The sequence below is a fragment of the Streptomyces sp. NPDC046727 genome (genome assembly GCF_040645635.1).
Classification (GTDB): domain Bacteria; phylum Actinomycetota; class Actinomycetes; order Streptomycetales; family Streptomycetaceae; genus Streptomyces.
Genome location: NZ_JBEYYR010000014.1, coordinates 114,405 through 202,292 on the forward strand (window position 1 = coordinate 114,405; position 87,888 = coordinate 202,292).

Here is an 87,888-nt window from a genome sequence, read left to right on the forward strand (position 1 = left end):
CGTTCATGGACATGCTCGACAGCACGATCCTGAACGTGGCCATCCCCTCCATCCGCACCGATCTCGACGCCGGCTACGCGGAGATCCAGTGGGTCACCGCCGGCTACCAGCTCGCCTTCGCCCTCCTGCTGATCCTCGGCGGTCGGCTCGGCGACATCTACGGCCGCAAGCGGATCTTCCAGATCGGCGTGGCGGGCTTCACCCTCGCCTCGCTCGCCGCCGCCCTGTCCGTCGACCCGGGCATGCTGATCGTGGCCCGGCTGGCCCAGGGCGGCTTCGCCTCGATCATGGTGCCGCAGGTCCTGGCCATCATCCACGTCAGCTTCCCGCCCGAGGAGCGCGCCAAGGCGTTCGGCATGTTCGGCACGGTCGCCGGCCTCGCCGCGCTCACCGGGCTGAGCCTCGGCGGCCTGCTCGTCGAGTGGAACCTGTTCGACCTGGAATGGCGGCTGGTGTTCCTGATCAACGTCCCGGTCGGCCTGTTCGGTCTGATCGTGGGACAGACCAGCATCAGCGAGTCCAGGGCGCCGGTGGCGCTCCGGCTGGACATCATCGGCGCGATCCTCGCCGCGGTCACCCTGTTCCTGCTCGTCTTCCCGCTCATCCAGGGCCGCGAGCTGGGCTGGCCGGCCTGGGGCTTCGTCCTGCTGGCGCTGACGCCGGTGGCGGTGTTCGTCTTCCTACGGCAGCAGCAGGCCCGTACCCGCAAGGACGGCTCGCCGCTGGTCGCGCTCAACCTGTTCCGGCTGCGCAGCTTCTCCTCCGCGCTCGGCGTGCAGCTGGCGTTCAACATCGGCGTGGGCGTGTTCTTCCTGTCCTGGAGCCTGTACATGCAGGTCGGCCTGGGCTGGACCCCGATCCATGCCGGTCTGACCAGCCTGCCGTTCTGCATCACCACCTTCATCACCTCGGCGCTGTCGTACGCCGTGCTCGCCGCCAAGATGGGGCGCAAGCTGCTGCAGCTCGGCGCGGTGCTGGTGCTGCTGGGCCTCGGCTCCTACATCTGGGTGGTCGAGCACTACGGCAGCGGCGTCACCACCTGGCAGATGGCGCTCCCGCTGGCGTTCTTCGGGCTCGGCTTCGGCATGGTGATGTCCCCGATCCCGGACATGGCCACCAGCGAGGCCCCGATGAAGGACGCGGGCTCGGCCTCCGGCCTGGTCAACACCAACCAGCAGCTCGGGTTCGCCATCGGCACGGCCCTGGTCAGCGTCATCTTCTTCGGCGCCCTGGGCGGCAACGCGTCCGACAACGCCCGGGACACGGCGTCGCAGCTGCGCAAGGACCTGTCCGCCGTGTCGGTCACGGGGCAGAGCGCGGACCGGATCGTGGACTACTTCGTGCAGTGCACGAGCGACCAGGCCAAGGAGAAGGACTGGACGGTCCAGGCGCCGAGCTGCGCCAAGGTCCCGTCCGAGCTGAGCAGCAACCAGAAGGCCGCGGCGGTCTACGCCGACGCGGGCAAGCACACCAACGCGCTGACGTTCGCCGACACCTTCGCCCACTCGTTGCGCTGGTTCATCGGCGGCATGGTCCTCACCCTCGTGCTGACGTTCCTGCTGCCCCGCAAGAACGCGGCGCACGGCGAGAACCAGGCCGGCGCGGAGTGGAAGGCCGCGGCGGAGACCTCCTGAACGGTCGCGAACCGCAGCAAGAGCCGGGCCGCGGCCCGCGGGGCAGCACAATCCCGTGGGCCGTGGCCCGCACGGCCATCGGCGCACAGCGGGTGAAGCCTGCTGAACCCGTCATCCAGCGATCATGAATTCGTCACCCCGTCCGGTGAATGCGGCACTACCCCGGCCTTTGTCCTCTCGGCGAGACTCCTGGTCAGACGCCGACGCCACGGATTCACCAACCGGCAGGACGACGGCGCCCCGCACGGTCACACCGACCGCGTCGCCCGATGCGGTTCACTGACGACAGAAGGGGAAAGTCATGGCCGCACAGCAGGTGTCCGAGGACCTGTTCATCGAGGAGTACAACCCGGCCGGCCCGTGGACCGCGCCGACCGATTCCTTCGTGTGCTGGGCGGAGGCGGCGGAGCCCGCCACCACGGACCGCGCCGGGGCCTGACGGTGATCCGGTCGGCTTCGGAGCAGCTCCGCCTGGGCTTCAAGGAGCACCTGACGGTCCAGATCGTCCCCGGGGAAGCCGTCTACCTGGTGTCCGGGCGACGCGTCACCACCTTGCACGGTGAGGAGATCTGCCACCTCGCGGGACTCCTGGACGGAGTCAGGTCGCGCGACGCCATCCTTGAGGAGGCGGCCGGCCGGCTGCCGGTCGAGCGAACGCTGCGGCTGCTCGACCGTCTCTCCGAAGCCGACCTGCTGGCCGAACTGCCCGCGCGGCAGGCCGACAACGCCGCGGAGCGCGCGTACTGGGACGCCGCCGGTCTCGGTGGCGCCGCCGTCCGCTCCGCGGCCACCGTGCACACCCTGGCGGTGGGGGGTGTCGGCCCCGAGGCACTGCGCGCCGCCGTCGTGGCGGCCGGTCTGCGCACCGGGCCGGCGGCCGACGCCGAGCTGGTCATGGTGGCCTGCGACGACTACCTCGATCCCCGGCTGCGTGAACTCGACCAGGAGTACCGGGAGACCGGACGCTGCTGGCTGCCGATCCAGCTCCACGGCACCGAGACCTGGATCGGCCCGTTCCTCGGCGTGCCGGACGGCCCGTGCTGGTCCTGCCTGGCCGAACGGCTGTGGCGCAGCCGCCCGGTCGAGTACCGCCTCCAGCAGGGGCTGGGCCGCTCCGGCCCGCTGCCCCGCCGCCCCTGCGCGGTGCCGGCGAGCCTGCTCGCCGGGCTCCATCTGGCGGTGCTGGAGGCGGTCAAGTGGCTGGCCGGGCACCGTCACCCGGGCCAGGAGGCACTGTGGACCCTGAACGGGTTGCTGCTGACGGGCAGTCATCATCCGGTACGGCGGCGTCCGCAGTGCCCCGACTGCGGTGACCCCGGTCTGGTGGCCGCCCAGGTCGAGGCACCCGTGGTGCTGACATCCCGGCCCAAGGCGGACAGCGACGGCGGCGGGCACCGGGCGCTGTGTCCGGAGGAGATGCTCCGGCGCTACGGCCACCACGTGGACCCGCTCACCGGTCTGATCCGGGAGATCCGCCGCGACCCGCGCGGCCCGGCCTTCCTCAACGTGTTCCACGCCGGGCACAACCTGGCCCTGGCCCACCAGGACCCGCGCTGCTGGCGCACCGGACTGCGTGCCACCAGCGCGGGCAAGGGCAGCACCCCGCTGCGGGCGCGGGTGAGCGCGCTGGCCGAGGCGCTGGAGCGGCACTGCGGCCACCTCCAGGGCGACGAGCCGATGCTGCGCGCCAGCTGCCGTTCGCTCGGCGGGCAGGCCGTCCACCCCGACACCGTCCAGCTCTTCGCCGCCGAGCAGTTCACCGACCGCGGGCGCTGGAACGCCGAGCACGGCTCGTTCCAGCAGGTCTGCGAACCCTTCGACGAGGACCGGGAGATCGAGTGGACCCCGGTGTGGTCGCTCACCGCGCAGCGGCGCCGGCTGCTGCCCACGGCACTCCTCTACTTCGGCGCCTCCCACCTCGCGGGCCGTCCGTACTGCCTCGCCACCTCCAACGGCGTGGCCGCGGGCGCCAGTCTCGAGGACGCGGTGCTCCAGGGGTTCCTGGAACTGGTCGAGCGGGACGCCGTAGCCCTGTGGTGGTACAACCGGCTGCGCCGGCCCGGGGTTGACCTCGGCTCCTTCGAGGATCCCTGGATCGCCGAACTGCGTACGGTGCACACCTCCCTCCACCGTGAGGTGTGGGCCCTCGACCTCACCGCCGATCTCGGCATCCCCACGGTCGTCGCGCTGTCGCGCCGTACGGACAAGGCCGAGGAGGACATCACCCTCGGCTTCGGCGCCCACTTCGATCCCCGGATCGCGCTGCACCGCGCCCTCACGGAACTGAACCAGATGCTCCCGTATGTCGTGGAGGCGGGTGGCGACGGCAGCGGTTACGGGACCGGCGATGCCGAGGTGCTGCGCTGGATGCGCACCGCCCGGGCCGCCGAACTCCCTTATCTGCTGCCCGATCCGGACCGTCCCGCGACGGCCCCGGACACCCATCCGTACCGGGCCCATGCCGATCTGCGGGAGGACGTCGCCCTGGCGGAGCAGATCGTCCGCCGGGCCGGACTGGAACTGCTCGTGCTCGACCAGACCCGTCCCGACGTCGGGCTGCCGGTGGCCCGCGTCATCGTCCCCGGGCTCCGCCCCCACTGGGCCCGGTTCGCCCCCGGCCGTCTCTACGACGTTCCGGTGCGCATGGGCGACCTGACCGAACCGACCCGCTACGAGCACCTCAACCCGGTCCCGCTGTTCCTGTGACCGTTCCTGTGACCCCCCTGCGATTGCCCCTCTGATCATCCCCCCACCTTGGATTAACCGTGCACCTTGACAGTCTCGCCCCCGAATTGGTCAATCTCTGGTCCCTGCGGCAGGACGTCGTTGTTGATCTGGGCACCGATCACCAGGACACCATCCTGCTGGAGACGCCCTGGGAGGATCTCCGGATCAAGGAGCCCAGCGCCGGTCTGCGCGAGGCCCTGCGCCGGATGCTGCTCGGGCCGGTGGCCATCCGCAACATCCTGGCCTCGCCGTCCGGCGCGCCCGGCCGCGCCGAGGAGCTGCTGGACGAACTCCGGCCGTTCCAGCACCTGATCGTGCGCACCCTCGCCATCGGCGCGGTGCCGCTGCTCTCGGTGGTCCCGGTCTCGGCGCGGGCCCGGCTCACCAGGCTGAAGCCGCTGCTGGGCCGGATCTGCAGACTCTCGCGTTTCGCCGTGATCCGTTACGGCCCGGGCGGCCTGTACATAGAGTCCTCTCTCGTCGACCACAAGGTGGACCTGCACCACCCCGGCGTCATGGGGATGCTGGGCCGTATCGACGGCACGGCGGACGACTTCGACGCGCCCCACACCCCTGTGGTGGAGGCGGTCCGGGCGTATCTGGTCGCCGCCGGGGTCCTGGTGGTCGCGGACGAGGCGGCCGAGCCCTCCTTCGCGGAGGACCGCGATCCGGCACTGACGGGCTGGTCCCCGGACGAGCTGCTGGTGCACTCCGGCAGCCGGCGCGAGCGCCCCGGCCGGCCGCGCGGAGCCGCCTTCGCCCAGGTCGGCCGGATGCCCCCGCCGCCGGTGGTCAAGCCGCCGGCCCCGGCGGACCCGGCCCGCCCCGCGCACCGGATCGCGCTCGCCCGGCCCGACCTCGACCGGCTGGCGGCCACCGACCCGCCCCTCACCTCGGTCCTGGAACCCGGCACCGGGCCGGTCATCGGGGACGGCGAGCTGACGCTCGACCGGCTCGGCACGCTGCTGTACCGGGCGGCCCGGATCCGCGCCCTGCTGCCGCCGGCCGGCTTCGATCCGGTCGACTACCCGACGAGCGAGCGCCCGTACCCCAGTGTCGACGACAGTTACGCGCTGGAGGTGTACGTCCTGGCCGACGAGGAGGCCACCTGCCTGCCCACGGGCGCCTACCACTACGACCCGCTCGACCACTGCCTGGAGCGGATGACCGGCGACCCCGGCGCCGCGGCCGGCCTGGCGAGCGCGGCGCGGTGCGAGGGCCCGGAGCCGACCGCGGCGGAGTCCGTGCTGGTCGCCATCTCCGCCCGCTTTCCGCGCGCCGCGTACAAGTTCAGCGGTACGGCCTACAGCAACATCCTCAAGGACGTGGGAGCGCTCCAGCAGACAATGGCGCTGGTGGCGCGGGCCATGGGACTGCGGACCCGGATCCTGCCCGTCGCCGACGCGGACGCCTTCCAGCGGGCCGTCGGCCTGGACTGGAAGGTGGAGGCGAGTGTAGGAGACATGGTGATCTCGTGTCCAAAACGCGGGAGTTGAGGGAATTGAGGGGCTGTCACAAGGCTGGTATCGTGCGCCTTCACCAGCTGGGACTCGCGTCGGGGGAGCGGTCGAGACGGCATGGAATCTATGGAACCCAATGTCCTACCGGCCGGCGAGACAGAGGAAACGGCCGAGCAACTCGCACCCAGGATCGCCGCGGCGATCACCACGGTCATCCTTCTGGCCTTCGGCTTCGTGGCGGTCACCTATCTGCTGGCCGCCAACCATCCACCGGGCCTGCTGGCCGAGGCGCTGGGGCTGCTCGCGGTAGTGCTGGCGCTGCAGTTCTGTATCTCGTTCCCGCGGCTGCTGCCCAGGCTGGCCCCTCGGCTGGGGGCGCGGCTGGGCCGTCATGCGTGGGTCCTGCTGCTCCTTCAGGTGCTGCTGAGCTATGTGCCCTTCGTGCAGTTCGGGCAGGCCTGGCTGCCGTTGCCCGGACTGCTGGCGGGATCGGCGCTGCTGGTGCTGCGCGATCCGCGACAGGGCTGGGTGGCGTTCGGTGTCGTCATCCTGAGCACGGACATGCTGCAGTTCGGCATCGGGCTCGGCTGGCGGGACGTTTCCTACACCACCGTGTCCACCATCCTGACGGGGCTCGTCGTCTTCGCGTTGTCCCGGCTCACCGACCTGGTCTCCGAGGTGCACCGGTCCCGTGCCGAGCTGGCCCAGTTCGCGGTCACCCAGGAGCGGTTGCGGTTCGCCCGGGATCTGCACGACCTGCTCGGCTACAGCCTGTCGACGATCACCCTCAAGTGTGAACTCGCCTACCGGTTGACACCGACGGCCGCCGACCAGGCCCGGCAGGAGATCTCCGAGGTCCTCGACATCTCCCGGCAGGCGCTCGCCGACGTCCGCGCCGTCGCCCACGGCTACCGGAAGATGTCCCTGCGCACCGAGGTGTGCGACGCCCAGGCCATGCTCGCGGTGCTCGGTGTGCAGGCGAAGGTCAACGTGGCGTACGAGACGCTGCCGACCGAGGTGGACACCGTACTGGCCACCGTGTTCCGCGAGGGGCTGACCAACATCCTGCGCCACAGCGAGGTCAGGCGGTGCGAGATCGAGACCGGGTGCCGGGGCGACGCGGTCTGGTTCCGGCTGGCCAACGACGGCGTGGTCCGCACCGTGCCGGCTCAGCGCTCGTCGCGCGAGGGCGGCAGCGGCATCGACAACCTGACCTTCCGCGTCAAACGCCTCGGCGGTCACCTCACGGTCGGCCATGCCGGCAACGGCTGGTTCGAACTCCGCCTGGAGATCCCGCTGGACGGCGTCGGGGCGACACCGGCGACCGTACGCTCCTGATGTCCTGGGCCGTGTCTGACAAATGATCAGGACGATCGTGCGTCTCACCCTGTGACCTGGGGTTCGGTCGCTCGTGAGAGGCTCACCCGCGTGATCAATCAAGACGATGGCCCGCGTCGTGCACTGCTCCTCGGAGATTCTCTGGAGCCAGCAGAGCTCGCGCGTGCTCACCATGAGGCGCTTCTTGTCCTGCGGTCCAGCATCGAGACGGCACACATCGATGCCTATAGCGACGCTGCATGGCCGCAAGAGGTGGTGTCCTTCTACGAACGTGCACTGTCCATGGGCCGGGACGCGGTAGTCCGTGGAGCGCGCTCTGTCAAGGACGATCCCGGAATGGGGATCGACGTCGATGTTCACGATGACCCGCAGTTCGAGGTTCTATTGGCCTTGGCGCCTCACACGATCCACGCCGAAGGCTGGCGTGAGGGCCAGCTGGTCTTCAGCGCCAGCGACACGGGGACCGCTCTGTGGGTCGCCGTCACACAGCAACAGGAGGTGGAGCTCATGTCGCGGCTCGCGGCGCATGGAATCCCGCCCACTGCCTTCGTGGTTGATCCCAAGTAGCCCACACTCCGTCGCCAGGACGGCAGGACGCGGAGCCACAGGATGAGCGAGGCCAGGTGCAGCCCAGCCCGGTAGCGGGCGGCGAGCTTGTCGAAGCGGGTCGCAATGGCGCGGAACTGCTTGAGGCGATTGAAGCAGCGCTCGACTACGTTGCGATCCTTGTACCCCTGCTGGTCGATGGCCGGAGGGCGGCCGCCATGCGAGCCTCGCCAACGCCGGTTGGCGCCTGGTCGGCCCGCTCGGGGATCGTGGCGGCGACGCCGTGCCGCCTGCACCAGGCGCGGATCGCCCGGGACGAATACGGCCTTATCCGCCAAGACCCGTTCGGGGCGGATGCGGGGCCGTCCACGCCCGACTCGGGGGACTCGGATAGCGTTCATGACCGTCTCGAACATGTGGGAGTCGTTGACGTTGCCGGGTGTGAGCACGATTGACAGTGGCAGGCCGCGGCCGTCGGCCGAAAGGTGCACCTTGGTCGTCAGTCCTCCCCGGGACCGGCCGAGGGCCTGCCGAGCCGCCGAGCGTTCCGGATCCTCCAGTTTGTCCCTGTCGGGGTCCCCTTTCTGCGGGCGCCGGCGGCGTGCTGGTGGGCGCGATTGATGGTGGAGTCCACCGAGACCGCCCACTCGACCCGGCTCACCGCGGCGTCGTGGACCTGGACGTGCTCCAGCAGCCTGGCCCAGGTCCCGTCGACTCCCAGCGGGCGAACCGTTCGTAGACCGTCTGTCAGGGCCCATAACGCTCGGGCAGGTCACGCCACGGAGCACCTGTCCGCAGCCGCCACAGCACCCCGTTGACCACCTGCCGGTGATCCCGCCACGGCCGACCCCGACCATCCAAGCCTGGCAGCAGCGGTTCGATCCGCTCCCACGCCACATCCGTCAACTCGCCTCGCCCTGCCACAAGATCAATCATCAGACGCGTCCCAGACCCTGTCGTTCGGATCAGGCCGGCCGTGAGGTGCGGCGCCGGGATGATCCGAACTTCAGGGCCTGGACGGGGTGCTCCCCGAGGCGGGTCACAGCCAGCCTGATTCGCGGGCGATCCTGATGGCGTCCACGCGGTTGCGGGCGCCCAGTTTGGTGACCGCGGTGGTCAGATAGTTGCGTACCGTGCCGGTGGCGAGGTGGAGTTTCCTGGCTATCTGGGCGGCCTCCTCGCCCTGGGCCGCCAGCCGCAGGACCTCGACCTCGCGGGAGGTGAGCGTGCCGGGCTCGGTCTCCAGCGCGGCGAGGGCGAGTGTCGCGTCGAACGCGCGCTCGCCCTTGGCGATGGCCCGGATCGCGGCGGTCAGGCGCTCCGGCTCGGCGTCCTTGGGCAGGAAGCCGTGGGCGTGGGCCGCCACCGCCCGGCGCAGGTGGCCGGGCTGCCCGAGGCCGGTGAGGATCAGCGTCCGGCACTCGGGGAGCGTGGTGTACAGCGCGGACGCCACGGTGATCCCGTCCGTGCCCGGCAGGTCGATGTCCAGCACCGCCACGTCGGGGCGGCACGCCTGGGCGCGCGCCACGACGTCCGAGCCGTTCGACAGCTCCGCGACAACCTCTATGTCCTCTTCAAGGCTCAGCAGGGAGACAAGTGCCCTGCGCAGCATATGGAGATCCTCAGCCAGCAAGACTCTGATCACGCGGTCATTCAAGCATCGGAATCTGGCCGTGTACGTAACTTTCGTCAGATGGCTTGTTCGATAAGTGCCGCACTGTAGTTCGCCGCGGCCCGGGTGATGTCGTAGCGCAGTGCCACATGACTGGTGGCCGTGGTGACATCACGCCAGAAGCGTTGCAGGTCACCCGAGTCGCTCAGGCCGGCGGTGCCGGCCACGCGCACCAGCGCCGTCACGGCCTCGGCCGCCTGTTCGCCGGCGAATGAGGCATTCCGCTGATTGCGTGCCAAAAAGTTTGGCGTGAAAGCGCGGCTGTCGATCACGGCGGCGTTCTGCTCGACCAGATGGCGCGCCGAGTCGATCCGCGCCGCGGCCCGGACCAGATCGATCTGGACCGCGTCGGTCATCCGCTTGCCCTTCAGCACGCGGACGGCCGCCGCCAGCGCGCCCTCCGCGGCGCCCACGGCGGGGGCGGCGAAGGTCGTGGCCCCGATCGCCTGGAAGGGGATGTTGTGACCCGGCAGCCGGGACCAGCTGTTGGCGCCGCTCTCCATCTCGCCGCGGGCGAAGGACAGATGGGCCGGCACGAAGACGTCGTCGACCACCACGGTGTGGCTGCCGGTGGCCCGCATACCGACGCAGTCCCAGGACTCCACCACGCCGAAGGTGCCCTTGGGCAGGGCGAAGAAGCGCGGTTTGGCGTCCTCCTCGGGCACGTTCGCGCACAGCAGCACCCAGTCCGCGAAGTCCACACCGCTGATGTACTGCCAGCGGCCGGAGAGCCGGTAGCCGTTCTCGGCCCGCTCGGCCGTGCCCGTCGGCACCAGGCCGGTGGCGATGAGGGCGTCGGCACCGGAGCCCCACAGCTTCTCGTGCCCCTGCTCGGGCAGATGCGCGGCATAGCGGGAGGACGCGGCCAGCAGCGCGACGCACCAACCGGTGGCGGCGCAGGACGCCGACACCCGCAGGACGCCCTGCACGAGGTCGGCGACCGTCCCCTCGGTGCCGCCCCAGCGCGCGGAGACGAAGTGCCGGGCGAATCCGCTCGCGCGCAGGGCGGTGACGACGTCCGGGGACAGACGCCCGGCGGTGTCGGCGGCCGCGGCGCGCTCGGCCGCGAGGCCGGCGAGCTCGTCGGCCGCCGCCGACAGTTCGCGGGCGGAGAGGGCGGCGACAGTCATGGCAATGACCTCCTCAGGTGGTGGACGCGCGGGGTGTCAGCCGACCGGCTCGAACCGGATGTCGTGGCGCTCGGCGGGGGACGCGGCGAAGCTCAGCAGCCGCTCCCCCTCCTCGGTCAGTTCGACGACGTCCCGGCGCGCCAGGGGAGCGAAGGGCTGGACGACCAGGGTGGCGGCCTCCTTGACGCGGTCGATCCGCCAGAGGCCCCGTACGAAGCCGTCGATCAGGAAGGTGGAGCGGATGATGCCGTTGTTGGTGAAGACCCGGGCGCGGTACTCCGGCGCCATGATCCGTTCCCGGTCGGCGTGCGAGAGCAGGATGTTGTCGAACTCCGGCAGGTACCGGGCGGGCAACTCCTCGGCCGCGTCCGGGAGCTGCGTCCCGGCGAGGTCGTACAGCACGGTCCCGGTCTCGTCCCGGTAGGTGCGCAGCGCCGGCCCGAGCCGGGTGAACGCGTCCCGCAGCCGGGTCAGACCGGACCACTTCTGCATGTCCTTGACGCTCGCCGGACCGAACGCGGCCAGGTAGCGCCGTACGTAGGTGTCGATGGAGGCGTCCGGGTCGAGCGGGCGGCCCAGCCAGCGCTCGGCGGTGGTGTGGGCGGCCTGCCCGCTGTGGCCCCAGAGCCCGCGCGGCGGGACCTGGACCAGCGGTACCAGGTTGCGCACGGTCTGGGCCAGCGCGTTGGCGTCGTAGCCCGCCCAGCGCTCCGCCATGAGCGCACCCAGCTCGGCGAAGGTGAGCGTGCGCTCCTCGGCCAGCTCGGTGCCCAGCTTGGCGATCTCCTCGGTGTCCAGGCCCGCGACCTGCCGGCCGAACTGCCCCTTGACCGTGCGGGCCAGCATCTCGGCCAGGAGCGGACGCAGGGCGAGGCAGTCGTCGTCGGTGACGAGGTGGATGGTGGAGCGCATCAGGGCGATGCGCACCACCTTCCGCTCACGGACCAGGACCGCCAGGTCCTCGACCGCGAAGTCCGTGAGCCGTGTCCACAAGCCGATGTAGGGCGGGTTGGGGGCCTGGGCCTGCAGGCCGGCCAGGTGGGCGATGGCCTGTGCGGGCGACAGCGCGGACCGCTGGGCGAGCAACTGGCGGTGGATCAGTGCGCGGTTGAGCGCCCGTGTGCTCAGGACCGGGCCTCCGGTGGTACTCATGCTCAGGACAACCTCACCAGCGCGGTGCCGGAGAGCCGGCCGTTCAGCAGGTCGATCATGGCCTGCGGCAGCGCGGCGACTCCGCCCTCCACCACCGTGTGCGGGAAGGTGATCCGGCCCTCGGCGAGCCACGTGCCGAACTGCGCGTTCCAGTCCTCGATCTGCTGCGGTGTGTGCAGGGTGGCGAAGCCCTGGAAGGACAGCTCGCGCGGAATGAGGCTCTGCAGGTCCAGACGGGGGCGGGCGTCCTCGCCGTGCTGCGCGGCCAGCGAGCCGCAGAGCGCGAACCGGGCGCCGGGGGCGGCCGCCTGGACCGCCGCCTCGAACTGCTCGCCGCCGACGTTGTCGAAGAAGACCGTGATCCCGTCGGGGGCCAGCTCGCGCAGCCGGTCCACGACCGGGCCGTCGTGGTAGTCGAACGCGGCGTCGTACCCGGCCTCCTGGAGCAGGAAGTCGATCTTCTTCCGGGAGCCGGTGCTGCCGATGACCTTCGCCGCGCCGAGCGCCTTGGCTATGTGGGCGGCGAGGCAGCCGACGCCGGAGGTGGCGCCGGAGACGAACACCACGTCACCCTCGCGCACCTGGGCGATCTCCGCCAGCCCGCGCCAGGCCGTGGGCCCGTTGGAGAGGAAGTACTCGCTCCCGGGCAGCTGACCGGGGTCCCGCTTGAAGAACTGACCGGCGTACCCCAGGGCGTAGTCGCGCCAGCCGCTGAAGTGCTCGACCAGGTCGCCCACGGCGAGATCGGGGCTCGCGGACTTCACCACGGTGCCGACCGTGCGGCCCCACATGGCCTGGCCGAGCTGGAAGACGGGGATCGGGATGTCCAGCGCGGACTGCATCTGGTCGCGGTAGACCGTGCCGAGCGACATCCACTCGTTGCGGACCACCACCTGACCCGGCTCCGGCTCGGCCAGCTCGGTCACGGCGACCTCGAAGTGGTCGAGGGAGAGCTCGCCGTCCGGATAGGAGACGAGCCGTACCTCATGGCTCTTCGTCGGCGTCCCGTCGGGCATGTCGTCAGCTCCTTGTGCGAGGGATCGGTGCCTGTGCTGTGCCGAGGGTGGGAGATCGCTCTCGAAGGGAGGTCGCGCCCGGCTGGAGCTCTCGCCGCCGGCGTTTCACCCACACTCCAGCCACTCTGGATCGCAAGGGTGCACGGTGCCGTTCCCGCGAACCACCGGACCGTCGAAAGGGGTGCACCGTGTCGCAGACGCTGCAGCACTCGGAGCAGCATACTGAGCAGAACTCGGACCTGTCGTCCGAGATCGCCGCCTTCTACGCCCACCAGATGCCGCTGCTGGAGGAGCGCGACTTCGAGGCCTTCGCGCAGACCTTCACGGAGGACTGCGTCTTCGGCTACCAGGGCGGGTGGCAGCTGCAGAGCCGCGGGGCGCTGCTGGAGGGCATGCGCGGCAACATCCCCCGCTACGGGACCAGCACCATCCGGCACTGGTTCGAGAACCGCCGCGCCGATCCGCAGCCGGACGGCTCGATACGGGTCACCGCCGCCTGTCTGGTCAGCGTCACCGACGAGGACGGTGCCGTGACCTTCGAACCGAGCTGTGTCGTCACCGACGAGCTGGTGCGCACCGAGGAGGGACTGCGCGCCAGGTCCCGGATCATCCGCCACGACGTGCCCGATCCCGGCCGCTACTACGCCCGGCTCATGGCACAGCACGGCTGACCCGAGCCAACGACCGGCACGATTGGAGCAGAGAGAGCCATGACCACTGCCGCACTTCCCTCCCTGGAAGCCCGGGTGAAGCTCTACCAGATCGGCATGGGCTTCGCGGCCCTGCAGTTCGTCCAGGCGGCCATCGACCTGAAGGTGGCCGACGCGCTGGACGACGAGCCGCTCGGCGCCGAGGAGCTGGCGAAGACCGTCGGCGCGGACCCGGACGCGCTCGGGCGGCTGCTGCGCGCACTGTCCTGCCAGGGGTTCTTCGAGGCCGTCGAGGACGGCCGGTTCCGCCACACCGAGCTGTCGCGGATGATCCGTCAGGACTCGCCCTGGGGCGCCCCCGATGTCATCCGCTTCGGGTGGCTGCACGTCCCGGTCTCGGTGCTGCACCACACCGCGGAGGCCGTGCGCACCGGCGAGGCGGCCTTCCCCAAGGTCTTCGGCACCCAGGCGCAGAGCTACTTCGTCAACGACGACCCCGAGGCCGGCGCGATCTTCAACCGGGCGATGACCGCCAACACCATCCTGCTCAACAACGCCCCCGCCCTGGTGGCCGCGCTGGCCCCGAGCCCCGGCGAGACGGTCATGGACGTGGGCGGCGGCCAGGGGCAGCTGCTGCTGGGGCTGCTGGAGGCGCACCCCGGCATCCGCGGTGTGCTGCTCGAGCTGGAGCAGGTGCTGCCCAGCGTCGACGGACAGCTGCGGGCGGGCGGTGCCCTGGCCGAACGCGTCGAACTGCTCGCCGGGGACTGCCGCGAGTCCGTGCCCGGTGGCGCGGACACCTATCTGTACAAGCACATGATGTACATGTGGGACGACGACACCGTCGTCAAGATCCTGCGGAACACCGCGCGGGCCGCGGCCTCGGGCGCCCGTGTGGTGGTCGTCGACATGCTGCTGGGCGGCGACAGCCCGTTCGAGGAGATCTGCACCGCCGTGGATCTGCTGATGGTGCTCATGGGCGGCGGGAAACGGCGCAGCGTCGACCAGTTCGCCGCGCTGTTCGAGCAGGCGGGCCTGGTCTACCAGGGCGTGCGGAGCATCGAGGGCGACCAGTCGGTGCTGCTGACCGCGCTCGTCCCGTAGGAGCGCGCAGCGTCCGAGAACACCGGAGAACACCGGAGCACAGGGGTGGGAATGCCGTGGGCATCCCGCCCCTGACGCATGCCGGGGCGCGGGCGCCGCTTGAGGCGGGGTCCGCCGCGACACGAGCGAGCTGACCGACCGTGGCGTGAACGGGCCCATGCCACGGTCCGCAGACCTTTCGGGAGACAGCCATGCCGCACTTGCTGCACATCGACTCCTCCGCCATGTCCCAGGGTTCGGTCTCCAGGGAACTGGCCAAGACCTTCCGCCGGGCGTGGCAGGAGGAGAACCCGGACGGCGTCGTCACCTACCGGGACCTGGGCGCCGTGCCCGTGCCGCCGCTCACCGAGGCAGGGGTCACCGCCGGCTTCACCCCGCCGGCCGCGCACGACGAACGCCAGCGCGCCGCCATGCTGCTGCGCGACGAACTCGTCGAGGAACTGCTGGCCGCCGACACGCTGCTGGTGAGCACCCCGATGTACAACTGGTCCATCCCCTCCACGCTCAAGGCGTGGCTCGACCAGGTCCTGGTCAACGACCGCACGATCACCTTCGACGGCACCCCCGGCCCGCTGGCCGGCCGCCCCGCGACCGTCGTCGCCAGCTACGGCGGCGGGTACACACCGGGTAGCCCCATGGAGAAGGCCAACCACTGCGGCCCGTACCTGGAGACCGTGTTCGGTACCGGTCTCGGCCTGCGGATCGAGGTCATCGCCGCCCAGCTCTCGCTGGCCCCGCGGGTGCCCGGGATGGCCGATCTCGTGCCGCTCGCCGAGAAGTCCCTCGCCATGGCGCACCAGGCGGCCGAGAAGCGAGCCCGTGAGGTCTCCGCCGCGCCGGTGCGGTGATTGTCAAGTCAGTCACGAGCCAGGCGGCGCATTGTCACACAAATCAACCCACACTGATCCAGGAGGCCATCGGTGTCCCGTCGCGCTGTGATCACTGGGCTCGGCGTCATTTCGCCAGGTGCCATAGGTGTCAAGGAATATTGGAGCCTACTTGCCGAGGGCAGGACGGCGACCCGGGCGATCTCCCACTTCGATCCCTCGCCCTACCGCTCCCGCATGGCGGGGGAGGTCGACTTCAATCCGACGAAGTCGGGTCTGACCCCGCAGGACGTGCGCCGCCTGGACCGCGCCGCGCAGTTCGCGGTGGTCGCGGGCCGGGAAGCGGTCACGGACGCGGGTCTGGAGTTCGACGCGCTGGACCCGACCCGGATCGGCGTCGCCCTCGGCTCCGCGGTCGGCTGCACCACCAGTCTGGAGCGGGAGTTCACCATCGGCAGTGACGGCGGCCGGCTCTGGGAGGTCGACCAGGGCTACACCGTCCCCCATCTGTACGACTACGTGAACCCCAGCTCGATGGCGGCCGAACTCGCCACGGACACGGGCGCGGAAGGACCGGTCACCCTGGTCTCGACCGGCTGCACCTCCGGCATCGACTCGGTGGGCTACGCGGCCCGGCTGATCGAGGAAGGCAGCGCCGATGTCGTCATCAGCGGGGGCACGGAGGCCCCGCTGTCGCCGATCACGGTGGTCTGCTTCGACGTGCTGCGCGCGAGCTCCACCCGCAACGACGACCCCGAGCACGCCTGCCGCCCCTTCGACAAGACGCGGGACGGCCTGGTGCTCGCCGAGGGCTGCGCGATCCTCGTCATCGAGGAGCTCGAACACGCACGGGCCCGCGGCGCGCAGATCTACGGCGAGGTCGCCGGATACGCCTCGCGTTGCAACGCGTACCACATGACCGGTCTGGAGGCCGAGGGCAAGGACATGGCCTCCGCCATCGAGGTGGCGATGGACCAGGCACGGGTCCTGCCCCCCTACATCGACTACATCAACGCGCACGGCTCGGGCACCAAGCAGAACGACCTGCACGAGACCGGCGCCTTCAAGCGCAGCCTCGGCGAGGACGCCTACACCACGCCGATCAGCGGCTTCAAATCGATGATCGGTCACTCGCTGGGGGCGATCGGCTCGCTGGAGATCGCCGGCTGCCTGCTCGCCATGCGCGAGGGACTGATCCCGCCGACGGCCAACCTCAACGAACCCGACCCGCAGTGCGACCTGGACTACGTGCCCAACGTGGCCCGTGAGAAGCGGCTCAACACCGTGCTGACCGTCGGCAGCGGCTTCGGTGGGTTCCAGAGCGCGATGATCCTGCGAAACGTACGAGGAGCGAAGCGATGACCAGGCGAGCAGTGGTGACCGGAATCGGCATCGCGGCGCCCAACGGGCTGGGCCCGACCGCGTACTGGCGCGCGCTGATGGCCGGCCAGTCCGGCATCCGCCGGGTGACCAAGTTCGACATCTCGAAGTACCGGCACAAACTCGGCGGCGAGATACCCGACTTCGCGCCCGACCGGCACCTGCAGGACCGGATCCTGCCGCAGTCCGACCACATCACCCGGTTGTCGCTGGTGGCCACCGACTGGGCGCTGCGCCAGGCCGGGGTGCGGGGCGGCGACGTGCCCACCGACGAGATGGGCGTGGTCACGGCGGCCTCCGGCGGCGGGTACGAGTTCGGCCAGCGCGAGCTGGCCAAGCTGCACCACCAGGGTCCGGAGTACGTCAGCGCCTACCAGTCGTTCGCGTGGTTCTACGCGGTCAACACGGGTCAGATATCCATCCGGCACAAGATGCACGGGCCCGGCGCCGTGGTGATCACCGAGCAGGCCGGCGGGATCGACGCGATCGGGCACGCCCGGCGGCAGCTGCGGGACGGCGCCAACCTCATGCTCACCGGCGGGATCGACAGCACGCTGTGCCCGTGGGCCTGGGTCGCCCACCAGGCCACCGGCCGGATCAGCCGCAGCTCCGACCCGCAGCGGGCCTACCTGCCCTTCGACGAGCGCGCGGGCGGCTATGTGCCCGGCGAGGGCGGCGCGATCATGGTGCTGGAGACACCGGAGAGCGCGAAGAAGCGGCCCGGCACCAACATCTACGGCGAGATCGCCGGATACGCCTCCACCTTCGACCCGCGCACGCCGGGCCGCCCGCCCGGCCTGCAGCGAGCTGTCGAGATGGCGCTGGGCGACGCCGGCATGGACGCCGCGGACATCGACGTCGTCTTCGCCGACGCGGTGGGGGAGCCCGAGCTGGACCAGGTAGAGGCAGAAGCGATCAAGGCGGTCTTCGGACCCCGGGGCGTCCCGGTCGCCGTGCCCAAGACCATGACCGGGCGGCTGTTCGCCGGCGGTGCCTCCCTCGACGTCGCCACGGCGCTGCTGTCGATGTTCTGGAGCGCCATCCCGCCCGCCGTCGGCGTCCGGGAGGCCGTGCCCGAGTACGAGCTGGACCTCGTGGTCGGCGAGCCCCGGCAGACGGCGGTGCGCTCGGCGCTGATCATCGCCCGGGGGCACGGAGGCTTCAACTCGGCGATGGTGGTGCGTCAGCTCCGCTGAGCCGCAGCTGCTGTGGCCGCCGCCGCAGCAGCGTCGCGGCCCCAGCCGCAGTCCGCCACCGCCATGTCGCAACGAAAGGGCTTTTCATGCTGACGCCAGTCACCGAGTCGCCCGGGAGCGCGATACTCCAGGGCGACCCCGAGGAGGCCGTCCAACGCGACGACCTGCGGACCCGTACCGAGGAGCTCACCCGGCTCAAGGCGGTGATCCGCGAGGGGCCGGGCGCGAACGCGACCGCCGCCCAGCGCGCCAAGGGGAAACTCACCGTCAGGGAACGCCTCGACCTGCTCTTCGACGAGGGAACGTTCGTCGAGATCGAGGCCTTCCGCAAGCACCGGGCGACCGCCTTCGGACTGGCGAACAAGCGCCCCCACACCGACGGGGTCGTCGTCGGCTGGGGGAAGGTCCACGGGCAGAAGGTCTTCGCCTACGCGCACGACTTCCGTATGTTCGGCGGCGCCCTGGGCGAGGCGCACGCCGCGAAGATCCACAAGCTGATGGACATGGCCGTCGCCGCCGGCGCCCCGCTGGTCAGCCTCTGCGACGGGGCGGGGGCCCGGATCCAGGAGGGTGTCACCGCGCTCGCCGGCTACGGCGGGATCTTCCGCCGCAACGCCCTGGCGTCCGGAGTCATCCCGCAGATCAGCGTGATCCTCGGGCCGTGCGCGGGCGGGGCCGCCTACTCGCCCGCGCTGACGGACTTCGTGTTCATGGTCCGGGACATGGCCCAGATGTTCATCACCGGCCCCGACGTGGTCCAGGCCGTCACCGGCGAGCAGATCAGCATGAACGGCCTCGGCGGGGCGGACGTCCACGCCGGTGTCTCCGGCGTCTCGTCGTTCGTCTACGACGACGAGTACACGTGCATCGCCGACGTCCGGTACCTGCTGTCGCTGCTCCCCGCCAACAACCGGTCCCTGCCCCCGGTCGTCCCCTGCACGGACCCGGTGGACCGCAGGACCGACGCCCTGCTCGACCTCGTGCCGTCGGTGCCCACCCAGGCGTACGACATCCTCCGGGTGATCGAGGAGATCGTCGACGACGGCGAGTACTTCGAGGTGCAGCCGAACTGGGCCCGCAACATCGTCTGCGCGCTGGCGCGGATGGGCGGCCGGCTGGTCGGGGTGATCGCCAACCAGCCCCTGGTCTCGGCGGGGACCCTGGACATCGACGCGTCCGACAAGGGCGCGCGCTTCGTCCAGATGTGCGACTCCTTCAGCATCCCGCTGGTCACCCTGGTGGACGTGCCCGGCTTCCTGCCCGGCCGGGAGCAGGAGCACCAGGGGATCATCCGGCACGGGGCGAAGCTGCTCTACGCCTACTGCGTCGCCACCGTCCCCCGCGTCCAGCTGATCCTGCGCAAGGCCTACGGCGGTGCCTGGATCGTCATGGACTCGCGGTCCATCGGGACCGACCTGTCCCTGGCCTGGCCCACCAACGAGATCGCGGTGATGGGCGCCGAGGGCGCGGCGAACGTCATCTTCCGCCGGGAGATCGCGGCGTCGAGCGATCCGGAGGAGACGCGGGAGCGGTGCATCCGTTCCTACCGCGAGGAGCTGATGCACCCCTACTACGCGGCCGAGCACGGGCTGGTCGACGACATCATCGACCCCGCGCACACCCGCGAGACCCTCATCCGGGCGCTGGAGATGCTGGAGGGCAAACGCGCCTCCCTGGCAGCGCGCAAGCACGGCAACCCCCCGATGTAGCCATGACCGCGGACCCGTTGTTCACGATCCGCTCCGGGCGGCCGACCGAGCACGAGATCGCCGTCCTCACCGTCGCGCTGCTGACATGCCTGCACCGGTCCGCCGCGGATCCGTCCGCGGTGGCCGGCCCGGCACACCACATCCGTCCGGACGCGCCGGCGGGGGCCGGCTGGGCGGACTGGCCCAGCTCGCACCAGCCCGCCGCCACCGGCTGGGGGCACCGGCCCGACCCGGAGTCGCCCGCGGCGGCCGGCTGGCCGGAGTGGCCGGACCTGTAGTGCCGGCAGCAGAACCGGACAGGGGGTGTGACGCGAGTGCGTCACACCCCCTGTGCCGACAGGCCGTCACTCAGGCACGGCACACCGGGAGACCCCCGTGGAACTGCACCATCTCCCCGAAGGCCATGGCCACGTCTATCGGCGCACCCGGTACCGCTCCGGCGAGCTCGGCGTAGGAGCGGTGCAGGTTCCCGACGATGCGCTCGGCGTCGAGGAGCCCGGCCCACGCGCCCAGGTCGGCGGCCCGGGCCGTCTCCAGCGCCGACCGTCCGGCCCGCAGCCCCGAGTCCGCCACCTCCACCAGCCAGTTCAGGTAGGACGCGGTCTCGTCCAGCAGCTCCGCACCGCCGACCGGCCCGTGACCGGGCACCACCGTCTCCGGCCCCAGCGCGCGCAGCCGCTCGATCGCCTCCAGCGAGCCGGTGACCGAGCCCATCAGGCAGAACGGAGTGCTCCCGGACCACACGACGTCCCCGGTGAACAGGACGCCGTCGTCGGGCAGCCACACCACCGTGTCGCCGGTGGTGTGGGCGGCTCCGGGGTGCAGCAGGGCGATGCGCCGGCCGCCCGAGTGGACGGCGGCCTCGTCGCCGCTGTAGGTCACGTCGGCTCCGAGAACCGGCGTCTCCCCCCACTCCACGTCCGGCCACAACCCGCGCAGCCCCGGGCCCGCGGCGATCTGGTCACGGGCGCAGTTCTCATGGGCGATGATCGTCGCCCGCGGCTTGAAGTAGGAGTTGCCGAAGGTGTGGTCGCCGTGGAAGTGCGTGTTGACCAGGAAGTCCGGCCCGGCAGGCGCCAGCGCGCCCACCGCTTCGGCCAGGACGCGGGTACGGCGTTCGGTGGCGGCCGTGTCGACCAGCACCGCGCACTCCCCGTCGAGGATCAGGCCGGCGTTGTTCAGGCACCACCCGCCGTCGGGCTGAATCCACGCGTAGACCGACGGGGCGACCTCTCGCATTTCCGACCGGACCTGTTGAAGCGTCATTCCCGAACTCCATTCCCGGGGCCATTTTGTCGGCAAGGATCACCTGAGCGGCACGAGCCTCACTAGAATTCCGGAAGACACGGTCGGGGAATGTGTGGTGCACCGAGAATCCAGTCGATTTCCAGCTGCCCGGACAACGCTTCCTCAGGAAGAAAACTCATGCCTGAGGAGGAGTACATCGTGGCTACGCAGACCGCCGAGCGGCAGAAGGTGACGGCCGAGGAGTACGTGGAGATCCTCGGTTTCTACGCCCGACAGTGCCGCCTGATGGACGCCCTGAAGATCGACGAGTTCGCCGACACCTTCACCGAGGACGGCGTCATCGACCACGCGCACCGAGGGGAGCGCCTCGCCGGCCGCGAGGCGATGGTCACGGCGATGCGGGCCGCGCTCCCGCGGTACAGGTCGGTCGTGCCGCGGCACTGGTTCGACCACTACCTGATCGAGAGGACCGAGGACGGCTGGCGGGTGGACTACGTCTGCCTGGTCACGCGGACCGACGCCACCGGGAAGGTGGACTTCGAGCCGACCTTCACCGTGGTGGACGAGCTGGTGCGCACCGGGACCGGTGAGATCCGGACCCGGGAGCGCGTCATCGACCAGGACCGTCCGGCTTCCTGAGGCCGAGGACCACGATGAAGGGGATAGTCCTCGCCGGAGGCACGGGGACCCGGCTGCATCCGATCACTCTGGCCGTGTCGAAACAGCTCCTCCCCGTCAGTGACAAGCCGATGATCTACTACCCGTTGTCGGTGCTCATGCTGGCCGACATCCGGGAGATCCTCGTCATCACCACGCCCACCGACATGCCGTACTTCCAGCGGCTGCTCGGCGACGGCTCGCGGCTGGGCCTCTCGCTCAGCTACGCCGCGCAGGAGAAGCCCGCCGGCCTGGCGCAGGCGTTCACCATCGGGGCCGACTTCATCGGCGCCGACCCCGTCGCCCTGGTGCTGGGGGACAACATCTTCCACGGCTCGGGATTCCGGGAGCTGCTGCGCCGCAACGCCCGCGACGTGGACGGCTGCGTCCTCTTCGGCTATCCGGTACCGGACCCCGAGCGGTACGGGGTCGGGGTGACCGACGCCGAGGGGCGGCTGGTCTCGCTCGAGGAGAAGCCGGCCGAACCGAAGTCCGACCGGGCGATCACCGGCCTGTACTTCTACGACAACGACGTCGTGGACGTGGCCAAGAACCTGAGCCCGTCGCCGCGTGGCGAACTGGAGATCACCGACGTCAACCGGTGGTACCTGGAACGCGGCAAGGCCAAGCTGATCGAGCTCGGCCGGGGCTTCGCCTGGCTCGACACGGGCACCCCCGAGGCGCTGCTCAAGGCCGGCATCTATGTGCAGGCCATGGAGGAGCGCATGGGGGTGCGCATCGCCTGTCTGGAGGAGGTCGCGCTGCAGATGGGCTTCATCGACGCCGAGACGTGCCGCCGGCTGGGCGAGGACATGTCCAAGTCGCCGTACGGCCAGTACGTGATGGAGGTCGCCGACGAAGCCGTCGGTGTCGGCTACCGCCGTCGGCTCGTCGGCACGAAGCGAGGCGGTTGACCTCGGCGCACCGAGGTCGCCGCGGACGTGGCGTCCGGCACGCAAGCCCCAGAGGGACACCCCTCTGGGGCTTGCGTGCCGGGCCCCTCACGCCGCGGTCAGGATCTCCAGGACGGCCACCGTCCAGGCGAAGCCGCCGCCCGCGCTGACCAGCGCGCCCGTCTGGCCCGGGCGCAGGGCACCGGTCCGCGTCAGATGGGCGAGCCCGGCGAACATGTCGCCCGCGCCGAGGTGGCCGACCCCCGAGCCCCAGGGCCACGTGGTCCGCTCCGGATCGAGGTCCAGCGCCGAGAAGAACTGGAAGTCCATCTTCGCGCGGCCGAGGTGGGGCAGCACCGTCCAGTCGAGGTCCTCCTGCTTCGCGTCCGCCTCGAGCAGGGCCTGTTCGAAAGCCGCCCGCTGTCCGGTGTGCAGCCGGTCGATCAGCTCCGACATGCCCATCTCCTTCACCAGGCGGGCGCGGGGCTCCTCCACGCTGATCGGGGTCCTGGTCTCCAGCGGGGTCGTGGCGAAGGGATCGTCGCCCCGCCCCATCTTCTCCAGGGTCGGGTCGGACACCGTCACCAGACTGCGGAGCAGCGCGAAACCGCCCGCCGTGGACAGCACGATCGCGGTGCCGCCGTCCCCGAGCACGGTCCCCGGGTCCGTGGTCCACCGGTCGATCCCCGGCAGGCAGAACCGGTCGCCGGTCGTCACGAGGGCACTGTGGCGGCGGGCGTCCGCGCGCAGATAGGCCACCGCGAGCTCCAGGGCGGCCATCCCGCCGTTGGACAGCTGCTCGACGGCCAGCGACAGGCACGAGTTGCCGACGGCCTCGCGCTGCACGTACGAGGCGGGCGCCCACAGGTCGTACCCCTGGAAGTAGCTGCTGGCGTGCAGGACCAGGTCAATGTCATGGGGCGCGGCGTCCGCGTGGCGCAGTGCCTCCCGTGCGGCCCTGACCGCCATCTGCGGACCGGCCTCCGAGCCGACGCACACCGACCGCATCCGGGTGCGCCGCACGGTCCATTCGTCGGTCAGCCCCTGCCGGACCGCCTCCTCGGCCGGCATGGCCGGCGGCAGATGAAGTCCCACCCCGGAAACGAATACCTCTTTTTCTGGCACCACTTTTCCCCTCCACCCGACGGCATTCAGCCGTCGAGCCTGCCCGGTACCGCTCGGGGGTGGCTCAAATCCAGACGGAGCCGGATCTTGTTCCCGGTTCTCGATCGGGGCTCAGGTGAACGTCGAATCCCCTGACTCATATTGCGGCAGCGAGGAAAGACGGAAAGGACGGCAACCGGATGTCGCTCACAGCGCAACAGCCGCATCTGCCGGTCGCACTCGTCTTCCCCGGCCAGGGTGCGCAGTACCCACGCATGGCCGCGGGTCTGTACGAGCACGACTCGACGTTCACCTTCTGGATGGACGAGGCGTTCCGGCTCCTGGGACAGGACGGTCCGCGGCTACGGCGGGAATGGCTCGCCGAGGTGCCGTCGGCGGAGTACGACGACGTGACGGTGGCCCAGCCGTTGCTCTACGCCGTGAACCACGCCCTGGGGCGGATGGTGCTCGGCTGGGGCGTGCGCCCGGCGGCGCTGCTCGGGCACAGCGTCGGGGAGTTCGCCGCGGCGACCCTGGCCGGGATTCTCGGTTTCGACGACGGCGTACGCCTGATGCGTGAGCGGGTCGTGCACTTCGCCGACACCCCGCCCGGCGGGATGCTGGCCGTCGCGGCGACCACCGACGACGTCGCCGACCTGCTCGGCGAGGAGGTGCACCTGGCCGCGGTGAACGCCACCCGCCAGCTCCTGCTCGCCGGGGAGCGCGAACCCCTGGACCGGGCGGCCCGGGAGCTGGACGGACGGGGTGTCATCTGCCGCCAGGTGCTGGCCCGGCAGGCCTTCCACAGCCCCGCGGTCGACGACGCCGTACGCGCGACCCTGCCCGGGTTCCGCGCGGTGCCGTGGCGACGGCCGGACTTCCCCTTCTACTCCGCCTACACGCGAGGCCTGCTCGCCGAGAAGGAAGCGCTGGACCCCGACTTCTGGGCCTGGCAGGCAGCCCGCACCGTGTACTTCGCACCGGCGCTCACCGCCCTGCTCGCCGCGCACGACTGCCTGCTGCTGGAGGCCGGTCCGGGCGACGGCCTCAGCCGGCTGGCCCGCCGCCAGCCCCGGGTCATCGCCAAGCGCAGCTTCGTCCAGCCACTGGTGCCGGGAGACCGCGACGACCGCGAGGCCGTCGACGAGGTGCGGCGCCGGCTCGCCCTGGTCGCCGCCGGAGACCGGCATGACTGACCCGGCCACCGACACAGCCGACAGGACCGACATGACTGAGGTGATCCACATGACCGGTGCGTCCGGGGAGCCCGTGGCCGTGGTGGGCATGGCCTGCCGCTTCCCCGGCGCCGACGATCTCGACGGCTTCTGGCGGATGCTGCGCCGGGGCGGCGATGCCATCGGCCCGGGTACGGGCCTGCGCGACGGCCGCCGTCCCGGCGGATACCTGCGCGACGTCGAGCTCTTCGACGCGGAGCTGTTCGGGATCTCGCCGCACGAGGCCGCCCTGATGGACCCGCAGCAGCGCCTGCTGCTCGAACTGTGCTGGCACGCCCTGGAGGACGCGCGCATCCCGCCCACGGCCGGCGGGGCGACGGGCGTCTTCGTCGGATCCTGCTCGGACGACTACGCGCTGATGAGCCGTATGTCCGCAGCGGTGGACGCCTACACCATGACCGGCACGGCACGGACCTTCCTCGCCAACCGCCTCTCCTACTTCTTCCGCTTCACCGGCCCCAGCACGGTCGTCGACACCGGCCAGTCCTCCTCGCTGACCGCTCTCGACCAGGCACTGGGCAGTCTGCGGCGCGGGGAGTGCACGACCGCGGTCGTCGCGGGCGTCCAGCTCAACCTGACCCCGACGGGCGACCGGCTGATCGAGGAGCTCGGGGCGATGTCGCCGACCGGCCGCTGCCACACCTTCGACGCCGGTGCCGACGGGATCGTACGAGGCGAGGGCGCCGGCGTCCTCGTGCTCAAGCCGCTGGAGGCAGCCGTCGCCGCCGGGGACCGGGTGTACTGCACCGTGCTGGCCACCGCCGTCAACAACGACGGCGGCGGCGCCAGCCTGACCACCCCCACCCAGGCCGCCCAGCAGAACATGCTGGCCGAGGCCTACCGCCGGGCCGGCGTGGATCCGGCCGGGGTCGCGTACGTGGAACTGCACGGCACCGGCACCAAGGCCGGCGACCCGGTGGAGGCCCGAGCCCTCGGCGGTGTCCTCGGCCGGGGCCGGCCCGCGGACCGGCCGCTGCTGGTCGGCTCGGTGAAGACCAACATCGGGCACCTGGAGGGCGCGGCCGGCATCGCCGGACTGATCAAGACCGCGGCGAGCCTCTTCCACCGCGAACTCCCGCCGACCCTCAACCACCGGCGGCCCAACCCCGACATCGACCTCGACGGGCTGCGGCTGCGCGTCAGCACCCGACGGCGGACCTGGCCGGCCGACGAGGGGCCGCTGGTCTGCGGCGTCTCGTCCTTCGGCCTCGGCGGCACGAACGCCCACGCCGTGCTCGGCGAGGCGCCCCGGCCGGAGGCCGCCGCACCGGCGTCCCGTACGCCGGTGTCCGACGAGCCGGTGCCCGTGCTGCTCTCCGGGCACACCGACGCGGCGCTTCGGGCCCAGGCGGCCCGGCTGGCCGACCAGGTGGAGCGCCACGACGAGGTGGACCTCCGCGACCTCGGCCTCGCCTCCGCGACGACCCGCGCGGCCCTGCCCGTACGCGCCGCTGTCATCGCCTCCGCGCCCGCGGAACTGGTCACCCGGCTCCGGGAGCTGGCCGACGGAACCTCCCCCGACGGGGTGACGCTCCTCACGGGCCGGCCGGGAACGGAGCCGACGGCGGGGCCGGCAGCCGGGAACGAGCCCGGCACGGCCGCCGCGACGGCGGGTGCCGCCTTCGTGCTGGGCAAGCCGGTGGACTGGCTCGCGGTCTACGGCCCGCGGGCCCGGCCGGCCGGTCTGCCGCTGTACGCCTTCCAGCGGCGCCCGTACTGGCTGGACACGGCGACGCCCACCGGCCCCGCCACCGAGGGCTCCGGCTCCGAGGGCTCCGGCTCCCCGCCCCCGTGGTCCGGAGACCCGCTGGACCTGGTCCTCGACCTCACCGCCGAGATCCTCGGCCGGGCACCCGGCGCCGACCTCGATCTCGACGCCACCTTCACCGACCTCGGTCTGGACTCCCGCATGGCCGTGGCGCTGCGTACCGCCGTCGGCAGGGCCATCGGCCGTGTCCTGCCGACGACCCTGCTGTTCGACCACCCCACTCCGGCGGCGCTCATCGAGGCGCTCCGGGCGGACGACACGAAAGGTCACGAGTTTCGATGACTCCCCAGACCGGACCACTGGACGGTGACCAGGAAGCCGTCGCCGTCGTGGCCATGGGCTGCCGCTACCCGGGCGGTGTGCGTACGCCCGCGGACCTGTGGCAGCTGGTCGCGGACGGCCGCGACGCGACGTCCTCCTTCCCGACCGACCGCGGCTGGCGTGCGGCGGACCTCGCCGACGGCCGCTCCAGCACCACCCGCGGCGGCTTCCTCGACGACGCCGACCGCTTCGACGCCAAGTTCTTCGGCATCTCGCCCCGTGAGGCGGAGGGAATGGACCCCCAGCAGCGGGTGCTGCTGGAGACAGCCTGGGAGACCTTCGAGCGGGCCGGCCTGAGCCGGGACGCCCTGACGGGCAGCAACACCGGCGTGTTCGTCGGGGCGATGGCCCAGGAGTACGGGCCGCGCCTGCACGAGGACAACCAGGGCGCCGGCGGCTACCGCATCACCGGCAGCTCGACCAGCGTCGCCTCAGGGCGCATCGCCTACTACTTCGGACTGCGCGGCCCGGCCCTCACGGTGGACACGGCGTGCTCGTCCTCGCTGGTCGCCGTACACCTGGCCGTGCGGGCGCTGCGCGCCGGCGAGTGCGACCTGGCGCTGGCCGGCGGGGTCGCGGTGATGTCGACGCCCGGCATGTTCGTCGACTTCACCCGGCAGGGCGGACTCTCCGCCGACGGGCGCTGCCGTCCCTTCTCCGACGACGCGGACGGCACCGCCTGGGCGGAGGGCGCCGGACTGCTGCTGCTGGAGCGCCTCTCGGACGCCCGCGCGCGCGGCCACCGGGTCCTCGCCGTGGTCCGGGGCACCGCCACCAACTCGGACGGCGGGAGCAACGGACTCACCGCGCCCAACCGGGCGGCCCAGGAGGACGTCATCCGGCAGGCCCTGAGCCAGGCCGGACTCGACCCGCACGACGTCGACGTGGTCGAGGCGCACGGCACCGGCACCGAACTCGGCGACCCCATCGAGGCGCGGGCACTGTCCGCCGTCTACGGCCAGGGCCGCGATGCCGACCGGCCGCTCTGGCTGGGCTCGCTGAAGTCGAACATCGGGCACGCCCAGGCCGCGGCGGGCGTCGGCGGTGTGATCAAGATGGTGGAGGCGTTGCGCGCCGGTGTCCTGCCCGCCACGCTGCACATCTCCCGGCCCACCCACCACATCGACTGGGACCGCAGCGGCCTCGCGCTGCTGACGCAGGCGCGCCCGTGGGAGCGGGGGAACGGACCACGGCGGGCCGGCGTCTCCTCGTTCGGGATCAGCGGGTCCAACGCCCACCTGGTGATCGAGGAGGCCGAGCCCGAGCCCGAGCGGGAACCCGCCGCCGGCGCGACGACACCGCTGGTGTGGGCCCTGTCCGCCCCGCACGCCGACTCGCTGCGCGCCCAGGCCGGGGCCCTCGCCGACCACGTCGGCCGAGCACCGCAGGACGCGCCCGAGGACGTGGCGCACACCCTGCGCGCCCGCAGCGGGTTCCGGCAGCGCGGCATCGTGATCGCCGACAGCCGCGAAGACCTGCTGACCGGACTGGAGTCGCTGGCCTCCGACGCCCCGCTGCCGAGGACGCCCGGGCGCTACCAGTCGCCGACCGTGCTGCGCACCGAGTCGTACCGCGACCTGGCCGGGCCGGTCTTCGTCTTCCCCGGGCAGGGATCGCAGTGGCGCGGCATGGGTCTCGCCCTCATGGAGGAGTCGGCGGTCTTCCGCGCCGCCATGGAGGCCTGCGCGGAGGAGCTGGTCCCGCTGTGCGGCTGGCGGCTGACCGACGCGCTGCGCGGCGAGGGGCTGGAACGGGTCGACGTCGTCCAGCCCGCGCTGTTCTCGATGATGGTGTCGCTGGCCGCGCTGTGGAAGTCGGTCGGTGTCCGGCCCGCCGCGGTCGTCGGCCACTCCCAGGGAGAGATCGCCGCGGCCCATGTGGCCGGTGCGCTCAGCCTCGCCGACGCCTGCCGGGTGGTGGCCCTGCGCAGCCAGGCCCTGGCGCAGCTCGCGCCCGCCGGCGGGATGGCGTCCGTCCTGCTGGGCGCCGAGGAGACCGAGCGGCTGCTCAACAGCGTGGACGGGGTGAGCGTCGCGGCGGTCAACTCCGCGACCTCGACCGTCGTCGCCGGGGACGTCGCGGGCCTCACCGATCTGCTGGCCCGCTGCGAACGCCAGGGCATCGACGCCCGGCGCATCGAGGTCGACTACGCGTCGCACACCGAGGCGATGGAGCGGCTCGAGGACCGCCTGCTCACCGACCTGGCCGGGATCTCCCCGCGCTCCTCGGACATCAAGCTCCATTCGACGCTGACCGGCACCGTCATCGACACCGCGGAGATGGACGCGCAGTACTGGTGCGACAACCTGACCAACACCGTGCGGTTCGAGCCGGTGCTGCGGGGGCTGGTGGAGCGACGGCACCGGACCTTCATCGAGGTCAGCCCGCACCCCGTGCTGACCTTCGGGGTCCAGGAGGTCCTGGACGCGGCCGGGGCGACCGGCACCGTGCTCGGCACCCTGCGCCGGGACAGCGGCGGTGCGGGCCAGTTCCTGGCGTCGGCCGTGACCCTGCCCGACTCCGTCGGGCCGGTGGACCTCGCCCCGCTGCAGCCCGCGGGCCGTCAGATCGACCTGCCGTCCTTCCAGTTCGACCGCACCCGGTTCTGGGTGACCGCACCGTCCGCCGGAACCGGTGACGGCGGCGCGTTCACCACGGCGCCGACCGAGCTGCCCTCCGGCCAGACCGTCGTCACCGCGTCCGTCGACCGCGAGCGGTACCCGTGGCTGGCCGACCATGTGGTCCGGGGGGCCGCGCTGGTGCCGGCGACCGTGTTCCTGTCCCTGCTCGGCGAGGTCGGCGAACGGATCGGCCGCCCCGTCGTGGCCGACCTCACCCTCAGCGTGCCGCTGCCGCTGCCCGAGCAGGGGGCGGCAGATCTGCGGATCGTCCTCGAACCCGAGGACACCGCCGGACGCAGGTCCCTGACCCTGCATTCGCGCCAGCCCGACGGCGGCTGGGTGCAGCACGCCACGGGCGCGCTGGCCGGCCGCGACCCCGCGCCGGCCGCCCCGCCCGCACGCTGGTCCACCGACGGCGCCTCCCCGGTCGACCTCACCGACGCCTACGAGCGGCTCGCCCGGCGCGGCTACCACTACGGCCCGGCCTTCGCCGGACTGCGCGGACTGTGGACGCGCGGTACGGAGATCCTCGCCGAGGTGGCCCTGCCCGACGCGGACCAGGGCGACTTCGCCACCGCGCACCCGGCCCTGCTCGACGCGGCCCTGCACCCGGCCGTGCTCCAGGCCGGCGCGGGCCTGCTGGTGCCGTTCGCCTGGCGTGACACCGTCCTGCTTCCCACCGACACCCGGACCCTGCGCGTGCACGCGTCGCCCGACGGAGACGATCTGTCCCTGACCCTCTTCGACGGCCAGGACCGGTTCGTCGGCGCGGTGCGGTCGCTGGCGCTGCGGCCGTTGCCCGCCGAAGACCGGGGCGTCAGCCTCGAACCGGCGTGGGAGCGGCTGCGCGGCGCGGACACGCCCGGCCCCGACGAGTGGGTGACGGTGGGCGCGGGCGACCTGTGGGACCGGCCGGACTTCCCCGACCTGGAGTCGGTGACGCTCCCGGCACCGGGAATCGTGGTGGCCCCGCTCGGCTCCGCCCCGGGCGCGGACGGCTCCCCGGCCCATGCCGAGCGGCTGGCCCTCGCCGCCGCCGACCTGGTGCAGAGCTGGCGCGCCGACTCCCGGTTCACCGCCTCGCGGCTCGCCGTGGTCACCCGTGGCGCGCTCGCCGTCTCCGACCGCGAACCCGTCCGCGACCTGGCCGCCTCGGCGGTCACCGGACTGGTGCGCTCGGCGCAGGCCGAGCACCCCGACACCTTCGTGCTGATCGACGTCGACGAGGACCCGGCGTCCCTGCGGGCCCTGCCGCAGGCGCTCGCCAGCGGTGAGCCCGAGGTGGCCCTGAGGGCGGGGCGGCTGTACCGGCCGCGGCTGCGGACCGCCCGCGAGAGCGGGCTGCGGCCCCCGGCCGGAAGCCGGGCCTGGCGGCTCGACGTCACCACCAAGGGCACCCTCGACGACCTCGCGCTCATCGAACACCCCGAGGCCGAGGCCGAGCTGGGCCCCCGTCAGGTGCGGATCGAGGTACGCGCGGCCGGGCTCAACTTCCGTGACATCACCGTCGGTCTCGGCCTCGTCGCCACCGAGAAGACCATGGGCAGCGAAGGCGCGGGCGTGATCACGGAGGTCGGCGCCGAGGTGACCCGCTTCGCGGCCGGCGACCGGGTGTTCGGGATGTTCGAGCGATCGCTGGGCCCGGTGGCCGTTGCCGACGAACGCATGGTCAAGCCGCTCCCGGACGGCTGGAGCTTCGGCCAGGCGGCCGGCGTGCCCATCGTGTTCATCACCGCCTACCAGTGCCTCGTCGACGTGGCCGGCACCCGGCCGGGCGACAAGGTGCTGATCCACACCGCGACCGGCGGCGTCGGTCTCGCGGCGCTCCAGCTCGCCCGGCACCTGGGCGCCGACGTGTTCGCCACCGCCCGCCCCGACAAGCAGGCGACGCTGCGCGCCTGGGGCGTGGCCGACGACCACATCGCCTCCTCCCGCACGCTCGACTTCGCCGACGAGTTCCGGGCCGTCACCGGCGGCCGGGGCGTGGACGTCGTACTGAACTCGCTGTCGGGCAAGGCCCTCGACCTCTCCCTCGGCCTGCTGGCGCCGGGCGGCCGGTTCGCCGAGATGGGCAAGACCGATCTGCGTGACGTGGCCGCGACCGAGGCCGAGCACCCCGGGATCACCTACCGGGCGTACAACATCCTGGGCGTCGAGCCGGACCGGATCAGCGAGGTCCTGGAGGAACTCGTCGCCCTGTTCGAGACGGGCGCCCTGGTCCACCTGCCGGTGCGCACCTGGGACGTCCGGGACGGCCGCGTGCCGCTGCGCATGCTCAGCCGGGCCCGCCACCAGGGCAAGCTCGTGCTGACCATGCCGCGCTCCTACGATCCGCTGCGCCCGACGCTGATCACCGGCGGGACCGGCGGTCTCGGCGCCGAGCTGGCCCGGCACCTGGTCACCGAGCGCGGCGCCCGGCATCTGGTGCTGGTGAGCCGGAGCGGGCCGGGCGCCGAGGGCGCGGCCGAGCTGAGCGGGGAACTGACCGCGTACGGCGCCCAGGTGTCCGTGGTGGCCTGCGACGTCACCGACGCCGACGCCGTCGCGAAGGTCGTCGCCGAGTACGAGCCCGGCAGCGTCTTCCACACCGCCGGGGTGCTGCGCGACGGGCTGGTCACCGGGCTCACGCCGGTCCAGCTCCGGGCGGTGCTGCGGCCCAAGGTCGCCGGAGCCTGGCATCTGCACCGGCTCACCGAGCACCTGGACCTGTCGGCGTTCGTGCTGTTCTCCTCGGTGGCCGGGGTGCTCGGCAACCCGGGCCAGGCGAACTACGCCGCGGCCAACACCTACCTGGACGCCCTCGCGCAGTACCGCCGGGCGCGGGGTCTGGAGGCGACGTCGCTGGCATGGGGCCTGTGGCGGCTGCCCACCGGGATGACCGGCCATCTGACCGAGGCCGACACCGCCGCGCTGGCCCGGATCGGGATCGCCCCGCTGGACAGCCGGGACGGGATGCGGCTCCTCTTCGAGAACCTGGCCTCGCCCGCGCCGGTCCGGGTGCCGCTGCGGCTCGCCGCGGACGAGCTGCTGCCCGGGAGCCGTGCGGCCCGTCTGCTCGGGGACCTCCCGGACCTCCCGGACCTTCCCCGGACGGACACACCCCGCACGCCCTCCGCACCGGCGCCCGCGCCGGCTGTCACACCGGCACCGGCACCGGCACCCGCGCCCGCTGCCGCCCCCGCGCCCGCCGCGGCGGAGTCCTCGGGGGGCGACGACCTCATGCGGCTCGTCCGTACCCACACCGCCGAGGTGCTGGGCTACCTCGAACCGTCCGCGGTCGGCCCCGAGGACTCCTTCAAGGAACTCGGCTTCGACTCGCTGCTCAGCGTCGACCTGCGCAACCGGCTCACCGCCGCGACCGGGCTGCGGCTCCCCGCCGGCGTCGTACTGGACCACCCGACGCCGCAGGCACTTGTCAAGTTCATCTCAGGACTGGAGGGCGCGTGATGGCACGCGACGCCGTAACCGGCACCATCGACGGCACGACCGAAGTGACCCACCGCATCGAGGTAGCGGCCCCGGCGACGGCGGTCTACCGGATCGTCGCCGAAGTGGGCCTGTGGCCGCTGTACTTCCCGCCCACCGTGCGGGCCGAGCGGACCGGCGGCGACGAGACCGACGAGCGGATCCGGATCTGGGCGCTGGCCAACGGCGAGCTGCGCACCTGGGAGTCGCGGCGCCGGCTGGACCCCGTCGCGTTCCGGATCGAGTTCGAACAGATCCAGCCGCGCGAGCCGGTCGCGGCCATGGGCGGCACCTGGCGGATCACCGAGCGGGGCGACGGCGGCTGCACGGTGGAGCTCGACCACTTCTACCGGGCGGTCGACGGCGACCCGGTGGCCCATGAGCGCATCACCCGGGCCGTCGACACCAACAGCCGCTCGGAACTGGAGCACCTCAAGCGGGCGGCCGAGCGAGGGGACACGGAGCGGGAGCTGCTGTTCGACTTCGCCGACACCGAGACCGTCACCGGCTCGATCGAGGAGGCGTACGCCTTCATCTACGAGGCGTCCCGGTGGCCCGAGCGCCTTCCGCACGTGGCACGGATCGAACTCCGCGAGGAGGAGACCGGGCTGCAGTTCATGGAGATGGACACCCGCTCCCCGGACGGCTCGCTGCACACCACGGCGTCCGGCCGGGTCTGCGAGCCGCTGCGGCGGATCACCTACAAGCAGACCACCCTGCCGCCGGTGCTCCACGCGCACAACGGGGAGTGGCGGTTCGAGGAGGGCCCGGAAGGCACCGTGAAGATCACCTCGCACCACCAGGTCCTCCTCGATCCGGACGGCATCAAGGCCCTGCCCAACCCGCCCGCGACGCTGGCGGACGCCCGGCAGGCGGTGCGGCACGCGCTGGGCTCGAACAGCCGGGCCACCATGGCCAAGGCCCGCGAGTTCGTCCAGGACCGGTGAGGGGGACACCATGACGACCGACACGGCCGATGCGACGGAGATGCTGGACCGGGTCCGGGCGTTCGTCCGCACGGAGCTGCTGCCCAAGGCCGAGTACTTCGACGGCCTGCCCGAACAGCCCACCGCCGAGTCGGCCCGGATGCACGAGGCCGGGCTGGCCAACTGGTGGATCCCCGCCGCGTACGGCGGCGCCGGGGTGTCCCTTCAGGACAGCGTGGACATCGTGTCCGAACTGGCCTACGGCGACGCCGGCTTCGCGTTCGGCTCCTTCCTGCCGGTTCTGGGCACGGTGATGCTCCAGCTCCACGGCGACGAGGCGGTGGCACGACCCGTACTGGAGCGCCTCGTCCGCAGCGGCGGCCGGCTCGGCATCCTCGGGAGCGAGGAGGACGCGGGCAGCGAACTCAACCGCACCTCCACCACCTACAGCCGCGACGGCGACGACCTGGTGCTCGACGGGGAGAAGTACTTCTCCACCAACTCCGAACCCGCCGACACCCTGCTCGTGCTCGCCCGGTCCGCCGAAGACGACGGCGACTACGCCGTCATCACGGTGCCCCGTGCCACTCCCGGGGTGGAGATCGTCAAGCGCTGGGACATGCTCGGCGTCCGGGGCTCGGGCACCTACCGGGTCCGGCTGCGCGACTGCCGGGTGCCCGCCGCCGGCCGGCTGCGCGGCAACGGCCTGCGCCTGCTGGAGATCGGCCTGAACGCCAGCCGCATCCTCATCGCCGCCACCGCGATCGGGGTCGCCCGCCGGATCCGGGACCTGTCCATGGAGTACGCGGCCCAGAAGCGGATCAAGGGCGCTCCGCTGCGGGAGAACGCCGTGTTCGCCGCCAAGCTCGGCCAGATCGAGATGACCATCGACGTCATGCGCCATCAGTGCCGGGCGGCGGCGGCCGAGTTCGACCGCTTCCTGGCGGCGGACAACCCGGCCGCGGCGCTGTACCGGGTCGGCACCCTGCGCTCGGCCCTCGCCGCCAAGCTGTTCTGCGGCCAGGCCGGCTGGCAGGTGGCGACGACCGGCTCGGAGATGTTCGGCGGGCTCGGCTACACCCACGACCATCCGATCGGGAAGCTGGTGCGCGACCTGCGCTACGTCGCGATCGTGGAGGGCGGCGACGACGTGATGCGCGAGCTGATCTACGCCAGGTACGTCGTTCCCGCGGGCAAGCGCCGCTGACGGGCGCGCGTGACACCGAAGGGGAGGGGCCGGTCGGCGGCCCCTCCCCTTCGGATCAGGCGTCCTCGGGAACGGGCGGCGCCTGACGCGCACCGGGCACACTCACCCGGGACGGCGGCAGCACCCCGTCCACCAGATACCGCTCGACGTACGCCTCCAGGGGCGGATTGCTCCCGCTGAGCACGTAGACCTCGTGGTCGCCGGAGTCCTCCACGGTGATCAGACGGTGGCCGAGGAGTTCCGCCAGGGCCTCACCGCCCTCGCGGTGGTCCATCGGATCGCCGTCGGCCTGGACGACCAGGCCCGTCGGATAGCCGTCCCGGGCGAGCACGGTCGGCGGCTCGGGCGACTGGAAGGTGCGGAACGCCCCGACCCACGGAGCCGCCCGCAGCACCCCGTGCCCGTAGGGGTAGCGCTCCCGGCACGTACGCATGTCCGCGTAGTAGGTCTCCAGGTCGGTCGGCCACTCCGTCTCCAGCGTCACCGCCTCGAGCACACTCTGCCGCCACTGCTCGCTGGCCCGTGCTCCCCAGCCGCCCGTGGCGTGTTCGGCCAGCAGCGCGGCCGTCCGCTCGTCGGCGCCCTCGGCGGTCGCGGCCCGCAGCGCCCCGACCAGCAGACCCAGCCGCTCCCACGCCGAACGGTCGGTGGCCAGGCCGCCCACGATGCCGTCGAAGGACGTACGCACGGCCGCCCCGAGCCGGCCCTCCAGCGCCGCGGCGACACCCTCCACGGCGGCCACGGTCAGCGCGGCCGTCGTTCCCAGGGCGAAGTGGTTGTCGCGCCGCGCGGTCCACTCGGCCCACCGGTCCACGTTCTCGCGGACCGCCCGCGCCTGGGCCAGGAACTGCTGACGCCAGGTCCAGCCGGGATGCACGCAGGAGTCGAGCACACTGCGGTCCAGGTGCTCGGGGAACATCGTCCCGTAGACGGCGCCCACGTAACTGCCGTACGCGTAGCCGAGGAAGTTCAGCTTCTCCTCGCCCAGCGCGACCCGGATGCTGTCCAGGTCGCGGGCCGTGTTGCGGGTGTTGATGTGCGGGCGTACCTCGCCGCCGGCCCGACGGCAGCCCAGCTCGCGCTCCCGCATGTCGGCGGCCATCGCCTCGAACACCGAGTCCGGCGGCCGGGAGTCGAAGGGCACGGTGGTGGGGGTGACCTCGATGCGCAGCGGCGTCGAGGCGCCGGTGCCGCGCGGGTCGAAGCCGATCAGGTCGTACACCTCCGCCAGGGGGGTGTCGGCCAGCCGGGAGGGCATGCCGGTGCCGAGGCCGCCGTCGCCGCCGGGCCCCCCGGTCACCCCGATCAGGACGCCCCGCCGGCGCGCGGGATTCCTGGCACGCAGCCGGCTGACGGCGAGGGAGATCCGCTCGCCGTCCGGATCGCTGTGGTCGAGCGGGACCTCCAGCGTCGCGTACTCCAGGCGTTCGTCTGGTCCTGCGGCCGTCCATGTCAGCCGCTCGCCGGTCTTCGGCATGGGTCCTCCTGTGGGCCATGAGTGCCGTACGTACCGGCCAGGCTCCAGCGAGCCTCTCGAAACGACCTGGAGCGTGGGGCGTGCCGCGTTCGATCGAGCCCCCAGTGGCTCCCCAGGACACCGCGGCATGGTGAGGCGGCGACAGCACCGCAGGCACCCGTGGAACGTACGCCGACGCAGGTCCGTGCAACGTACGCGAACGCAGAAAGGACACGACGCATGGCCAGGATCACCTACCGGAGCCCGGACGGAACCGCGACGACCCTCGACGTCCCCGAGGGGAACTCCGTGATGCGGGGAGCGGTCGTCAACCACGTCGAAGGCATCGTCGGCGAGTGCGGCGGCGGCGCCATGTGCGCCACCTGCCACGTCTACGTCGACCGCAGCACCCCGGTCACGCTGCCGGCCGTGTCCGACATCGAGGACGAGCTGCTGCACACGACGGCCTGCCCGCGCCGGGAGAACAGCCGGCTCAGCTGCCAGCTGCCGGTCACCGACGCGATCGACGGGCTGGTGGTGGACGTCCCGGAGCGGCAGGTGTGACGCGGGCCGCTCCGGGACCCGGTCGCGTCAGAACGCGGCGGCGTGGTCGGACACCCAGTCGCGGTAGCTGCGGGCGGTCCGCCCGGTGATCTTCTCGACGTCGGCCGTGACCAGGGCGGGCCGGCCGACCGAGTCGGCCCAGACCTTGAGGATGCCGTCGAGGATCGGCCCGGGCACGTGCGCGCTCATCGCCTGGCGCACCGCCTCGACGGGCAGCTCCTCGTAGGTGATGGGGCGCCCGAGCACATCGCCGATGATGTCGGCCTGGTCGGCGTGGCTCAGCGACTGAGGGCCGGTCAGCCAGTAGATCTCCCCGGCGTGACCGTCCTCGGTGAGCGCGGCCACGGCCACGGCGGCGATGTCGGCCTCGTGGATCGGCGCGGCGGTGGCATCGGCGTAGGCACCGCGGACGACGTCACCGCTCTTGGTCTGCCCCGCCCACATCAGCGTGTTGGCGGCGAACACGTCGGGCCGCAGGAAGGTCCATTCCAGGCTGGAGCCCCGCAGCGCCTGCTCGATCTCGGCGTGGTAGGCGGCGATCGGCCCGTCCTGCTCTTCGGCCTCGTCGTCCACCGAGCCGGAGGACAGCAGCACGACCCGGCGTACGCCGGCGGCCTCGGCGGCGGCGACGAAGGCCGGTCCGCTGCCGGGGACGGCGAACAGGAACACCGCCTCGACCCCCGCCAGGGCGGTGGCCAGCGACGCCGGGTCGGTCAGATCGGCCGCGACGGTCTGTACTCCGGCCGGCCACGTCGCCCGCTCCGGCTCGCGGGACATGGCCCGCACCTCGCGGCCCTGTGCGAGCAGCATCTCCAGTGCGTGACGGCCGACGTTCCCGGTGGCTCCGGTGACGAGGATCATGGTGTTCTCCCTTGCTGTGCCCGTGGTTCTGCTTGCATGTGGTTCTGCGTGCCTGTGGTTCGGCCGGCCTTCGGGGGCCGGCAGGAACGACACTAGGGAGCCCCGAGGACAGGTTCTGTCCTCGACCGGGCGTGATCGATGAGGAGTTTCCAGCCAGATGCTCGAGACCTCGGCCCGACTGCTGCGGCTGCTCTCCCTACTGCAGTCCCGTCCCGACTGGTCCGGCCGGGAACTGGCCGAGCAGCTGGGCGTGACGACGCGCACCGTCCGCCGGGACGCGGACCGGCTGCGCGAGCTGGGTTACCCGGTGCAGTCCCTGGCCGGCCCCGGCGGCGGCTACCAGCTCGGCGTCGGCGCGGCCCTGCCGCCGCTGCTGCTGGACGACGACGAGGCCGTCGCCGTGAGCGTCGGACTGCGGGCCGCCGCGTCCGGCTCGGTGGCGGGCATCGAGGAGACCTCGCTCCGGGCCCTGGCGAAGCTCGAACAGGTCCTGCCCTCGCGGCTGAAGCACCGGGTGGCGGCGATGCAGTCGGCGATCCTGCCGCTGACGGCGTCCGGGCCGGCCGTGGACGCGAACCTGCTGGCCACGCTGGCCGCCGCGTGCCGGGGACACGAGGGCGTGCGCTTCGGTTACCAGGGCAGGACACGCCGCGTCGAGCCGTACCGTCTGGTCCACACCGGCCGCCGCTGGTATCTGCTGGCCTTCGACCTGACGCGCGACGACTGGCGCACCTTCCGTCTCGACCGCATCGACACCGTCCCGGAGTCCGGTCCCCGGTTCACCCCCCGCCGCGGCCCCGCCGAGGACCTGACCGCCTACCTCACCGACAAACTGTCCTCGGCCCCTTACCGCTACCGGGCGACCATCCTCTTCCACTGCCCCTGGGAAGCCCTCGTCGAGCGCACCTCCCCGACCTCCGGCCGTCTGGAGCGGTACGACGACCACTCGTGCCTGTTCCACACCGGAGCCGCCACCCTGGACGAGATCGCGTTGCACATCGCGCTCAAGGGCGTCGACTTCCAGGTCCTCGACCCGCCGGAACTCAACGACCATCTCCGCGCGCTGGCCGCCCGCCTCACCCGGGCCGCCGATCAGGCCCCGTGAGGGCCCGGAACGAACGTGCGGACACGTCCCGGACAGACGCTCCCACCAGCCCCCGGCGTTCGGAACGCGTTCGGAACGTGTCGGAGCGCCGTCCCGGCGTTGAACCGGTGCCCACCCCCTCCCAGACTCGTCACCGTTCATCCCGCCCGCTCACCGGGCCGGGACCGGCTGTCGAAACGAGGAGTGGTCATGCTCAACAGGCTCGGAAATCTCGGCACCTCCCTGCTGGAACGGTTCCTCCCCTCCGCTGACGCGGACGCGCAGAGGTGCAGGGTGCGGTGCAACGCGGAGGGCTACTGGCAGGACTGGTGCTGCGACAACAGTGGCAGGAACTGCCACTGGGTCGGCGAGCCGTCGGTCAACCCCTGCTGACGGGGGAGCACCGGTGACCGGGGAGGGCGTACCGCTCGGTGTGCCCTCCCCCCTGTGCCCCGAGAGAGGCAGCGATGAACTACTTCGCATACGGCGTGCGCGGGCTGCTGACCGCCGTGTTCCTCAGCGCCGTGTTCGGCAAGGTGGGCAGGGCCGGGGCGTTCTCCGCCTTCGCCGACTCGCTGCGGCCCCTCGCCGCGGTGTCCGGGCCGGCCGTGCGGGCGGTGGCCCTCGCGGTGGTCGCGGTGGAGGGCGCCGTCTGCCTCGCGCTGACCCTGCCGTACGCCCCGGCGGCACTGGCGGGTCTGCTGGCGGCCACCGCGCTCCTCGCGGTGTTCACCGTGGTCGTCGCCCGGTCGGTGGGCAGGGGAACCACCGTGCGGTGCCGGTGTTTCGGCCGCTCGGCCGCGCCGCTGGGCCGGGCGCACGTCGTACGCAACGGGCTGCTGGCGGCCGTCGCCGGCGCGGGCGCGGCTGCCGTGGTGACCGGCCCGGCCGGTGGATCGGACCTGGGGACGGTCGCGGTGGCGTGGTGCGCGGGCGCGGTCGCCGGCGGCCTGGTCACCGTCGCGGAGGACCTGGTGAGTCTGTTCCGGCCCGTCGCCCCTTCCATGACTGAGTGACCGAGAGGTGCTGGATGGCTGCTCTGACCTCGGCAGTGGTGCTCGTCGGCATCCTGTGCGTGCTGGACCTGCTGCTCACCATCGGAGTGATCAAGAAGCTGCGGGAGTACGGCCCGGCCGGGCCTGCGGGGGCGCCGGGCCGGGGGATGACGCCGCTGCGCCCCGGAGAGGAACTGCCCGCCTTCACCGCCGTGGCGGTGGACGGCGCACCGGTCAGCCGGTCCTCGCTGCCGGACGAGGCACTGATCGCCTTCCTCTCCCCGAGCTGCGAGCCGTGCCGGGCGGAGCTGCCCGAACTCGTCGCGTACGCGGGCGCCGAGCCCGGCGGCCTGGACCGGACGCTCGCCGTCGTCGTCGGCGAACCGGGGGAGTGCGAGGGCTTCGTCCGGGAGCTGAGCCCGGTGGCCCGGGTCGTCGTGGAGCCGAAGGGCGGACCGGTGTGCGCGGCCCTGCGCGTGGACGCGTTCCCCGCGACCCTGCGCGTCCGCTCGGACGGGGACCGTACCGTCGTCACCGGTCATGTGGTGGACCTGGCGCGGGAGGCGTCCCCGCGATGAATCCGTCCGCGCCCGCCCGCCGGAGCGGGCTGCTGCTGGCCGCCGGCCTGGCGGCCGGGGCCGCTCCGGTCGCGTGCGTGCTGTACGGCGTGCTCAGTCTGGCCGCCGGTCTGCTGACGGTCGCCGCGGCCTGGCTGACCAGGTCGGTGCTGGACAACCTGGGATCGCACGCGGGGATGAGCGCGCTGCTCGCCCCGGCGCTCGGCCTCACGGTCGTCGGCGCCGTCGCCGCCCTGCTGCCGCACGTGTGCCGCTACCTGTCCACGGAGGTGGACCGGCGTACCGCACTCCGCGCTGACGCCCGGCTCTTCACGAAGGCGGCGGGCTTCCCCGGCCTGAGCCGCTTCGAGGACCCGGACTTCCTGGACCGGCTGCAGCTGGCCCGGCAGGGCGGCGGCCGCGTCCCCGCGCAGGTGATGAACGCGGCACTCGGCCTGGTACGGTCCGCGATCACGGTCACCGGCTTCCTGGGTTCCCTGCTGGTGCTGAACCCGGTCCTGACCGTCCTGGTGGCCGCCGCCGGGGTGCCGACGCTCTGCGCGGAGATCGCCCTGTCCCGCCGGCGGGCGGGTGTGGCCTGGCGGGTCGGGGCGACGGAGCGGCGGGAGTGGTTCTACGGCGGTCTCCTGGCGGACGCCGAGGCGGCCAAGGAGGTGCGCCTCTTCGCCATCGGCGGCTTCCTGCGGGACCGGATGCTCGCCGAGCGGCGGACGGCCAACGCCGCCCGCCGAGCCGTGGACCGGCGCGAGGTCGCCGTGCAGTCGGGCCTCGGGCTGCTCGCCTCGCTGATGACGGGCGGGAGTCTGCTGTGGGCGGTGCGCGGGACGTACCGGGGCGAGTTGTCGGCGGGTGACGTCACGCTCCTCGTCGCCGCCATCGCCGGGACCCAGTCCGGGTTCGCCGCGCTGGCGCACGAGGCGGCCCGGGCCGGCGAGTCGCTGCTGATCTTCAGCCACTACCGGTACGTGATCGAGGCCCCGCCGGACCTGGTGCTCGCGCCGGACCCCCGGCCGCTGCCCGCCCTGCGCCGGGGCATCGAGCTGCGCGACGTGTGGTTCCGGTACTCGGAGCGGCACCCGTGGGTCCTCAGGGGCGTCGACCTGACCATTCCCCACGGCAGTTCGCTGGCCCTGGTGGGCCTCAACGGGGCGGGCAAGACGACGCTGGTCAAACTGCTCTGCCGCTTCTACGACCCGACCCGGGGCGCCATCCTGTGGGACGGCGTCGACCTGCGCGAGGTCGATCCGGCGGAGCTGCGCGACCGGATCACCGCGGTCTTCCAGGACTTCGTGCAGTACGACCTGACGGCGGCCGAGAACATCGCGCTGGGCGACCTGGGCGCGCTCGCCGACGAGGAGCAGATCGTGTCGGCCGCGCGGCGGGCCGGGGCGCACGACACCCTCAGGGAGCTGCCGAAGGGCTATCAGACGCCGCTCACCAGGACGTTCTTCATGGGGGAAGACAGGGACGACCCCGAGTCGGGCGTGCTGCTGTCCGGCGGCCAGAGCCAGCGTCTGGCTCTGGCGCGGGCCTTCCTGCGGGGCACACGGGACCTGATGATCCTCGACGAACCCTCGGCGCGCCTTGACGCCGAGGCCGAGTACGAGATCCACACCTCGATCGCCCGGCACCGCCGGGGCCGGACCAGCGTCCTGATCTCCCACCGGATGGGCTCTCTCCGCAACGCCGACGTCATCGTCGTCCTCTCCGGCGGCCGCGTGGTCGAACGCGGGGACCACGCGCGGCTGCTCGCGGCCGGTGGTGAGTACGCGCGGCTCTTCGCACTCCAGGCCACGGGCTACCTGCCCGACGCCGACGGGCCGTCCGAGGGGGCAGCGCTGACCGAGGTGTCACCGTGACCGGCGGGCGGCACGTCCGGGTGACGGCGGTGGCGCTGGCCGTCCTCGCGGCCTGCGGGGCGGGCGCCGCCCGCCGCCTGCTCGTCGTCACCGTGCGCGGGCCGAGCATGACCCCCACGCACCACCACGGGGACCGGCTGCTGGTGCGCCGTACCCGCACGGTGCGCCGGGGGCAGGTCGTGGTGGCGCTGCGCCCCCGGTCACCGGCGGTCTGGCGGCAGGACCGGCACAGTCCGCTGATCGTGAAGAGGGTGGCGGCGGTGCCGGGGGAACCGGTGCCGCCCGGGTCGGTCCCCCCGCTCGCGGAGGGCCGAGAGGAGCGGGTGCCGCCGGGCCGCGTGGTGCTCCTCGGCGACAACGCCGCCGCCAGCGTGGACTCACGCCAGCTGGGCTTCTTCCCGCTCGGCGACGTGCTCGGGGTGGTGACTCGGTCCCTGCCCCGGCCCGAGGGCACGCCCCGGCGGTGACACCAGGAGCCCATTCAATGCGTGCCCTGGCCGTGGAGTCGCCGTGTGTCCCTGCTGCCGAGCCGTCTGCCGCACCACCAGGAGGTCAGACAGGCGACGGCGAACACCGCCGTGACGGCGGCGCCGGCCCTCTCGCGACGTCCGTCGGCGCCCTCACCGTCGTCAGGAGCCGGCCCGGGCGCCCCACCCGGGCCGGCCGGTGTCCAGGCCGCCCGGGCGATCCTGCTGCGCGCCCGTAACCAGGCGTCCGTCTCGTCCTTGCCTCCACAGACCCGCACGAACGCCCGGACCACGTCCTCCCGGGGCAAGGTGGCGCGGCCCAGCACGGCCGCGAGCGTACTGGGCGGCAACGTGTCGCCGTTCTGGTGCGCGCGAGCCGCGATCTCCCGGTAGGTCAGTCCGGACCACGCTTTGAGCGCGCGCATGCGGTCCACGAACGACCGGGGGTCGGAGACGTCGTCGGGGCGGGGCGGACAGTAATGCCTCATCTCCTGGCCTCTCTTGAGGATGCGGCGGGATGTCGCCGCGATGGTGCTGCCCGATGGTGACCAGCTGCCCGGCCGGCCGCAAGGCGCCTACGGCTCCGTGGGTGTCCCGGACACCGAGCACCCCTGCCACCTGCGCGTTCCGGACTGTCCCGGACGGCCTGACGGCTGTCCGGCTCACCCGGGGCACGGCCCTCGCCGGCGGTCGCGTGACGGGTGTCGTACCCGCTTGCACCTCTGATTCCAGGGCCCGGCGCATTGTTCGTCAGCCCTCTTCGGCCGCCGAACAATGACGCGATGGGGTCTGCCGGCCCGGGAGCGACCTTGCGTAGGTTGGCCGCTGGTCCGCGGCTCGGTGTCGAAGGAGATGAGACGGTGGCGGGTCGGCGCGAGGTGCCGGTGGATCCGGCCGCGGGGCCGGTGCAGCGGTTCGCGCAGGAGCTGCGCAAGCTGAGGCAGGAGGCCGGCGGCCTCACCTACCGGGTCATGGCTCAGCGCGTGGGGTATTCGGTCACCACCCTGTCCCAGGCGGCGGCGGGCGAGAGGCTGCCCTCCGTGCAGGTGATGCTGGCCTACGTGCGCGCCTGCGGCGGTGACGAGGACGAGTGGCGGGAGCGCCGGCGACAGGCGGCCGCACAGGCGGCGGCCGAACCCGGCGAGGGCTCCGCCGCCCCGCCCCCGTATCGCGGCCTGGCCCGTTACGAGCCGGTGCACGCCGAGCTGTTCTTCGGCCGGGAGAGGCTGACCGCCCGGCTGCTGGACCTGGTCCGCGACCGCCGCCTCACCGCCGTGTTCGGCCCGTCCGGCAGCGGCAAGTCCTCCCTGCTGCGTGCCGGACTGATTCCCCGGCTGCGCGTAGGCGACGGCCCGTCCCCGCGTCCGGCGGCGATCCGCGTCCTGACTCCCGGCGAGCACCCGATGGGTACCCACGCGCCCCGCCTGGCCCCGGTGCCGGACGCGGACGCGGACACCTGGCTGATCGTGGACCAGTTCGAGGAGCTCTTCACCCTGTGCCGGGACGCGGCCGAACGCACCGACTTCATCGACCGGCTGCTCGCCGCCCGCGCCCCCGGCAGCCGGCTGCGCGTGGTCGCCGCGGTCCGGGCGGACTTCTACGGCCACTGCCTGGAACACCCTGGCCTCACCGCGGCGCTGCGGGACGCCACGGTCCCGGTCGGACAGATGAGCCGTGAAGAACTACGGGAGGCGATCGTCAGACCGGCCGCCGGCGTCGGACTCGTCGTGGAGCGCTCCTTGACCGCCCGGCTGCTGGACGAGGTCGAGGGCGAGCCGGGCGCGCTGCCGATGATGTCGCACGCGCTGCTGGAGACCTGGCGTCACCGCACCGGCCGCACCCTGACCGAGACCGCCTACGAGGCCGCCGGCACCCTGCACGGTGCGATCGCCAAGACCGCCGAAGACGTCTACAGCCGCTTCACCGAGAGCCAGGCCCGCACCGCCCGCCGGCTGCTGCTGCGCCTGGTCACCCCCGGCGACGGCACCCCCGACACCCGCCGGCCCGCGGAACGTGCCGAGCTGCAGGCCACCAGCGGTCACGAGACCACCCAGGTTCTCCAGGCACTGTCCGCCGCGCGCCTGCTCGTCCTCGACAACGATGCCGTCGACCTGGCCCACGAGGCCCTGCTCACCGCCTGGCCCCGGCTGCGCGGCTGGATCGACACCGACCGTGAACGTCTGCGCGCCCACCGGAGGCTGACCGAAGCCGCCCGCACCTGGGAGGAGCTCGGCCGTGACCCGGGCGCTCTGTACCGGGGCGCCCTCCTCGTCACCGCGCAGGAACACTTCGCCGGCGGGTCCGCGCAGGACCTGACCGTTCCGGAACGCGATTTCCTCGCCGCCTGCCTCACCGCACGCGAGCGGGAACAACACCTCGCGGCCCGTACCGCCCGGAAACTGCGCCGGTCCGCGGCCGCCCTGTCCGTCCTGCTCGTCCTCTCTCTCATCGCCGGCCTGACCGCCTTTCGCCAGAGCCAGTTCTGGAAGCGAGAGCAACTGCGGGCCGAGGCACGCCGTATCGCCGCGGTGGCCGACGGCATACGTTCCGAGGACCCGAAGAGAGCCATGCTGCTCAGCGTGGCCGCATGGCGGCTGGCGGATCTTCCCGAGACGCGCTCGGCGCTGCTCGCCGCGGCGTGGCAGAAGGAGGAGGACGCCTTCACGGTGCCCGGCGGCGATCCGTCCGCAGGCCGGTCTCTCGACCTGGACGGGCGGACCGTGGTCAGCGCCGGCCGGAAACAGGTGACGCAATGGGATGTGTCGACGCACCGACAACTGGCGTCCTTCCCCGGCCTCGGACCGTACGCCGACGACTACCCCGAGGTGAGTGCCGAGTCGCACACCGCGGTGCTGAACAGCGACAGCGGCGTGCGGCTGTGGAACGTGGCCGAAGGCAGACCGACAGGCCGGCCGCCGGTCCGCGGGGCAGTCGGACAGATGAGCCCCAGCGGACGGACCGTCATCGTCTACGGTGCGGACCGCAGCGTGCGGTTCAGGGAGATCGCGAGCGGCCGCACGCTGCTGGAGCGGCGTGCCGGCGCCGCCGACGGCCCTGTCCGGGGCAACGCGAGCCCTGATGACCGTTTGCTGGCCCTGTGCCGCGGCAGTTCTGCCCGCCTGGAGGTGTACGACACGGACAGCCGGCGAGAACTGACCGCCGCGCAGCTGTCGGAAGCCCGATCCGGCTGCCGCGGCCTGCAGTTCTCCTTCAGCCGGGACAGCAGAGCGCTGCTGACCCTGACCACCAAGAAGATACAGGTGTGGCAGGTGTCCTCCGGGAAGCTCCTCCACACCGTCGGGCACCCGGGAACCGTCGAAGCGGTCCTCAGCCCGGACGGGCAGTTCCTGGCGGCCGTCGACACGGACGAAATCCTCGTCTGGCGGGTTGCGAACCCTGCCGATCCGGTATTCCGTCACTCCCTCGTCGACGAGACGGCCGGCTCACTGCGCTGGGCTCCCGGCGGCCGCATGCTCCGCTATCTCGCAGGCCGGCACGCATCCACGGTCAGGACCCTCCACCTCGGTCCTGTCGTGGCTTCCGGCTGGTCCCGCCGACCCCTCACGACAGTGGAATTCAGCGCGGACGGCGATGTCCTGGCCACCGCTCGCTCGTCCCCCGACGGCGACGCCGTCCACTTCCGGTTCCGTGACCTGCGCAGCGGCCGCGTACACCGCGCCGACCTGCCCTGCCCTGCCGCCGGGGCGGAACCGGACGACGGCGGACGCTGTCACACCCTCGCCGCACTGACCCCGGACGGACGGACCCACGTGTACGGCGTCACCCGCACGACCGGCACCCGTCAGCGGACCGTCATCGCCGTCGGAGGCGCACAGGAGGGCAGGGAGCTGCACATCGCGGCCTCCAGCCCGAAGACGAGGCCCGTCCGGGACATCGAGGTGAGCCCGGACGGAAACCTTCTCTACATCCCGTACTCCCTGGACGACCGCATGACGACCGACGCTCAGCTCATCGCCGACGATCAGTGGACCGAGATCTGGGACCTGCGCCGCCGGAAGAAGGTCCACGTCCTCCCCGACGTGGGCGGAGACGTCCTCGCGCTCCGCCCGGACGGCAGGCTGCTCGTCACCTCGTCCGGGCAGGTGGTCGACCTCCCCTCCGGACGGATCACGCGCCGGGTGCTGAGCCAGGACGCGATCCGGTCCCTGTCCTTCAGCCGCGACGGAACACACCTCGCGGTCGGTGACGCGTCCGGACGCGTCACCGTCTGGGACAGCCAGGTGAGGCGTCAGACGTTCGCCGCAGCCACCAGAGGCGGCACCGGAGGGAGCCCCGCGGCGGTCTCGGCGCTGGCTTTCTCCCCCGACGGCCGCACGCTGGCAGCGGGCACCCGCGACACCGTCCAGTTGTGGGACACGGCATCGCCTCAGCAGTACGGCCTCGCCCTGCCCGGCACCGGTGCGCCGCCCTCGTCCATGACCTTCACCGCGGACGGACGGAAACTCAGGACAGCGGGGAGCCTGACGCCGCTGTACACGTACGCGACAGACCCCCGTTGGGGTGCCGACCGGACCTGCCGACGCGCCGGACGGACCCTCTCGCGCGCCGAATGGAGAGCCGGCCTTCCCCGCACCCCGTACAGGAACGTGTGCCGAGCACACTGAAGGCCGTGTGCCGCGACCGCATTGTTGGCTAGGGTGGCAAGCCGCAGGGCGATCCGCAGCAACGGAGACAGGAAGTCGCTGATTCATGGCTGCCCACCGGTCGGCTGAACGACCGCACCCTCACCCGGCCCGCGGATCGACCGGACACGGTGGGCCTGTGACCGGCCGGCCGGCGCCCGCGGTGCTGCCCCCGCCGCTGCGCCTGTGGCTCGGGCTGATCGCGGCCCTCGCCGCGCTGGTGGTCGTCGTGCTCGGGGTCCTGTACGCCGGCCACAGCGAGCCCAGCCGGGTGGACAGGTGGATCATCCGGCCGACGGCGGACAGTGTGCGGCCGCCGTGGCGGCACGTCGCTCTGGCCCTGGACTTCCTGGGGGAGCCCGCCGGATCGGCGATGCTGATCGTGGCCGCCGTGGCGGGCTGCCTGCTGCTACGGCGCCCTCGGGCGGCCGTGCTCATCGTTGTCGGCGCCGGCATGACCGTGGGGACGGCGACGCTGCTCAAGCACCTGGTGGGACGCACCATCCACGGCGAGGGCAACCTGTCCTATCCGAGCGGGCACACCGCCTTCCTCACCGCGCTCGCCCTCGTCCTGGCGCTGTCCGCGACCGGCCGGCTCGGTCTCGGCAGGACGGCCGGCCTGTCACTCGTGCTCGCGGCGGCGCTGGTCGCCGGGGCCGCCATGGGCTGGGCGCAGGTCGCCCTGGGCGCCCACTACCCGACCGACGTCCTCGGCGGCTGGTGCACCGCGCTGGCGGTGGTACCGGCGACCGCGTGGCTGGTCGACCGGACGGCCGACGCCCGTCAGCCAGGACGCCGCTGACGTCACGCCGCTGACGTCACGCCAAGCGGCGGAACACGGGCTTCACCGGCCGTCCGGCCAGCCACGGGGCGGGGTCACCGGCGTCCAGGGCCTTCCGGTACACCGCACACGCCTCGGCCACCGCGTCGACGGTGTGATCGATGTCGGCGTCACTGAGCGCGCTGCTCACCACGAACGACGGGGCCAGCACCCCGCCCGCGAGGAGCCTGCGCAGGAACAGGGTGCGGTACCGCTGTGACGGCTGCCGGTTCTCGTCGAGGGTGGCGAAGACCAGATTGCTGGCCCGGCCCCGGACGACGACGTGGTCGCCGACACCCATGCTCGCCGCGGCCTCGCGGACACCGGCCGCCAACCGCTCGCCGAGGGTGTGCAGCCGCGCGGTCACGCCCTCCTCGACGTAGGTGGTCTGCACGGCCATCGCGGCTGCCAGGGAGTGCGTTTCCGCACCGTGCGTCGTGGACAGCAGGAACACCCGGTCGCCGGAGTGACGCAGCCCGCCCCGCTCCATCAGGTCCCGGCGCCCGGCCAGCGCGGAGACGGCGAACCCGTTGCCCAGCGCCTTGCCGAACGTGGAGAGGTCGGGGACGACGCCGTACAGGCCCTGCGCGCCCGCCTCGGACCAGCGGAAGCCGGTGATCATCTCGTCGAAGACCAGTACGCAGCCGTGCCGGTCGGCCAGCTCGCGCAGGCCGGCGAGGTACCCGGGCGGCGGCTCGGTGTGGGTGGCGGGCTCGAGGATCAGGCAGGCGACCTCGTCCTGGTACCGGGTGAGCAGTTCCTCCGTGGCGGCCAGGTCGCCGTACGGGAAGGACACGGTGAGCTCGGTGGTCGACTCCGGGATGCCGGCGGACATCGGCGTCGTACCGATGAACCAGTCGTCGACGGAGAAGAACGGATGGTCGGCGCAGAGGGCCACCCGCGGGCGCCCGGTGGCGGCGCGGGCGAGGCGCACCGCGGCGGTGGTGGCGTCGGAGCCGTTCTTCGCGAACTTCACCATCTCGGCGGTCGGCACCGTGGCCAGGAAGCGTTCCGCGGCCTCGACCTCCACGATGGACGGCCGGACGAAGTTGCTGCCGCGGTCGAGTTCCCGCCGCACCGCCTCGATCACGCGCGGGTGGGCGTGGCCGAGGCTGACCGACCGCAGGCCGGAGCCGTACTCGATGTAGCGGTTGCCGTCGATGTCCCACACATGGGCACCGTGGCCGTGGCTGATGACCGGGGCCAGGTTCTCGGGGTACTGGTCGTCGCCCTTGGCGTAGGTGTGCGCGCCCCCGGGGATCATGGCGTGCAGCCGCTCGTTCGCCGTCCGCGACCGGGGTAGTTCGAACTCTTCGGTGGCCAAGCCGGCTTCACCCTTCCTTGTGCTTCAGGACCTCGGCGAGGCTCGGTGCCTCCCGGTCCCGCTGGGACATCGAGGTGACCGGCAGCGGCCAGGGGATGGCCAGCTCCGGGTCGTCGAAGGCGATCGTCACGTCCTCGGCCGGATCGTGCGGGCGGTCGATCCGGTACGAGGTGTCGGCGGTTTCGGTCAGCGCCTGGAAGCCGTGCGCGCACCCCGCCGGTATGTACAGGGTCTTCTGCGTCTCGCCGGACAGCTCGAAGAAGGCCCGGCCCCGGTACGTCGGCGAGTCCGGGCGCAGGTCCACGACCACGTCGAAGATCCTCCCGTACGAGCACCGCACCAGCTTGGCCTCGCCCGCGCCGGAGCGCAGGTGCAGGCCGCGCAGCACGCCCCGGACCGAGCGGGACAGGCTGTCCTGGACGAAGGCGTCCGGGTCGAGGCCCACCGAGCGGACCACGTCGGCGTCGAAGGTGCGGCAGAAGAAGCCGCGCTCGTCGGCGTACGGCGTCGGCTCGAACAGGTACGCGCCGGCGATCTCCGGGACTTCGGTCGCTTTCATCGAGCCTCCCGTGAGGTGTGGGCGTGGTCGGCCGCCGGGAACAGGGCCGTCGTCAAGGCGGTGAACTGGTCCTCCAGTTGCCGGGCGGCGGCCCGGTTCCGCTCGGCGAGGGTCTGCCGCAGCTCCGCCGATCTCTTCTCCAGCTCCCGGAACTGTTCGAGCAGCCGGTCGGCGTCGACCTCGCGCGCCGGGTGGCAGTAGGCGCCGAGGCCCATCCGGTCCATGAGCGCGTCGCTCTTGGCCGCATAGCTGAGGGCGAGCGTCGGTGTACCGGCCTTCAGCGCGCAGATCAGGTTGTGGTAGCGGATCGCCACCACGGTGTCGGCAGCCGCCGTCTCCTTCATCAGGTCGGCCAGCGAGGCTGCCTCGGCGGCCGTGACCAGCGGCGAGTCCACCGCGTCGAGGATCGCGTCGACCACCGGCGCGTCGACCCCGTCGCCGGTGAGCAGCCGGACCGGCCTGCCGTCCTCCACCAGCGCGCGCACGAACCGGATCGTCCCGTCCAGGTAGCGCCGGTGGATCTCCTCGGCCCGGGCACGGTCGTCGTTGCCGCCGCGGAAGGCCATGACGCCGACACAGACCAGGCCCGGCGGGCCCGGGGGCGCGCTCGCCGGCGGGGTCGGCAGGGAGAACGCCAGGTCCGGGTAGACCTCGTCGCGCGCGGTGTCCACGCCCATCGCCCGCATGGCGTCGCGGGACTGGGCGTCCCGGTACGACCGGTACGCGGCCAGCCGCGCCGACCAGCGCACCAGGGCCCGGGTCGGCCGGTTGCCGATCGTCGCGGCGCCGACGCTGACCAGCGCGACCCGGGTGCCGAACAGCCGGCCGGACGCGCAGAGCAGGAACAGCGCGTACGGGAAGCCCCACGGCCGCAGCGGCAGCGTGGCCTCCAGGACGCCCATGCCCGGCACGATCACCACGTCGTGCCGGCGCACCCAGGCGGCGGTGCGGAAGACGTCGACGAGTTTGCCCAGGCCCTTCCCCGCCATCGCGCCCGCACGCGACGCGGTCCGGTACTCCCCGCGGTACCAGTGCAGCCGCGTCGCGGGGATCCCGAACCGGGCCGTGACCGCCTCGGGTCCGCCGCACAGCGCGTCCACGGCCGCCTCCGGGTGCTCGGCGCGGAGGTACCCGAGCACCGCCTCGAGTGATCCGTCGTTGCCGAGGTTGCCGGAGCCGAGGAGGCCGAACACCCCCACACGCGTCGCCGTCTTCATGCCCGTCGCCCCTCACGGCCCGCGACGAGGGCGTCGACGGAGACGGTGAGCTCGGCCGGGTCGACGGGGGCGCGGTCCTCGACCCGCTCGCCGGCGCCCGGCCTGACCCGGCTGGTCATCCAGGCGGCCAGGTGGCGGTGGCACGCGCGCCGGTCGGCCGCGGACAGCGGCGCCCGCCGGATCGCCGACGCGAAGCCCCAGACGTACTCGGCGAGCAGCCGGGGCGTCGGGTGCAGAAGGCCCGCCCGGCGCGGGTCCAGGTTGACGCACCGGGAACGCTTGGACGGGTTCGCCCGCTCGGCGCGGGTGGGGTGGTCGCGGCGGAAGTACAGCAGCTCCGGCACCTGGTGGAAGCGGCCGTGCAGGGCGATTTCGGCGACGAACGTGCGGTCCGCGTGGTGGTAGCTGTCCATCGGCTTCACCCGGCGCAGCGCGGCGGCCCGGATCACGCCGTAGAAGTCGTCACCGCCGGGCTCGAACAGCATGCTGCGGAAGCGCTCCGGCGGGTGCGGCGAGCCGGTGGCGAGCGTGTACTCGTACGGCACCTTCACCTGGCCGTCGCCGTCGATGACCGCCTGGTCGGCGTGCGCGAGGATCACGTCCGGCCGCTCGTCCAGCGCCTGGACGCAGCGCCGCAGCAGATCACGGGCGTACAGGTCGTCGTGCGAGGCCCACTTGAACAGCTCGCCGCGCGACGCGGCGAACACCCGGTTGTGGTTCGGCGTGGCACCGATGTTCCGGGGCAGGCGAAGGTACCGGATGCGCGAGTCCTGCGCGGCGTACTTGCGGCAGATGTCCTCGGTCCCGTCGGTCGAGGCGTTGTCGGAGATGACCAGCTCGAAGTCCTCGTAGGTCTGGCCGAGCAGGGCGTCGAGCGACTCGGCCAGGTACTCCTCGCCGTTGTACACGGGCAGGCCGATGCTCAGCCTGGGTTGCGCGGTCATGAAGTCCTCACTTCGGGAACGGAGTTGTGGTGGCGCTCGCGCAGGGCGGACCGCAGGTGCAGCCACCACACGGCCGAGCCGCTGACGGTCGCGGCGGCGACGCCCCAGGCCGAGCCGACCGTGCCGGCCACGGCCGCCCCGCCGAGCCCGCCGCCGACGTAACAGACGGAGGCGAACAGCTGGCAGCGCAGGCTGCGCCGGGCCGCGCCGAGCGCGCGCAGCCCGGCCGCCGCCCCGGTGCCGAGGCCGGCGCCCGCGACACCGAGGGTGATCGGCACGATGAGCTGCGAGGCGGAGTGCCACACGGCGCCGAGCGCCAGCTCGCCGAGCCGGTCCGGCATCAGCAGCAGCGCCCCGCCCCAGAGCAGCGCGGCGGCGGCCTGCCCGCCGCCGAGGAGGAGGCAGAACGTCCCGAGCCGCTGCGGGGCCTGCCGCAGTACCCGTGCCGCCTCCGGGACGGTGACCAGCGACAGGCCCATCAGCACGGCGAGGAACGGGCCCATCAGGAGCTCGGCGCCCCGGACCGCACCCACCGCACCGACCCCGACGATCGCGCCGAGTCCGTACGCCCGCAGCTGGCTCGCGCCGCTGAGGCTGACGTTCTCGACCAGGTACCGGTAGCCGAGATCGCGCTGCTCGCGAAGCCACCCGCGCGCCTGGGCCGTCCGGGGCCGGATGCCGGACTGGAGGTAGCCGTACCCGGCGGCCACCGTGGCGGACGCACCCCAGGCGAGCACGAAAGCGGCGACGCTGCCCACGCCGGCCGCGACGACCATGGCGGGGACGAGCGCCACGCCCCACACGAGGTCGTTGACGAACGCCTTCCGCCCGGCGCCGGCGGCGAAGAACGAGAACCGCCAGGCGTCCTGGAGCAGCAGCCCCGGCAGCATGACGCCGAGGGCGGCGAACGCGGGCCCCACACGGCCGCCGAGAACCGGCCCGACCACCAGACACACCGCGCCGATGGCCGCACCCACGCCGAGAGCGGTACCCGTCGACCGGGCCACCGCCCCGCGCCAGGACGCGTCCGACACGCCGCTGAAGCGCACCACGAGCGGGTCGGTGGCAAGGCCGCGGGAGACGTTCAGTACCACGCCGTAGGTCACCCAGGCCAGGCTGAACACGCCGAACGCGGTCACCCCCAGCGAGCGGGCCACGTAGATGCCCACCGCGAAGTTGGAGATGCTGGAGGCCGCCTGGTCGGCCAGCCCCCAGGACAGCCGGCCGGCGAGGGCCCGCCTGGCGGACCCGGCCGGTGGCGCCGTTGCCTGCGGATTCTCCTCCTCGGTGGTCATCGGCGTCATGCCTTGATCAGTCCGGCGCCGTGCAGGGCGCCGGCCGCGGCGGCGACGGTGTCGAACGGCAGCCCGGACCGCTCGGCGACGTCCAGCAGACTGTGCTCGCCGTCGGAGAGGTTGAGCACCCAGAGCATGGCCATCTGGGCCTGCTTGGTGTCGCTGCGGCCACCGAGCGCGTCGTACAACCCGCGCCGGCCCAGCTGCGGTTCGCCGTAGGGGCTGAGGTTGAGGTACCTCCGGTTGCGGTCGAGCACGGCGAACGCCTCGCGGCAGACGGCGAGGGTGTCCGCCATCGCCTTCGGGGAGACGAAGTCCAGGTTGTCCGCCGACGTGTGGTACTCGGGGTAGCCGGCGTACGGGGTCCTGGTGAGCGAGCCCACGCCCAGATCGAACCCGGGCGAGCAGAACTGCCGCTCGTCGTAGCCGTACGGAGTGAACTCGGCGATGCGGTGCGGGCGTTCGGAGGCAGCCAGCACATACCGCATCACCCGGTCGATCTCCGCGTCGCCGCGTCTGCTCCGCTTGTACGTCAGCTGCCCTCGGTCACCGGCGCAGGCCAGCACCAGACCGTGCTTGACCCGGTCCACCCGCTCCGCGTTGCGGGCCAGCCAGGTGATCGCCCCGATGGTGCCGGGCGCGAAGATGAACCGGTAGGTGTAGTACGGGATTCGCTCCGCCAGCGCCTTGGCCAGGAACGTGGCCACGGCGACGCCGGCCATGTTGTCGTTGGCCAGCGACGGGTGGCAGACATGGCAGGAGACGATCACTTCGTCGGGGACCTGGCCGGGGACCACGTGCTCGGCGTAGGTGAGGTGGCCGTCCGCGAGCGTGGAGTCGATACGCACCTCGTACTCGCCGTCCGGCAGCGCGTCCAGGGTGTCCTGGGCCAGGCAGAACCCCCAGTCCGGCTTGTAGTAGCTGGTGCGGTACGGCACCCAGGACGGGTGGTCCGGCAGGGTGTGCAGGTGCTCGCGCAGTTCGGACAGCGGCATGGTCGCCGACACCGGCACGCTGTAGCCGAGCACGTGCAGGCTGGACGCGCCGAAGTCGACGACCCGGTGACCGGCGGTGTCGGCGATGTACGCGTCCCGGATGTTCCACTCCTGCGGCACCGTCCAGTCGAGCACCTGGGTCCCGGTCGGCACCTCGTGCACCTGGAGCGGGATGTGCTCCTGGACGATGTCCAGGGTGGCGCGCACACCGTCGCCGGTGATGCTCCGGCACAGCGGGTACAGCCGCTCCACCAGCGCGTACATCTCCTCGCCGATCGCCGTCACGGGCGCCACCGCAGGGTGTCGTCCACGGCCCCGGCGTCGGACGCCGCGCGCAGCACGGCAAGGCGGGTGAAGCGCCGGTCGAAGTCCTCCCGGGTCAGGTCGAACTTCCGGTAGGCGTCGGCGAGTTCGAGCGCGCCCCGCTTCACCGTCCACTCGCAGTCGAAGCCGGGGATCGCGGCGCGGAACCGGGAGAAGTCCACCCGGTACGACCGCGGGTCGGCACCGGTCTCCCCGGTGATCACCACCTTGGAGCCGGACACCGCCTCGGCGACCTGCCCGGCGATCTCGGCGACCGTGACGTTGTTGGTCTCGCTGCCGATGTTGAACGCACGGTCGTGCACCGCCTCCCGCGGCGCGGTCAGCGCGGCCGTGAAGGCCCGTGCGATGTCGGCGGCGTGCACCAGCGGGCGCCAGGGGGTGCCGTCGGAGAGCACCAGCACCTCGCCGGACAGCAGCGCGTGCCCGACGAGGTTGTTCAGCACGATGTCGGCGCGCAGCCGGGGCGAGTAGCCGAAGGCGGTGGCGTTGCGCATGAACACCGGGCTGAAGTCGCCGTCGGCCAGCTCGTGCAGGTCGTCCTCCACCCGCACCTTGGACTCCGCGTACGGCGTCACGGGGCGCAGCGGGGCGTCCTCGGCGACCAGGTCGTCGCCGCCGGCGGCGCCGTAGACGGAGCAGGTCGACGCGTACAGGAAGCGCCGCACTCCGGCGTCGCGGGCCAGCCGGGCCAGCCGTACGGACGCGTGGTGGTTGATGTCGTAGGTGAGTTCCGGCGCCAGCGAACCCAGCGGGTCGTTGGACAGCGCGGCCAGGTGGATCACGGCGTCCACCCCGGCCACGTGGTCGGCCGTGACGTCGCGCAGGTCCACCCGGTGCCCCTGCGGGTCCGCGGGTGTCGGGCCGAGGACGCAGTCGGCGAACAGGCCGGAGTCGAGGCCGACGACCTCGTGCCCGGCGGCCTTGAGGACCGGGGCCATCACGGTGCCCAGGTAGCCCTGGTGTCCGGTCAGCAGTACGCGCAAGGTTCAATCCCCCAGGTCGAGCGTGAGTTTGGTGACGGCGAACGCCTCGGCGTAGCGCTCGTGGCATTCGATTCCGCGGATCCGGGCCAGGCCGAGGAAGGCCTCCCGGTCGTACCAGGGCCGGTGCCGCTGCGAGGGGTAGTGCTCCTGCAGCAGCCGCACCTTCTCCTCGGCGATCTCGGGCGACAGCGGCTGGTAGGCCGACTGACGGCCGAGATCGCCGTCCCACTTGACGATCTCGTAGCCGAGGACGAGGTGGTCGCGGAAGGCGGTCGGTATCAGCTGAGCCAGGCCGCGGTGGTCCTGGTGCGCGTCATCGGTGCGCGGGGCCAGGACGAGATCCGGCTCGGTCTGTGCGCGCAGTTCCTCGACCGCGGCCTTGGCCTCCTCCCAGTGCGCGGGCATGCGGCCGTCCGGCAGCTTGTGCACGGTCAGCCGCAGGTCGGCGCCCGGGCAGAAGGCGGCGAGCGCGGCCTGCTCCTCCTGCTCGCGCTCGCTGCCGCCGCCGGAGAGCACCAGCGCGTCGACGCGGAGACCCGGCCGTGCGCGGCACAGTGTCAGCAGCGTGCCGCCGGCGCCGATGGCGATGTCGTCGCAGTGCGCGCCCACCGCGACGATCCGGTCCAGGCTCCCGGCCCCGAGCCGGATCACGCGCCGACCCCGGCGCTGTCCCGCTCCCACACGGCCCACGGGCGGTCGCCCCGGGCGTAGGCGGCGTCGAGCGCGGCCCGTTCCTTCACGGTGTCGGTCGGCTTCCAGAAGCCCCGGTGCTGGTGCGCCACCAGCCGCCCGCGCTTGGCCAGTTGGGCACATCCGTCGGCGACCAGGTCCCCGTTCTCCGGGATGTGGTCGAAGACCTCCTGGCGGAGCACGAAGTAGCCGCCGTTCTCCCACAGCGGCAGTTCGCTCACCGCGGTGATGCCGCCCACCAGGCCGTCCTCGCCCAGCTCCACGCAGTGGAACGACGACTGCGGCGGCACCACCATCATCGACGCACCGGCGTCGCGCCGGGCGAAGTTCTCGATCATCTCCGGCAGCGGGGCGTCGGTGAGCACGTCGGCGTAGTTGGCGAGGAACATCTCGTCCCCGTCCAGGTGGTGCCGCACCCGGCGCAGCCGCTCACCGATCGGTGACTCGATGCCGGTCTGCGCGAACGTGATGGTCCAGTCCGCGATGTCGGTGGACAGCAGCTCGGTCCGCCCGCCCCGCAGCACGAAGTCGTTGGACGTCGTCTCCTCGTAGTTGAGGAAGAAGTCCTTGATGTGGTGGGCGCCGTAGCCGAGGCACAGGATGAACTCCTTGTGCCCGAAGTGCGCGTAGTAGCGCATGACGTGCCAGATCAGCGGCCTGGGGCCGACCATCGCCATCGGCTTGGGCACGTCGTCCGCGGCACCGCTGCGCATCCGCATCCCGTAACCGCCGCAGAACAGGACGACCTTCATCGCTTGACCTCGACAATGCTCAGTTCCGGGATGGGGAAGACCAGCCGGCCGCCCCACTCGTGCACGTAGGACAGCTGCTCGACCAGCTCGGCCCGCAGGTTCCACGGGAGGACGAGGACGTAGTCCGGTCTGTCGGCGGCGATCTGCTCGGGCGGCAGGATCGGGATGCGGGTGCCCGGGGTGAACCTGCCGTGCTTGTACGGGTTGCGGTCGACCGTGTACGGGAGCAGGTCGGGCCGGATGCCGCAGTGGTTGAGCAGGGTGTTGCCCTTGCCCGGGGCGCCGTAGCCGACGACCGTCGCGCCGCGCTCGGCCGCCTCGATGAGGAACCCCAGCAGATCGCGGCGCACCTTGGCCACCCGGGCGGAGAACTCGGTGTACCCGGACAGCTCCTGCAGCCCGGCGGCCTTCTCCCGGGCCAGTACGTCGGCCACCCGCCGGGTCGGCTCGCCGGCCACCTCGGCCGGCCGGGCCCACAGCCGGATGGAGCCGCCGTGCGTGGGCAGCAGCTCGACGTCCACGAGCGTGAGTCCGCCGCTCGCAAGGGCTCGGATCGCGGAGGCAACGGTGTAGTACTGGAAGTGCTCGTGGTAGATCGTGTCGTACTGGTTCTCCTCGATCAGGGTCAGCAGGTGCTGCACCTCGATGGAGACCCAGCCGTCGTCGGCGACCAGGGCGCGCAGCCCCTCGGTGAACCCGACCACGTCGGGGATGTGCGCGTACACGTTGTTGGCCACGACCAGGTCCGCCGGGCCGTGTTCGGCGCGGACGGCCGTACCGGTCTCCGGGCTCAGGAACTCCGTGAGCGTGGGCACGCCCGCGTCCCGCGCCGCGGCGCCGACGTTCACCGACGGCTCGATGCCGAGGCAGCGGATCCCCCGGTCCACCACGTGCCTCAGCAGGTACCCGTCGTTGCTCGCGACCTCGACCACGAAGGCGTCGGGACCCTTGGCGTCGAGACCCACCCGCTGTACGGCGTCGGCGACGAACGTGCGCGCGTGCTCCACCCAGGACGTCGAGTACGAGGAGAAGTACGCGTACTCCTTGAACGTCTCCTCCGGCGTGATCAGCGGCGGGATCTGCGCCAGCCAGCAGTCGGTGCAGACCCGCAGGTGCAGCGGGTACGCCGGCTCCGGTTGATCCAGTCGGTCCGCGGCGAGAAAGCTCTCGCATGGTGGCGTCGCCCCGAGATCGACGACGCTCGCCAGCGCCGCCGAGCCGCAGAGTCGGCATCGTGTCATTTACTGCCCCCCATTGATTCCGTCCGACCCGCGATCGCGGTGCGGTATTCCTCCACCAGGCGCTCCAGCCCGACGGCCGGGCTGAAACCCTGCTCGTAACGGCGCCGGGCCGCCTGGCCCATCTCCCGGCCCAGGTCCGGCTCGGCCGTGATCCGGCGTATGCAGGACGCGAGCGAGGCGGGCTCGCCCGGCCGGTGCAGCAGCCCGGTCACGCCGTCCTCGACCAGCTCGACGAAGGCGCCGTGACCGGCGGCGACGACCGGGACCCCGGCCGCCATCGCCTCCACGACCACCAGGCCGAACGCCTCCAGCCAGGTCGACGGAGCCACCACGGCGACCGACCGCGCGATGGCCTGACGGCACTGCGCCGGGTCGTACAGACCGACGTAGCGCACGTCGTCCCGGCCCGCCGCCCAGGCGGTCACCTCTCGCTCCAGTGGCCCCGTGCCGGCGATGACGAGCGGTACGCCCACACCGCCGCTCGCTGCGATCTCGTCCCACGCGGTCATGAGCAGCCGTACGCCCTTGGCCTCCGCGAGCCGGCCGAGATACAGCAGGTGCTCGCCGGTGCCCGTTCGGCAGGCGCCCGGGTCGGGCACGAAGTTGTGCTTCACCGCCAGCCGCTCGGCCGGCATGCCGGCCCGGACCAGGACGTCGCGCTGCGCCGCGGAGATGCAGAGGAACCGCTCCACGCCGGACCACCACCGCCGCCGGTTGACCGACAGGCTGACCGCGAGCGGCACCGTCGCCAGGCGGGAGTTCCGGTAGCAGCCGTGCCGGACGGCGGGCAGCGGCGCCGCCGACCCGACGCACTCGGCGCACGGCCGGCCGTCCCGCTGCAGCGTGCCGGGCGGGCAGACCTGGGTGTAGTTGTGCAGCGTGGCGACGGCGGGCACGCCGACGTCGGCGCAGGCGGCGAGGACCGCGGGCGACAGGAGCGGGAAGACGTTGTGGACGTGCACGACGTCCGGCCGCTCGGTGCGCAGCCGGGCGGCGAGTTCGGTGCGGACCGCCGGGTTCCACGGCACGAGGAGCGGCACGGCGGCCTTGCCCAGCAGGGACCGGGCGGCGATGTCGTCGCTGCGCCGCTCGAACACCTCGACCCGGTGGCCGGCCGCGCGCAGCAGCTCCACCTCCTGGTCGACGACCTTGTTCTCCCCGCTCGGCTGCGCCGAGGCGTAGCGGTTGTGCACCACGAGGACGTGCATGCTCAGGTCACCTCCGATCTCAGGGCCCATCGCGGGACGCGGCGTCGAGGGGCGTCCGGCGTCGAGCGGGGGGTGGCCGCGGCAGGTGCCGCCAGCAGCGAGGCGGCCACGGTCAGATGCAGCAGATACGGCGAGGCGTCGCCGAGACCGGCCTCGGTGTACGACGCGATCGCGCAGTAGCTGATCAGGAAGATCGCGCAGGCCCTGGACAGCGACGGGGGCCGCAGCAACGCGACACCGCCCAGCACGATGACGATCGCCGCGACGAGGGTGACGCCGATCAGACCCTGCTCGTTGTAGACGGCCAGCCAGCTGTTGTCGATCGGCAGCCCGCCGAACGACTTGTCGCCCAGGCCCACGCCGAACAACTTCTCCGAGGTCGTCCGGGGCGCGGCCAGCAGGGCGTCCCAGACCTTGGCCCGGCCGGTGAGGTTGGAGAAGTTCTCTTTGCTCTGCCCGCGCAGGAACCACGCCTGCAGCGCGGAGGCGAACCCCACCGCGGCCACCGTGGCGCACAGCACCGCCCAGCCGAAGAACCGGCGTGCGGCGGCGCTGGTCAGGACGAGCGAGCCGATCGCCAACGCCAGCCCGATGAGCAGGCCGAGCGTGGCCGTCCGGGTATGGGTCAGCGCGAGCAGGACGAGCGACGGCACGATGACCACCGCCGCGCTGACCCTGTCGGTCCGGCGGCCCAGGACGAGCAGCACGGTGAGCCCGGTGATCACCGCGGCGTACTGTCCGATCTGCGGCGGGGTGAGCGGCCACAACGCGCCGACCAGCCGCCCGCCGTAGAGCTCGGGCATCGCGGCGCCCGGCGACACGACCAGGCCGGCGGCCACCGACCCGAGCACCGCGAAGTACATCCGGATGTGGTGCCGGACGAACGTCAGGTCGCCGTCCCACCAGCGGCTGAGCAGCCACAGCGTGCCGACGAAGAGAGCCAGCCGGGCGCAGCGGAACAGCGCGCCGAACCCGGACTCCAGGTCCGCGCTGGAGATCACGCTCGCCACCAGCAGCAGGGTGAGCAGCAGCAAGAAGGCGCTGGCCCGGATGCGCAGCCGGAGATTGACCGCGAGCGCCAGCGCGAACGCGGCGACCAGCGCGCCCATGGTGACCATCTGGATGAGGGAGCGCGGGAGCGGAACGATGGTCTTCGCCCCGGCGGAGCCGAGCGTGTTGAGGACCAGCAGCCCCCAGACTGTCCCGACGATCTTCGGCGTGTGGTCCGTGCCCATCTCAACCACCGTCCCGAGCGCGGAAGGTGCTGCCCGCGTCCTGCTGGTACGGCGCGCTCTGCCACTGCCAGGAGTCGAGGATCCGGCTCGGGTCGTGGACGACGAACTTCCACGATCCGACGTAGACGTTGTCGTGCCAGCGGTTGTGCTGCTCGCGGGTGATCGCCTCGGCCACCCGCTCGCCCTGGTACGGCGACCAGTCCGGATAGGTGCCGTAGTTGGCCAGGAGTGCCATGCGGCCGCACTTCTCCACGCACTTGACGACGGACTTGTCCAGCACGAAGCGGTTGTCGTGGATGTCCACCCGCTGGGTCTTCCACCGGCAGTCGGCGTAGAGCGGTGCCTTGGCGATCGCCGGTCTCGCGCAACTGCCGGTCTTCTTCACCAGCAACGTGCAGTCACCGGACGAGGTGTTGGCCGGGCTGTTGCAGAACCGGTCGGCGTTCTCCCACAGGGTGATCCCGGACCAGTTGTCCTCCAGCACGTTCCGGTAGATCTCGATCCTGTCGGTGCGGGCCCGGATCCGTGGCTCGCCGCCGGACTCGGACAGGTACACGGTCGCGAACGGGAAAGTGTCACCGCGTTCGGCCGCCCTGCGGCCCTCGACCCAGTTGTTCCGCCGGATCGTGTTGTCCCGGATCACCGCGTTGTAGCTGGTCTCGTAGATCAGCGCGGCACCGTCGTTGGCCTCGAGCACGTTGTCCTCGATGCGGAAGTCGTTGTTGTTGGTGTCCGCCCACAACCCGGCTCCGCGGTTGTCGTGCACCCAGTTGCCGCGTACGTCGGCGCCGTCCACGGCCCAGAACTTGATGCCTCCGGTGCAGCCGCAGCCCTTCCGCCGCCGCTCCCAGTCGCCGGTGTTGTTGCCCGTGATCTCGTTGCCCTCGACCACCAGGCCGCGGAGGGGGGCACCGTCCTTGTACGCGTTCATGCCGTACTGCCCGTTGCCGCGCAGGCAGCTGGCGCGGACCCGCTGGCGGGCACCGGCCATCAGCCCGGCGCCGGAGTTGCGCTGGATCGTCGCGTGCTCGATCAGCCACCCGTCGGCCGAGTCATGGTTGACCACGCCCTCGTTCTGCGGCGCGACGAAACCCTGCACGGTCAGGTAGCGGATGGTGACGTCGCGGGCGGTACCGCCGAACGCGTACTGATTGATCTTCCGGCCGTCGAGCACCGCGCCCGGCGCGCCGAGGTAGCGGTCCCCCTTCTTGGGGATGACCTGGGCGTAGCGGTTGCGCTCGAGCCGGTGCTTGCCCGGCCGAAGCCAGAACGTGGTGTTCGGGGGGCTGCTCTTGGTCTTGGCGGCCAGGTCACCGACCTTCGCGGGGTCGACCGTCACCGCGCCCGCCGGCGCCTTCGCCGGCCCGGCCGCGGGCTCGGCGCACACATGGGCCACGGATCGGGCCGCGGACGTGGAGGGCGCGGCGGTCGGCCCCGCTGCCGGGACGCCCGATGTGCCCTCACAGCCGGTCGCCGCCAGCAGGGCCAGCGCCAGCGGTACCGACGGCAGCACCCAGTGCCGTCTCTTGATCCCCACGCGCCCCCCTAGCCGTGGAACCTGAGGACGGTGGTGAAGCCCTCCACGCCGTCGGCGAAGCCGGTGCCGACCAGCGTGGTGGCGGGTTCCTTGCGCCCGAAGCCGGGGGAGTACCAGCCCAGCGGAGGGTCGGTCTCGCCGCGATGCGCCCGCCAGGACAGCTGCCCGGGCAGGTCGAGCACCGCGGAGCGGTCCTCGCCGTCCCGGGCCCAGGTGAGCTGCGCCCGGTTCCCCGTCAGGTCCGCGGCGATCGCCGGGCCGAGGTGGAACGCCAGGCGCACGGCCCGGCGCGGGCCGCGCACCTCGTCGACCACCCTCAGCTCCCGGCTCGCGGCCGTCAGCTCCACCCGGCGGCGGTGCACGGAGCCCTGGTAGCCGTCGTGCTCGGCACACCAGCGGGCCACACCCGCGTCGGACGTGTCCGCGACCAGGACGCGGCTCTCGGCGTGCCGGGTCCACAGGAACGGGCCGCCGGAGACGGACTGGTCACCGCCGTCCAGTTCCAGGGTGTTGTGGCCGAGGGTCGACCGGAAGTACCGCCGCCACTCGGGTTGCCCGTGGTAGCAGTACGTCCCCGGGTCGGCGAGGACATCGACCCCGTCGTGCCGGACCTCCACGGACAGCGCGTCCGCGTGGGCATGCGCGGCGATGGACAGGAAGCCGTGCGGACCGCCGTCGCAGCGGCACCAGATCTCCCCCGGACCGCGCAGGACGGTGAGCCCGGCGTCGGCGAAGTGGGCCGGCCGGCTCGCCGGGCGGGACACGGACAGTTCCGTGGGCTTGATGAGCGCGGCCAGCAGCGAAGTGCGCACATCGGTGCCGGTCACCGCCGGCCACCAGGCGAGCCGGCCGAACACGGCGCCCCCGGTGGCCAGCAGCGAGGCCCAGCGGTCGGTGCCCGCGCCGTCCACGACCAGACCGTGCCCGTCGTCCGCGTCCCCCTGGCGCGGCGGCCGTAGCCGGTTGTCCACGACGGCCGCCAGCGCGTCGGTCATCCGCAGCAGCACCAGCCGGATCGACGCGGGGACCGGCACGCCCGCCGCATCCGCCTCGGCCACGGCGGCCAGGCCGAGCTCCAGCACCAGTCCGTGATACTCGGTGGCCAGCTCGCGGTTGAGGCCGGAGAGGTAGGTGTTGCCGCGCAGATGCCGCTCCAGCGACCGCAGCGCGTCGGTCCGCCAGCGCGCCGAGGAGGGGAACCATCCGAACGCGCAGGCCGCGGCGAACTGCCCGGCGGCCTCGGCGATGACGTGGTTGTTCGCCGAAGACCCCCGGCTGGGGAAGGCGGCCAGCCAGTTCTGGTGGTGCCAGATCTGGTTCCGCGCCACCGGGTTGCCCTCGAACAGTTCGGCCGCGCCCGGCCAGCCGTCGAGCAGCCGGCGGATCCACACCCAGGACAGCAGCCGGATCCCCAGCTCGATGCCGCTGGTCCAGTGCACCCCGCGCAGCGGCGCGTTGGCCTGCCACCACGACCGCAGGTGCTCGGCCACCCGCTCGGCGTACCGCTCGTTCCCGCTGATCGCGTAGGCGGCGGCGAGGACGGTGAGGTACTGATGCCGGGACAGCTCCCAGATCTGCTTGATGTCCCCGACCGCGTCCTCGTTCCGGTACGGCACGTCGAAGGCGTAGCCCCACGGAGCCCGGCGCCCGGTCTTCGGGTCGTACCACCAGTCCGGGTCGGCCAGGTCGTCGCGGACCACCCCGAAATACTCGGCGTGCCCGTACATCAGCCGGTCCGCCTCGGCGATGAGCCGTTTCGCGGCGTCCGCGGGCACCGCGGCGATCGTCCCGGCGGGCAGTACGGCGGTGAACCGGGCGCCGGTCACGCTCGGGCTGTCCGGCCGCGCCGACCGCCACCGCCGCCTGCGCACCGCGTCCGCCGTCCGGCCGGCGACCTCCTGCGGTCCCATCCGGGACAGCCGCCGCAGGTACCAGCCCGGACTCCCCGAGCTCACAGTCATCGCGCCCTCGCCAGTGTCACCGGCGCGCCGCCGGCCAGGCCGGCCTGCACGGCGAGGGTGGCCGCCGTGGTGGCGACCAGCGACTGAAGCGGCACCGGCATCGGCCCGCCGGTCCGCACGGCCTTGACGAACGCGGCCAGTTCGGCGTTCTGGCCCTTGTCGCGGGCCTTGGGCAGCCGCGAACTGACCCACCGCTTGCGGCCGTAGACCGAGGCACGGACGAAGTCGTCGAGCCGCAGCGCCCTGCCGTCCGCGACCAGGTCCAGCGTCTCCTTGGGGAAGCCGGCCGGGCCGCTGGTGACGTAGCTGATGGTGGCGGTGGACCCGTCCGGGTAGCGCAGTACGACCTGGAGGTCCTCGTTGCCGGACGAGGCGACCGCGTACACCGAGACGGGGTCGGCGTCGAGCAGCCAGCTCGCCGTGTCGATGAAGTGCCCGCCCTCGCCGGCGAACCGCGAGCCCTCGGTGCCCTGTTGCAGGTACCAGCTGCCGTGCTGCAGCCGGCCCGCGTTGACCAGGTAGCGGAGGTTCGCCGGCCCGGTCCGGGCGCCGAACCGCTGCCGGGCCTCCCGCAGCAGCGGCGCGAACCGGCGGTTGAAGCCCACCTGCAGCCGGTCGTTGCCGGACTCCTCCACCGCCGCGAGCACGCCGGCCAGCTCGTCCTCGGTGAGCGCCAACGGCTTCTCCACGAACACGGTCTTGCCGGCCAGCAGTGCCTTCCGGGTCAGTTCGGCGTGCGAGCTGTGCCGGGTGACGACGAACACCGCGTCGATGGACTTGTCGCCGAGCACGGCGTCGAGATCGGTGGTCGCCTCCGCGAAGCCGAACTTCCGCTGCGCGTTGGCCGCGGACAGCGCCGTCGTGGTGACGACCGTCGACAGCTCGACGCCCTCGCGCTGTGCCAGGTGCGGCAGCAGCATCGACGTCGCGTAGTTGCCCGCGCCGACGAACGCGAGGCGTACCGGCGTCCTGGCCGCCCGGACCGGACTCGGCTTCATGCCTTTGGCGGACACAGCCACCGCGGGCACGGCCACCGCCGGGGTCGTCGACTCGGTCTTTTCGGCCTCCTGTCCGGGATAACGGAACAGCACGGCCACGGCCTTCAGATCGCCGTCCTTCAGGCGCTGGTACGTCTCCACGGCGTCGTCGAAGTCGGCGACGTGGGAGACCAGGGGCTCCACGTCGACGCTCCCGCGGGCCATGAGATCGAGGAAGCACGCCAGGTTGCGGCGCTCGGTCCAGCGCACATAGCCGATCGGGTAGTCCCGCCCCTCCAGCTCGTACTCCGGGTCATAGCGACCGGGGCCGTACGACCGGGAGAACCGGACGTCGAGTTCCTTCTCGTAGTACGCGTTCCACGGCAGGTCCAGGCGGCACTTGCCGATGTCGACGACCCGGCCGCGGTCCCGGCAGAGCCGGGCGGCCAGCTCGACGGGCTGGTTGCTGCCGCCGCCAGCGGCCAGGTACACCTGGTCCACGCCGTGACCGGCGGTGAGCTCGGCGACGGCGGTCTCCACGGCCGCGGAGGAGGGATCGCCGCAGGCCGCCGCGCCCAGGCGCTCGGCCAGCTCGCAGCGGACCGGGTCGGGGTCGGCCCCGACGACGCGGACCCCCGAGGCGGCCAGGAGCTGCACAACCAGCTGCCCGATCAGCCCGAGGCCGATGACCAGCGCCACCTCGCCGAGTTGCGGCTCGCCCTGGCGGACGCCCTGCAGCGCGATCGACCCGACGGTGCCGAAGGCCGCGTGCCTGGGCGCGAGGCCGTCCGGCACCGGGGTGTAGAGGTTCTTCGGCACCCAGTTCAGCTCGGCGTGCAGCGCGTGCTCGTTGCCGGCGCAGGCCACGAGGTCGCCGGCCTTCACATCGTCGATCCCGGCGCCGACCTGCTCGACCACCCCGCACAGCGAGTAGCCCAGCGGCGTGTAGGAGTCCAGCTTGCCCATCACCTTGCGGTAGGTGGCGGGCACCCCGTTGGTGGCCACGCTCTGCATGACCTTGGCCACCTGGTCGGGGCGGGAGCGGGCCTTGCCCAGCATCGACATGCCGGCCTCGGACACCTTCATCAGCTCGGTGCCGGTGGAGATCAGCGAGAAGGCGCTGCGGACCAGCACACCGCCCGGCTTGCACCCCGGCACCGGAACGTCGAGCACCGCCAGCTCGCCGCTCTTGTAGTTCTGTACAACCTGCTTCACCCGAACTCCTGATTCCTAAGCCGTCAACCGAGTGCTCTGGCCGGACCCGGAGGTCGCGTCGCGATACCAGTACTCGAGGGTCAGTACGTGCCACAGATGCTTGGAGAAGTCCCGCTGCCCGGCGGCGTCCTCGGCGACCATCCGCGCCAGCGCGTCGCGGCGCAGGAACCCGGAACGGACCAGCTCGCCGTCGTTGACCACCTCGCGCACCAGCGGTGCCAGGTCCCGGCTCATCCAGGCGCGCAGCGGCGCGCTGAACAGGCCCTTGGGCCGGTACACGATCTCCCGGGGCAGGACCGAGGTGGCCGCCTCCTTGAGGACGGCCTTGCCCTGCCGCCCGACGATCTTGCGGTCGCCGGGCACGGTGAACGCCGCCCTGACCACCTCGACGTCCACGTACGGCACCCGTACCTCGGTCGACGCGGCCATGCTGGAGCGGTCCGTGTACGCGAGGTTCAGTCCCGGCAGGAACATCCGGGCGTCGGTCAGGCACATGCGGTTGACGAAGTCGTCGAGGCCGTTGTCCTGGTAGACGTCCTGATGCTCGGTCAGCACGTCGTCGACCGTTCCGGCCAGGTCCGGATCGAGCAGGGCGAGCAGTTCGCCACGGTCGTACATGGTGTAGCTGCGCCGGAACGCGGTCTCCTCCGGCAGATCGGCGAAGGAGAGGAACCGCTTCGCGAAGCGCACCGACCGGTACCCCCGGCGGGACGTGGCGACCGGCAGCCGGTCCACGGCCCTGGACACGCCGCGCCGCAGCGGACGCGGGACGCGCTGGTAGCGCAGCGCGATCAGGTTGGCCAGGTGCTTGCGATACCCGGCGAACAACTCGTCGGCGCCCATCCCCGAGAGCATCACCTTGACGCCGGCCTCCCGGGCGGCCGAGCAGATCAGGTACGTGTTGATCGCGGCGGGGTCGCCGATCGGCTCGTCCAGGTGGTACGTCATCCGCGGCAGCAGGTCGAGCACGTTCGGGGCGATCTCGATCTCGTGCAGATCGACGCCGAACCGCTCGGCCACCTGCCGGGCGTAGCGCAGGTCGTCCGGCATGGCCTCGAACCTGGCGTCCTCGGCGCGGAACCCGATCGTGTAGGCGGAGATCCCGGGCCGGTGGCGGGCCGCCAGCGCGGTCAGGTAGCTGGAGTCGAGGCCGCCGGAGAGGAAGGTGGCCACGGGTACGTCGGAGAGCAGGTGGCGCCGGGTCGACTCCTCGACGACGGCGGCCAGGTCCGGCTGCTCGCCGCTGCGTGCCCGCTCCCGGCCCTCGGCGGCGACGTCCTTCAGGTTCCAGAACCGGCCGCGCTCCACCCGGCCGTCGGGCCGGCATCTGAGCCAGCTCCCCGGCGGCAGCTTCTCCGCCTCGCGGAACGCGCACCGCGAGTCCGGCACCCAGTAGTACAGCAGCGAGGCCACCAGCGCCGCATGGTCCACCTCCAGCGCCCCGCCGGTGACGGCGGCGAGCGCCTTGAGCTCGGAGGCGAACACCAGCCCCTCGCCGCGCCGGAGCAGGAACAGCGGCTTGATGCCCAACTGGTCGCGGGCCAGGACCAGTTCACCGGTGCGCTCGTCGAACATCCCGAACGCGAACATGCCGCGCAGCCGGGGCAGACAGTCCGTGCCCCAGCGCCGCCACGCCTCCAGCAGCACCTCGGTGTCGGAGGTCCCGCGGAAGCGCACACCGGCGGCGGCCAGCTCGGCACGCAGCTCGGGCGCGTTGTACAGCTCGCCGTTGTACGTCAGGACGAGGCCGCCCGAGACCATCGGCTGGGCGCCGGTCTCGGACAGGTCGATGATGGACAGCCGGCGGTGCCCGAGGTGCACTTCGCCGTCACCGGCGGGGTGGCTGTAGCGGCCCGCCCCGTCCGGACCGCGGTGGGCGAGGATATCGGTGAGCCGGTCGGTGACGGCTTTCCCGTCCGGCCAGTGGTACGTGCCTGCGATGCCACACATGTCCTACCGCGCCTCCTGGTCGTTGTCCGGGACCCGTGTGGCCCACATGGGCAGCCGCTCCGTGCGTCGCCGGCCCTCCCCCACTGCCTGAACTGCGTGGGAGGTACCCCCACCTTGCTGCCGGGCCAACCGCTCGCCGTGGCCCCGCAGCGCGATGTGCAGCCCGTCCCACAGCGTGCCGTCGGTCCGGTCACGGGGATCGGGGTCGATCAGCACCACACCGATCACCGGGATGCGCTGGTCCGCGAGCTGCCGTCCTACGGTGTGCAGCCATGCGGCGCTGCCGTGCCCGGCACGCACGACGAGCACGGTCTGGGTGCCGAGGTACTGGAGGTCGGTCCACGCGGTGCCGGGCGCGACCGAGCCGACGCCGATCCGCAGCCCCTGATCCGGCACGGCCGCGGCACGCTCGCCGCCGACCACGGTCGGGTCTCCTGGCTTCGGCCGGCGGCGGGCGAGCTGCGGGCCGGGCAGACCGTCGACGACGGTCACCGGCCCCTCCGCCACCAGCGCCCTGGCGACGTCCAGGGCGATCACGCTCGTACTGCGCGCACAGCCCAGTTCCAGCAGCGACAACGGTTCCGCGGAGTCGCGCACGGTGCGGGCCAGGGAGGCGGTGAGCCGTTCGCGTGCCGCCCGGGTCCGCCGGCGCTGCCACAGCCGGCCCGACCGGCGGGGCAGCTCCGCGATGACCGAGGCGCCCAGGTTCGCCGCGATGTCCCGGCGCAGCACGGGGCGGTCCGCCACCACCGTGCCGACCGCGGCCAGCGCGAGCCCGAGGACCAGCCCGAGGACCAGTCCGATCGCCGCGTCGGTGGCAGCGGCCCTGGGCAGGGAGTGCCGCACCGCGCGCGGGGCGTCCACGATCTGCGTGCCGGCGACGAGCCGGGGCGTGCCCATGCGCGCCTCCTCGGCACGCTGGTCGAAGTCGGTGATCCGCGAGGTGAGTTCGGCCCGGCGGGCGAAGAGCGACTCCCTGCCCGCCGACGCCTTCGGGTCGCTCTCCGGCGGTCCTTCCCCGATCGCCTTGTTGACCTCGGCGAGTTCCTTCCGCATGCGGTCACGCTGGTCCAGCAGGGCGTTGGCCTCGGCCTTCGCGGTCTCCCGCATCCGCCGCACATGGTCCGCGACGAACGCGTCGGCCAGCGCCTTGGCCCGGGCCACCGCTTCCGCGTCGCTGTCACCTGTCACATCGATCTGCAGCAGGTTGTTGGTCAGGCCGGTACCCCGGTAGTCCCCCATGAAGTCCTCCGGGCTTTCCGGGGACTTGAGGGACCGCAGGGCCTCGCCGGCGATCCGCGTGGTCTGCAGCAGCGCGACATCGGTGCGGATCAGCGTTCCGGTGTCGTTCGGCTGGTCCTCCTTGTGCGCGACCAGCACCTTGGTCACCGCGGCCGGCGGAGGCGGCAGCAGGACCGCCATCGCCGCGCCGACCAGCAGCCCCAGCAGCGCCAAGGAGCACCAGAGGCGGCGGCGCCTGCGCACCGCCACCACCAGCGCCTGCAGATCCAGCAGCGGAGCGGCGGCCGACGACTCCGACGTCTTGCTCGTCGTCACACCGAACCCCCCGTCGCGTGGCCGCGGACCGCGAACGCCAAAGTGGCCTCGTCCGCAGGCGGGCCGGCGGACCGCGCCGGACGGGCCCGGACCGTGCCGGCGACGACGATGCCGACGACCTCGTGCCCCGCGTCCGCGCACGCCTCGGCGACGCCGGCGAGCTCCGCCGCGGTCCAGCTGCCCGCGCTGAGCACCACCAGGGCACCGGACTCGGTGTCCCGGTCGGGCACCAGCGGCCGGGACACCGAAACCCCCACCACCCGCAGCAGCGGATCGCTCTCGGCCTCGGCGACGAGCTGCCCGGCGGCCCGGCGGGCGATCTCGTCGCCGTCCGGTACGACGGCCAGCAGCCGCCGGGGGGCCGGCAGCTGTTCGCGGAGGCGGGCGCACACCCGCCGGTAGCGGGTCCGCCGGCCGGCCTCGTCGCCGGAGGACTGCGGGGGCGGTACGTCCCACGGGGTGTCGACACCCAGCAGCCGGCGGATCCGGGCCCGCGAGCCACGGTCCTTCGGCCGGTGCGCGGCCCGTTCACCCGGTACGTCGACGGTGCCCAGCAGCGCGGAGCCCAGCGCCGCGGCGATCTCCGGCGCGGTACGCAGCCGGCGGCTCATCCGCGCGGCGGTGAGATGGCCGATGACCGTGAGCAGGAAGAACAGCAGCGCCCCGGCGACGATGAGCTGCGTCCTCGTCGGTGCTGCCTCGCCGGTCGGCCGGGCCGCCGGCCCCATGACGACCATGTTGGCCTTGTCGGTCGCCGGGTCGGCCTCGTCCAGCTTCTTCATGGCCTCCTGCAGCGCGGTACGCAGCTTCTCCAGCTCGGTGCGGGCCTGCACGCTCTCCACGCTCTGCCCCGTGTCAGCCGCCTCGGCCAGGTCGGTGATACGGCGGTTGGTCTCCTCCACCCGCTTCCGCAGCGTCCCGGGCCCGGCCGCCGATTCGGGATCGGTGCCGTCGCCCGCGAGCCGCGCGGCGAAGGTGACGAACTGCTGGGCCACCTGGTCGGAGAGCCGCTGCGCACGCTCCGGGGTGTCGGCCGTACCCGAGATCTTGATGATGTTCCCGTCGGCGGCCGTGGCGCTCACCCGATCCCGCAGCTCGCCGCCGCTGACCCCGGGCCAGCCGAGTGCGGTGGCCGCGCGGTCGATCACCACCGAACTGGTCGCGATCTGCGCCTGGGTCAGCAGCTCGCGCTCCTCCCACTGCCCCGGCAGCAGTACCGATGCCGACGTCGTGTACCGCGGCGGAAACAGCAGAGAGGCGCCGTAGCCGACGAGCGCGCCCACCACGGCGAGGATGGCGAGAAGCCGCCGGCGCCGACGGAGAATCCGCCCGATCGTGACCAGGCGTATCGTGTCATCGCTCAACTGCGCGGCCTCTTCCCTGCCCGGTGCGGGGCGCCCGCCGACGCCGGAGCGTGGTCACGGCAGGCAGCGGTGTAGGCGGCGAGCATCGACGCTTGCGAGTTCCGCCAGGAGAGCGGCCCGTTGATCCGCTCCTGGCCGATCTCGCCCATCCGGGCCCGCTTCTCCGGATCGTCCAGCAGCAGCGCGATGAGCTTGGCGAACTGGGCCTCGTCGTTGGCGGGCGCGTAGACGGCGGCCTCACCGGCGGAGACCCGCGCCTCCTTCAGGTCGAAGGAGACGATCGGCCGGCCCATCGCCATGTACTCCAGGACCTTGTTCATGGTCGACACGTCGTTGAGCGGATTGCGCGGGTCGGGGGAGAGGCACACGTCCGCCGTGGACAGGTAGCGCACCAGGTCGGCGTCCGGGATGCGCCCGGTGAACTGCACCTGCTCCGAGAGCCCGAGCCGCCCGGACAGCTCCACCATCGCGTCGAAGGCGTCGCCGGAGCCGACGAACACCGCGTGCCAGTCGGTCCGCCCGACCTCGTCGCGCAGCTTCGCGAGGGCCCGCAGGGCGTAGTCCACGCCGTCCTGAGGGCCCATGACGCCGAGGTAGCACAGCAGATGAGGCTTGCCGCGCTTCAACTCCGGCTCGGGCGGCACCGGTCGGAACCGCTCGGTCTGGGGCGCGCTGCGCACCACGAAGACGTCCTCCGGCCGCTTGCCGCCGCGGCGCATCGCGACGTCCCGGTAGCTCTCGTTCGTGGCGAGCACGATGTCCGCGGCCCGGTAGGTCCGACGCTCCAGCGCACACACGCCGCGGTAGAGCAGGTCCTTGCCGCGGTCGAACCGGGAGAGGTACAGCTCGGGTACCAGGTCGTGCTGGTCGAAGACGAACCGTGCCCCGCGTCGCTTCAGCCACAGGGCCGGCAGGAACAGCAGGTCGGGCGGGTTGCAGGCGTGGACCACGTCGACCGGGCCGACCTTCCGGGCCAGCCGCATCGTGTGCCACAACGCCGAGCCGTACTCCTTCAGGTAGCCGGCCGGACCTCCGGTGGCCGCGCGCAACGGGTAGCGGTGGATCCGCACCCCGTCGATCACCGCCTCCGGCTCCGTGTCGCGCTTGGTGCCCTGCGGACAGATGACGTGCACCGTCCAGCCCGCGTCGCGCAGCGTCGTGCACTCCTGCCACACCCGCCGGTCGAACGGCACCGACAGGTTCTCCACCAGGATCAGCGCGCGCCGGGCCGGCCCGGCGCCGCTGGTCGTATCACCAAGCAAGGCCCACGTACCCCGGTTCGGTCCGGCGCGCCTCGGCGTCGGGAAGGCGGATGAGGTCGACAAGCACCGGGCCGTCGCCCTGGGGCGGCAGTGCCGACAGCACGGCCGGGTCCCTGGTTCCGACCAGGCACACCTCGGCGTGCTCCAGCACCTCGCCGACGGAGTCCGCGAGCAGCTGCGCGAGGTGCGGCAGCCGGTTCTCGATGTACTCGCGGTTCGCGCCGATCAGCCGGGAGAGGTTCACGTTGGCGTCGTAGATCCGCAGGTCGTACCCCTTGCCGAAGAGCCGCTCCGCCAGCTCGACGAGCGGGCTCTCGCGGAGGTCGTCGGTGCCGGGCTTGAAGGACAGCCCGAACATGCCTATGCGGCGCTTGCCGGTGCGCTCGACCAGGTCCACCGCGCGTTGCAGATGGTCGGAGTTGGAGGGCAGCACATGGGCGAGGATGGGCACCGAGACGTCGGCCCGCCGCGCCGCGTGGACCAGGCTGCGCAGGTCCTTGGGCAGGCAGGAGCCGCCGAAGGCGAAGCCGGGCCGCAGGTAGGCGGGGCTGATGTTCAGCTTGCGGTCGGCCAGGAACACGTCCATCACCTGGTGCGAGTCCACCCCGAGCGCCTGGCACACCGCGCCCAGCTCGTTCGCGAAGCCGATCTTGAGGCCGTGGAACGCGTTGTCCGCGTACTTGATCGCCTCGGCCGTCGGGACCGGCACCCGGAACACCTCGCCGGGCAAGCCGTCGTACAGCGCCAGCACCGCATCGCCGCTCGCCGGGTCGAGCTCGCCGATGACGGTCTTGGGCGGGTCGAAGAAGTCCCGCACGCTCGTGCCCTCGCGCAGGAACTCCGGGTTGACCGCGACCCCGATGTCCACCCCGGCCGTGCCGCCGACGTACTTCTCCAGGATCGGCACCAGCAGGTTCAGGCAGGTGCCCGGGAGCATGGTGCTGCGGAACACGACGGTGTGCCGGCCCCCCTTCTTGGCCCCCTCGGCCAGCACCGCGCCGATCTCCTCGGTGACCCGCTCCAGGTACGTGGTGCACAGGCTGCCGTTGGGCTCCGACGGTGTGCCCACGCAGACCAGCGACACCTCGCTGCCCATGATCGCCTCCCGGACGTCGCCGGTGGCGCGCAATGCTCCGGTCCGCACGACCTCGGCGGTGAGCTCGCCGATCCGCTCCTCGACCACCGGGGCCTTGCCGTCGTTGACCAGGTCGACCTTCACCTGGTTCACGTCCACCCCGATGACCTCGTGACCCATGCTGGCCAGGCACGCGGCCGACACGCAGCCCACGTAGCCGAGCCCGAAAACGCTGACTCTCATGACCCGTTCCTCCCCCCAGGCAGGCCTGCCGGCCTGCGTTCCGCGCGCCCGGCCGGACGACCCCCGCGCATCAGTAGGCCCCCTGCCCGTAGAGCACCGCACGCAGCGTCTTCCACAAGATCACTGTGTCCAGGGCGAGCGACCAGTCCTCCACATACCGCAGGTCCAGCCGGACCGCCTCCTCCCACGACAGGTCGCTGCGTCCGCTGATCTGCCACAGACCGGTGAGTCCGGGCTTGACCAGCAGCCGGCGCCGGATGTCCGGGCCGTACGCGGCGCACTCCTCCGGCAACGGAGGCCGCGGCCCGACGAGCGACATCGATCCGGTGAGCACGTTGAAGAGCTGCGGGAGCTCGTCGATCGAGTAGCGGCGCAGCACCGCTCCGACCCGGGTCACCCGCGGATCCCGGCGCAGCTTGAACAGCGGGCCGGCGCCCTCGTTGCGGTGGGCCAGCTCGGCACGTGCCCTGTCGGCGCCGGCGACCATGGTGCGGAACTTCAGCATGGTGAACTCGCGGCCGTCCTTGCCGACCCTGCGCTGGCGGTAGAACACCCCACCCCGGCTGTCCACCAGCACGAGCAGCCCGACGAACACCATCAGCGGCACGAACAGCATCAGCAGGATCGCCGCGCCCATCCGGTCGACGACCTCCTTGACCGCCCGGCGGCCCCCGGTGAAGGTCGGCATGCTGACCCGCAACAGGGGGATCCCGAGCACCGCGTCGACGTGCAGCCGCGGGCCGGCCACCTCCATCAGCACGGGGGCCACGACCATCTCGGCGTCGCTTCCTTCGAGGTTCCAGGCCAGCCGCTGCAGCCGGTCCGGTGACCAGTGCGGGTCCGGTGTGACCGCGACGACACGGTAGCCGTCGTGGCGGACGTGCTTGGCGACGTCCGTCAGCCGGCCGACGACCCGCACTCCGTCCAGGTGGTCACCGTCGAGCCCGCGACCGTCCGTGGTGCACACCGCCTCCACCCGCCAGCCGAGATGCGGGAACTTGCGGGTCCGGGTGATCAGGTCGCGCACGGTGGCCGGGCTCCCGGCGGCGAGCACCGGTCTCAGGCACCGGCCCTCCTTGCGCTGTCTGTGCAGCCAGAGGCGCAGCACATAGCGCGCGGTCATGGTGATGAGCGCGATCGCGGGGATCGCGACGAAGATCCAGAGTTTGATGTTGCGCGAGGTCAGGGCTATTCCGCCGAGCGCCAGTACGACGGTCGCCGTGAACAGTGAGCGTCCGAGTCTTCGGAATTCCTCGGCGCCCTGGCCGAGCACGGCCGGCGCCCACGACCGGCTCACCGCAAGCGCCCCCAGCACCAGCAACTCGGTGCCGAATGCGAGAATCCCCCACTTCTCGTGCCAGTTGGCCGCGTCCCGGGCCCCGAAGAAATTGCCGATCGCCGCCACCACGAAGGCAGTGGCCACGGTATCGCTGATGATCACGACACGGCGGTACCGCTGCTCCCAATCGCTCGCGGGCTGGCTGGTCGACCCGTTCGCCAGACGCCCGCGCGTTGACGGAAACGGGCTGACTAATCCCCCTCGCCGCACAGAACCCCCCAGGTCCCCAGTGGTTCGACGTGTTCGCCTAGCACTGTCCCTCCCCTCGGGAGGCCCCCCGGCCCCCCGCCGCGCTGTTCCTCCCTGCGGGAGGCCCCCGCCCGCCCCGCATGGCATACCGGCTATTTCAGCGCTGCTTGAACAACCCCCCTGGCGGCAGCGGACTCGCCTGCCCGGCCAGACTTTCGAGATACGCGGGAACCCGTCGAAACCCCGGATGCTCCCCGCACCCAAGGCCCCCTTTCGGGCTCCGCGAATTGATCAACCCCACGTCCGGCGCCGGGGACGCGACTGCTGGCTGCCCGTAGCGCCGGACCTATAGATCATCATTTGTCGCCTCGTGTCCAAACATGTGAAGCACGGGTCAATCTAGACCATGGGGGCCCTCCGAAGAAGGGATGTGTGTGGAATTTGTGCTCAAGGCTTGAAGCTGCATCCACCGATCGATGCCCGCCTACAGGTGCCTTGATGCCACCGCACACTCCAGCACCTCAACCGCCCCCGGGCGCCTCTTCTGCGCCGGTAGTGCCCGGCGAGCTGCGGCGGCCCTTCCGCGGCGCCCGGTCCGGCAACGACGTCCCGCTGTCCGCGCACAGGGCGTGCCGCTGCGCCGCCCGAGGCGGGGAGCGACCGACCGGGCCGGCGAATACGACTTGATCGTGTCGGTGTTCGATGAACGGCCGATGCGAACGGCCCGGCCGGCGGGGGCATTCGGATCCATGCCCCGCGGTCGGCACGCCGTGGTGCGGGGCGGGTCCGCTCCGGCGGGCTCCGTGCAGTCCGCCCGGGCTACGAGCGGGACGTCAGGCGATCCACCGCGCGCGCCGACGGGCCGGTGCCGGGGTCAGGCCGTCGGCCGCCGCCGAGGCCATCCGCTGCACGGTCTGAGGAGCACTCAGCCCCCTTCCAGGAGCCGCAGTGCTCCGCGCCCCGCCCGTTTATGTCCGCCCTGCGGGTTCCCGCATTGCAGATTCCCGAACTGTGAGCGGGGTTCAACCGGCGCCGCCGAGCGGCAAAGCTCTGACTGCACGAGGAAACGACCGAGGCGAATCTCCGGGAAAAGCCGGGGAATCCTCGGCCGCATCGAAATGCGGGACGAGAGAAAGGCGGTGGCGTCGGTGGCCGGAAAGGCCGTGGTGACCGGGGCGAGCAGCGGAATAGGCGCGGCGACCGCGCGGCGACTGGCGAAGGACGGTTTCGAGGTCGTGGCCGTCGCACGCCGCGCGGAGCGGTTGCGGCAACTCGCCGAGGAGACCGGTGCGCGACCGTACGCGCTCGACGTGACCGACGACGAGGCCGTACGCCGCTTCGCCGCCGAACTCGGCTCCTGCGAGGTCCTGGTGAACAACGCGGGCGGCGCCCTGGGCGCCGAGTCCGTGGCCGAGGCGGCCCCGGCGGACTGGGAGCGGATGTACTCCGTGAACGTGCTGGGCACCCTGCGCGTGACCCAGGCCCTGCTGCCGCTGCTGCGCGCCGGCCGGGGAGGCACGGTCGTCACCGTGACCTCCACAGCGGCCTTCACCGCGTACGAGGGCGGCGGCGGCTACTGCGCGGCCAAGTACGCGGAGCGCGCGCTCAGCGAGACGCTCCGGCTGGAGCTGTGCGGCGAGCCCGTCCGGGTGGTCGAGGTGGCGCCCGGGATGGTCAGGACCGAGGAGTTCGCCCTCAACCGGATGCGCGGCGACGCCGAGCGGGCCGCGGCGGTCTACGAGGGCGTCGACCACCCGCTCACCGCCGCCGACGTCGCCGAATGCGTCGCGCTGGCTGTCGGGCTGCCCCAGCACGTCAACGTCGACCGCCTCGTGGTCCGCCCGCTGGCCCAGGCGGCCCAGCACAAGCTGCACCGGGGCCCCCTGCTGCGCCCCTGAGCCCCTGCCGCCTCCCTCATCCGCCCTCATCCGCGAAAGCCGAGGAGTGCCCCGACGTGAAGCTCCACCGTGACGAACTGACCCCGCAGATGCAGGAGTACACGCGGTTCGACGACCGCGGCGAGGCCCGCTACCTGCCCTACCTGATGTACTTCCACCGCGCCGACTACCGGTCCGCCGTCATCAACACCGACCGGGCGGGTTTCCGGATCTCGCACGGCCCGAACGGGGAGACGGCCTCCGCGGCCGGGAACATGCCCGCCGGACCGGTGCGGCTGATCTCCGGCAGCTCCACCGTCCTCGGTATCGGCGCCACCAGCGACGCCACCACGCTCGCCTCGCAGCTGTGGCGCAAGCACGCGCCGTCCGCGCCGTGGCTCAACTTCGGCGGCCGCTGCTACAACTCCACTCAGGAACTGCTGCTGTTCACCCTCCACCGCCATCTGCTGCCCGAGATCGAGGAGATCGTCGTCTTCTCCGGGCTCAACGACCTCACCGTCGGCAGGCTGCCCGAGTGGCAGCAGGGGGACCACGGCGCGTTCTGGTTCTGCGGCGAGTACTTCGACGCGATGGAGGAGCTGCGCGAGAGCAACCGCAAGGCGGCCGGCTCCAAGCTCCTCGGCCGCCGCGCCGAGCGCCGCCGCACCATCTCCACCCACGACGACGTCCGCCGCGACATCCCCGCCGTCATCGACTCCGCCGCCGAGCTGACCCTGCGCCACCTGGACAGCTGGCGCCGGCTGGCCGGTCCGGCGGCCCGGCTGACGTACGTGCTGCAGCCGATGGCGCTGTGGATGCGGGACCGGCACGCGCCGCAGGAGCAGCTGCTCTTCGACGAGATCGACCGCATCTCCAAGCTGGGCACCTGGGAGGCCCTGTACGGCGACATCTCCCGCAAGGAGGTCGCCCGCGCCTTCTCCGACAAGCTCCAGGCCGGCTGCGAGAAGCTCGGGATCCGCTACGTCGACCTCAACCCGGTCGTCGCCGAGGCGGTCACCGAGCGGGACTGGGTCTACGTGGACCGGGCGCACTACACCGACCACGGCTATGACCTGGTGGCCCGCGTTCTCGCCGAAACCCTCGGCCTTTCCTGACCCCCTTTTTCCCGCGAAAGAAGGCGATTCCGCATGTCTCTGCTGCGCAAGCTCGCAGACCTTTTGTTCCGGCGCAAGAAGCGCGCCAACCGCAAGAACGACGCGTCCATCTACCCGATGTTCTGAGCGAATTCCCCGGCAGACAGGTCTTTCGAAAGGAGAAGGATGTACGACGACATCGGCCCCGCCCGGGCCGTGTACGCGTACGCCGCCGACCCCGAGGCCTCGGTGCCGGACGGCGGACTCGTCGAGGAGGCCCGCGCCGCGCTGCGCCGGCCGGCCGTCGCGGACGGCCCGCTCGACGACCTCGTGGTGCGGGCCGCCGACTGGGCGGCGGCCGAGGGTAAGCGGTTCACGGGCCTGCTCGACGCCGGGCACCAGGAGGGCCGGCCCGCCGGGCACGAGGAGGTGCTGGTGCGCCGGGCCGTGCTCGGCTGCGCCCCGCTCGCCCTCGTCTCCGGTGCCTGGCTGCAGTGGCTGAGCGCCCCGGGCGACTTCGAGGTTCCGGTCGTGCTGCGGATCCTCGCGCTGTACGCCGACGACGTGGGCGCCGGTCATCCGCACGCCTCCCGGGGCAGCGCCTTCCTGGAGCTGCTGCGCCGGCTGCGGCTCGCGGAGCACGCGGTCCCGGCGGCCCGGCTCACCGGCGACCAGCGGGTGCCCGAGTCCGCGTTCGTCCTGCCCGGCCTGCTGCTGGCGATGAGCAGGCGGCCGGACGAGTTCCGCGGCGAGCTGCTCGGCGCCGACCTGTGCCTGCGCACGGTCGGCCTGCTGCCCGCGCTGACGATGGTCAGACGGGCCCGGCCGGCCGAGTGCGACTGGGACGCGGTGGATCCGTCGGCGCCGCGGCAGGCCGAGGCGGAGCGGCCGGACCGGCAGTGCCGGGCCCTGGTCGACGAGCTGGTCGCCGAGGAGGGCGACCGGGCCGCCGAGGCGGTGCGGCGAGGCTTCGCCGGAACGCTGGGCGCGCTGCGCGAGTGGTCCGAGACGCTGTACGCGGAGCTGGTCGCGGCCGGTGACCCGGCCTTCGACATGGCGGAACTGATGCGGCAGCGCTCCCGCGAGGGCGCCGTCTACCACCACCAGTTCCAGCTGGAGGGCAAGCCCCTCGCCCGCTGGCTCGCCGAGTGCCGCACCGACGCGGGCCCGCTGCTGGACGCCCTGGCCCGCAGCAAGCTCGTCAAGCCCGGGCGGGCCTCCGCCAGCGCGCTGGTGAGGGGGCTGGTCGGCGAACGCGGGCCGATGTTCCGGGTGTTCTCACCGGAGGACCTGAACGTCATCCGGCGGTGGATCGACTCCCTGCCGGCGACGCCCCCGGCGGAGGAGCCCGCCGGGGACCGGACGGGTACGCGGGTAGCACCCGCCGCCCCCGCCGAGGCGGCCGCCGCCCTCCGGGCCGGCCACCGCTCCCCGGGCCGCGCACCCTCCTCCGTACGCGAGGCCTACCACCTGCTGATGCGCCGCACCGACACCCCGGCGCTGCGCTCCTGGGCGAAGAGGTACGTCGCCGGCTGGCTGGCCCGGTCGGCGCACGGTATGGACGAGCGGACGATGCCGCTGCCGGCGCGCTGGGGCCGGGAGGGGCTGCGCCCCTGGCTGCAGGAGCGGCACGACCGGCACGGGGCGGAGTTCGAGCAGAACGCGGAGGTCCCGCTGCCCTCGCGGGAGGCGGTCGTCGACGACACCGTACAGACGGCGCCGCTGACCCTGATCGACGGCAGCTGGCTGCAGGGGTTCACCGACTACGAGCAGGCGTCCTCGGAGATCGGGCACTCGCTGTTCGAGACGTACTGGGACGAACTCGGCAACGGCGAGCCCCGGCTGAACCATCCGCTCATCTACCGCGACGTCCTCAAGGAGATGGGCGTCGACCTGCCGCCCACCGCCTCGGCGGAGTTCGCCCACTGGCCCGGCTTCCGGGACGAGTCGTTCGAACTGCCGGTGTACTGGCTGTGCGTCGGCAGGTTTCCGAGGACGTTCCTGCCCGAGGTGCTGGGGCTGAACCTGGCGATGGAGCTGTCGGGCGTCGGCGGCACCTACCGCAGAGCCCGGCTGGCGCTGAAGGCGTACGGCTTCAGCACGCGCTTCGTCGACATCCACAACACCATCGACAACGTCGCCACCGGCCACTCCGCGTGGGCCGCGGACGCGGTGGACACCCTGATGGCCGCCCTGCCCGACACCCCTGGTCCCGGCGGCCGTGCGGAGACCTGGCAGCGGGTGCGGACGGGCTACCGCTCGCTGAACCCGCCGAGCGGCGTGGGCGCCCGGCTCGCCGCCCGCCGCGGACGGCTCGCGGGCCGGCGGGGATGAAGCCGCGCCACCCCCGAAACCCCGCGCCGCCCCGAGACCCCATGCCACCGCGAGACCCCATGCCACCCCCGAGGCCCCGCGCCCGATCGCAAGCAACCCATCCCGCCCCCGATTCCGTGGAGGAACACAGCGGTGTCTGACCTGATCCTGGGAGTGTCGGCCTTCTACCACGACAGCGCCGCGGCGCTGATCGCCGACGGCGTGCCGGTCGCGGCCGCTCAAGAGGAACGTTTCAGCAGGCGGCGGCACGACCCCTCCTTCCCCTCGGCGGCCATCCGCTACTGCCTCGACGAGGCAGGCGTGACGCTGGACGACGTGTCCGCCGTCGCCTACTACGAGGACCCCCGGCTGAAGTTCCGCCGGGTGCTGGCCACCTTCCTCGGCGCCGCCCCGACCGGCTTCGCGTCCTTCCGCGACACCCTGCCGTCCTGGCTCGGGCCGGGCGGCAAGCTGCGCACCGCCGACCGGGTGCGCGCCGAGCTGGCCGACCTGAACCTGGGCCGGGTGCCGGAGCTGTCCGTGCGCCGGCACCACGAGTCGCACGCCGTGTCGGCCTTCTTCCCGAGCCCCTACGAGTCCGCGGCCGTCCTGTGCATCGACGGCGTCGGCGAATGGGCCACGACCACCCTGTGGCACGGCCGCGGCACCGAGCTGACCCCGCTCGCGGAACTGCGGTTCCCGCACTCGCTGGGCCTGCTGTACTCGGCGTTCACCTACTTCTGCGGCTTCAAGGTCGACTCCGGCGAGTACAAGCTGATGGGCCTCGCCCCCTACGGCAAGCCCCGCTACGCCGACCTCATCCGCGAGCACCTCATCGACATCAGGGACGACGGCTCCTTCCGCCTGGACATGCGGTACTTCGAGTACCTGCGCGGCCAGGTGATGACCGGCCGCGGCTTCGAGAAGCTTTTCGGCGGACCCCGGCGCACCCCCGAAGGACAACTCACCGAGCGCGAGTTCGACCTCGCGGCCTCGGTGCAGGCCGTCACCGAGGAGGTCGTGCTGCGGCTGGCGCGGACCGCCCGCGAACGCACCGGCGAGTCCACGCTGTGCCTGGCGGGCGGTGTCGCCCTCAACTGCGTCGCCAACGGCAAGATCATCGACGCGGGCGTCTTCGACGAGGTGTGGATCCAGCCGGCCGCCGGTGACGCAGGCGGCGCGCTCGGCGCGGCCCAGGCCGTCGCCATGGAGCGCGGGGTGCGCCGCGACCATCCCGCCACCGGACGCGACGCGATGAGCGGCTCGCTCCTCGGCCCCGGCTACGACGACGAGGAGATCGCCGCCTATCTGGAGTCCCACGACATCCCGCACCAGCGGCTGGACCCCGAGACGCTGGCCAAGGAGGTCGCCGAGGGACTGGCCGACGGCAAGATCGTCGGCTGGTTCCAGGACCGCATGGAGTTCGGGCCGCGCGCCCTGGGCGCCCGCTCGATCATCGGCGACCCGCGCAACCCGGACATGCAGTCCACCATGAACCTCAAGATCAAGTTCCGTGAGTCGTTCCGCCCGTTCGCCCCCGCCGTACTGGCCTCCGACGCCACCGAGTACTTCGACCTGCCGCAGGAGAGCCCGTACATGCTCGTGGTCTCGCAGGTCGCGGCGGCCCAGCGGCTCGACGCCGACAGCGCCGGCGCGAGCGGCCTGGACCTGCTGAAGGTCCACCGCTCGACCATCCCCGCCGTCACCCACGTCGACCACTCGGCCCGGGTGCAGACGGTCACCGAGCACAGCAACCCCGCCTACCACCGGCTGCTGACCGCGTTCAAGGCCCGCACCGGCTGCCCGGTGCTGGTCAACACCTCCTTCAACGTGCGCGGCGAGCCCATCGTGAACACCCCGCACGACGCCTACACCTGCTTCATGCGCACCGACATCGACATGCTCGCGCTCGGCAACTTCCTGCTGGAGAAGAGCGCCCAGCCCGCCTGGTCGGAGGAACACGACTGGCGCGCCGAGATCCCGCTCGACTGACGCACCGCCGACCGAGACGCCCCACGAACCCCGGCGCCCCGCGGGGGCGCCGGGAGAACGGACCACTCATGCGCACCTTCCTGCTCTTCCTCCTCTACTGCCTGGTCGTGACGCCCGCCGGCCTCGTGAGCCGGGTCGTCAAGGACCCCATGGCCCGCCGCCGGCCCGCCGGCACCCAGACCTACTGGACCGCGCCGATCCCGGCCCGGGCTCGCTGAAGGCGAGCGGCCAGGTGCGCGCACGACCGATGGGAGACACACGATGACCAGCCTGCTCCAGTTCGCCCGGCACCACATCGAGGACAGCGTCCGGGACCTGCTGGACAAGGAGATTTCGGAACGCGTCTCGGAGACCCGGCTGGACTCCGACCTCGACGACGCCATCCTCGCCGGCATCGGCGCCTACGCGCTCAGCCGCCACCTCCCCGGTGACGTGCTGCAGAGCATCCAGGTGTTCACCGCCGCCGCGCGGCACGCCCTGGTGCTGTCCAACCTGCCGGCCCAGAACTTCCCCGCCACCCCGGTGAGCGGCTTCGGCGACGAACCGGAGCTGGCCGTCACCAACGCCATCCACCTGGGGCTGATCCGCCTGATCGGCTGCACGCCCTTCGCCGTCGCCTACGAGAACGACGGCCACCTCATCCGCAACGTCGTCCCCAACCCGGCGGCCTGCGGCACCACCAGCTCCTGGGGAGCCGACTCGGAGTTCTTCTGGCACTCCGACAACCCCCACCAGCCGTTCGGCCGGCCGGGCTCCGACCCACGCCTGTACACCCCGCCGTACCTGACCTTCTACGCGGTGCGCAACGAGGAGCAGGTGCCGACCGAGATCGCGGCGCTCGACGACGTCATGGTGCGCCTGGACCCCGAGACCCGGCGGATCCTCCAGACACCCGAGTTCGAGGTCGGCGCGCCCGACTCCAACGACGGCGGGGCCACCCGCCCGCTGCGCGAGGCCGCGGTCATCGAACCCGACGGCACCGGACGCCACCGCGTCCGCTACGACCGCGGCACCACCAGGGGCATCACCGACCGAGCCCGGACCGCCCTGGAGAGCTGGTCGCAGACCCTGACCACGATCCCGGGCGCCGAACTCGTCCTGGACACGGGCGACTTCATGATCTTCGACAACCACCGGGTGCTGCACCGCCGCAAGGCCTTCACCCCGCGCCCCGACGCCACGGCCCGCTGGCTGCGCCGCTGCTACGCCGCCTGAGACCGGCCACTGCCACCACCCGCACGAAGGGAACCCCATGAACACTCACCGCGTGGCCGTCATCGGCGGCCGACCGGCCCCGATCGCCGGCGCCAAGCAGCTCGGCATCGATGTCGTCCTCGTCCACGAGGAGGGCGCCTACGACCCGGCCATCGCCGAGCACTGCGAGCGCATCGTGCACGCCCCGATCGCCGACGGGCAGGCCATCCTCGACATACTGAAGCCGCTGCACGACGAGCGGCCGTTCGACCGGGTGCTCACCACCACCGAGCCGGCCGCCGAGTCCACCGGGTTCGTCGTGGACGCGCTCGGACTTCCCGGCGTCACCGAGGCCACCGCCCGCGCCCTCAAGGACAAGGCACTCACCCGCGAACTGCTCGACAAGCACGGCCTGAGCCCCGTCCGCTACCGGATGGTCGAGAGCGCAGCCGAGATCGCGGAGTTCCGCGCCGAGGTCGGCGAGCGGATCATCGTCAAGCCGGTCGACGGCGTGGCCAGCCTGCACATCCACCCCGTGGACAGCCTCGACGACGCCGAGCGGGCCTGGCAGGCGCTGTGCGAGGCGGGCATCACCGGCATCATCGCCGAGGAGTACCTCGACGGCCCCGTGGTCAGCGTCGACTCCTTCTCCTACGAGGGCCGCCACCTGCCCATCGGCTACTCCGAGTACCGCATGAACGAGCGGTACGTCGAGTGGGAGGTGAGCACCCCCAGCCGGTACGCGGCGCCCTGGCTCGCCGAACTCCGCGAGCTGACGCCGCAGCTGCTGGACGCGGTGGGCCTCACCGAAGGCCCCTCGCACAGCGAGTTCGTGCTCACCGAGAAGGGTCCCCGGGTCCTCGAATCGCACGCCCGGCTGGCCGGCAGCGGCGCCCCCGAACTGGTCCGCCGCGCCTTCGGCCTGGACCTGAACCGGATGTTCCTCACCGTTCCGCTCGGCATCGACGAACTGCCCGCCACCTCGCCCGAGCCACTGGGCGGCGCGGCCGTACGGTTCTTCACCCCCGAGCCCGGCACGGTCACCGCCGTCGAGGTCGCCGAGGACGCCGCCGACGAGGTGCGCACCATCCCCGAGGGCGAGGTCCCGTACGTCTTCCTGCCCTACCTGGACGAGTTCCGGGACACCGAGGTGGCCGCGGTGATCGGCAAGAACGCCGGCGAGACCGTGCCGCCGCTGCTCACCGTCGCCGACTGTGTCTCCGGCTACGCCATCGCGTCCGGCCGGGACGCCGACGACGCCGTCGCCCGGACCGAGGCCGTCAACGCGAAGATCCGCTTCGAGACGCGCTGAGCACGCCGTCCGCCGCACCGGACCGCTTCTCCGGCCGGGCGGCCGGGCCCCGCATCCGCCGGCGCCCGGCCGCCCGGCCCGCCTCGTGCACGCCCAGGCACCGCCTGGCCGCGACGTCCCACGAGGCCCGGCCCGCACCGACCACTGGGAGGGAACCGCCTGTGAACCCCATCGCCTCGACCGTCCCGACGGCCAGCTCCGCGTCGGACCCCGTCACCCAGCTGAACTCCGCCCGGCGCATCGTCCAGGAGCGGTACACCGACGAGCAGCCGCTCATCCGGGCCGCTCTCCACCTGATCGACTGCGCCACCGACATCGTCGCCGGACTGCCCGAACCCGACCTCGACGCCTGCCGCGACGCCCTCGGCTCCGCCCGCGCCGCCGTGGTCTCGGCGGCCTACGCCGTGGGCCACGTCCGCGACCTCGTCGCGTCCGGAACGGAGCACGCATGAACCGCCACGTCGTCATCCTGCACCGCTGGCGCGACCGCCACGCCCGCTACGAGGACTACCTCGACCACCGCACCCACCACGTCACCTACGTCACCACCGCCCTCGCCCAGGACTCCGTGCCCGCCGACGCCGCGGCCGTCGTGGTCGTCCCCGCCACCGACGACACCGCCGCCGTCTGGCGCGCGGTCACCGAACTGCGCGCCCGCTTCGGCCCCCCGGCCCGGCTGCTCGCCCTCAACGAGGGCGACCTCGACACCGCCGCCGCTATCCGCGACCGCCTCGGCTGCGCCGGCCAGACACCGGCCGAACTGGCCCGCTTCCGCGACAAACTGACCATGAACCGGCTCGTCTCGGAGGCCGGCGTCCCGACCCCCCGCTTCGCCGACGCCCCCGACGAGCACGCCGTACGCGCCTTCGTCGACCGCCACGGCCTGCCCGTCGTGGTCAAGCCCCGCCGCGGCACCGCCAGCCGGGGCGTCGTACGTCTCGCCTCCACGGCCGACCTGCCCCAGCCGGCCGCGCTGCCGCCCGAGCCACGCCTGGTGCAGGAGTACTGCCCCGACGACATCGTCCACATAGACGGCCTGTGGACGGGCGACCGCCTGGGCCCGTGGCGGGCCTCCCGCTACGTCAACACCTGCGTCGACTTCACCCAGGGCGAGGCGCTCGGCTCCGTGGAGATCGACGACCCCGAACTGCTCACCGCGCTCGGCGAGTTCACGGCCAAGGTCGCGGGCGCGCTCAGCGGCGAGGCGTGGGTGTTCCACCTGGAGGCCTTCGTCGGCACGGGTGCCGACGGCCGCCCCGCGATCCGCTTCCTTGAGGCTGGCTACCGGGTCGGCGGCGCGGAGATCCCGTTCGTCTGGCGCGAGGTGCACGGCATCGACCTGATGCGGGCCGCCGCCGACATCCAGCTCGGCCGCCTCCCCGAGCTGCCCGTCCCCGACCGCTGGCGCACCGGCGGCTGGCTGCTCGTGCCGTCCCCCGTCCCGGCCCCCTGCCGCGTGGTCAGCCACGAACTGCCCGCCCCGCAGGACCCCGCCGAGGCACCGTACGCCGCCGTCGTCCCCGCCGCCGGCCAGGTCATCCCGCGCGTCGGCGGCTACGAACACGTCGGCGCCCGCTTCCGCTTCCGCGGCGACTCCAGCGGCGAGGTGGAGAAGGCGGTCCTGCGCACCGCCGCCCAGTTCCGCCTGGAGTGCGTCGCCCAGCCCGAACACCCAGGCGGTGGCCGCCCGGCATGCGGCCTGGACCGATGAGCGCCGGCGGCCCCACCACGGCCGTACTCGTCCTGGAGGACGGCCGCATCTTCCGCGGTCGCGCCTACGGGGCCGTGGGGGAGACCTTCGGCGAGGCCGTGTTCTCCACCGGTATGACCGGCTACCAGGAGACCTTGACCGACCCGTCGTACGACCGTCAGATCGTGGTGGCGACGGCCCCGCAGATCGGCAACACGGGCTGGAACGACGAGGACGACGAGTCGGGCCGTATCTGGGTCTCGGGCTACGTCGTGCGCGACCCCGCGCGCGTGCCGTCCAACTGGCGGGCCAGGCGTTCCCTGGACGAGGAGCTGGAGCGTCAGGGCGTGGTCGGTATCTCCGGCATCGACACCCGCGCGCTGACCCGCCACCTGCGCGAGCGTGGCTCGATGCGCGCCGGCGTCTTCTCCGGCGAGGCGATCGCGGCGGAGGCGGAGCTGCTGGAGCGGGTGCAGGCCCAGCCGCACATGAAGGGTGCGAGCCTGTACGAGGAGGTCGCGACCAGGGAGGCGTACGTCGTCCCGGCGATCGGTGAGAAGCGGTTCACGGTGGCTGCGATCGACCTGGGCATCAAGGGTATGACCCCGCACCGGATGGCCGAGCGCGGCATCGAGGTGCACGTGCTCCCGGCGACGGCATCCGCCGA

At 72.3% G+C, this 87,888-nt stretch carries 69 protein-coding genes and 1 pseudogene (1 of these 70 cut by a window edge); 39 read left to right on the plus strand and 31 right to left on the minus strand.

Annotation, left to right across the window (positions count from 1 at the left end; genetic code table 11):
• The 6 genes from ABZ937_RS19575 to ABZ937_RS19600 form a co-directional block, all read left to right on the plus strand.
• Positions 1–1,634: the 3' portion of an MFS transporter gene (locus ABZ937_RS19575; protein ID WP_361693393.1), read on the plus strand. It extends 91 nt beyond the left edge of the window; the window shows 1,634 of its 1,725 coding nt (coding positions 92–1,725); the start codon falls outside the window, past its left edge; its stop codon occupies positions 1,632–1,634.
• Positions 1,635–1,935: 301 nt separating this feature from the next.
• A complete protein-coding gene (locus tag ABZ937_RS19580) occupies positions 1,936–2,073 on the plus strand; it encodes a hypothetical protein (protein WP_361693395.1) in 138 nt (45 codons plus the stop codon).
• Positions 2,074–2,075: 2 nt separating this feature from the next.
• Positions 2,076–4,340, plus strand: a complete 2,265-nt coding sequence (locus ABZ937_RS19585; RefSeq protein ID WP_361693397.1) for a TOMM precursor leader peptide-binding protein — start codon at positions 2,076–2,078, stop codon at positions 4,338–4,340.
• A gap of 59 nt (positions 4,341–4,399) precedes the next feature.
• Positions 4,400–5,857 carry a SagB family peptide dehydrogenase gene (locus ABZ937_RS19590; protein ID WP_361693399.1) on the plus strand — a complete coding sequence of 486 codons (1,458 nt, stop codon included), beginning with the start codon at positions 4,400–4,402 and terminating at the stop codon, positions 5,855–5,857.
• Between the two features lie 90 nt (positions 5,858–5,947).
• A complete protein-coding gene (locus ABZ937_RS19595; protein WP_361693401.1) occupies positions 5,948–7,159 on the plus strand; it encodes a histidine kinase in 1,212 nt (403 codons plus the stop codon).
• 90 nt (positions 7,160–7,249) lie between these two features.
• Entirely contained in the window at positions 7,250–7,726 is a 477-nt protein-coding gene (locus ABZ937_RS19600) for a hypothetical protein (RefSeq protein ID WP_361693539.1), read from the plus strand.
• A gap of 29 nt (positions 7,727–7,755) precedes the next feature.
• Here ABZ937_RS19600 and ABZ937_RS19605 read toward each other — a convergent pair.
• From ABZ937_RS19605 to ABZ937_RS19625, 5 genes and pseudogenes are all read right to left on the minus strand, one after another.
• A pseudogene (locus ABZ937_RS19605) lies at positions 7,756–8,641 on the minus strand (IS5 family transposase); the annotation flags it as partial.
• Between the two features lie 103 nt (positions 8,642–8,744).
• Positions 8,745–9,350 (minus strand): response regulator transcription factor, encoded by a 606-nt coding sequence (locus ABZ937_RS19610; RefSeq protein WP_361693403.1) that lies wholly within the window; start codon positions 9,348–9,350, stop codon positions 8,745–8,747.
• Positions 9,351–9,394: 44 nt separating this feature from the next.
• Entirely contained in the window at positions 9,395–10,507 is a 1,113-nt protein-coding gene (locus ABZ937_RS19615) for an acyl-CoA dehydrogenase family protein (protein ID WP_361693405.1), read from the minus strand.
• A gap of 36 nt (positions 10,508–10,543) precedes the next feature.
• Positions 10,544–11,659 carry a winged helix DNA-binding domain-containing protein gene (locus ABZ937_RS19620; protein WP_361693407.1) on the minus strand — a complete coding sequence of 372 codons (1,116 nt, stop codon included), beginning with the start codon at positions 11,657–11,659 and terminating at the stop codon, positions 10,544–10,546.
• A gap of 2 nt (positions 11,660–11,661) precedes the next feature.
• The gene (locus ABZ937_RS19625) at positions 11,662–12,675 is read right to left on the minus strand and encodes an NADP-dependent oxidoreductase (protein WP_361693409.1); all 1,014 of its coding nucleotides are present in this window, start codon (positions 12,673–12,675) and stop codon (positions 11,662–11,664) included.
• Between the two features lie 188 nt (positions 12,676–12,863).
• On the opposite strand from ABZ937_RS19625, the gene ABZ937_RS19630 reads away from it, so the two are divergent.
• From ABZ937_RS19630 to ABZ937_RS19660, 7 genes are all read left to right on the plus strand, one after another.
• Entirely contained in the window at positions 12,864–13,346 is a 483-nt protein-coding gene (locus tag ABZ937_RS19630; RefSeq protein ID WP_361693411.1) for a nuclear transport factor 2 family protein, read from the plus strand.
• A gap of 39 nt (positions 13,347–13,385) precedes the next feature.
• Complete coding sequence (locus ABZ937_RS19635) at positions 13,386–14,429, plus strand: methyltransferase (protein WP_361693413.1); 1,044 nt, start codon at positions 13,386–13,388, stop codon at positions 14,427–14,429.
• Between the two features lie 191 nt (positions 14,430–14,620).
• Positions 14,621–15,277, plus strand: a complete 657-nt coding sequence (locus tag ABZ937_RS19640; protein WP_361693415.1) for an NAD(P)H-dependent oxidoreductase — start codon at positions 14,621–14,623, stop codon at positions 15,275–15,277.
• Positions 15,278–15,349: 72 nt separating this feature from the next.
• On the plus strand, positions 15,350–16,618 hold the full coding sequence (locus ABZ937_RS19645; RefSeq protein WP_361693417.1) for a beta-ketoacyl-[acyl-carrier-protein] synthase family protein: 1,269 nt from the start codon (positions 15,350–15,352) through the stop codon (positions 16,616–16,618).
• Positions 16,615–17,832 carry a ketosynthase chain-length factor gene (locus ABZ937_RS19650; RefSeq protein ID WP_361693419.1) on the plus strand — a complete coding sequence of 406 codons (1,218 nt, stop codon included), beginning with the start codon at positions 16,615–16,617 and terminating at the stop codon, positions 17,830–17,832. The genes ABZ937_RS19645 and ABZ937_RS19650 overlap by 4 nt, the downstream gene beginning before the upstream one ends.
• 86 nt (positions 17,833–17,918) lie before the next feature.
• Entirely contained in the window at positions 17,919–19,541 is a 1,623-nt protein-coding gene (locus tag ABZ937_RS19655; protein WP_361693421.1) for an acyl-CoA carboxylase subunit beta, read from the plus strand.
• 2 nt (positions 19,542–19,543) lie between these two features.
• Complete coding sequence (locus ABZ937_RS19660; RefSeq protein ID WP_361693423.1) at positions 19,544–19,819, plus strand: hypothetical protein; 276 nt, start codon at positions 19,544–19,546, stop codon at positions 19,817–19,819.
• Positions 19,820–19,889: 70 nt separating this feature from the next.
• Here ABZ937_RS19660 and ABZ937_RS19665 read toward each other — a convergent pair whose 3' ends face one another.
• Positions 19,890–20,807 carry an MBL fold metallo-hydrolase gene (locus ABZ937_RS19665; RefSeq protein ID WP_361693425.1) on the minus strand — a complete coding sequence of 306 codons (918 nt, stop codon included), beginning with the start codon at positions 20,805–20,807 and terminating at the stop codon, positions 19,890–19,892.
• A 180-nt stretch (positions 20,808–20,987) separates the two neighbouring features.
• Here ABZ937_RS19665 and ABZ937_RS19670 point away from each other — a divergent pair, with 180 nt between their 5' ends.
• Both ABZ937_RS19670 and rfbA read left to right on the plus strand, forming a co-directional pair.
• On the plus strand, positions 20,988–21,428 hold the full coding sequence (locus ABZ937_RS19670; protein ID WP_361693427.1) for a nuclear transport factor 2 family protein: 441 nt from the start codon (positions 20,988–20,990) through the stop codon (positions 21,426–21,428).
• A gap of 14 nt (positions 21,429–21,442) precedes the next feature.
• Complete coding sequence (gene rfbA / locus ABZ937_RS19675; RefSeq protein ID WP_361693429.1) at positions 21,443–22,360, plus strand: glucose-1-phosphate thymidylyltransferase RfbA; 918 nt, start codon at positions 21,443–21,445, stop codon at positions 22,358–22,360.
• Between the two features lie 87 nt (positions 22,361–22,447).
• Here rfbA and ABZ937_RS19680 read toward each other — a convergent pair whose 3' ends face one another.
• On the minus strand, positions 22,448–23,434 hold the full coding sequence (locus tag ABZ937_RS19680) for a ketoacyl-ACP synthase III family protein (RefSeq protein ID WP_361693431.1): 987 nt from the start codon (positions 23,432–23,434) through the stop codon (positions 22,448–22,450).
• Between the two features lie 209 nt (positions 23,435–23,643).
• Here ABZ937_RS19680 and ABZ937_RS19685 point away from each other — a divergent pair, with 209 nt between their 5' ends.
• Genes ABZ937_RS19685 through ABZ937_RS19705 form a run of 5 tightly spaced genes read left to right on the plus strand, consistent with a single transcriptional unit; the run spans position 23,644 to position 34,986 of the window.
• A complete protein-coding gene (locus ABZ937_RS19685) occupies positions 23,644–24,639 on the plus strand; it encodes an acyltransferase domain-containing protein (RefSeq protein WP_361693433.1) in 996 nt (331 codons plus the stop codon).
• Positions 24,640–24,670: 31 nt separating this feature from the next.
• Positions 24,671–26,728, plus strand: a complete 2,058-nt coding sequence (locus tag ABZ937_RS19690; protein ID WP_361693435.1) for a beta-ketoacyl synthase N-terminal-like domain-containing protein — start codon at positions 24,671–24,673, stop codon at positions 26,726–26,728.
• Positions 26,725–32,835, plus strand: coding sequence for a type I polyketide synthase (locus tag ABZ937_RS19695; RefSeq protein ID WP_361693437.1), 6,111 nt, complete (start codon positions 26,725–26,727; stop codon positions 32,833–32,835). The genes ABZ937_RS19690 and ABZ937_RS19695 overlap by 4 nt, the downstream gene beginning before the upstream one ends.
• The gene (locus tag ABZ937_RS19700; protein ID WP_361693439.1) at positions 32,835–33,800 is read left to right on the plus strand and encodes an aromatase/cyclase; all 966 of its coding nucleotides are present in this window, start codon (positions 32,835–32,837) and stop codon (positions 33,798–33,800) included. Before ABZ937_RS19695 ends, ABZ937_RS19700 begins: the two co-directional genes overlap by 1 nt.
• Before the next feature lie 10 nt (positions 33,801–33,810).
• Entirely contained in the window at positions 33,811–34,986 is a 1,176-nt protein-coding gene (locus ABZ937_RS19705) for an acyl-CoA dehydrogenase family protein (protein WP_361693441.1), read from the plus strand.
• Positions 34,987–35,041: 55 nt separating this feature from the next.
• Here ABZ937_RS19705 and ABZ937_RS19710 read toward each other — a convergent pair whose 3' ends face one another.
• Positions 35,042–36,463 carry an alpha/beta fold hydrolase gene (locus ABZ937_RS19710; protein ID WP_361693443.1) on the minus strand — a complete coding sequence of 474 codons (1,422 nt, stop codon included), beginning with the start codon at positions 36,461–36,463 and terminating at the stop codon, positions 35,042–35,044.
• Between the two features lie 219 nt (positions 36,464–36,682).
• On the opposite strand from ABZ937_RS19710, the gene ABZ937_RS19715 reads away from it, so the two are divergent.
• A complete protein-coding gene (locus ABZ937_RS19715) occupies positions 36,683–37,006 on the plus strand; it encodes a 2Fe-2S iron-sulfur cluster-binding protein (RefSeq protein ID WP_361693445.1) in 324 nt (107 codons plus the stop codon).
• Between the two features lie 27 nt (positions 37,007–37,033).
• Here the strand turns inward: ABZ937_RS19715 and ABZ937_RS19720 are convergent, their stop codons facing one another.
• Entirely contained in the window at positions 37,034–37,867 is an 834-nt protein-coding gene (locus ABZ937_RS19720) for an NAD(P)H-binding protein (RefSeq protein WP_361693447.1), read from the minus strand.
• Positions 37,868–38,024: 157 nt separating this feature from the next.
• Here ABZ937_RS19720 and ABZ937_RS19725 point away from each other — a divergent pair, with 157 nt between their 5' ends.
• The 6 genes from ABZ937_RS19725 (at position 38,025) to ABZ937_RS19750 (ending at position 42,850) form a co-directional block, all read left to right on the plus strand.
• Positions 38,025–38,972 (plus strand): WYL domain-containing protein, encoded by a 948-nt coding sequence (locus ABZ937_RS19725; RefSeq protein ID WP_361693449.1) that lies wholly within the window; start codon positions 38,025–38,027, stop codon positions 38,970–38,972.
• Between the two features lie 189 nt (positions 38,973–39,161).
• Entirely contained in the window at positions 39,162–39,344 is a 183-nt protein-coding gene (locus tag ABZ937_RS19730; protein WP_361693451.1) for a hypothetical protein, read from the plus strand.
• Between the two features lie 74 nt (positions 39,345–39,418).
• Complete coding sequence (locus ABZ937_RS19735) at positions 39,419–39,967, plus strand: MauE/DoxX family redox-associated membrane protein (protein WP_361693453.1); 549 nt, start codon at positions 39,419–39,421, stop codon at positions 39,965–39,967.
• A gap of 14 nt (positions 39,968–39,981) precedes the next feature.
• Complete coding sequence (locus ABZ937_RS19740; protein ID WP_361693455.1) at positions 39,982–40,524, plus strand: hypothetical protein; 543 nt, start codon at positions 39,982–39,984, stop codon at positions 40,522–40,524.
• Positions 40,521–42,383 (plus strand): ABC transporter ATP-binding protein, encoded by a 1,863-nt coding sequence (locus ABZ937_RS19745; protein WP_361693457.1) that lies wholly within the window; start codon positions 40,521–40,523, stop codon positions 42,381–42,383. Before ABZ937_RS19740 ends, ABZ937_RS19745 begins: the two co-directional genes overlap by 4 nt.
• Entirely contained in the window at positions 42,380–42,850 is a 471-nt protein-coding gene (locus ABZ937_RS19750) for a S26 family signal peptidase (RefSeq protein WP_361693459.1), read from the plus strand. The genes ABZ937_RS19745 and ABZ937_RS19750 overlap by 4 nt, the downstream gene beginning before the upstream one ends.
• A 14-nt stretch (positions 42,851–42,864) precedes the next feature.
• Here the strand turns inward: ABZ937_RS19750 and ABZ937_RS19755 are convergent, their stop codons facing one another.
• Positions 42,865–43,338, minus strand: a complete 474-nt coding sequence (locus ABZ937_RS19755) for a helix-turn-helix transcriptional regulator (protein ID WP_361693461.1) — start codon at positions 43,336–43,338, stop codon at positions 42,865–42,867.
• Between the two features lie 372 nt (positions 43,339–43,710).
• Between ABZ937_RS19755 and ABZ937_RS19760 the strand changes: the two genes are divergently transcribed.
• A complete protein-coding gene (locus ABZ937_RS19760; protein ID WP_361693463.1) occupies positions 43,711–47,475 on the plus strand; it encodes a helix-turn-helix domain-containing protein in 3,765 nt (1,254 codons plus the stop codon).
• Positions 47,476–47,632: 157 nt separating this feature from the next.
• Positions 47,633–48,295 (plus strand): phosphatase PAP2 family protein, encoded by a 663-nt coding sequence (locus ABZ937_RS19765; RefSeq protein WP_361693465.1) that lies wholly within the window; start codon positions 47,633–47,635, stop codon positions 48,293–48,295.
• A gap of 16 nt (positions 48,296–48,311) precedes the next feature.
• On the opposite strand, the gene ABZ937_RS19770 is transcribed toward ABZ937_RS19765, so the two are convergent.
• From ABZ937_RS19770 to ABZ937_RS19870, 21 genes are all read right to left on the minus strand, one after another.
• A complete protein-coding gene (locus tag ABZ937_RS19770; protein ID WP_361693467.1) occupies positions 48,312–49,637 on the minus strand; it encodes a glutamate-1-semialdehyde 2,1-aminomutase in 1,326 nt (441 codons plus the stop codon).
• Between the two features lie 7 nt (positions 49,638–49,644).
• The gene (gene rfbC, locus ABZ937_RS19775; RefSeq protein ID WP_361693469.1) at positions 49,645–50,196 is read right to left on the minus strand and encodes a dTDP-4-dehydrorhamnose 3,5-epimerase; all 552 of its coding nucleotides are present in this window, start codon (positions 50,194–50,196) and stop codon (positions 49,645–49,647) included.
• Positions 50,193–51,413, minus strand: a complete 1,221-nt coding sequence (locus ABZ937_RS19780; RefSeq protein WP_361693471.1) for a polysaccharide pyruvyl transferase family protein — start codon at positions 51,411–51,413, stop codon at positions 50,193–50,195. The genes rfbC and ABZ937_RS19780 overlap by 4 nt, the downstream gene beginning before the upstream one ends.
• A complete protein-coding gene (locus tag ABZ937_RS19785) occupies positions 51,410–52,357 on the minus strand; it encodes a glycosyltransferase family 2 protein (RefSeq protein WP_361693473.1) in 948 nt (315 codons plus the stop codon). The genes ABZ937_RS19780 and ABZ937_RS19785 overlap by 4 nt, the downstream gene beginning before the upstream one ends.
• Positions 52,354–53,652, minus strand: coding sequence for a hypothetical protein (locus ABZ937_RS19790; RefSeq protein ID WP_361693537.1), 1,299 nt, complete (start codon positions 53,650–53,652; stop codon positions 52,354–52,356). The genes ABZ937_RS19785 and ABZ937_RS19790 overlap by 4 nt, the downstream gene beginning before the upstream one ends.
• 5 nt (positions 53,653–53,657) lie before the next feature.
• Positions 53,658–54,941, minus strand: coding sequence for a DUF4910 domain-containing protein (locus ABZ937_RS19795; RefSeq protein WP_361693475.1), 1,284 nt, complete (start codon positions 54,939–54,941; stop codon positions 53,658–53,660).
• Entirely contained in the window at positions 54,929–55,954 is a 1,026-nt protein-coding gene (locus tag ABZ937_RS19800; RefSeq protein WP_361693477.1) for an SDR family oxidoreductase, read from the minus strand. Before ABZ937_RS19800 ends, ABZ937_RS19795 begins: the two co-directional genes overlap by 13 nt.
• A gap of 3 nt (positions 55,955–55,957) precedes the next feature.
• A complete protein-coding gene (locus ABZ937_RS19805; protein ID WP_361693479.1) occupies positions 55,958–56,605 on the minus strand; it encodes a PIG-L deacetylase family protein in 648 nt (215 codons plus the stop codon).
• Positions 56,602–57,396 (minus strand): glucose-1-phosphate cytidylyltransferase, encoded by a 795-nt coding sequence (locus ABZ937_RS19810; protein ID WP_361693481.1) that lies wholly within the window; start codon positions 57,394–57,396, stop codon positions 56,602–56,604. Before ABZ937_RS19810 ends, ABZ937_RS19805 begins: the two co-directional genes overlap by 4 nt.
• Complete coding sequence (locus ABZ937_RS19815; protein ID WP_361693483.1) at positions 57,393–58,637, minus strand: class I SAM-dependent methyltransferase; 1,245 nt, start codon at positions 58,635–58,637, stop codon at positions 57,393–57,395. The genes ABZ937_RS19810 and ABZ937_RS19815 overlap by 4 nt, the downstream gene beginning before the upstream one ends.
• Positions 58,634–59,845, minus strand: coding sequence for a glycosyltransferase (locus ABZ937_RS19820; protein WP_361693485.1), 1,212 nt, complete (start codon positions 59,843–59,845; stop codon positions 58,634–58,636). Before ABZ937_RS19820 ends, ABZ937_RS19815 begins: the two co-directional genes overlap by 4 nt.
• A 2-nt stretch (positions 59,846–59,847) precedes the next feature.
• Positions 59,848–61,080, minus strand: a complete 1,233-nt coding sequence (locus ABZ937_RS19825; RefSeq protein WP_361693487.1) for an O-antigen ligase domain-containing protein — start codon at positions 61,078–61,080, stop codon at positions 59,848–59,850.
• Position 61,081: 1 nt separating this feature from the next.
• Entirely contained in the window at positions 61,082–62,617 is a 1,536-nt protein-coding gene (locus ABZ937_RS19830) for a right-handed parallel beta-helix repeat-containing protein (protein WP_361693489.1), read from the minus strand.
• Between the two features lie 8 nt (positions 62,618–62,625).
• Entirely contained in the window at positions 62,626–64,578 is a 1,953-nt protein-coding gene (locus ABZ937_RS19835) for an alginate lyase family protein (RefSeq protein ID WP_361693491.1), read from the minus strand.
• Complete coding sequence (locus tag ABZ937_RS19840; RefSeq protein WP_361693493.1) at positions 64,575–66,770, minus strand: bi-domain-containing oxidoreductase; 2,196 nt, start codon at positions 66,768–66,770, stop codon at positions 64,575–64,577. The genes ABZ937_RS19835 and ABZ937_RS19840 overlap by 4 nt, the downstream gene beginning before the upstream one ends.
• A 15-nt stretch (positions 66,771–66,785) precedes the next feature.
• A complete protein-coding gene (asnB, locus tag ABZ937_RS19845; protein ID WP_361693495.1) occupies positions 66,786–68,720 on the minus strand; it encodes an asparagine synthase (glutamine-hydrolyzing) in 1,935 nt (644 codons plus the stop codon).
• 3 nt (positions 68,721–68,723) lie between these two features.
• The gene (locus ABZ937_RS19850) at positions 68,724–70,277 is read right to left on the minus strand and encodes a Wzz/FepE/Etk N-terminal domain-containing protein (RefSeq protein ID WP_361693497.1); all 1,554 of its coding nucleotides are present in this window, start codon (positions 70,275–70,277) and stop codon (positions 68,724–68,726) included.
• Positions 70,274–71,641, minus strand: coding sequence for a Wzz/FepE/Etk N-terminal domain-containing protein (locus ABZ937_RS19855; RefSeq protein WP_361693499.1), 1,368 nt, complete (start codon positions 71,639–71,641; stop codon positions 70,274–70,276). Before ABZ937_RS19855 ends, ABZ937_RS19850 begins: the two co-directional genes overlap by 4 nt.
• On the minus strand, positions 71,638–72,903 hold the full coding sequence (locus ABZ937_RS19860) for a glycosyltransferase family 4 protein (RefSeq protein WP_361693501.1): 1,266 nt from the start codon (positions 72,901–72,903) through the stop codon (positions 71,638–71,640). The genes ABZ937_RS19855 and ABZ937_RS19860 overlap by 4 nt, the downstream gene beginning before the upstream one ends.
• The gene (locus tag ABZ937_RS19865) at positions 72,893–74,221 is read right to left on the minus strand and encodes a nucleotide sugar dehydrogenase (protein ID WP_361693503.1); all 1,329 of its coding nucleotides are present in this window, start codon (positions 74,219–74,221) and stop codon (positions 72,893–72,895) included. Before ABZ937_RS19865 ends, ABZ937_RS19860 begins: the two co-directional genes overlap by 11 nt.
• A gap of 70 nt (positions 74,222–74,291) precedes the next feature.
• A complete protein-coding gene (locus tag ABZ937_RS19870) occupies positions 74,292–75,770 on the minus strand; it encodes a sugar transferase (protein ID WP_361693505.1) in 1,479 nt (492 codons plus the stop codon).
• Between the two features lie 1,097 nt (positions 75,771–76,867).
• Here ABZ937_RS19870 and ABZ937_RS19875 point away from each other — a divergent pair.
• From ABZ937_RS19875 to ABZ937_RS19920, 10 genes are all read left to right on the plus strand, one after another.
• Positions 76,868–77,647, plus strand: a complete 780-nt coding sequence (locus ABZ937_RS19875) for an SDR family NAD(P)-dependent oxidoreductase (RefSeq protein ID WP_361693507.1) — start codon at positions 76,868–76,870, stop codon at positions 77,645–77,647.
• 56 nt (positions 77,648–77,703) lie between these two features.
• On the plus strand, positions 77,704–78,741 hold the full coding sequence (locus ABZ937_RS19880) for an Inducer of phenazine A (protein ID WP_361693509.1): 1,038 nt from the start codon (positions 77,704–77,706) through the stop codon (positions 78,739–78,741).
• A 165-nt stretch (positions 78,742–78,906) separates the two neighbouring features.
• The gene (locus ABZ937_RS19885) at positions 78,907–81,054 is read left to right on the plus strand and encodes an iron-containing redox enzyme family protein (protein WP_361693511.1); all 2,148 of its coding nucleotides are present in this window, start codon (positions 78,907–78,909) and stop codon (positions 81,052–81,054) included.
• Between the two features lie 132 nt (positions 81,055–81,186).
• Positions 81,187–83,025: a carbamoyltransferase gene (locus ABZ937_RS19890; RefSeq protein ID WP_361693513.1), complete on the plus strand. Its 1,839-nt coding sequence runs from the start codon at positions 81,187–81,189 to the stop codon at positions 83,023–83,025.
• A gap of 68 nt (positions 83,026–83,093) precedes the next feature.
• On the plus strand, positions 83,094–83,243 hold the full coding sequence (locus ABZ937_RS19895) for a hypothetical protein (RefSeq protein ID WP_361693515.1): 150 nt from the start codon (positions 83,094–83,096) through the stop codon (positions 83,241–83,243).
• Positions 83,244–83,286: 43 nt separating this feature from the next.
• Positions 83,287–84,240: a TauD/TfdA family dioxygenase gene (locus ABZ937_RS19900; protein ID WP_361693517.1), complete on the plus strand. Its 954-nt coding sequence runs from the start codon at positions 83,287–83,289 to the stop codon at positions 84,238–84,240.
• Positions 84,241–84,277: 37 nt separating this feature from the next.
• Entirely contained in the window at positions 84,278–85,531 is a 1,254-nt protein-coding gene (locus ABZ937_RS19905; RefSeq protein WP_361693519.1) for an ATP-grasp domain-containing protein, read from the plus strand.
• A gap of 161 nt (positions 85,532–85,692) precedes the next feature.
• Entirely contained in the window at positions 85,693–85,983 is a 291-nt protein-coding gene (locus tag ABZ937_RS19910; protein WP_361693521.1) for a hypothetical protein, read from the plus strand.
• Positions 85,980–87,242 (plus strand): biotin carboxylase, encoded by a 1,263-nt coding sequence (locus ABZ937_RS19915; protein ID WP_361693523.1) that lies wholly within the window; start codon positions 85,980–85,982, stop codon positions 87,240–87,242. The genes ABZ937_RS19910 and ABZ937_RS19915 overlap by 4 nt, the downstream gene beginning before the upstream one ends.
• The coding region (locus ABZ937_RS19920) for a carbamoyl-phosphate synthase domain-containing protein (protein WP_361693525.1) at positions 87,239–87,888 on the plus strand (650 nt) is incomplete at its 3' end. The genes ABZ937_RS19915 and ABZ937_RS19920, both read left to right, overlap by 4 nt.

What these genes read in the sequence shown, in the direction of transcription:
- ABZ937_RS19580 (WP_361693395.1), top strand. Translation starts at nt 1,936, where the DNA reads ATGGCCGCACAGCAGGTGTCCGAGGACCTGTTCATCGAGGAGTACAAC.
- ABZ937_RS19595 (WP_361693401.1), top strand. Translation starts at nt 5,948, where the DNA reads ATGGAACCCAATGTCCTACCGGCCGGCGAGACAGAGGAAACGGCCGAG.
- ABZ937_RS19615 (WP_361693405.1), bottom strand. Translation starts at nt 10,507, where the DNA reads ATGACTGTCGCCGCCCTCTCCGCCCGCGAACTGTCGGCGGCGGCCGAC.
- ABZ937_RS19620 (WP_361693407.1), bottom strand. Translation starts at nt 11,659, where the DNA reads ATGAGTACCACCGGAGGCCCGGTCCTGAGCACACGGGCGCTCAACCGC.
- ABZ937_RS19625 (WP_361693409.1), bottom strand. Translation starts at nt 12,675, where the DNA reads ATGCCCGACGGGACGCCGACGAAGAGCCATGAGGTACGGCTCGTCTCC.
- ABZ937_RS19635 (WP_361693413.1), top strand. Translation starts at nt 13,386, where the DNA reads ATGACCACTGCCGCACTTCCCTCCCTGGAAGCCCGGGTGAAGCTCTAC.
- ABZ937_RS19640 (WP_361693415.1), top strand. Translation starts at nt 14,621, where the DNA reads ATGCCGCACTTGCTGCACATCGACTCCTCCGCCATGTCCCAGGGTTCG.
- ABZ937_RS19650 (WP_361693419.1), top strand. Translation starts at nt 16,615, where the DNA reads ATGACCAGGCGAGCAGTGGTGACCGGAATCGGCATCGCGGCGCCCAAC.
- ABZ937_RS19655 (WP_361693421.1), top strand. Translation starts at nt 17,919, where the DNA reads ATGCTGACGCCAGTCACCGAGTCGCCCGGGAGCGCGATACTCCAGGGC.
- ABZ937_RS19660 (WP_361693423.1), top strand. Translation starts at nt 19,544, where the DNA reads ATGACCGCGGACCCGTTGTTCACGATCCGCTCCGGGCGGCCGACCGAG.
- ABZ937_RS19665 (WP_361693425.1), bottom strand. Translation starts at nt 20,807, where the DNA reads ATGACGCTTCAACAGGTCCGGTCGGAAATGCGAGAGGTCGCCCCGTCG.
- rfbA (WP_361693429.1), top strand. Translation starts at nt 21,443, where the DNA reads ATGAAGGGGATAGTCCTCGCCGGAGGCACGGGGACCCGGCTGCATCCG.
- ABZ937_RS19685 (WP_361693433.1), top strand. Translation starts at nt 23,644, where the DNA reads ATGTCGCTCACAGCGCAACAGCCGCATCTGCCGGTCGCACTCGTCTTC.
- ABZ937_RS19690 (WP_361693435.1), top strand. Translation starts at nt 24,671, where the DNA reads ATGACTGAGGTGATCCACATGACCGGTGCGTCCGGGGAGCCCGTGGCC.
- ABZ937_RS19695 (WP_361693437.1), top strand. Translation starts at nt 26,725, where the DNA reads ATGACTCCCCAGACCGGACCACTGGACGGTGACCAGGAAGCCGTCGCC.
- ABZ937_RS19700 (WP_361693439.1), top strand. Translation starts at nt 32,835, where the DNA reads ATGGCACGCGACGCCGTAACCGGCACCATCGACGGCACGACCGAAGTG.
- ABZ937_RS19705 (WP_361693441.1), top strand. Translation starts at nt 33,811, where the DNA reads ATGACGACCGACACGGCCGATGCGACGGAGATGCTGGACCGGGTCCGG.
- ABZ937_RS19710 (WP_361693443.1), bottom strand. Translation starts at nt 36,463, where the DNA reads ATGCCGAAGACCGGCGAGCGGCTGACATGGACGGCCGCAGGACCAGAC.
- ABZ937_RS19715 (WP_361693445.1), top strand. Translation starts at nt 36,683, where the DNA reads ATGGCCAGGATCACCTACCGGAGCCCGGACGGAACCGCGACGACCCTC.
- ABZ937_RS19720 (WP_361693447.1), bottom strand. Translation starts at nt 37,867, where the DNA reads ATGATCCTCGTCACCGGAGCCACCGGGAACGTCGGCCGTCACGCACTG.
- ABZ937_RS19725 (WP_361693449.1), top strand. Translation starts at nt 38,025, where the DNA reads ATGCTCGAGACCTCGGCCCGACTGCTGCGGCTGCTCTCCCTACTGCAG.
- ABZ937_RS19730 (WP_361693451.1), top strand. Translation starts at nt 39,162, where the DNA reads ATGCTCAACAGGCTCGGAAATCTCGGCACCTCCCTGCTGGAACGGTTC.
- ABZ937_RS19735 (WP_361693453.1), top strand. Translation starts at nt 39,419, where the DNA reads ATGAACTACTTCGCATACGGCGTGCGCGGGCTGCTGACCGCCGTGTTC.
- ABZ937_RS19740 (WP_361693455.1), top strand. Translation starts at nt 39,982, where the DNA reads ATGGCTGCTCTGACCTCGGCAGTGGTGCTCGTCGGCATCCTGTGCGTG.
- ABZ937_RS19745 (WP_361693457.1), top strand. Translation starts at nt 40,521, where the DNA reads ATGAATCCGTCCGCGCCCGCCCGCCGGAGCGGGCTGCTGCTGGCCGCC.
- ABZ937_RS19755 (WP_361693461.1), bottom strand. Translation starts at nt 43,338, where the DNA reads ATGAGGCATTACTGTCCGCCCCGCCCCGACGACGTCTCCGACCCCCGG.
- rfbC (WP_361693469.1), bottom strand. Translation starts at nt 50,196, where the DNA reads ATGAAAGCGACCGAAGTCCCGGAGATCGCCGGCGCGTACCTGTTCGAG.
- ABZ937_RS19780 (WP_361693471.1), bottom strand. Translation starts at nt 51,413, where the DNA reads ATGAAGACGGCGACGCGTGTGGGGGTGTTCGGCCTCCTCGGCTCCGGC.
- ABZ937_RS19785 (WP_361693473.1), bottom strand. Translation starts at nt 52,357, where the DNA reads ATGACCGCGCAACCCAGGCTGAGCATCGGCCTGCCCGTGTACAACGGC.
- ABZ937_RS19790 (WP_361693537.1), bottom strand. Translation starts at nt 53,652, where the DNA reads ATGACCACCGAGGAGGAGAATCCGCAGGCAACGGCGCCACCGGCCGGG.
- ABZ937_RS19810 (WP_361693481.1), bottom strand. Translation starts at nt 57,396, where the DNA reads ATGAAGGTCGTCCTGTTCTGCGGCGGTTACGGGATGCGGATGCGCAGC.
- ABZ937_RS19815 (WP_361693483.1), bottom strand. Translation starts at nt 58,637, where the DNA reads ATGACACGATGCCGACTCTGCGGCTCGGCGGCGCTGGCGAGCGTCGTC.
- ABZ937_RS19820 (WP_361693485.1), bottom strand. Translation starts at nt 59,845, where the DNA reads ATGCACGTCCTCGTGGTGCACAACCGCTACGCCTCGGCGCAGCCGAGC.
- ABZ937_RS19825 (WP_361693487.1), bottom strand. Translation starts at nt 61,080, where the DNA reads ATGGGCACGGACCACACGCCGAAGATCGTCGGGACAGTCTGGGGGCTG.
- ABZ937_RS19835 (WP_361693491.1), bottom strand. Translation starts at nt 64,578, where the DNA reads ATGACTGTGAGCTCGGGGAGTCCGGGCTGGTACCTGCGGCGGCTGTCC.
- asnB (WP_361693495.1), bottom strand. Translation starts at nt 68,720, where the DNA reads ATGTGTGGCATCGCAGGCACGTACCACTGGCCGGACGGGAAAGCCGTC.
- ABZ937_RS19865 (WP_361693503.1), bottom strand. Translation starts at nt 74,221, where the DNA reads ATGAGAGTCAGCGTTTTCGGGCTCGGCTACGTGGGCTGCGTGTCGGCC.
- ABZ937_RS19875 (WP_361693507.1), top strand. Translation starts at nt 76,868, where the DNA reads ATGCGGGACGAGAGAAAGGCGGTGGCGTCGGTGGCCGGAAAGGCCGTG.
- ABZ937_RS19885 (WP_361693511.1), top strand. Translation starts at nt 78,907, where the DNA reads ATGTACGACGACATCGGCCCCGCCCGGGCCGTGTACGCGTACGCCGCC.
- ABZ937_RS19895 (WP_361693515.1), top strand. Translation starts at nt 83,094, where the DNA reads ATGCGCACCTTCCTGCTCTTCCTCCTCTACTGCCTGGTCGTGACGCCC.
- ABZ937_RS19900 (WP_361693517.1), top strand. Translation starts at nt 83,287, where the DNA reads ATGACCAGCCTGCTCCAGTTCGCCCGGCACCACATCGAGGACAGCGTC.
- ABZ937_RS19905 (WP_361693519.1), top strand. Translation starts at nt 84,278, where the DNA reads ATGAACACTCACCGCGTGGCCGTCATCGGCGGCCGACCGGCCCCGATC.
- ABZ937_RS19915 (WP_361693523.1), top strand. Translation starts at nt 85,980, where the DNA reads ATGAACCGCCACGTCGTCATCCTGCACCGCTGGCGCGACCGCCACGCC.